The organism is Bacillus cereus group sp. N6, assembly GCF_016483705.1.
Lineage (GTDB): Bacteria > Bacillota > Bacilli > Bacillales > Bacillaceae_G > Bacillus_A > Bacillus_A wiedmannii.
The window spans coordinates 57672-171317 of the sequence record NZ_JAEHBI010000003.1; the positions used below are offsets into that span (position 1 = coordinate 57672).

Consider the following 113646-nt stretch of genomic DNA (forward strand, 5'->3'; position numbering starts at 1 on the left):
ATCATTTCTTTAATTGAGTTCGCTATCTATTTAAAAAAGAATAAGCAAGAGCCTTTATTACAAGGAAAAATATTAGGGCTTATCTTTGATAAACATTCGACTCGTACTCGCGTATCTTTTGAAGCAGGAATGGTACAGCTCGGAGGACATGGTATGTTTTTAAGTGGGAAAGAGATGCAAATTGGAAGAGGGGAGAGCGTTTCAGATACTGCGAAAGTATTATCTCATTATATTGATGGGATCATGATACGTACATTCTCACATGCCGATGTAGAAGAGCTTGCAAAAGAATCGAGCATACCTGTAATTAATGGTTTAACGGACGATCATCATCCTTGTCAAGCACTGGCGGATCTAATGACAATATATGAAGAAATAAATACATTTAAAGGAATAAAATTGGCTTATGTAGGTGATGGAAATAACGTATGTCATTCATTGTTGCTAGCAAGTGCGAAAGTTGGAATGCATATGACTGTTGCAACGCCTGTAGGATATGAACCAAATGAGGAAATTGTAAAAAAAGCGTTAACGATTGCTGAAGAAACAGGAGCGAAAATTGAAATTTTGCATAACCCTGAACTAGCGGTGAGTGAAGCAGATTTCATTTATACTGACGTTTGGATGAGCATGGGGCAAGAGGGAGAAGAAGAGAAATATACTTTATTTCAACCTTACCAAATCAATAAAGAACTTGTTATGCATGCGAAGCAAACATATCGTTTCTTACACTGTTTACCTGCCCATCGTGAAGAGGAAGTAACAGGAGAAATTATAGATGGACCACAGTCTATCGTCTTTGAGCAAGCGGGTAATCGATTGCATGCGCAAAAAGCATTATTAGTAAGTTTATTTAAAAATGTAGAAGAGCTTTCTTAAATGAAGTGCACCTCAATTGTTAGATACGAATAACAATTGGGGTGTTTTTTATGGTTAAATTCTTTTTAGAAGAGAAAGTAAATACAATAAAAAGATATTACTTTGAGTATATACTGAATGTACTTAATTATATGGGTAGAGGGGGGATATCTATTAGAGAAACAGCTACTAAATTTTTTGTATAACCTTTTGTGCCTAGTTTACTAAGAAGACTCTTTACTTCACATACACATAGGCTTCATTTGCTGTTAAGCAGGCTTTATGTTGTATAAAGATTTTTGGATGTTCTAAAATTTCTGTATTTACATTTTTTTCTTTTTATCTCATAATTTTAATTGGGAGAGGGAGGAAAAAAATGGTTCAAATTAAAGTTACACCTGAAATGCTAGAAGAAGTTGCGAATCGTGCAAGCAATACCCGAATCGCATTAGAATCTATACATAATAATTTATGTAATGAAATAGATCAATTGTGTTTTCAGTGGATTGGTGCCTCTAATCAACAGTTCATTCAAATGTTCAATGATGCGAGACTAAAAGCTTTTACATCTATTCATTCACTTGTAAAAGTAGAAGAAGATTTGAAACGAATTGCTGAAAAATTCCGCAATACAGATAATCAAGATGTTACAATGGAACAAGGAGCGATGTGTGGACCACTATCATCAGAAAAAGAGGATTTTGATGGTGAAAAACTTGCTAGGGATATAGTAGGTGAAATAAGTGGTGAGTATGATATTCGTCGTGCTTGGGATGGGATTGATCCATCTACTGGCGAAAAACTATCTACTTTGGATAGAGTATTTGCTGGAGGAATGGCAGTAGCAGGGATTACACCCTTTGGGAAGATAGCTAAAGTAGGCAAAGGAGTTAAAATGACTGCTAAGGCTACTGAGGCTGTGAATAAAGCTAAAAAAGTACCTGTGGAGAAAGTCAATGGAGTTAAGGGGGCCGGTAAAGCTGGGGGACCTGTAGAGGTCAAAGCACCTCCTGGAGCGACAGATGAACAGATAGCGCAAGTTAAGGCTTATGTTGAGGGATCTAATAAAGCCTTAGAAGCTGGTGCTTTATCACCAACAGGAAGGGTATCAACTAAAGGTAAATTAAGACAAGAAGCTTCACGTGCGGCAAGGCTAGAAGGTAAGCGAGCTGCTGATAATGGAGAAGCATACAAGGGACATGTTGGTCATGTTCCTGATACAACTTGGATGGGGAAACCGGAGCCTCATAGTTGGTTAGACCTTGATCCAAAAGTTAATATGAGCATAGGTGGACAGGCTAATAAATATCCAATTGGTTATAAACCTACAAAATTTAAGTTTGTAGAGGAGGAGTAGATGATGAATAATTGGAAAGATAAGATAGCTACAATGATTTTAGTGAAGCAGGAGCTAATGAAACAAGATGTAGAAAAAATATGGCCACACCATTTTCCAGAGGTGGGAGCAAATGAAAAATCTATTCGCATTATTGAACAAGAATTGGGATATAAGCTTGATTTAATGTATCGAGAATTTCTTCAATATGCCAATGGTTGGGCAGGCTTTTATCAAACGGTGGATTTATTTGGTACGGAGCAATTAAAGGAATCATCTATAATGGATTATGCTCAGGTATTATTAGAAGCTATAGATGATGTTGTTTTAGAAGAAAGCGGTGTTTTAAGACAGGAGCTATTACCAATAGCAGTTTCTGAATTTGATAGGGATTTATTTGTTTTATGTTTACCTAATTCTTCTAGACCAGGAGAGATAATTTGGTTTGCGGGTGAAGAAATAGATAGATTTGAGAATTTTGACGAGTACTTTTTAGCAATGATCGACTATAATAGAGAAGAGATATTAGCTTTAAAGGGGTAGTTTATGCAATCGTGTTTTTTAAGTGTATGTTAATGTGCGGCTATAAAAACATAAATACTAATACGGCTAAAGCAAAATATATTTGAAGTGAACAGAAAAGAAAATGAATATTAATCGTCAAGATATACAAGTTTTAAGGTTACGATAAAATCTAGAGCAATTTAAAAACAATATGAACTGAAAGTACTTGATTGTCGATTAAAGGCAACAAGTGCTTTTTTCGTCTTGATATAAAAATAAATGAAATGGGACAAACATTAGGAGAATAAATAAGAACAAAGCTGCTCAATTTGAACTGCACCGCAATTGTTAGACACGAATAACAATTTGAGGTGCACTTTTTATATTGAAATGTCATATGTATATTTAGTTAACCATTTCGATATCCTTTATAATAAAAGAGAAAGTGAAATTTGTTTTTCAGAGTATGTAAGGGCATACTACATATAAAAATATAGTTAAAGAGATGATGAATTTGAAAACAACTAAGAAAACATATTCGTTTTTTCAGCGGATGTGGAGAATATTAAAGTTTCAATATTATAAGTTACTTCGATCGCCAGAAGGAGCAAAGAAAGTATCATTAGGCTTTGCGATAGGTTTTGGTTTAGAGATGCTGGTCCTATATACGGCATCGCTCGTATATGTAATATTTTATCCGATCGTTCGATTGGCAAAGGGATCTTTTCCTGCGGCGGTTATTGGCAATATTATTGGGAAAATATCATTTTTACCAGTATTTTTATTTCCATTTGCATATGCGTTAGGAAAAATGATTTATCCATTTCATGTGAAAAAGATACATCATGAACCATTTACGATCTCTGACTTGTTTTCAAGCCATATTTTCACAATGTTAAAGAGCTTGTTACAGAGTGAAGTGTATGTATTAATTGGTATGACGATAATAGGAGTTGTGTTTGGGGTAATTTCATATTTTGTTGTGCATTATTTATATGAAAAGAACCGTAAGTTACGTTTGAAGAACAGAAAGAAACGAGTGAGAGAACCACTTGTACAAATATAAAGAATGGCACATTCATTTTCTCCTTTGAATATGTTTAAGAAAAAGGGGGAGAGAATGAATGTATTATTATTACGTACCGCAAGTATACCCATATGTAAATTATTATCCGGTAAATGATATGAGGCAGCAATTTGGAGTGTATCAGCAGCAACAATTTCAGCAATTACCACAAATACCACCACAACAATCTACGCAAGAACAAAAACCATATTTAACGACATGGCCGTATTCAAATGTATACTACGGTAATTATTACGAATCATAAAGCTGCTTCTATTTAGAAGCAGCTTTATGCGTTTGTTTTCAAAATTAAATTTTGAATGGTTTGAAGAGAGTGAATGAGTTTTTCACGTTCTTCCTCAGATAATGTTTGGAAATTTTCTTTTAATTTGTCTAAAATAAATTGTTGATACTGATTTACTAACAATTTCCCTTCAGCTGTTAGGGAAATTAAAATGACCCGTCGATCTTTTTCGCTATAATGACGCTCTATTAATTCTTCTTGAATCAGTTTGTTTAATAGAGGTGTCATGTTAGGCCGTGAAATCGCTAGCCGCTTACCGATTTCGGAAACTGCTAATGTGCCATTTTCATGCAGAAGTAGCAATACTTGTGTATGTGATGGCGGCATATGTCTTTGAGAAGAAAATTCTCCAGGAAGCATAAATTTGCGATAAAAAAGAGGCACTAGCGAAAGAAGATGATCAACAATACGTTCCCACTCGCGTGATTCCATATAAAGGCCCCCTTCCACTATCATTGTAACAAAAAAGACATGTTATAAAAATAGAATTGTTTCATGGAAATTTTAATATTTGTAGGCCAACACTTTTTTTGTAAATGAATCGGCAATAATCGCGTAGCCATCATCATTTGGGTGTACTTGGTCAAAGAGTAAATCTTTTTTATCATTTGATATTAATTTACGAATTGGTAAAACGATAGATGGCTGATTTGCTTTTGAAATGGAATAAACGGATTCATTCCAGCCATCTAAAAACATATCTGCATAACTGGCGATGGAGTCATCGAGTTGTAACGGATTATAGAGTTCTGAGAGAATGAGTAAAGCGTTCGGATTTTGATCTCGAACTGTCTTTATAATATTTTTTATATCCGCTTCAAAATGAGCTTTTTCTTTATTTAACATTTTAATACCATCTATAACACCGACATCACGATTTAAACGGAATAAATTATTTCCTCCAATATTAATTGTAATGATATTTGCTGCTCTAACTTTTTGCTTTACATCTTCTGATTGCACTTTTTTAGCGAGACGATCTGTTGTAAGACCGTTTATCCCAAGGTTTTCTACTGTAATTGGTTTATGAATTTGTGCTTCTATTTGTCTAGAAGCTAATTCAGCAAATCCCCCTTGTGTCGAGCCATATCCTTTGGCGAGTGAATCACCTAGTACGAGATGATAAAAGGAATCGTTTGTTTGCTTATCAATCCAACTTGGAGTAGATGTTTTTTCTGTATTTTCTTCCGGTCCATTTTGTTTTGTCTCATCGTTCTTTTCAAAATAAGAATAAGAAATGATTAGAAGGAGGAGACAAACAATTGTTAAGATGACTTTTTTCATATATTCATCCTCCTTGTAATTGGTAATTGTATCATATTCAGCAGTATTAACAATGTAAGGGCATATTATATGTTTATGAAAAGTTTACAACAACTTTACAGAAAATTTGTAGAAGTATGTCAAAAAATATTGACGATATGAAAGTACATTATATATGATAATGTCAGATAAGGTGAAATTTTAATGAGTAGGGCTTTATTTCCCACTAATTAAAGTTTCACTAATCAGGCGTTTAAGGGGACTACTCATTAGCGCAGGATGAAATGAAAATCTTGTCTCTAATAGAAGAAAAAAGGTATGTGGTTAGAGGCAAATAGAAGTTTATTTCATTATTTTTGGTAATTGTATAAGGGGGATTTTTTGTGAAAAAGTCAAAAAAAATGCTAGCTGGAGCAACTCTTGCTATAGGTGTAATAGCGCCGCAAGTATTGCCAGCAACAGCTCATGCGGATGAGAACAACGGGGAGAGTACGGTTAACTTACGAATTCTAGAAACATCAGATATTCACGTTAACTTAATGAATTACGATTATTATCAAACGAAAACAGATAATAAAGTAGGGCTCGTGCAAACGGCAACACTTGTTAATAAAGCACGTGAAGAAGCGAAGAACTCTGTCCTATTTGATGATGGGGATGCATTGCAAGGGACACCACTTGGAGATTATGTAGCGAATAAAATAAATGATCCGAAGAAGCCTGTGGATCCTAGTTATACACATCCATTATATCGTTTAATGAATTTAATGAAGTATGACGTCATCTCTCTTGGGAATCATGAATTTAACTACGGTTTAGACTATTTAAACAAAGTAATTAGTAAAACAGAGTTCCCGGTTATTAACTCGAACGTCTATAAAGATGATAAAGATACTAATGAAGAGAACGACCAAAATTACTTTAAACCATATCATGTTTTTGAAAAAGAAGTAGAAGATGAGTCAGGACAAAAACAAAAAGTGAAAATTGGCGTAATGGGATTTGTTCCACCTCAAGTTATGAACTGGGATAAAGCAAATTTAGAAGGAAAAGTGAAAGCGAAAGATATAGTTGAAACAGCGAAGAAAATGGTGCCAAAAATGAAAGCAGAAGGTGCAGATGTTATCGTTGCACTAGCGCATTCGGGCGTTGATAAGAGTGGATACAACGTTGGCATGGAAAACGCTTCGTATTATTTAACAGAAGTTCCTGGTGTAGATGCAGTATTAATGGGACATTCACATACTGAAGTGAAGGATGTATTTAATGGTGTTCCAGTTGTAATGCCTGGTGTCTTTGGAAGTAACTTAGGTATTATTGATATGCAATTGAAAAAGGTAAACGGAAAATGGGAAATACAAAAAGAGCAATCGAAGCCGCAACTTCGTCCGATTGCTGATAGTAAAGGGAACCCATTAGTACAATCTGATCAAGAATTAGTTAATGAAATTAAAGATGATCATCAAGCGACAATTGATTATGTGAATACAGCTGTAGGAAAAACGACAGCGCCAATTAATAGTTATTTCTCATTAGTACAAGATGATCCTTCTGTACAACTTGTGACAAATGCACAAAAATGGTATGTAGAAAAGTTATTTGCTGAAAATGGACAGTATAGCAAATATAAAGGAATTCCAGTTTTATCTGCAGGCGCACCATTTAAAGCAGGTGGCCGAAACGGTGCTACATATTATACGGATATTCCAGCTGGAACGTTAGCGATTAAAAACGTTGCAGATTTATACGTATATCCAAATACGTTATATGCTGTAAAAGTAAATGGGGCACAAGTGAAAGAATGGCTTGAAATGTCTGCAGGTCAGTTTAACCAAATTGATCCAAAGAAAACAGAAGAACAGCCGTTAGTAAATATAAGCTATCCTACATATAACTTCGATATTTTAGATGGCTTAAAATACGAAATTGATGTAACACAACCAACGAAATACGATAAAGATGGAAAAGTTGTAAATGCAAATACGAATCGTATTATAAATATGACATATGAAGGTAAGCCAGTAGCTGACAATCAAGAGTTCATCGTCGCTACAAATAACTATCGCGGAAGTAGCCAAACGTTCCCAGGTGTAAGTAAAGGCGAAGTTGTATACCAATCACAAGATGAAACACGTCAAATCATTGTGAAGTATATGCAAGAAACACCAGTTATTAATCCAGCAGCAGATAAAAATTGGACGTTTAAACCGATTGTTGCAGATAAATTACATACAACATTCGATTCTTCACCAAATGCACAAAAGTATATAAAGAAAGATGGGAAAATATCATATGTTGGACCATCTGAAAATGAATTTGCTAAATATGCAATTGATATAACGAAGAAGAACGATGATGATAAGGAAACTGGTGGAGAGAATCCAACGACACCGCCAACAGGTGAAGGGAATAATGGAGGAAATCCAACGACACCACCAACAGGTGAAGGAAATAATGGAGGAAATCCAACGACACCACCAACAGATGAAGGTAGTAATGGAGAAAATCCAACGACACCACCAACAAATGAAGCAAATAATGCAGGATCTGGACAAACTACAACGGATAATCAAAACTCAAAAGAAACAACAACTGTAAGTGAAAATAAAGAAGACCGTGATTTACCGAAAACAGGTACAAGTGTTGCTTCTACAATTGGAGCAGGCTTGGCGTTTGTTGGAGCGGGATTACTTCTGTTATTTAGAAGAAAGAAAGCAAATAGATAGTGGAGAAATATAAAAAGGATTACCGATTCAGGTAATCCTTTTTAATATATTATGAAAGTGTTACAGCTTTTTCTTTCTTCCATGAAAGGCCAAATCCAGTGAAACCAACAATAATTGTTAAGACTGGGCAAGCTAAACAGAAAATTGCGAATGGAAGGTAATCAAATGTCGGAACGCCAAGGACGTTCGATAAGAATACACCACTTACTCCCCATGGTACGAGAGGGTTAATAACTGTACCTGCATCTTCTAGTACTCGTGATAAATTCCGACGTTCTAAACCGACTTCATCGTATTTATTAGCAAATGCTTGTCCTGTTAAAACGATGGATAAGTACTGCTCACCAAGTAAGAAGTTTACACCAATTGCAGTTGAAGCAGTAGAAATAATTAAACGTGTGCTATTTTTTACGAAGCTAGAGATGATATTCATGAGCTGCGTAATAATACCCATTCCTTGTAATAATCCTCCCATACAAAGAGCCAGGAAAATAAGTGCAATCGACATCATCATACTTTGTAGACCACCGCGAGATAGTAAGCTATCAATGTCTTTAATACCAGTTTTAGAAACGTATCCGTCTTGCATAATTTTCATTAAATCAGCTAAAGAAGTGCTAGGTTTAAAAATAAAGAGAATAATAATTCCTACCACAATTCCTGCAAGTAATGTTGGAACTGCTGGAACTTTTTTAAATGCGAATAGGAACAGTAATAAAATTGGAATGAGTGTAACGATAGAAATCGTCGTATTTTTCTCTAAAGTGCTAATAAAGTTTGTGAAGTCAACGTCTCCGCTAGTACCGCCTCCTAAAATGAAAAATGCGATAAAAGCAATAATGAAAGCTGGAACTGTTGTCCAAAGCATGTTACGAATATGCTCAAATAAATCTACACCCGTTACAGCAGGAGCTAAGTTTGTTGTATCAGATAAAGGAGACATTTTATCTCCAAAGAATGCACCAGAAATAATTGCACCAGCGATTAGAGCTGGATCGTATCCGAGAGCACTACCCATACCCATAAAGGCAAGTCCTACAGTTGCGGCAGTTGTAAAGGCACTACCGATACTTGTTCCAACAATTGCACAAACAACAAAAACAGTTGGAACGAAAATCTTTGGAGATACAAGCTGGAAGCCGTATACCATTAAAGTTGGAATTGTTCCAGCAGCGATCCAAACACTAATTAATACGCCTACAAGCAAGAAAATAAAAATAGATGGAATACCAGCTGAAATACTACTGATCATCCCTTTTTCCATAGTAGACCAAGAGATTTTTTTCATAAATCCAAATGCTAATAAAAGAACGATACCAAATAAAATTGGGATGTGTGGTGAAACTTCTAATTGAATAACACTAAAGCCAATACAGAAAAAGATAAATAATGTTAAAAGAACAGATTCAATTTTTGAAACCATTGTTTTCCCCTCCTAAGTAATTTAAAATAGCTCTTTTTTATATAAAATTCGCCAATATTGTGTATTTCCTTCTAAATTTTAGAATTTTGTGACAAATTATCGGTAATTGTTGGTCCTTCAATATGATACGGAAATGATTGGATAAAAAAACGTCCCTGCATATAATTATGCAGGGACGAAGATATCGCGGTACCACCCTAGCTTGTGAAATGAATGTATCACAAAATAAAGGGTCGTATGATATGCGCTAATAAAATAAAAACGCCCCTGCAATATATGCAGGGACGAAAAATTCGCGGTACCACCCTAAATTGTGAAACAGTTTCGTTTCACCACTCTTTAGATATAACGGTCTATAACCGTCTTTCACTACTCCTTACGTTTCGCAAAAGAAGCTCCAGGGGGTAATTCATAATTCGCTCTGTACTGGTTCGCACCGACCACCAGCTCTCTGAAATCAGAAATCGAAATACTACTAAATCCTATCAATGCCGATTCATATGATGCTAGTTAAATTTTTATCACATTTTCATCTTATATGTCAATAAAAATGTTCAATATTTTTTTAGGGAAATAAAGGTTAAATGTTTTTAATGTTCTAAATTTGTACGTTATAATGAATTTGAAAGGGGAGGAAAGAGTGAAGAAAAAAATAATTCTTTTTACCACCTTACTAGTCATTGGCGGAAGTGCTGGAATTTACACAGCTTTTGCAGCTGAATCAGAGCAGGCGAAACAAAAGCAAATACAGCAGTTAGAAGTGAAGAAAGCGGAAGAAACGGAAGAGAAGAAGTCGATGGAAAAAGCAGCTGAGAAACTAGGAGTTTCTACTGAAGGGAAAACAAAAGAAGAGGTTACGAAAGAAGTAAATACCGCAAGATTTGAGAAGCGCCATGATTTATTAATTGAACATGCAAAACAACTTGGAATTGATACAGAAGGAAAAAAAGATGAAGAGATTATTTTAGAAATCGGAAAGGTACAACACGGAAAGTAGAACAACTTATCGTATGATAAGTTGTTCTTTTTTAAGAACTATTTGATTTAAAAATAATTGACAGTCATTTAAATTTAATGTTAACTTTATTTATAAATTAGTTAACATTAGGGGTGACAATTGTGACTGTTAATAGTAATACGACTGAAAAATCGTCTTATACATATGAAGAATTATCGGAGAAAAATAAAGCTTATGTATGGCATCCGTTTACACAAATGAAAGATTATTTAGAAGAAGACCCTGTCATTATTGAACGTGGAGAGGGAAGAAAGCTATACGATGTAAATGGAAATGAATATTGGGATGGTGTTTCATCTATTTGGTTAAATGTTCACGGACATCAAGTACCAGAATTAGATGAAGCAATTCGTGAGCAATTAAATAAAATTGCCCATTCTACTATGTTAGGACTTGCTAACGTTCCATCTATTTTATTAGCAGAAAAAATAATTGAAGTTGTGCCAGAAGGTTTGAAGAAAGTATTCTATTCAGACTCCGGTTCTAGCGCCGTTGAAATTGCAATTAAGATGGCCTTTCAATATTGGCAGCATAAAGGAAAACCGAAGAAACAAAGATTTGTTACATTAAAAGAAGCGTATCACGGTGATACAATTGGAGCTGTTTCAGTAGGAGCGATAGACTTGTTTCACCAAGTGTATAGTTCACTTTTATTTGAGGCAATTAAAATGCCGTATCCATATACATATCGTTCTCCTTATGGAAATAATAAGGAGGAAATTGTGAAAAAACATTTAGAAGAAATGGAAGAGCTGCTGAAAGAAAAGCATGAAGAAATTGCGGCGATTATTGTAGAGCCTTTAATGCAAGGTGCTGGCGGTATGATTACAATGCCAAAAGGATACTTAAGAGGGCTCCGTAATTTATGTACAAAATATAATGTTTTATTTATTACAGATGAGGTAGCGACTGGATTTGGGCGTACCGGGAAAATGTTTGCATGTGAACATGAAAATGTAACGCCGGACATTTTAACAGCCGGAAAAGGTTTAACAGGTGGATATTTACCAGTTGCAATCACCGTAACGACAGATGAAATTTATAATGCCTTTTTAGGAGACTATGAAGAACAAAAAACATTTTTCCACGGTCATAGTTATACAGGGAATCCGTTAGGGTGTGCGGTAGCCATTGCGAATCTAGAGCTATACGAGAAAACAAATTTAATAGAAGAAGTGGCAAGTAAGACAGAATATGTAGCGACGCAATTAGAATCGCTCTTTGCGTATAAACATGTAGGGGATATTCGTCAGTGCGGGTTAATGGTTGGAATTGAACTTGTGAAGAATAAAGTAACGAAAGAAGCGTTTGAATGGACAGAGAGAGTCGGTGTTCAAGTATGTAAACGTTCAAGAGAGCTGGGCATGATTTTGCGACCACTCGGTAATACGATTGTATTTATGCCTCCTCTTGCTTCTACAATTGATGAGATTGATGATATGTTACGTATTTTGTATAAAGCAATCTCGGATGTTACGGAGGGAGAATAATGGGCGGTTTTTTTGTTACAGCAACGGATACTGAAGTGGGGAAAACTGTAGTTGCGGGTGCATTAGTAGGTGTATTTAGAGAATTGGGATATAACATCGGGGTATATAAACCGTTGCAAAGTGGACATGTTGCATCAAATCCAGAGGGAGATGCAGCAAGGTTAAAAGCATTATCGGGTGTACCAACAAAAGAAGATGAAATTTGCCCTTATTCTATTGAAGAACCTCTTGCTCCGAGACTTGCCATGAAAAGAGCTGGAAGAGTAGTACATTTAAAAGACATTATGGATCATTATAATGAACGATTGAAAGAGTTTAATAGCCTATTTGTAGAAGGGGCAGGTGGACTGGCTGTTCCATATACAGAAGACGCTTTAGTAATTGATTTCGCAAAGGAATTACAGCTTCCTCTTATTATAGTCGCACGCCCTACATTAGGAACAGTAAATCATACAGTTTTAACAATTGCTTATGCAAAGGCACAGGGCTTAACAGTAGCAGGTGTAATTTTATCCGGCTGCAAAGAATGTGAAATGGAAAGAGTACAAGAAAATAAAGAAATGATTGAAGAGCTAAGTGGGGTACCGGTTTTAGGTTTATTACCATTCTTTGAAGGTGCGTTTACAAAAGAAGAAGTCTTGGAATCTGCAAAAGAGTATATAATGATTTCAAAATTAGAGGAGTTCATCCGAAATGAATCAAACGTGGCGCACACATCTTCAATCTAAATTGCAACAATTAAATGAACAAGGACAGTATCGCAATTTGCATGTAACAGAACAAGCAGAAGAGACATGGCTTATTCGAGATGAAAAAAGGATGCTAAATTTAGCGTCAAATAATTATTTAGGGTTAGCTGGAGATGAGAGGTTAAAAGAAGCTGCTATTGCATGCACAAGAAAATATGGAACTGGAGCGACAGCATCAAGGCTCGTTGTAGGAAATTATTCACTGTATGAAGAGGTTGAGAGAAGTATATGCGAATGGAAAGGCACTGAAAAAGCCTTAGTTGTAAATAGTGGATATACCGCAAATGTTGGAGTGATTTCTTCATTAGCCTGTCGTCACGATATTGTGTTTAGTGACAAATTAAATCACGCAAGCATCGTTGATGGGATTATATTAAGCGGAGCAGAGCATAAAAGGTATCGTCATAATGATTTAGATCATTTAGAGAAGCTGTTGCAAGCAGCGCCGCCCAAAAAGAAGAAATTAATCATAACGGATACTGTTTTTAGTATGGATGGTGATACTGCGTATTTGAGAGAGTTAGTGGAGCTGAAAGAGAAATACGGGGCAATCATTATAGTCGATGAAGCACATGCGAGTGGAATATATGGAATTGATGGAGCAGGGTTGTCTCATATAGAAAAAGATATTGCTCAAAAAATTGATATACATATGGGGACGTTTAGCAAAGCTCTAGGGTGTTATGGCGCGTATTTGACAGGTGATGCAATGTATATAGAGTATTTACAAAATATGATGAGAAGCTTTATTTTTACAACAGCTTTACCACCAGGAACGTTAGGAGCAGTGCAAAAAGCAATTGAAATTGTGAAAGAAGATAATGAAAGAAGAGAGAGGCTTATAGAGAATGGAGCATATTTTAGGACACATTTGCAAGAAGCTGGTTTTGATATTGGGAATAGCTCAACTCATATTGTACCGATTGTAGTCGGTTCAAATGAAGCAGCTTTACGGTTTAGTAGAAGGCTGCAAGAGGTAGGTATTGCAGCAATTGCAATTCGTCCACCAACGGTTCCAGTTAATAGTTCACGGGTCCGTTTTGCAGTTACGTCCCAACATACAATAGCTGATTTAAAATGGGCTATTCAGCATATTATACGCATTGGTAAAGAAGAGGGGTTTTTCGTATGAAAGAGCTAAAGGTTATTTTTATTCCTGGATGGGGAATGGAAGAAGGTGTTTGGACTTTAGTTCTGCCGTATTTTAAAGGATATTCTGTTCAATGTATCAATTGGCGTAATGTGAAAGAACAAAGTGAATTTGCGGGGCGAATAATAGATGTAGCAAAAGATGAAAATGTAATTTTAGTTGGATGGTCACTAGGAGCGTTAGCAGCAGTTCAAGCTCATAAAAAGGTTAAGGCAAAAGGTATCGTACTAATTGGTGGTACTGCCAAATTTACAAATACGAGTGATTATACGAGTGGATGGAATACTCTGCATGTAGAACGGCTGAAAAAGAATGTAGCGAGAAAGAAAGAAGATACGCTCAAGCGGTTTTATGAAAATATGTTTACAAAAGATGAGCTGAAAGAGAATAAAAGGTTTGAAGATATGATAAAACGCTTTAAAGGTGATTCTATTCAGTCTTTGCAATTAGGTTTGGAGTATTTAATAGAAGCAGATATGAGAGAAGAACTGAAAGAAATTAAAGTCCCTATACTACTTATTCACGGAGAGCAGGATGTAATTTGTCCATTGTCTGCAGCGCGTAGTATGGCTGAGAATGAGACTGCCACGCTCAAGGTAGTAAGTGAGGCTGGACACGCATTATGCGTAACGAATTTTGAATATTGCGGAAATGAGATAATTCAATTTGTAGAGGGGATACGACATGATCAACAAAACGTTACTTCAAAAACGGTTTAACGCGGCAGCTGTATCCTACGATCAATATGCAAATGTACAAAAAAAGATGGCACATTCATTACTTTCTACATTGAATCGGCGATATAGTGCAAATTCATCGATACGTATTTTAGAACTTGGATGCGGAACAGGATATGTTACAGAGCAATTATCAAACTTATTTCCGAAAGCACATATTACAGCCATTGATTTTGCTGAAAGTATGATTGCAGTTGCGAAAACTAGACAAAATGTGAAAAATGTAACGTTTTACTGTGAGGATATCGAAAGATTACGACTAGAAGAAACATATGATGTCATTATTTCAAATGCCACATTTCAATGGCTAAATGATTTAAAACAAGTGATAAGAAATTTATTTCATCATTTGTCTATAGATGGGATATTACTCTTTTCAACGTTTGGACAGGAAACATTTCAAGAATTGCATGCTTCGTTCCAGCGGGCGAAAGAAGAAAAAAATATACAAAATGAAACATCGATTGGGCAACTTTTTTATTCGAAAAATCAGTTGCGCCATATGTGTGAAATAGAAACAGGGGATGTGCATGTTTCTGAAACATGTTACATAGAGAGATTTACAGAAGTTAGGGAGTTTCTACACTCTATTCGAAAAGTAGGAGCGACCAATAGTAATGAAGAATCATATTGTCAAAGTCCCTCACTCTTTCGTGCGATGCTTCGCATATACGAAAGAGACTTCACGGGAAATGAAGGGATAATGGCGACGTATCATGCTTTATTTATGCATATAACAAAAGAGAGGAAGAGATGAAATGAAACAAGTACAAACAAAAAGGGATTGGAAAAAACTTGCACATGACGTAGTAGAAGAGAAAATGATTACGAAAGAGGATGCAATTGCAATATTAGAAGCTGATGATACAGAAGTGTTAGAAATTATGAATGCAGCTTACATCATTCGCCATCATCACTTTGGTAAGAAAGTAAAATTGAATATGATTATTAATACGAAATCTGGATTATGTCCTGAAGATTGCGGATATTGTTCACAGTCTATTATTTCAGAGGCGCCGATTGATAAATATGCATGGCTAACGCAGGAAAAGATTGTAGAAGGAGCACACGAAGCAATTCGCCGTAAAGCGGGTACATATTGTATTGTAGCATCTGGTCGTCGCCCGACGGATAAAGAGGTGAATCACGTAATTGGAGCAGTTAAGGAGATTCGTGAAACGACAGATTTGAAGATTTGTTGTTGTTTAGGCTTCTTAAACGAAGATCAAGCAGGACGTTTAGCAGAAGCGGGTGTACATCGTTATAACCACAACTTAAATACACATGCAAATAATTACGAAAGTATTTGCGCCACTCATACGTATGACGATCGTGTTGATACAGTTCAAAAAGCGAAACAAGCAGGCATTTCACCATGCTCTGGGGCAATTTTTGGAATGGGGGAGACAATAGAAGAACGTGCTGAAATTGCATTTGAATTACAACGTATAGATGCAGATTCAATTCCATGTAATTTCCTTGTTGCTGTAAAGGGTACGCCGCTTGAAGGACAAAAAGAATTAACGCCGATAGAATGTTTAAAAGTACTGGCGATGATGCGTTTTGTAAACCCAACGAAAGAAATTCGTATTTCAGGAGGACGTGAAATCAATTTACGCTCTGTGCAGCCAATCGGTTTATTTGCAGCAAATTCTATTTTTGTTGGAGATTACTTAACGACAGCTGGACAAGAACCGACTGCAGACTGGGGTATGATTGAAGATTTAGGGTTTGAGATTGAAGAATGTGCATTATAAGATAGATAAAAAGCAAACTTGTAAAAGAGTTTGCTTTTTTTTGTAAATAAAATGTAATAAATAGTTGTGAAAGCTTGATACTATTGGTTTTTGAGCGAAAAAAAGAATTTTGGTGGACGAATTTTCCAAGCCCCAATTGTACATAGTAAATATGTAATTTATATTGGGTTGGAGGATTTTACATGCACAAATATATATTAGCGATTATGACTTGTCTAATTTTACTAAAAGCAATAAGTGCTGATCCAGTTAAGGCTGCCGAAAATCCTGAACAAAAAGAAATGCAACAACGAATTGAACAACATTTTCGAACGAAAGCTGAACATTTTGGATTGAAAACAGAAGGGAAAGATTTAAAGGAAGTGCGAAAAGAAATTACTATTATAGAAGAGGCGAAGAAAAGAGAGAATGTATGGAGAACAGCACAAACGCTTCGTATACAAACAGAAGGAAAAACAATGGATGAATTAATAAAAGATGTACGGAAAAAAGTAAAAAAATAAAAAAGAGGCCGCAGCCTCTTTTTTATTTTTTTATGCCCATTGTTTTGATAAATGAGCCATTTCAATCGCAGCAACGGCGGATTCATAGCCTTTATTACCTGCTTTCGTGCCCGCGCGTTCAATCGCTTGCTCGATCGTTTCAGTCGTTAATACACCGAAAATAACTGGGATGTCTGTTTGTAGTGATAAAGATGCAACTCCTTTTGCTACTTCATTACAAACGTAATCGTAATGTGTTGTAGCACCACGAATTACAGTACCTAACGTAATTACAGCATCATACTTTCCGCTATTAGCCATCTTTTTAGCGATTAAAGGAATTTCGAATGCGCCAGGAACCCAAGCAACATCGATATCAGTTTCTTCTACACCGTGACGCTTTAATCCATCTAAAGCTCCGCCGAGTAACTTACTTGTAATAAATTCATTAAAACGTCCAACAACAACCCCAACTTTTAATCCTGTACCAACTAAATGACCTTCGAATACCATAATAAACCTCTCCCTTAATTATAAGTTTAGTAAATGTCCTAATTTGTTTACTTTCGTTTGTAAATACGTTTTATTCTCTTCTTTTGTTGGCATTTGCAATGGTACACGCTCGATTACTTCTAAATCGTAACCTTGTAAGCCAGCAATTTTTCGTGGATTATTCGTTAATAATCGTAAATGTTGTAAACCTAAATCTTTTAAAATTTGAGCGCCAATACCGTAATCACGCAAATCAGCTGGGAACCCAAGTTTTTCGTTTGCTTCTACAGTATCGAATCCTTCTTCTTGTAACTTATAAGCGCGAAGCTTATTAAGAAGGCCAATGCCTCGTCCTTCTTGTCTCATATAGAGAAGAACGCCTTTTCCTTCACGCTCAATTTGAGCAAGTGCAGCATGGAGTTGTGGTCCGCAATCACAGCGGCACGAGCCAAATACATCTCCTGTTAAGCACTCTGAATGAACGCGTACAAGTACAGGCTCTCCTGTTGAAATATCACCTTTTACGAGTGCGATATGTTCTTTCGTATCTAATGAGTTAGAATAGCCAATTGCATGGAAAGTACCGAAATCTGTAGGTAATGTAATTTCCACTTCTCGCGTCACTAGTGTTTCATGGTGGCGGTAAGCAATTAAATCTTCTATTGTAATCATTTTTATATCAAATTGTTTTGCACACTGTAGTAAATCAGGTACGCGTGCCATCGTACCGTCCTCATTAATAATCTCGCAAATGACTCCAGCTGGTTCTGCTCCGCAAAGTCTGGCTAAATCGACAGCAGCTTCTGTATGACCAGCTCGGCGTAGGACACCGCCTTCTTTCGCGATTAATGGAAAGATATGTCCAGGACGATTGAAATCAGCACCTTTTGATGCAGGGTTTAATAATTCTTGTATCGTAGTTGCCCGTTCGTGAGCGCTAATCCCTGTTGTTGTAGAAACATGATCAATACTCACTGTAAATGCAGTATGATGCGAATCTGTATTATGAGCTACCATTGGTTCTAATTGTAGACGTTCTGCGTATTCTTCCGTAATCGGTACACAAACGAGACCACGCCCATGTGTAATCATAAAGTTAATCGTTTCTGGCGTAATATACTCTGCTAAAGCGATAAAGTCGCCTTCATTTTCACGGTTTTCATCATCGCATACGATAACGACTTTTCCTTGTTTTAAATCTTCTAGAGCTTCTTCAATACGATGAAACATAATGCTTCCCCCTTATAGAAATCCGTTTTCTTGTAAAAAGCTTTCGCTCATTGAACCTGTTCGTTTTACAGGTTTAGAAATAAAGCGTTCGATATATTTACCGATCATGTCACACTCAATGTTTACGATGTCACCGGTATTCTTTGCTCCGATAACAGATTCACTTACTGTGTGCGGGATGAGTGAGATTGTGATGGAAGATTCGTCTATATCAAATATTGTTAAACTCGTTCCATCAACAGCAACGGAACCTTTATGCAAACAATAGCGCAGCAATTCATCAGCAATAGCTATTTTGTAATAGACGGCATTATAGTGCTGTTTTTTGTTTAATATCGTTCCGATGCCATCAATATGTCCTGAAACGAAATGCCCACCGAATCGTCCGTTTGCAGCTATCGCCCGCTCTAAATTTACTTTAGAGTGTTGTGTAAGCATGCGAAGTGATGTTGATTGCATCGTTTCAGGCATTGCGTCCACTGTGAATGAAGCTGTTGTGAAACTCGTTACAGTTAAGCAAATACCGTTAACCGCGATACTATCACCTAAGTGAACATCTGATAAAATTTTATTCGCATGGATCGTTAACTTCATCGCTTCTCCGCTTTGTTGCATGTTTGCAATCGTTCCTAATTCTTCTACAATTCCTGTAAACATTCCGTCACCTCACTTCGGGCATTCGCAACGATTTTTATATCATCACCAATTTGTTTCATCTCTTGAATTTCCAAGGAAAGTGCATCTTGCAATGCTGCGAAACCATTTCCACCAAATAAAGTAGGGGCATCATTCCCACCAATTAATATCGGGCTTATATAAGTTATAATTTCATTGAAATGCTTTGTTTGTAAGAAGCTTGCGTGAACTGTTTGACCACCTTCAACGAATAGAGAAAGAATTTGCTTCTCTCCAAGAAAGAAAAGGAGGTCCTTGATTTCTATATGTTTTGTTTTCATTTGGAATATAGCTATATTTTCAGATTCATAAGAAGCTATTTTCTCTTTATTTACATCCTTACCGACAATAATCCATGTCGGTGCTAAACCATCTGTTATGACATGAGAAGATGGTGGCGTTCGTAAATGGGTATCTAAAATAACACGAATAGGATTTTTACCCCCGTTAGGAATTCTTGTCGTTAAATGCGGATTATCAGCTATAACTGTATTCACTCCAACGAGAATCGCATCATGTGTATGACGATATTGGTGAACATCAGCTCGTGCTTCTTCACCTGTAATCCACTTACTTTCCCCCGTGACAGTTGCTGTTTTTCCATCTAAGCTCATCGCTGTTTTTATTGTTACAAATGGACGCTTCGTTTTCATGTAGTGAAAAAAGAAACGATTTAATAAGGTGGCTTCTGTTTCAAGAACACCGGTAGCTACTTCGATGCCAGCTTCTTCTAATCTCCTTTTTCCAGTACCAGAAACGAGAGGATTGCAATCAAGAGTAGCAATTACAACCCGTTTGACTCCTTTTTTGATGAGCAATTCACAGCAAGGTGGTGTTTTTCCAAAATGGCTACACGGTTCAAGTGTTACATAAACGGTAGCTCCTTTTGCTTTTTCACCAGCCATATGAAGCGCGTGAACTTCTGCGTGTTCTTCACCAGCACGTAAATGAGCGCCAATACCGACGATGTTTCCTTCTTTTACAACAACAGCACCAACCATAGGGTTTGGACTTGTTTGTCCAGATGTCCCTTCTGCTAACTGTAGGGCAATCCTCATATATTCTTGATCTGTCATTCCCTTCACCTCTCCTGAAAAAATCAAAAAACCCCAAGGATTTTATATCCTTGGGGTTTGGGAGACGTGATTTCTAGAAATATAGTTCGAATACGAAAGTACAGGAAAGAAACCTAACGATGATTGGTATTTTTGCATAAGGAAAAAACCTAGCAAAAATATCGAATTTTTCAAACGCTAGTCGTATCTTTTTATTTCAGTATAGAAACATAAGTATACAAAATAAAACATATATAAAGATTCAAAACGAAACTTTAAAAATATGCATACTGAAATAAAAGTGTATTCGCTATATAAAATTACTAGAAAACATATCCTTCTCCCATCCAGACTATACTGTCGGCCCTAGAGTTTCACTAGATCCACCGTTTTCGAGTTGAAAACGGGTCACGGACTTAGAAGTTTGCACTTCATCACCGCCGGTTGGGAATTTCACCCGACCCCGAAGGATGTTGTTTGCTCAAATTATAGCACAAAAAAAATAAAAGGCTAGAAAAAAATATTCGAATGTGAAGAATTGTGTGAAAATATATGTAAGTTGGAATGAGGACAAAAGTACGAGGAATGTTGTAAGGAAAAGGGGGACGAGAGTTAATGAAAAGAAAAAACATGCACAAAAAAATGTGCATGTCACATGTAAAATTATTCTGCCTCTGGTGCTCTAACGACAGACTCGAATTTCCCTTTATGCGAAGCATCGCAATAAGGCATATTTTTTGATAAACCACAACGGCATAAAGAAAATGCCGGTTTTGCTGGGAATACATTCCCTTGTGAATCGACTAATTCCACGTCCCCTGTAACGCGAAAAGAGCCATTATCATTTACTTTAATTTGTACTTTCGCCAACGCTATCCCTCCTTCCCAAACGCTTAATTTCATCATATAATTAAGAGAAGTACTTGACAATATAAAATGAGCACTTTCTTTGGGAGAGAAGAGAGTGTTATAATGTTTTTTATAACTGACTAGAGTAAGGTGACGAGAGATGGATAAACAATTACATACATTACGAAACATTGCAAATGAGCGCACGTGGGCATCATTTTTGAATGATAATCATCCATATAGTTTGTTACATTGGTCCATTGCAGGTGTAGGGCAAGAGGCAAAGGATGTTTGGTTACTTCAAGATGAAGTAACATTTCAAACGACAGAATTTCCAACGTTAGATGATGCAATGCAATGGATTTCTGTAAATATGGAACAAGTTACAGACGTTTTAGCGCAATAAAAAAACAGGCTTATGCAAGCCTGTTTTTTGTTTCTTTTACATATGAGTTTAAAAATTGATCAACGGCTGCTTCATACTCTTCTTTATTTTCGTTATAAGAGCAAGCGTGTGCACCGCGTTCTGCAATATAAAGTTGTTTATTGTTTTCTTTTGCTTCATATAGTGATTTCGTCATATCAGCTAAAATATAATCATCATCTTTACTATGAATAAAGAGGACGGGATTATTAATATTTTTTATACAATCGATTGGTGAAACTTCGCGAATCGTATAACCGTCACGTACTTTTAAAAAAGCATTTGCTAAAGGTAATAAAGGCCATTTAGGTAAATGGAATTCAACCTTTAAACGGTGTTGTAATTGCCCGTAGAAATCAGAAAAAGGACAATCTGCAATATAGAAATCAGCACCATCTTCTACAAGTCCTGCGTATTGAAGAAGTGTTGCAGCTCCCATAGATTCACCATGAATACCGAGTGTTATATTTGTTCCAAAGCGACTTTTTAGCCAGTCAACTACAGATTTTAAATCATGTTTTTCATAGTATCCATAGCTTGTTGTTTTTCCGCCAGTTTTACCATGACGACGATGATCATAAATAACGACATTATACCCTCTGTTTAAAAATAACCTTGCATATTTTACAGAGTTCATTTTATTTACAGTTACGCCGTGACAAAAAATCATAAACTTATTGGAATGACCAGCAGGAATGTAATATCCGTGAAGATCATATCCGAATTGCGAAGGAATATGAATTTCTTCTTTATGAAGAGCATCAAAATCCTCTAAACGAAAATGTTTTTTCGTTTCTCTTTCGAGTACTTCTTCCTCTGTTTTTTTCTTTAAGTACATCACTTTATTTGTAAAGAAAATCCCAAGGGCAGTTATCGCACCTAGTATAGTAAACAATGCTGCAAAAAAACGTTTCATACTTTACCTCATCCTCCAAATACCGTTACATGTGATACACTTACATTGTATCACAATGATAGAAAAGGGGAGAAATAGGAAATGGTGTATATACAAAAAATTACGCCAGCGATGAAAGAAACAATCCGAATGTTCATGTGTGAGAACTGGGGGAGTTCATTGATGGTTTCACGTGGTAAGGGGCATCAGTTAGAAGAGTTGCCAGGATTTGTTGCGCTCTTGTATGACAGAATAATCGGAATTATAACGTATGAAGTGACCGGAAATATTTGTGAAATTGTATCGTTAGATAGCTTTGAAGAAAGAAAAGGAATAGGGACGAAACTTGTAGATTGTGTATTACACTTTGCAGAAGAAGAACGGTGCGGGCGGGTTTGGCTCATAACAACAAATGATAATATGAATGCGTTACGTTTTTACCAAAAACGTAATTTTATGATGACTAATTTATATGTGAATGCAGTGGAAGAGGCACGAAAAATAAAGAAAGAAATTCCGCGTATCGGATATGATAACATCCCAATTTTACATGAAATACAGTTGGAGTATCGTTTAATAAAATGATGTAACAATTTTCAGAAATATAAGTTATTAACCTTGACGAATATTGTAATTTAGGTTACCGTAAAATTGTAATCTATTACCATATTAAGGGGTGACGATGTGGCAACTATACGTGATGTTGCAAAATTGGCAGGTGTTTCAGTCGCAACCGTTTCACGAGTTATTAATGAAAAAGGATACGTTCATGAGGACACAGTAGAACAAGTAAAGGAAGCAATTGAGGAATTACGTTATAGGCCAAATAATGCAGCAAAGCCATTATTTAAAGAAAATTCAACGATAATTGCATTACTTGTAGATAATCTATATGACTCATCAAACATCACTTTGCTACATTGTATTGAGGAAATAGCATATAAAGAAGGATATCAAATCATTGTTTGTAATATAGAGAATAAAGATAGATACATACATATGTTGAAGGAAAATAACGTTGCAGGGGTTATTTTAACAAGATCCGTTTTTAAAAGTATAGGAGAAATTCCACTTCCGTTTGTTGTGATCGACGAAAAAAAATCCCATGCAAATTATTATGAAAGTGGACAAAGGGCGGTTTCTTTATTAAAAGAAAAAGGCTGTCACTTCCTTGCTTATTTCGGTGAGAGAGAAGATAGTGAAGAAATGGAAGAGCACATATCAGGGTTTTTAGATACTGTTTGGGAGGAAGGAATCTCTTATCGAGAAGTATGTGTACAAGGATATACGAATAAACAGTTTATTACATTCTTGCAAACTTACCCGTATATAGATGGAATTGTAACTTCAAGTGAAAAGGTTACTTTTGAGTTAATTCAAGCAGCGAAAAATTTCAATATCCGTATACCGGATAAGTTGAAAATTATTGGACCGAACGGGAGCATAGACAGTGAATGGATAGGCCCGTCACTCATGAAAATTGAAAGTTGCGCCGAAGAAAATGGGAAAATAGCTTTACAACAATTAAAAGAAAAAATAAAAAAGTAAAAGGTGCGTATAAAACGCACCTTTTATAATGTAATTGCGGCAATAAAGCCGAATATAAGTAACGGTATATTATAATGCAGAAAAGTTGGTACACATGTATCCCATATATGATGGTGTTGACCATCAGCATTTAAACCGGATGTTGGCCCAAGTGTACTATCTGATGCTGGAGATCCCGCATCGCCTAGCGCTCCAGCTGTACCGATAATTGCAATTGTGGCCATTGGACTAAATCCAAGCTGCATGCAAAGAGGCACAAAAATTGTTGTTAAAATAGGGATGGTTGAAAAGGATGAACCAATTCCCATCGTAACGAGAAGTCCAATCACAAGCATAAGAAATGCAGCGAGTGGTTTGTTATTTCCAATTATATGTGCACTCGTTTGCACAAGAGATTCAACATGTCCTGTTTTTCGAAGAACAGCGCCAAATCCAGCGGCAGCGATCATAACAAAACCGATAAAGGACATCATGCGCATTCCGCTTGTTAATATCGCATCTGCTTCTTTAAGAGGTAGACTACCACTTACTGATAAGACGATAATCCCCGCTAAAGCACCGAAAATCATTGATTCCGTTGCTAATTGAACAGTTAATGTGGCTATGATAGATAACAATCCGAAAATAATGCTACGTTTTGTATAGGGAACGATTTCATTTGCGGTAGTATGAACTTGTTCTGTTTCATACGTACGAGGTTTCCGGTACGTAATGAATACCGCTACACATAATCCAATAATCATACCGATTGCTGGAATAGTCATTGCTTTTGGAATAAGTGCGACATCAAATGTAAGACCACTTTGCGCAGCATTTGTTTGCAATACGTCATGATAAATTTTTCCGAACCCTGCTGGAATCCACATATAAGGAGTAATCAATCCGAATGTAATAATACATGTAACAAGTCGGCGATCCACTTTCAGCTCATTTAATATTTTTAAAAGTGCTGGAATTAAGATAGGGATGAAAGCGATATGAACAGGAATCACATTTTGTGAGAAACAAGCCATCGTTAAAATGATGAATAAAATAAGTATTTTAGAATAAACTTGTTTTTTCGTGTCTTGTTCATTGCCAATCCATTTTAGTGCAGTTTGAATCATGGCATCTGGAAGTCCTGTTTTGGAAAGGGAAATAGCGAAACCGCCAAGCATTGCATAACTTAAAGCGATTGGAGCACTGTTTCCAAGGCCAGTTGTAAAAGTGTTAATAGTTTCTGAAATACCGAGTCCACCGATAATTCCGCCTGTTAAAGCTCCAACAATGATGGCGACAATGACCTGGACACGTAACAAACTAAGCAATAGCATAACTGCTACTGCGACGAGTACAGCATTCATAATAAATGTAATCTCCCTAAAATTTTATTGTGTTAAGGCAAGTAAATATGAAGCACTTTGCTAGATTTATACATAGTTGCGACATATTATTATAAATTGTTTTCTATGAAATGTAAAAGAGCCTTTTGTTACTAATGTTGAAAAGCTAGCTCTTGTTTAATTGATTGTAAAGAATTGGCGAATAATTCTGGTTCTTCTAAATCAGGAGAATGTGCTGAATTTGGGAACCAAATCATTTTTTTTATGGGGGCTTCTATCACATCACAATATTCCTGAACGAGAGCATAAGGAGTTCGATAATCATAGCGACCAGAACAAAAATAAACCGGAATAGATAAGCTTGAAATAGAAGAAAAGAAATCGATTGTCAACATTTCTTCCCATAAAACGCCAGATTTTAAATTTCCTGCGAGAAACTTGAACCAATCTAATAGCGTATATTCAGGGGAAAAGAAGCCTTTTCGTATGAAAGAAAAGGAAGATCCGTTTTGGATTGCTCCGCCGAATGTGCCAAGCCACTTTCTTTGAATAATAAGGCGTCTTGTATCTAAAAATGGTGGTTTGCCTAATTTCAAAAGGGACGCTAATGCTTTTTTATGATCATGTTTTTTTGCAGAACGAATTAAATGCTGATATAGCAATTCTTCGTTTTGTTTCATATGTACAATCTGCCCAATACCGATGTAAGCCTCGATATACTGTGGATATTGATGTGCTATGTTAAGCCCAATAATGCTTCCCCAAGAATGACCAGCGAGAAATAGTTTCTGTTTATTGAACTTTTTAAGTACATATTGAATCACTTCTTTTGCATCGGAAACGAATTGATCGATTTTAAAATTTGCTCCGAAATCTTTCATTGAAAAGGATTTACCTGCCCCGCGCTGATCCCAATTAATAACGATGAAGTGTTTCTCCAATTCTTTTTGAAAATGACGAATAAATCCAATTTGTGCCATGCCAGGTCCGCCATGACAGCATAATAAAATTGGCTGCTCTATGTTTTGCCCGCGCATAAGGAGAGTTTGTTTTCGATTATGGATCATAACGCTTTCCATCGTAGCAATACTATTAGGAATGAGTTGTTTATTTTCATTATAAAACTGTGGGGTATAGCTACGAAAAAGCATATGGAAATCCTCCTTTTCTGAAATCGTATGAATCGCACAGGCTATTCGTTTTGCATATACTGTTAGAAAATCATTGTAACATACCATACTAGTGTCATTTCAACACGGGAGGAGGGAAATTGTGACGATTGGAGAAATTATAGATTGCTTAAATAGACGTGAATCCATCGCTATTATAGCAAAACGTCTTGAAATAAGCCCATATACATTATCAAAGAAATTAAGACTGATTGGATACGAATATGATGGAGAACAGAAGAAACGTATTTTTGTAGGAGATGGAGAAGAACCGCGTCACTTACAACTCCAAGAAGCGACAGCCCTTCAATATGCGAAAACGGATTATCAATTATTAATTTATGAGCAATTACAAAGTATTTATGAGTTATTAAGAAAGAGAGAAGAAGTAATTGTGCCCATTATGAGTATAAGTACAGAGAAAAAGAAACGTACCTTTTCTATTAATAAAGAAATATTAGCAAAACTAGACGTTATATCAGAAGCGAAAGGAATTCAAAAATCTAAACTTGTAGAAGAGGCGTTACAACAATTTTTACAACAATATGATTTTAACAAAACATCACATTTTGATAACTAAAGAAAAGGATACTATGTTCATTGTAAGAACGAGTATCCTTTTTAGGTTTTACTAATGTTGTGGATTAAGTATAAGTGCGTATCCTTTACAATAAAAATCTGGGTCGCATATGAGGGAAATACTTAATTTATCTTTTGAATTCTTCCATCAATAACTGGCTGAATTGGTTCTTTTAATTGTTTTACATAATCGACTAGCGCTTCAAAGTCGTTTGGACCAGTTTCTGAATTCTTCCCATTTTTAAATGATACGAATCCGTCACCGCCAGAAGCTAAGAAAGCATTCGCAACTACGCTATACGTTTTAGATGGAGATAACTCTTCGCCATTTGTTAAGCGTATATTCGTAACCTTTTCACCGCTTGGTTTATTTGCATCCCACGTATATTGAATACCTGAAATTTGAAGCATTCTTGTTGTTCCTTTTTGCCATTGTTGATTTAAAATGTCGCGAATATCTTGACCTGTTAAATCTACTTTAATCAATTGGTTTCCAAAAGGCTGAATGCCATATAATTCGCCCCAAGTAATATCGCCAGCATCTAAGTCATTACGAATGCCACCAGGATTCATAAGTGCGATTTGAGCTTGCATCGTTTGACGCTGTGCGTCGGCAATTACATTCCCAAGAGTAGATTCACCAGCATCATTTTGTTTACGGTCGATAGGTGCTGTAGATTTTCCTACAACTTCATTTACAAGTGGTGCGATTGTTTCTTTATATTGATCTATTTTTTGTTTTACTTGTTTATCAGGTTCCACACCTTCATGATATGTTGTAATCACTTCAGCTTTTTTCTTTACAATATCTTTTGTTTTACGATCAATTGTTACATCTACGTCTGAGAAAGCTGTTCCATAAGAGTTCGCTTGGACGATTAGTTTATTATTTACAGTACCATTTACATACGTGTGACTATGTCCACCGAAAATAACATCAACTTCTGAGTCTGTTTCATTTGCAATTCGAGTAAGGTCTCCATTTGTCACGCCAGACTCATCAGTTGTTCCGCCGACATGGGCAAGGACGACGATGGATTTAACACCGAGACGCTTTAATTGTTGCGTTGATTTATTAATTGCTTCTACTTCGTCAGTGATCTGTACATTTTTAAGCATAGTAGGCATCACGACATTTGGCGTATCGGTTGTAACAACGCCAATGAATCCTACAGGAACACCATCTACCATTTTTACAGTAAATGGTGGTAAAAATAAGCGACCAGTTGATTTGTTATAGAAGTTAGCAGCGACATAAGGGAAGTTAGCACCTTTGAAATTACCTGTTTTCTCATGATATCCACCGTAAATGAGGCGTTTCATTTCATCGATACCTTCATCAAATTCATGGTTTCCGATTGTACCAACATCGAATTTTAAGTCATTTAAAAATTCAATTGTTGGTTCATCTTGTAACAACGCTGAAACTGGTGGACTAGCTCCGACAATATCGCCAGCATGTACGAGAAGTGTATTAGGGTTTTGTTTTTTACGTTCTTTTAAATAAGTAGCTAAGTACTCAGCGCCACCAGCTTCTTTGTTATTAATTTTTTTAACAGTATCTAGTTGTCCATGGAAATCATTAATACCAAGCATTTGTACGTCTACGTAGCGGTTTTGTTCAGCTGGAGTCTGGGATGGGGGAGCGGCAAATACGCTTGAAAAAGTAATGGTGCTTAAAACGGCAACAGCAGGAATGATTTTTTTCCACATAATTTAATTCTCCTTTTTTATAATCTGACATCATACGACATAATTTTAATAGATTCATAGGATTATATCTATATAAAAATTTAGTTTTTTCGAAAAATTAACATATTTACAAAAAGTGAATAATAGAGTAACGAACCTTTTTTATTGTCGAGTTCATTGTGTATCTACTATAATGGAGAAAAAAGTAAAAGGTGAGTAGCATGAAGAAAAAGAAACAAAGACAAATGCAAAGACAATCGCAAGTGAATAGACCAGAGAAAGAGTCGCTTACATTAGGCGATCAATTAAATGATTCACTCATGCAGCAATTAAAGAATAAGAAGAAAGAATTGCAAGTGAGAGAAGAAGAAAAAGAGGCAGCTGAACTGGAAAGAAAGCGCCGAGAACAAAAAGAACGTGAAAAAAATAAATCATTTGAAGAACTGTTAAGTGAAAGTAGCCTTACTTGGAAAGACTTTAAATAATATAAAAAATGATCAGTGCATACCGCTGATCATTTTTTTGACGAGCTTGTAAGAAAAGGGGAGTTTTAATGAGAAAAATTGTAGTCGTTCCGCATGAAAATCATTGGAATGAAAAATTTCAAATAGAGGCCGAACGATTAAAATCGGCGATGCCAGAAATGGTGAAAGTCCATCATATTGGAAGTACATCAGTGCCAGGACTGGCAGCTAAACCAATTATAGATATGATTATGGAAGTAGAGTGTATCGACAGAGTAGATTATTGGAATGAACGTTTTGAAGAGCTTGGTTATATCGTAAAAGGGGAAAATGGTATTTCAAGACGTCGTTATTTTATTCATGGAACTGAGGAAAAACGCTCGTATCACTTACACGTTTTTGAAAAAGGAAATCCTGAGATAGTAAGGCATTTAGCGTTTCGTGATTATATGATGGCTCATTGTGAAGAAGCAGAGGCATATGCAACCTTAAAGAAAGAATTAGCCGAAAAATATACATATGATGGCACGTTATATACGGAAGGGAAAAATGAGTTTGTGCGTAGTGTTGATGAAAAAGCGAAAGAATGGAGAGAAGGAAATATGAATAATTGAGTTTGCGTTTTAGTGTATAAAATTATTATGTAAACTGTACATATGTTTTGACTTTTTGGTTGAATCTTGTTGAAATAAAGTGGTGGCTTATAAAAAATGTAAGAATGAAAGGGAGACGACTGTGCACATTCCAACAACTACACTTCATAATGGCGTAAAAATGCCGATGATTGGTCTAGGCGTTTATAAAGCGAAAGAAGGCGATGAAGTAAAACAAGCAGTAAAAACAGCGTTAGAAGTTGGATATCGTTCGATTGATACAGCAACTGTATATGAAAATGAAAGCGGTGTCGGAGAAGCGGTTCGTGAATCAGGGATTCCGAGAGAAGACATATTTATTACAACAAAAGTTTGGAACGACGATCAAGGATACGAGGAAACACTTGAGGCGTTTGAAAAAAGCTTAAAGAAATTACAAATGGACTATGTAGATTTATATTTAATACATTGGCCAATAAGAGGGAAGTATGTCGATACGTACCGAGCGCTAGAAAAACTGTATGAAGAAGGTAAAGTGCGCGCGATTGGTGTTTCAAATTTTCATAAACATCATTTAGAACTGTTATTACCAAATTGTAAAGTGAAGCCGATGGTCAACCAAGTGGAACTTCATCCGATGTTAGCGCAATTTGAATTGCGTAATTTCTGTCAAGGTGAGCAAATTCAAATGGAAGCATGGAGCCCATTAATGAGAGGCGGGGAAGTATTCGAGAACCCGATTATTCAGGCCATTGCTACGAAATATGAAAAAACACCTGCGCAAGTTATATTAAGATGGGATATTCAGAGCGGGGTAGTGACGATTCCTAAATCTGTTACACCATCTCGCATTAAGGAGAATTTTTCTATCTTTGATTTTTCATTAACGGAAGAAGAGATGACTCAAATTAATACGTTAAATCGTAATTTACATGTAGGAACGAATCCGGATAAATATGATACGCTATAAAAAGACGCTACCAGTATGGTAGCGTCTTTTTAACGATGTAAAGCGTAAGTATCACATTTAGCAATTTGCTGAAGTTGTATATATTGAGCTGTTGTTAACTGTGTTTGTTTACTAGCCTGGGCATTTTCTTTCAATTGTTGGATAGAGCTTGCACCAGGTATAACAGCTGCAACAGTTTCGTTATGTAAGCAATATTGAATAACTGTTCCTGTTAAAGAGCTTTCTCCGATTATTTCTTTTACATTCGCAAGTGTCGCATATAATTCATCGTAAGAATAAGAAAGATAATTCTTTTCTTTTACTCTTTCTATCTTTCTTGCATTATTATCAGTTAAAATTCCTTTTGCAAGTGGCCCACGAGCAATAATGCTAATTTGATGTTCACTTAGAAGTGGGAACCATTCTTCAGGGCGACGATTTAAAAGGCTATATTCCATTAGCACACTAACGATATTGGAACGTTTAGCATATTCACGGATAACATTTGGACGTATAGAAGAAATACCGTAATGACGAATAATACCTTCTTTTTTTAATTCTTCAAAGGCTTCAATTGTTTCATCTATTGGATCTTCAATCGTCCCGCCGTGAAGTTGATAAAGATCAATATAATCAGTTTGAAGTCTACGTAAACTTTCTTTCACTTCAGCCTTTATGTAATTTTTAGAAGGATCCCAAGACCACCCGTTTTTTTCTTCTGTCCATCGATTTCCAACTTTTGTTGTAAGAACAATTTGGTCTCGTTTCCCTTTTAAGGCTTTTCCAACAAATTCTTCGTTTAATCCATAATCATATAAATCCGCTGTATCAAAAAAATTGATTCCTAAATCGATTGCTTCATCGATAATACGCATAGCTTCTGTTTCAGATGTACCGAGAGACATACAGCCAAGTCCCATTTCTGTCACAAACAAATCTGAGTTTCCTAATTGACGTTTTTTCATAGGTCAACCTCCTTACCTTTATTGTACGCAAGGGAAAAGAGGTTGACAAACGTTTACTTTTTATTTGCTGTAATCCACTCTTGTACAGTTGTATACTCTTTTCCATATTGTTTTAGCTTATGACGAATTTGCCATGCTTTTCCGACTAAAGTGACGCGATTTGGTAAAATATAAACTTTCATTTCTATCACGCTCCTTTCAATGTGGTAAAATGTATGAGGAAAGAATAGGAAATAGAACAGGGAGATGAAGTAGTATGAGTAATCTTGCAGAGAGAACAGTAAAAACTGAGCCGATTTTTGATGGTAGAGTTATAAAAGTTCGTGTTGATGATGTAGTATTACCAAATGGAGCAATGAGTAAACGTGAAATTGTAAATCACCCTGGTGCAGTTGCTATTATTGCTATTACTGATGAGGGGAAAATTGTGCTTGTCGAGCAGTATCGTAAAGCGCTTGAAAAGGCGATTATAGAAATTCCGGCCGGCAAGTTAGAACCTGGTGAAAAACCTGAGGTGACAGCAGTTCGTGAATTAGAAGAGGAAACAGGATATGTATGTGAAAATATGGAGCTTATTACTTCTTTCTATACATCTCCAGGATTTGCAGATGAAATTTTATATGTATATAAAGCGACAGGTTTGACGAAAAAAGAAAATAAAGCCGAGTTAGATGAAGATGAATTCGTGGAATTGATGGAAGTATCGTTAGAAGAAGCGATTATTCTTATGAAAGATCTTCGTATTCATGATGCGAAGACGATGTTTGCAGTACAATATTTACAACTACAAAAATAAACACTCGCCAAAGGCGAGTGTTTTTTAATTGATTTTTGCGTATACGCGTGCATCACGTAAGCTACCATCTGGTGCTATGAAATCATTTTCCATTGTACCTTCTAGAATGAATTCTAAACGTTCTGCTAGGTTACATGCATTTGCATTTGTTGCATCAGTACGAATTTCAATTCTTCTAGCACTTAGCTTATCAAAGGCAAATTGAATGGCACCTTTAATGGCTTCAGTCATATAGCCTTGTTTTGTATAAGCACTATGCAGCCAGAAGTGAAGTGAAAACTTTGGAATATCCCAGTTTTCAGGCTTGAGCGTTATAGCTCCGATGAATGTACCAGATACTTTATCGTATAAGTGAAAATCAAGTGTTTCACGAAGTAAAAACTGCCCGTGAGCGTTACGAACGATTTCTTCAGCACTTTCTTCTGTTTCAGCGTTAATTGGCATCCACGGTACTAAGTCTTCTAGAGAAGCTTGGATTGCTTCATACACTTCTGCACCATCACCTGGAAATGGCTTACGAACTTGTAAGCGTTCAGTTTGAAATAATGTTGGAAAATCTAATAATAATGGTTTCAAGAGAAATCCCTCCTATTCTCTACTTTTTAGTTTAGCAAAGTAGAGCGGAATTTCAATGTTAATTCGTCATACTTTTTTCTTTCTTTCATACATTTTTAGTAAGAGTGTGAACGGAGGGAAGAAAAATGTGGAGAAAAACTTGGCAAGACCGTGTAATGTCTCACATACAGGAAAACTCTTCATTATATATATTTAACGCTGTTTTATTATTGATGGGAGTAATATTTGGGGCCATTCTTGTAAATAGTTTACAATTAAATCAAAAACAAGATTTATCATTTTATTTACAACGTTTTTTTGGACAAGTTTCTAAAGGAGAATTTGCTATTGCAAGCGAAATGTTTCGAGAAAGTTACTTTTCACAATTAAAATACATTGGATTTATTTGGATTTTAGGGATTTCAATTATTGGATTGCCACTTATTTTTATTTTATTGTTTGTAAAAGGAGTAGTTGTCGGATTTACAGTAGGTTTTTTAGTAAGTCAGCATGGATGGAATGGATTATTATTAGCATTCGTTTCTGTATTGCCGCAAAATCTCATTATCATTCCAGTATTTCTCGTTATGACAACAATTGCTGCAAGCTTTTCCTTACGAATGATTAGGCATCAATTTATACGGAAAATAACCGAGCCGCTATTCCCATTATTAATTCGTTATACATGCTTCTTTCTTATCATTGGAGCGGTGCTCGCTCTCGCTTCTAGTGTAGAAGCTTATGCATCACCAGTTTTAATGAAAGAAGTCGTTGAGGCTATTAATAAACAATAAATACTTTTTGAGAATAATTATCAATTTGTTTTTATTGTTTTTCTTTTGACAGAAGCCCTTCTTCTGATATAATGGTGTAAGAGTGGCGAGGAGGGAGTAGTACCGAATGGAAGAAAGAATTGAACGAATTAAGAAGCAATTACATGCAGCGAGCTACAAATTAACACCGCAACGTGAAGCAACAGTTCGTGTGCTGCTAGAAAATGAAGAAGATCATTTAAGCGCAGAAGATGTTTACCTCCTTGTAAAAGAAAAGTCGCCAGAGATCGGATTAGCAACCGTCTATCGAACTTTAGAACTATTATCTGAGTTAAAAGTTGTCGATAAGATTAACTTCGGAGACGGTGTTTCACGCTATGACTTACGCCAAGAAGGTGCGCAGCGTTTCCACCATCATTTGATTTGTACACAATGTGGTGCTGTACAAGAAATACAAGAAGATTTACTTGGTGAAGTGGAAAGGAAAGTAGAACATGACTGGAGCTTTAAGGTGAAGGATCATCGTTTAACATTCCATGGGATTTGTAAAAATTGTCAAGAAAATGAAACGGATGAAAAATAACCTTTTCCTATTTAACTAGGAAGAGGTTTTTTATTTGAATAAGGTATAAATTGGTGAAAGCTTGGCATATGTTGTAATAACTTATATTTTGGAGGAATTTACAATGCGCCGAGCTTTAAAATTAACTTTTGATGGGATAAAAGTATTTTTATTATTTACAAGTTGTACGATTTTGTTTTATTTCGCTATACTATGGATAAATGAAGAATACGAAAGCTATCATCGTTATGAAAAGCCAAAAGAAGAGACTGTAGAAAAAGTATCAGGGAATGAAGAGCCGGCAAAGGATGCTTTCGTAAATAGAATGATGTTTTTCTATGAAAATGGGGAGTAGTGTAGATTGGAAGATCAATTAAAAGATTTTATTCATTATATGGTTGTCGAAAAAGGGCTAGCGAAAAATACAGTAGTATCTTATGAACGTGATTTAAAAAGTTATGTAAAGTATTTGCAAAATGTAGAACAGGCGAAAAGCTTTCATGAAGTAACACGCTTGCACATTGTTAATTTTCTGCAGCACTTAAAAGAAAACGGAAAATCTTCGAAAACATTAGCACGTCATATTGCATCGATTCGTTCGTTTCACCAATTTTTACTTCGTGAACGGGCGGTAGAGCACGACCCATCCGTACATATTGAAACGCCGCAAGGAGAACGGAGATTACCGAAAGTACTATCAATCGATGAAGTAGAGGCGTTACTTCAGACACCAAAAATGACGAGTGCTTTTGGGGTTCGTGACAAAGCGATGCTAGAGTTATTGTATGCAACAGGACTTCGTGTTTCGGAATTAATTGCCTTAAATTTAGAAGATGTACATTTAACGATGGGATTTGTTCGTTGCATAGGGAAAGGGAATAAAGAAAGAATTATTCCACTAGGAAGTTTAGCGACGGAAGCGATTCAAAAGTATATTGAAAAGGGAAGAAGAGAATTGATGGGTAAAAAAGTAGTAGATGCACTCTTTTTAAACCATCATGGGAATCGATTATCAAGACAAGGATTTTGGAAAATTTTAAAACGATTGGCGAAAGAAGCAAATATTGAAAAAGAGCTTACACCGCATACGTTGCGCCATTCTTTTGCTACGCATTTATTAGAAAATGGAGCAGACTTGCGTGCTGTGCAAGAAATGCTTGGACATGCAGATATTTCAACGACGCAAATTTATACGCATGTTTCAAAAGCTAGATTAAAAGATGTATATAAACAGTTTCATCCGAGAGCATAATGACTATGCTCTTTTTTTCATAGATTCAAAAGGCTATAGTACTTCACAAAAACTTCACAAACATTTCGTACATTGTTTTCAGCAGAAGACTAGAATATTATAATGTATTTCCTCTATACTAAGGAAAGTATGAAGGAGGAAATAAAGATGAAAAAACTTATTATGACTTTATTTATCGCGATGCTAGCATTGGCTGGCTGTAATACAAACAAAGAAGAACCGAAAAAAGAACAGAAACTGGAAGCTATAAAAGTAGCGGTTCAAACGAATCCGAAAGAAATTAAACCTGGTGAAAAAACAGAAGTACAAGCACTTGTTACACAAGGAAAAGAAAGAGTAACGGATGCTGATGATGTAAAGTTTGAGATCTGGAAAGATGGCGACGAAAAGCACGAAATGTTAGATGGTAAGCATAAAGGAAAAGGTGTTTATGCAGTAGAGAAAACATTTGAAACTGATGGAGTATATCATATTATTCCTCATACAAATGCACGTGAAATGCATGTTATGCCAGAAACAAAAGTCGCTGTAGGAAATGCAAAAGTAGAAGATGCGAAAAAAGAAAATAGTGATCACGGTGCAGGACATGGCGATCATAAAAGCGATACAATGATCCATCTTATGGCTGGTGATATAAAAGCAAATGCTGAATCGACTATGAAAGTTCATTTAAAACAAAAAGAAGAAGCGTTAACTGGTGCTGAAGTACAACTTGAGATTTGGAAAGAGGGTGTTGAAAAACACGAATTTATTCCAGCGAAAGAAGGAAATAAAGGAGAGTATGAAACGAAACATACTTTCAAAGAAAACGGTTCTTACAAAGTGAAAGTTCATGTTAAAAAAGGTGAACTACATGAACATAAAGAAGAAACAGTAGAAGTAAAATAAAAAGCAGCTCTTTAGAGCTGCTTTTTATTTTTATTCCGTAAACGTCCAATTGATGAGGGCTTATAATCAGTGGAGAAGAACTAAACTCCTACTAATCAAAGTTTCACTTTATATGAAGAAATAAATCATAAAATAATTAGCACTTATTTGTATAATGGATTACAATAGAAGTGTGAAGAAAATGAGAAATTCTACGAAAATGTATTAAAAAGAAAGCGTAAACATGTTATGATATCTGTATCAGATGTCTGACATCTGACTTAGAAAAAACTAGAAATGTTTTTGAGTCGTTTCAAAGTAAACGAAATAGGTTAGAGAATCAATTAAAGAAGTACTGTTTGACAATGAGAACGAAAGAGAATTCTTATGGAGAACAGTTTCACTTTATAGCGTTTTGAACATACTACAAGAAGTAGAACTGAACTTATAGGAGGTCGCAGTTATGAATAAATATAAACGTATATTCCTAGTCGTAATGGATTCTGTTGGAATCGGTGAAGCACCAGATGCTGAGCAATTTGGTGATTTAGGATCTGACACAATTGGTCACATTGCTGAACATATGAATGGGTTACAAATGCCTAACATGGTGAAATTAGGTCTTGGTAACATTCGTGAAATGAAAGGTATCTCTAAAGTAGAAAAACCACTTGGATATTATACAAAAATGGAAGAGAAATCTACTGGCAAAGATACAATGACAGGTCACTGGGAAATTATGGGTCTTTACATTGATACACCATTCCAAGTTTTCCCTGAAGGCTTCCCGAAAGAATTACTTGATGAATTAGAAGAAAAAACAGGTCGTAAAATCATCGGTAATAAACCAGCTTCTGGAACTGAGATTCTTGATGAGCTTGGTCAAGAGCAAATGGAAACAGGATCTTTAATCGTTTACACTTCTGCTGATAGCGTATTACAAATCGCAGCACACGAAGAAGTAGTGCCGCTTGATGAGTTATATAAAATTTGTAAAATTGCACGTGAATTAACATTAGATGAGAAATACATGGTAGGTCGCGTTATCGCTCGTCCATTCGTTGGTGAGCCTGGAAACTTTACACGTACACCAAACCGTCATGATTATGCATTAAAACCATTCGGCCGTACGGTAATGAATGAATTAAAAGATAGTGACTACGATGTTATTGCTATCGGTAAAATCTCTGACATATATGATGGTGAAGGTGTAACTGAGTCACTTCGTACGAAGTCTAATGTGGATGGAATGGATAAGCTTGTAGATACATTAAATATGGACTTTACAGGTCTTAGCTTCTTGAACTTAGTTGACTTTGATGCATTATTTGGACACCGCCGTGATCCACAAGGGTACGGAGAAGCTCTGCAAGAGTATGATGCTCGTCTTCCAGAAGTATTCGAAAAACTAAAAGAAGATGATTTATTATTAATTACAGCAGACCACGGTAATGATCCAGTTCACCACGGTACTGATCATACACGTGAATATGTACCGTTATTAGCATATAGCCCAAGCATGAAAGATGGCGGACAAGAATTATCAATTCGTCAAACATTTGCTGATATTGGTGCAACGGTAGCAGAAAACTTCGGCGTGAAAATGCCAGAACACGGAACAAGCTTCTTAAACGAGCTAAAGAAATAGGGGGATAAACAAATGAATCGTGAACTTATTACAAAATCAGCTTCATACTTAAAAGAGAAATTTCAAGAAACGCCACAAGTAGGACTAATCCTTGGATCTGGACTAGGTGTATTAGCAGATGAAATCGAGAACGCAGTAACAGTACCTTACAGTGAAATCCCTGAATTCCCAGTATCAACTGTAGAAGGTCATGCAGGTCAACTAGTATTCGGTACACTTCAAGGGGTAACAGTAGTAGCAATGCAAGGACGTTTCCACTTCTATGAAGGATACGACATGCAAAAAGTAACATTCCCAGTTCGTGTTATGAAAGAACTAGGTGTAGAAACAGTTGTTGTAACAAATGCAGCTGGTGGCGTAAATACAGCATTTGAGCCAGGTGATCTTATGTTAATTTCAGACCACATTAACTTCATGGGTACAAATCCATTAATCGGACCGAATGATTCTGAAATGGGTGTACGTTTCCCTGATATGTCTACATCATATACGACAGAACTTCGTGAAATGGCGAAACAAGTTGCAGCGGACTTAAATATTAAAGTACAAGAAGGTGTATACGTTGGAATGACAGGTCCTGTATATGAAACACCTGCTGAAATTCGTATGCTTCGTACACTTGGCGGAGATGCAGTTGGTATGTCAACAGTACCTGAAGTAATTGTAGCGCGTCATGCTGGTATGAAAGTACTTGGTATTTCTTGTATTTCAAATATGGCAGCTGGTATTTTAGATCAGCCACTTCATCACGATGAAGTAATCGAAACGACAGAACGTGTTAAAGCTAACTTCTTAGCATTAGTAAAAGCAATCGTAAAACAAATGAAGGGGTGACCTCACAATGAGAATGGTGGACCTAATTGCAAAAAAACGTGACGGACATGCATTAACGACAGAAGAAATTAACTTTATTGTTGAAGGATATACGAATGGTGATATTCCTGATTACCAAGTAAGTTCACTTGCAATGGCAATTTTCTTCCAAGATATGAACGATCAAGAACGTGCTGATTTAACTATGGCAATGGTAAATAGCGGTGATACAATCGACTTATCAGCTATTGAAGGGGTAAAAGTAGATAAGCACTCAACAGGTGGTGTGGGTGATACAACAACACTTGTGTTAGGTCCATTAGTAGCCGCTTTAGGTGTACCGGTTGCAAAAATGTCTGGACGTGGGTTAGGACATACTGGTGGTACAATTGATAAATTAGAAGCAGTTCCAGGATTCCATGTTGAAATCGAAAATGATGAATTCATGCGACTTGTAAATGAAAACAAAATCGCAGTTATTGGTCAAAGTGGAAACTTAACACCTGCGGATAAAAAGTTATATGCACTTCGTGATGTAACGGCAACAGTAAACTCAATTCCGCTTATTGCAAGTTCGATTATGAGTAAAAAAATTGCTGCTGGTGCAGATGCAATTGTTCTTGATGTAAAAACTGGAGCAGGTGCATTTATGAAAACAGATGAAGATGCAAAACGTTTAGCAGAAGCAATGGTGCGCATTGGTAATAACGTTGGTCGTAATACGATGGCTGTTATTTCTGATATGAGTCAACCACTTGGTGAGGCGATTGGTAACGCACTTGAAGTACAAGAAGCAATTGATACATTACAAGGTAAAGGACCGAAAGATTTAGAAGAGTTATGTTTAACGCTTGGAAGTCAAATGGTATACCTTGCTGGACAAGCTTCATCTTTAGAAGATGCACGTGAGAAATTAATTGAAGTAATGAACAACGGTAAAGCGCTAGAATCATTTAAAACGTTCTTATCAGCGCAAGGCGGCGATGCTTCTGTTGTTGATGATCCTTCTAAATTACCACAAGCACAGTTTAAAATTGAAGTAGAAGCGAAGGAAGACGGTTATGTATCAGAAATCGTTGCAGATGAAATCGGAACAGCAGCAATGCTTTTAGGAGCAGGACGTGCGACGAAGGAATCTGAAATTGATTTAGCAGTTGGCTTAATGCTTCGCAAAAAAGTAGGGGACAGCGTGAAAAAAGGTGAATCCCTTGTTACAATTTACGCAAACCGTGAAAATGTGGACGATGTAAAAGCAAAAATTTATGAGAACATGAAGATTGCTAACGAACATGTAGATGCACCAACATTAGTGCACGGCATCGTTACCGAATAATAAAAAAGGGCCAAGGAGTATTTCTCCTTGGCTTTTTTTGCTATTTTTTGTTTATAATAATAATGGGTGAAATTATGATTAGAATTTGTGCAATAACAAAAACAGATGAAGTATTATATGATGTTTCGCTAGAAGAAACAACGAAAGACCATATTGTATGGTATTGGCTAGATTTATATAAGCCAACGAAAGAAGAGTATACATACATTTTGCAAGATCATTTTAAGTTCCATCCCCTTGCAATTGAAGACTGTATAGAATATGTACAGAGACCAAAAGTTGATTTTTATGATGGATATAACTTTTTAGTTCTTCATGCATTTGGTGAGGATGGATTAGAACCGCACGAGATTGATTTATTTATTAGTGATCGTTTTATTGTTTCTTTCCACTTTTCTCATAACAATGCAATCGAAAGAGTATGGAAAACACTTGGGGAAAAGAAGCGTATTAAAAATAGTCCTTTACACGTAGCGCATACAATTATCGACCAAATTGTAGATGACTATTTTGCGCCTGTATATTACATTGAGGATCATTTAAATGCAATTGATGATAATTTAACGGGTGAGACAGCAGGAAGTGTATTAGAAGAAGTATTTGATATACGTACAGATTTATCGAAGCTAAGGCGCACAATCATTCCGATGCGTGATTTATTGTATCGTATTTTAAATTCGACTCGTTTTTACGGTATAAGTGATCATGAGATTTATTTTAAAGATATACATGACCATTTGCTTAAACTGACAGAAATGATTGAAGCAAGCCGCGAGTTAACGGCAGATATTCGGGATAGCTATTTTTCATTAAACTCACATCATATGAATAACATTATGAAAACATTAACTGTATTCTCGACTATTTTCATGCCATTAACATTTATTGCGGGAGTATACGGAATGAACTTTACGCATATGCCAGAGCTTGGTGGACAATATAGTTATTTTATTTGTCTACTTCTAATGGCGCTAATTGGCGGTGGGATGATGGCTTGGTTTTATAAAAAAGGATGGTTTAAGTAAAAAAACACCGAGGAAAATTCCTCGGTGTTTTTACTTAACCAATAGCATGTAATACGAACATGGCTAAGAATAAGCATGTAACGATATACATAGACGGTGCGACTTCTTTACGCTTTCCAAGAGCAACTTTTAAGATAGGATAAGCAATAAATCCGAACGCAATGCCATCAGCGATACTATATGTGAGCGGGATCATGACGATAATTAAGAACGCTGGAAATCCTTCTGAAAAATCGTTCAGAGGAATTTGCTGAATGCTTGTAATCATCAGGCCGCCAATAATAATTAAGATTGGTGCAATGGCACTATCAGGAATTAGTTTCACAAACGGAAGTGCAAACAGTGATGCGAAGAATAACAACCCTGTAACGATAGACGTCAGACCTGTCTTTCCGCCTGCAGTAATACCTGCAGCACTCTCTACTGTTGATACGGTAGGGCTTGTGCCAAATAGACCACATGTCATTGCTGAAATTGCATTGGCTTGGTAAGCACGTGGGAATTTACGGTCATCTTCTAATAAACCGTGCAGAAGTCCCATGTTCTCAAAAATAAGCACCATGCTTAAGGAGAATGTTGCAATCCAAAACGGTAAGGAAGAAAGTTTGCCAAATGACATAGCTCCAAACACATCGCCGTAATTAGCGAATGAGAATGAACTATTTCCGATTTGACTTGTATCAACAAGACCAAATAGCCATGCAATACCAGTTCCTATTGCAATCGTCCATAAAAAGCTTCCACGTACGTTACGAATAAATAGTACAAGTGCAACGATAAGAGTAAGTAGTGTCGCAAGAACGACAGGGTTACTTAATTTACCCATTGCAACAGCAGTATTTGGATTCGAAACGACTAAACCACCTTTTTGCAATCCGATAAATGCTAAAAATAATCCGATGCCGACAGTAATAGCTTCCTTTAATGACTTTGGAATCGATACTGAAAGCAAGCGAGCGATTGGTGTAAACGCAGCAATTGCAAAAATAATACCAGAGATGAAGACAGCTGCTAATGCTTCCTGCCAAGCTAATCCGAGCGTATGCACAGCAGTGTACGTGAAGAATGCATTTACGCCCATACCAGGGACAAGAATAGCAGGTGCATTTGCCCAAAATGCCATGAGCAGACATCCGACAAATGAACTGAAAACAGTTGCTAAAATTCCAGCTTCAAGAGGAATGCCAGCATCCGATAAAATTGATGCATTTACAATCATAATATATACGATTGTGAAAAATGACGTAACTCCAGCTAAAACTTCTTGTTTTGGTGATGTTTCGTGTAAACCTAATTTAAATGTTCTTTCAAGTATTCCTTTCATGTTAAACCTTCTTTTTCATATCCCTCTCCCACCCGTGATATCTCTTTTGTAAGAGCTCACCGTCCTTTATTATATCAGAACATCATGTTTTTACAACAAGGAAAATGATAACGTTTACTTATAAAAGAAATTATTTATAAATACGTAAAAATGGCTCGTATTGTTGAAATGATTTCTAATTCTCCTGATTGAATGGGCGGAGCTGCTTGCGCATGTAAAGTAGCATAGGACGTCACTTCCCGTGGTAATTGGGCGGATTCTTCAACGAATGAGAGTGGAACTGGATTAATGTTTAAATTGTATGTACTCGCAATAGCACGAGCTTTTTCTACCGCTTGTTGCAGAGCTTGAATAAGAGCTTGCTCATAATATTTATTTGGATGAGATATTCGAAAACGTAACCCTTTTGCTAAGTTTGCTCCATTTGAAACGGCTATATCATATACTTCCCCTGCTTTTTGTACATTTAAAACGGTAATTTCATACAAATGTTCCACACGATATCCTTGTAGTAATGCTTTATCATTTACATATTCGTACTGGGGCGTAATCGTATATGAAATGGTTTCTATATTTTTTTCGGCAATACCTAGTTGTTTTAGTGCATCCAATAATTGTTTTGATTGCACTGCATTCTCTTCTTGTGCCTGTTTTACATTTTTATGATCTGTACGAATACCAATCGTTAATATAACAACATTTGGTTTTGCTTTTACAACGCCTTCACCTTGCACCGTAATGGTAGCTTCTTTACCAGTATTAGCTGTACGTACGTTGTGTAAATAAGGATTCATTCCACCTTGCATCTTCCATCACCATCCTTATTTATATGTATATGTGTGAACAAAAAAGAAATTTGTATGAAAAAGTTACATAAATGAGAATGTTAAAGAAAGAAAGCATATACAATAAGGGTATTTATAGATTATAATATGTGTAAATATGATAAAAAAGGGACGAGGCTAGTGAACGAAAAAAGAGAAACACTGATTTTAGAGTTATCCGGATCATTTCGAAAGATGATACGTTTATTACAAAATGATATTAATACACGTTTTGCAGAACATATGCCATACAATGAATTTTCTGTATTACGCGCGTTATTTTTAAAGAGTCCACAGATGGCTTCGCAAATTGCGAGTGAAGTAAACGTAACCTCTAGTCATATTACAGCTGTTACTGATCGTCTCGTACGAAAAGGGTTTGTAGAAAGAAAGCGTTCAAATTCAGACCGTCGTATCGTGTACCTAGAAATTACAGAACACGGAAGAGAAGTAACTGAAAAACTTGAAGCTGTGCGTAAAGAATATTATAAAGAGAAATTTAAAGGTTGGAGCGACCAAGAAATCGAAATGGTGTTAGAGCTATTTGGCCGCGTATTATAATAAATGAGGATAGGAAGCGAAAGTTTTCCTATCCTTTTTCTTTTGAATAAAAACATTTTGAAACTCCAATACTTTAATTAAAAAGAATCGGAGTGAAAGATTATGAAACGTATTTGTATGCTTTTCATTATGATTGGAAGTTTTTTCTGCTTTAATCAATTCGTGGACGCTGCAACGCCTCTTCAAGTCGTTCAGAAAGAATTACAACATATTTCAAATAAGCAACCTGTTTTATATTCAAAACTATGGATTCGTTCTATGCAGAATGCTATTTTATTTCATCATAGTGATAACATTCGGCATGAAGATACGATAAGCAATGTGACAAAGTCTTCTCTTATAAAAGTAAAACAACTTCCACTTCAGAAAGCATCACAGTACATCCCGAGATTATCGCAATATATTTCTAAGTTTGAAGCTGAGAATGTGCAAGTGTATTATGTTGCAGCTCGTTATGAAGTGAAAAAAGAAAATCCGTATCAGTTAAATGGCATGAATTATTTTATGCAAGTGTTTATTCAACAAGGAGGAGAATGGAGAATTGCTGAAAGCATAGTTGCTCCAACAGATCAAATCGTCGCAAATGGTGACGGGTTTGGAACGAAGCAAGAAAAAGAGTATGGGAAAAGAAGAGAGAATGTGAAATAACCTCCTCATGAAGAGGAGGTTATTTTATTTAAAATTCCAAGAGACTTTCCATTTTAATATTTTAGGTAGGAAGAAATACGTAATGAAACTAGTCACTAAAAATCCGATGTAAAAGCTAGGCAATGAATGCGCGCGACTTAGCATTAAGCCTCCAACGATTCCACCAAAGAAAATCGCACAAGCCATAACTACTTTTTGTAGTTTCGGATACAATAAGTAGTTACCATTTCGCTCATTGACTGAACGGGCATATAAATATATACCGAGTGATAATAAAATAATAATATGTGCAATAGGTGCAATCAATGTTTTTGCCGGCGGGATTGTTGTAAAGTTTGGTTCATTATGACGTACTCCATCCTTATCAGTATAAGCGTTTTGAGGATCGTAATTAAAGCTAATAGTAAACTCTTCTGCTGGACCAGAAATACGTATGTTTTCCATAATATCATGTATACTGCCATTGTTCTCATGAAAGTCGGCATTCGAGTGAACAGCAATGACTCCTGATATTAGAGATGGAAGTAACACTGGGAAGATTAATATAGCTGCAGTAAGAAATCCTTGCGATATAATATTCCCTGCAATTGTACCTACACATAAGGTAAGTGTATAAATAGCGATTAATACAATTAACATGTATATAAAGTAACTATGAAAAGGGGAAAATACTTGATATTTATTATGAAAAGTTAACTTTTTCATAATAGCAAATAGCCCCCAGTTTAAAACGACAACAGCGGCGATATTACAGATTCCAAACAACCACTTTGTTATATAAAGGTGTGAACGTTTAAATGGCATAGACCATAACAAGTCGCTAGCGTTATTTTGTCTTTCCCATCCAATTAACGTACAAGCTAGAACGATTAGCACACTACCTAACAGCATGATAGAATCTAGAAGTGTTAAATCAAAACTGTAATGATATATAACTTTCCATTTTTTATTCATATTTAGAAAATATTGCTGTTGAATAGAAGTCATATAGTATTTATATGACAAAGTATAGAAGCTGACGAGCCAAAATAACCATACAACATATTTACTTTGTTGATATGTTCTTAGCCATAGTGCTTTTTGAAACATAGGATCTCTCCTTTAAAAAACTTTATAATTTGTTAGGCGTGATAATACAACATAAGTAATGATTCCAGCGAGAAACAAACTGATATAGTAGTTAGGTAAGAAATAAAATTGATTTATTTTATAGCCACCTAGTAATGCAAAGTAAATGGTTGTCCCCCATATCCATATTTTTAAATGTTTTTGGAAAATAAATATCTTTTGAGTGTTTTCATTTGGTGATCTTGTATATAAATATGCGCCAAGTAGTAAGTAAAATATTGTATAAAAAATCGGGACCAATATGGATTTAGCTGAATAATATCTATAAGATGCTGGATCTCTTAAAGTGTTTGGATCGTTTTCTTTTTTACGTGATTTTGGATCATAATCGTAATAAATAGAAAAATTATATATTGGTGCAACAATATTTGTTTTATTATTTATTTCAGAAAGACTTTCATATAAGTGAGAGTTTCTATTGTTTTGAACATTTAAATGATTTATTGTAAAATTGTACAGCAATGAAATAAATGTAAGACCCATTAGTAACCAAGGAATACAAAAAACAACTTGTGAAACAACGCTTCCAGTAAAGGCACCGATACATAATGCAGCTGTATATACTGCAACATATGAAACAATTGCATAAAGAAAGTATCGATGAAATGGCCCGAATGATTGATAATCAAAATGAATTGTTGTTCTATAAATAAAGTACATAAGAATCCAGTTTACAAGGAGAGACCCAATAATCCAAAATGAACCGAAAGCCCATTTAGATAAGAAAACATCTTTTCTTTTAAATGGCATTGTTAAAAGTAGTGCATTAGACTGGCTGCTACGTTCCCACCCTATTAATAGACAAGCAATAGAAATAATAAGGATAGTTATCCAAAAACTATTACCTGTATTTGACCAAAAAGCATAATCATAATAGAACGTTCCCTTTTCATGTAATTTATAATAATTAGCAAGTTGTTGCTGAGCTGCTTTATAGTATCCGAAAGATAGAAGATAAAGTGTATAAAAGAAGAACAGTAGTACAGCATATTTCCCGCGCTTCCAATTCCACATCCACAACGCCTTATGAAACATACCCATCCTCCTCTAGTGTCGTAACGAAGACATCTTCAAGTGACATTGTTAATTCTTCAATGAGTATAGGTTGTTCTTTATAAAACTTCTCCAGTGTTGCAGCCACATTTCCCTCAATTAAGATTGTATATACTTTTCCTGTTTGATTTAATATTTTAATATTGCTTAAGTTTTCTAGTTTTTGAGGTAATGAACGTTCGTAAGCTACTTGTATTTTTGCAAATCGTGATTTGGCATCGTCTAGTGATGTAATAGAAGATATAGTATGGCCTTTTAATATAATAATTGTATCTGCAATTTGTTCCACTTCATCTAAATGGTGAGTTGAGATGAAAATGGTAATCTCTTTTTCTGCAACTTCTCCAACGAGAAACTGCAAAATCTGCCTTTTAACGATAGGATCAAGTCCGTTTGTCGGTTCATCCAAAATGATATATTCTGCTTTTGTAGAAACGGCTAAAATGATGGCAAGTAATGCTTTCATCCCTTTTGAATAACTACGAATTCGTTTGTTTGGTAAGTTAAAACGTTCTAACAGTTCATAGAAATATGCTTCATCAAATGCGGTATAAACTTCTTTATAAAACTTTACAATTTCTTTTACCGTATATCCGTTCAGTATGTTAGTAGAATCCGGAACATATACGATTTTTTGCTTTATTTCAGGACACTGATGAATGTTTGTATCCTCATATGTAACAGTCCCTGCATCAGGGTCTAAAATGCCGACCATCGTTCGTAATAAAGTTGTTTTCCCCGCACCGTTTCTTCCAAGTAATCCGATGATACTTCCTTTTTGTAATGTGAAAGAAACATCGTCTAAAATTGTTTGATTATCAATTGTTTTCTTGAGGCTTGTCACTTTCAGCATCCGTATTTCCTCCAATCTCTTTATAGTATGAATCTATCCAATCATGAATTTTATCTTTCGTAATACCAAGATAAGAGGCTTCTAATAGTAATTGATGAAATTGCTTTTCAACCATAGCGATTTTCCTTTCGTCTAATGTTGGGGTAATCGATTGGGATACAAATGTTCCTTTTCCTCGTAATGTTTCAATAATCCCTTGTCGCTCTAACTCTTGATACGCTTTACTCACTGTATTTGGATTTATAACGAGTAAAGAAGCGAGTTCGCGTACAGAAGGAAGTTTATCACTTGGGGCTAACATGTTTTTCAATACGAGTTCTTTTATATTTTGAACAATTTGTTCCCATATCGGAGTGTTGCTTCTTGGATCAAGTTGAATATGCAAGAGCAATGTCTCCTTTCTGACTTGTATTAAGTGTACTACTGTATGTAATACACTTAATACAATATAGGTGATGAATATATTTGTCAACTGAAAATATTAGAAAAATATGGTATTAAAAAATAATAAATTGGAAAAAATAGGTTTGATATAGAATGGAGGGTTAGTCATGAAGCGAGTTTTTGGAATACTTGTTTGTTTCATGTTATTGCTTTCTGGTACTTCAGTTAGTTTCGCACAATCTGAGAAGACGAAGCAGGAAAAAACAGAAGAAACAACACCGAAGTTAGCGGAACAAGCGTCATCAGCAATTGTAATTGAACAAGATACAGGTAAAGTTTTGTTTGATAAAAATCCAAATGAGAAGTTACCACCTGCTAGTATGACGAAGATTATGACAATGCTATTAATTATGGAACAAGTTGAAAAAGGAAAACTAAAACTGACCGATAAAGTTAGAGCAAGTGAGCATGCAGCTTCAATGGGTGGATCACAAATCTTTTTAGAGCCTGGAGAAGAGATGACTGTAAATGAAATGCTAAAAGGTATTGCTATTGCATCTGGAAATGATGCGTCAGTTGCAGTAGCGGAGCATATCGCAGGTTCAGAAGAAGGTTTTGTAAATATGATGAACAAAAAAGCGAAAGATTTAGGACTGAAAAATACTCATTTTCAAAACCCAACAGGTCTTCCGGCTAAAGACCATTATTCCACAGCAAATGATATGGCTATAATGGCAAAAGAATTGATGAAGTACCCACTTATTCGCAAATATACAGGTAAATACGAAGACTATTTACGTGAAGATACGGATAAGAAGTTTTGGCTCGTGAATACGAATAAGTTAGTACGTTTTTATCCTGGAGTAGATGGTGTGAAAACGGGCTTTACGACAGAAGCAAAATATTGTTTAACAGCATCGGCTGAAAAGAATGGGATGCGTGTTATTTCAGTTGTTATGGGAGCACCTACATCGAAAGAACGGAATAATCAAGTAACAAAGCTTCTTGACTACGCATTTGGACAATATATGACAAAGAAATTGTATACACGAGGAGAAAAAATTAAGACTGTACAAGTAGGAAAGGGGAAAAAAGAAAAAGTAGATTTAGTTGCGTCAGACAATGTGTCTCTTCTTATGAAGAAGGGCGAAAATATGGACAAAGTAAAGCAAGAAGTAATTGCTGAAAAGAAAGTGAAAGCGCCGATTAAAAAAGGTGACGCGCTTGGTACACTTGTTATTAAAAAAGATAAAGATGTTTTATTAAAACAAACAATTGTAGCAAAAGAAGATGTTGCTGCAGCGAGCTGGTGGGAGTTATTTAAAAGAAGTTTTGGGATGTTTTCAACATCAAAATAGCGGCAAACATTTTGCCGCTTTTCTATTCGTATGAAAGTAAATAATTGCCGAATGGTTTCACTTTATGGCGAAATAGTTCTTCTTTTGTCAGTAGGAAGGATTCTTATGTTGTATCACGAAAATCTTTATGTATGTAAATGAGTAAAGTTTGAGCATAAGGAGGAAATCGTGTGAGTCTTTCCATGCAATTAGAAGTAAAGCGTGACGTCCTATGTGTGAGACTAGCGGGTGAATTAGATCATCATACTGCTGAAGAGTTGCGAACGAAAGTAACAGATATGATTGAGACACATGGTGTTCATCATATTGTTTTGAGCCTAGAGAACTTATCGTTTATGGATAGTTCTGGTTTAGGTGTTATATTAGGCCGATATAAGCATGTAAAGGGATTAGGTGGAGAAATGGTTGTTTGTGCAATTTCACCGCCTGTTAAACGTTTATTTGAAATGTCGGGCTTATTTAAAATTGTTCGCTTAGAAGAAAGTGAAGCGCATGCGCTCGCGACGTTGGGGGTGGCATAAATGAGAAATGAAATGAACCTTCAATTTTCAGCATTAAGTCAAAATGAATCATTCGCTCGCGTTACAGTAGCTGCTTTCATTGCGCAACTAGATCCAACGATGGAAGAACTTACGGAGATTAAAACAGTTGTGTCAGAAGCAGTTACGAATGCAATTATTCATGGATACGATGGAAATGCAGAAGGTGTTGTTTATATTTCTGTAATTTTGGAAGAAGCAATGGTGAAACTCACGATTCGAGATGAAGGGATTGGCATCTTTGATTTAGATGAAGCAAGACAACCCCTTTTTACAACTAAACCTGAATTAGAGCGTTCCGGAATGGGATTTACTATCATGGAAAATTTTATGGATGAAGTAGAAGTTATTTCAAACGAATCTTTCGGGACAACAATCCATTTGACAAAATACTTATCAAATAGTAACGCTCTATGCAATTAAGGAGAATAGCCTATGGACATAGAGGTCAAAAATGAGAAGAAGAAACCTCAGTTAAAGGACCACGAGCTAAAAGCGTTAATTCAACAAAGTCAAGATGGAGATCAACAAGCGAGAGATACAATCGTTCAAAGTAATATGCGTCTCGTATGGTCGGTTGTGCAGCGTTTTCTTAATCGAGGATACGAACCAGACGATTTATTTCAAATTGGATGTATTGGGCTCTTAAAATCGGTAGATAAATTTGATTTATCTTTCGACGTGAAATTTTCAACATATGCAGTTCCAATGATTATTGGAGAAATACAACGATTTTTACGTGATGATGGATCAGTGAAAGTAAGTAGATCTTTAAAAGAAACAGGAAATAAAATTCGAAAGATGAGAGACGAGCTTTCGAAAGAATTCGGAAGGGCACCAACGATTAACGAAGTAGCCGAAGCGTTAGAACTAACGCCAGAAGAAGTGGTTCTGGCGCAAGAAGCGAGTCGTGCTCCTTCATCCATACATGAAACGGTGTATGAAAACGATGGAGATCCAATCACTATTTTAGATCAAATTGCTGATCAATCTGAAACGAAATGGTTTGATAAAATTGCTTTAAAAGAAGCAATTAGAGAATTAGATGATCGAGAACGTTTAATTGTATATTTACGCTACTATAAAGACCAAACCCAATCTGAAGTAGCGGAGCGCATAGGTATTTCGCAAGTACAAGTTTCAAGACTTGAAAAGAAAATATTAAAACAGATGAAAGATCGAATAGATGAGTAGCTATCTATTCGATTTTTTTTATGACTTTAATTTAGTAGGGATTGTAAACTTCCGTAAAAATTAACAGAATTTATTGATAATTTAGTAAATTTAAAATATAATCCGAGTATGAACTTGTCACAAAGGGGGAAGGAAATATGGAAACGAGGCAACAATGGGGAACGAGGGCCGGATTCATTTTCGCAGCGGTCGGCTCTGCCGTTGGATTAGGAAACATATGGCGTTTTCCTTATACAGCGTATGAAAATGGGGGAGGCGCATTCTTTTTACCGTACTTATTCGCATTATTAACGACTGGTATTTCATTATTGGCGTTTGAATTTGCTCTTGGGCATCGTCATCGTGGTTCAGCGCCACTTACATTCTTCCGTATTAGTCCGCGTGCTGAATTTATCGGATGGTGGCAAATGTGTGTAACGTTTATCGTTTCAACATATTATGCAGTAATTATTGCTTGGTCTATTTCCTATACGTACTTTGCAATTACTGGAGCGTGGGGGAAAGACACGCAATCATTTTTATTTAAAGAGTATTTGCATGTTGCAGATAAGCCTGGACAGTTTGGAGGGCTCGTACCGGAAGTATTAATTCCATTAGCTCTCGTTTGGATTATCGTGCTCGGTGTAGCATTTAAAGGAGTTAAAAAAGGAATCGAAGTTGTTAATCGTATTTTCATCCCTTTATTAGTTGTTATGTTCCTTATTATCGTAGTTCGTGCAGTGACGATGGAAGGTGCAATGCAAGGGTTGGATGCATTCTTCAAACCAGATTGGAGTCGTATTTTTGATGGGAAAGTATGGCTTGCTGCTTATGGTCAAATTTTCTTTAGCTTATCTTTAGCATTTGGAATTATGATTACGTATTCTAGTTATTTACCGAAAAACTCAGATACAACAAATAATGCCTTTATTACTGGCTTTGCAAACTCAGGATTTGAATTGTTAGCTGGGATTGGGGTCTTTGCAGCTCTTGGGTTTATGGCAAATAATATGGGAGTACCAGTTGATAAAGTAGCAAGTGCTGGTGTAGGACTTGCGTTCGTAGTATTCCCGCAAATCATTAATGAGTTACCGATGTCACCGTTATTTGGCGTATTATTTTTCTTATCATTAACGGTTGCTGGAATTACATCCCTCATTTCACTTGCGGAAGTATGTTTTGCTGCCGTATCTGAAAAGTTCAGCTTAAGCCGCCAAAAAACAATTGGAATTATGGGGACGCTTCTCGTACTAGTTTCTCTTGTTTTTGCAACACGTGGCGGGCTTATGTTCCTAGATGTTGTTGATTATTTCGCTAATAACTTCGGATTAATTTCAATTGCATTAGCGGAAGTGGTTACGATAGGGCTCATTCTACGCCGTTTACCAGTTTACCAAAATCATGCAAACTTCGTATCTGATATTAAGTTAGGGACGTTTTGGAGAGTAAGTTTACTCGTTATTACCCCGCTTATGTTAGGGTACATGTTAATTGATGGCACAATCCAAAATATTAAAAAGAACTACGGAGATTATCCAACGGAGTTTGTCGTAACATATGGTTGGTCAATTGCAGCAGCTTTCCTTATCGTTGCATTAATCATTAGTATAAAGAAATGGAATGCACAAATACATTCAGATTCTGCTAAGCTTGAAAAAGAATGGAAAGATCGGGGTGTTTCATAATGAGCGGATCAGCGATTATGATGATGGTGATTGGTATGGTAGTCATTTGGGGAGGACTCGCATTAAGTATTGCAAATTTATTTAAGAAAAAGGCATAATCTAAAAAACATCTGTACCGAAACGGTACAGATGTTTTTTTATGAAAAAATTGTATTAGAAAAAAATTCAATAACCATACTACAACTACGAGGAAGAGTGAAGAGGTGAATAGAAATTGGAAAAAACAATTTATATTAAAATGCGTAATCGATTAAAAGTTTCTCCTACGTATGAAGTGAAACTACGTGATGTCGCTCAACTTGCCGGAGATACTGTGGTAGTTGAGTCGTTACAGGATGAGGTAGTTTACAAAATAACAGCGCATGATAAGACGCATGTTGTAATTGATGTTATGAAAATTATTGAGATTATTAGGCGAAAAGCGGCTCATATACAAATTAATTTACTCGGTTCTGGACAAACTCTTGTTGAAATTATATATGAAAAAAAGAAAGTACATCCGGTTTTCTTCGGACTTGTATGGTTGTTACTTTTTATTGGAGCGGCTCTTGCGATCATTTATTTCCATGAAGATGTAAGCATGCAACAAGTGCACCAGCGGTTATATTACATGATTACGGGAGAATTTAAGGCGCAGCCACTGCTATTTCAAATTCCTTATTCAGTAGGTCTTGGGTTAGGTATGGTCTTATTTTTTAATCATGTATTTCAAAAGCGAATTAATGAAGAGCCGAGTCCGTTAGAAGTGGAGATGTTCCAATATCAGCAGTCACTTGACCAATATGTAATTGTTCATGAAAACAAGGACAATATGAAACAACTTGCCGATGATTGAGTCTGGGCTTGTTATTTTAATTGGTTTAGCGGGAGGAATTGCAGTGGGTAGCGGATATGTCGCATTTTTAGCTGTACTTGGTATAATCCCTCGTCTAGCTCAATTAACGAGAAGTGGAAAGCACATTCAATATTTTGAGTGGGCAGTTATTGCAGGTACGTTAACAGGAGCTTGGTGTAGTTTGAAAAACATTACATTTCAAACGTCGCAATATTGGCTTGTTATATTAGGAATATTTTGTGGCACATTCATTGGAATGCTTGCAGCCGCATTAACAGAAGTGTTAAATGTTTTACCTATTTTAGCGAAACGAGTAGGGGTAGAAGGGAAAATCGTTGTTTTACTCGTTGCTCTTGTACTTGGCAAAGTAATAGGCTCATTGTTTCACTGGATTTATTTCGTAAAGTAGGAGGCAGTATATAAATGATAGGGCGAAAACTAAAGGATGATTACATAAATAAAGTGAAGGAGTACCATCCAAAACCAAACTATTTCCTAAATTGTGTCAAGGCATTTTTTGTAGGTGGATTCATTTGTACTGTCGGAGAAGTATTGATGAAATTTTATATACATTATTTTCATTTCAGTGAACAAGAGGCAGGAAATCCGACAGTTGCAACGCTTGTATTATTATCGGCGATTTTAACAGGTTGTGGTGTATATGATAAAATCGGTCAATTTGCTGGAGCGGGATCGGCCGTACCTGTTACGGGATTTGCGAATTCTATGGCGAGCGCTGCGCTAGAACATAAGAGTGAAGGAATCGTGCTTGGGGTTGCTACAAATATGTTTAAGCTAGCGGGAAGTGTTATCGTTTTTGGGGTCGTTGGTGCATACGTTATTGGATTAATAAGATATACTTTTAACATTTTTATGTCTTAAAGGAGGGGCTAGTATGAGGTTGACCGGAAAACAAACGTGGGTATTTCAAAATGATATTTATGTGAATGCAACCGGCACTGCTGTCGGTCCAAAAGAAGCTGAGGGCCCTCTTTGGAAGGATTTTGATATTTCATATGATGATTTACATTGCGGAGAGGAAAACTGGGAACTTGCTGAACGAAGATTAATGTCAGATTCAATTCAACAAGTCTTGCAAAAAGGAAATGTAAAAACATCACAAATTGATTTCTTTTTAGCGGGTGATTTATTAAATCAGACAGTGACAGCAAATTATGTTGCGCGTAAGTGGGGGATTCCCTTTTTAGGGATGTTTAGCGCTTGTGCAACCTCGATGGAGACTTTAGCGGTTGGATCAGCCTTTATAGATGGTGGATTCGCAAATCGTGTTTTAGCGACGGTAAGTAGTCATAATGCAACGGCTGAAAGACAGTTCCGTTATCCAACAGAGTATGGGGGACAAAAACCAGGAACAGCAAATTCCACTGTTACAGGTGCGGGATCCATATTAATTAGTAAAGAAAAAAGTGCTATTAAAATTACGGCAGCTACGATTGGAAAAGTGCAAGATTTAGGGATTGCGAATCCTTTAGATATGGGGTCGGCGATGGCACCTGCTGCTGCTCATACAATTCAACAACACTTTGAAGATTTGAAGAGAAGTGCAGCAGATTATGATTTGATTGTTACCGGTGATTTATCAGCTATTGGGACACCAATAGCAAAACAACTGTTACTGGAAGAAGGTTATGATCTTGGGCATATATATAATGATTGCGGATTAATGATTTATGATCCCGGTCAAGAAGAAGTATTTGCCGGTGGTAGTGGTTGTGCTTGTTCAGCTGTTGTCACATATGGTCATTTATTAAGCGAGATGCAAAAAGGGAATTTACAACGAATTTTTGTCGTTGCTACTGGTGCGTTATTAAGTCCGATGATGATGCAGCAGAAAGAAACCATTCCAACAATTGCACATGGTGTCGTATTTGAGAGAGTGAAGGGAGAGTGAATTGTGGATTTTATATATGCATTTCTTGTAGGAGGCGCCATTTGTGTAATTGGACAGGTATTGTTAGATTTCGCAAAGTTAACACCAGCCCATTTAATGGCTACCTTTGTAGTTATAGGAGCAGTTTTAGATGGATTCGGATTGTACGATAAGCTTATAAAGTTTGCTGGTGCTGGTGCGACAGTTCCTATTACAAGTTTTGGACATTCACTATTACATGGGGCAATGCATGCGGCAGAAAAACACGGATATATTGGGATTGGTATGGGTATGTTTAGTTTAACGTCTGCAGGCATTTCTGCAGCGATATTATTTTCATTTTTTGTAGCACTTATATGTAAACCGAAAGGATAAATCAAATGAGACGAAGGGTTGTTTTGGTCACAGATGGAGATGAATATGCAAAGCGAACAATTGAGCTTTTAACGAAGGAATTTGGGGGAAGGTGTATTTCAGCATCACAAAGTAATCCAACCAAATTGACAGGGAAGAAAGTTGTTGAGCTTATTATGCAAACGCCATATGACCCTGTATTTGTCATGTTTGATGACAGTGGATTTATTGGAGAAGGATCTGGTGAAAAGGCTTTAAAATATGTAGCCACACATAAACAAATTGATGTACTGGGGATTTTGGCAGTAGCGTCTAATACACATCATTGGGAATGGGCACGTGTAGATGTCAGTGTAGATCGAAACGGGAATTTAACCGAATACGGTGTTGATAAATTTGGACTTCCAGATGGTGAAATTGGCAGAATTAGCGGAGATACAATTTATTGTTTAGATGATCTGAATGTTCCTGTCATTGTGGGAGTTGGTGATATTGGTAAGATGTGTGGAAACGATGAATGGGAGAGAGGATCACCTATTACTAGAAAAGCGATTCAATTAATTTTGGAAAGGAGTGGTTTTTATGACGAAGCCTAAAAAAGTGGATATCCCTATTTCATCTTTCATAAGTGATAATGAAAATTACTTAAAGCAAACAGCTGGACTGGGTGTTACATACGACGTTGGCATTCGTAAATTTCAAATTTTAAATAAAGAAATTGGTGTGTTATTTGTAAACGGACTTTGTGATACAAATTATATTATCCCTATTTTAGAAGAAGCGGTGGATACAAATGAGATAAGGGATGTAGAAGAAGATACAGTGAAGCTTTTAGAGAATCGTTTAATCCATCAACAAGTAAGCAAAGTGAAAACGATGGATGAGGTAATGCTCCAAGTATTATCAGGACTTATCGTTATATTTGTGGAAGGTGAAACGGAAGCGTTCGCAATAGATGTTCGCAGCTATCCAGGACGAACACCGACAGAACCTGATACTGAAAAAGTAGTACGCGGTGCGAGGGATGGATTTGTTGAAAATATCGTTGTAAATACAGCGTTAATTCGTAGGAGAATTCGAGATCCACGTCTTCGAAATGAAATGATTCGAGTAGGAGATAGATCCCAAACTGATATTTGTATTACATATGTTCAAGATGTTGCAAATCCAGATTTAGTAAAGATTATAAAGCAAGAATTAAATAACATTGATGTCGATGGAATTACGATGGCGGATAAAACAGTGGAAGAATTTGTTGTAAAGCAAAGCTATAATCCATTCCCGCTTATTCGATATACAGAAAGACCGGATGTAGCGGCGAATCATTTATTAGAAGGACATGTGTTAGTACTAGTTGATACATCACCGAGCGCTATGATTACTCCAACAACATATTTCCACCATTTACAGCATGCGGAAGAGTTTAGACAAAATCCAGCTGTCGGTACATTTTTACGTTGGGTACGCTTTTTAGGTGTCTTATTCTCCTTATTTTTACTACCATTTTGGTTAGTGTTTGTATTTGATCCAACTCTTTTACCAGAAAACCTTGCTTTCATTGGACCGACTAAGATGACACATTTACCAATTCTATTACAGGTGTTGATGGCCGAAATCGGACTTGAGTTTTTAAGGATGGCAGCCATTCATACGCCAACGCCGTTATCTTCTGCAGCAGGGTTAATTTCCGCCATATTGATTGGTCAAATAGCAATCGATGTAGGTTTGTTTGTACCAGAAGTTATTTTGTATGTAGCAGTTTCTATGATCGGTGCATATGCAACACCGAGTTATGAATTAGGATTAGGAAATAAAGTTGGAAAATTGTTTGTTATTATTTTAACAGGTCTCTTCCATGAGATGGGATTTGTAATTGGTATGACGATATTGATTTTATTTTTAACGTCTATAAAAAGTTTACAAACACCTTATTTATGGCCGTTTTTACCATTTGATTGGGGTGCATTAACAAAAATTCTACTTCGCCCGACGATGTCTAGTTTAAAAGTACGACCAAGTATTGTAAGACCTCAAAATGTAAAAAGACAAAAATAAACGGGATTATACACCCGTTTATTTTTTTAGCAAAAATTTATTGTTTTTTAACAAAAATCAAACATTTTTTGTGTACACTTAGAGTAGATATTGTGTATGGAAGGGGAAGAGGACATGATTAAATTATTTGTAAGTGATTTAGATGATACGCTCGTTTACAATGTGAATCATATGCAAAAAGAAGATGAACGTGCACTTTGTTGGTTAGCTGAAAAAGGGACAAATATTTGTTTTGCCTCTGGCCGCTTTACTCATCGAATTGATGAAGTCGTAAATAGGTTTGCATTCCCGTATTACACAACTAGTTTAAATGGAGCAACGATGTTACTGCCGGATGGAAAAATATTTCATGAATCAAGTTTTGAAGATGGGATTGCCCAGGAAATATATCGATATATCCATAAAAAGGGACTAGCAGATATTGTTTGTGCAAATGAGCAACGGTATACAAAAAGAAAGAATGAACATCATCATACTTTTGAAACGTATATGGGCGTGCATATTGCTGAGATAGAAGCATTAGAAGAGGAATTTGGTAAGACTGTACATCCTGCGAAATTGTTTGTTTTTGGGGAAGAAGAGACAATTGCAGCATTAGATCAAGAGTTACGAGATACATTTCAGAGCGAAGCGGAAGTTTTTATGTCTGGTAAACGCTATGTTGACATTATGCCAAGGGGAGTAAGTAAAGGGAGTGCTTTAAGGCGACTAATGGAACATTTACAAATTGAAGCAAATGAAGTTGCATGCATTGGAGATTCTTTCAATGATATTTCTATGTTTGAAGTAACTCCGCATTCATTTACTCTACATCATGCTCATCCATATGTGAAGAATAAGGCAAATCATATTGTTCGTTCGGTCGAAGAAGCTGTTATGAAATTGCCATTACTTGTATAAAAAAAGAAGCTCGTCACTGACGAGCTTCTTTTTACTTGAATAACGATTTAACAAAATCAATGATACTTGAGAAGAAATCTTTAACTTTATCTAGGAAACCTTGCCCTTCTTCAGATCCTAAAAAGGCAGAAACGTGTTCTTTTGCTTTATTTAACTGACTGCCAACTTGATTCCAATCGATATTAAGATTTTTCATTTTATCAAATAGCGCAACTAAGTTATCTAACTGTTCATCCGTTAATGTAATACCAAGTTGATCCGCAATTTTTTTAATTAATGAACGTAAATCTTCAGTCGTTTTTGGCTGTTCTTTGGCAATTTCTTCTTTAATTTTTGCAACAAGTTGAACTGCTTTTTCTTCACCAATTTTATCGCCGAGCTGGGCTGTTTGCACCATTTCTTCATTGGCTACTTTTTTTACTTCCTCAGGAATTGCTTTGTTCGATGTTGTTTCATAGGCTTTCATTAAACCGGTTAAAGCAGCAGTTCCTGAAACTTTAAATGGTGCAGTAATTTGAATTTCTGCATCTTTCACACCTGCTGTAATAAGTGCGTTTGTGTACATTGCATCTGTTATCGAATTAATGTTTTTTGAACGTACAATGAGACCAGAACCTGGCTTTGTGTATGTAATCATAGAAGAGGAAATTGCTCTCGTACCAATTTGGGCTTTTGGAACAATCCCTTCTAGAAATTTATGTTCTTCCGCATTAGACACAGTAATGATTGTAGCATCTTTTGGTGCTTTCATTTCTTTTAACAGATCTTGTTTTTGTTGTTCAGACAAGTTTTCTCCTAGTGTAACAATTGATTCTCCTTCGATGATGTCTGCAAACGAAGCTGTTGGCATCATAAATACCGTTACAGCCAATAGCAGAGCTAGTAATTTCGTTTTCACGAAAAATCGCTCCCTTTCTCTTTCTAAAATTTTCGGGCAACACAGTTATTATAGTATATATTTCTAATTTGTCACCTAGCTTTTTCCACATTTCGAAAAAGAAGTATCTAGATTGTCGGATTCTTTTTGTTTCTAGTCATGAATGTGGTAATATAGTGCTGAGATAGTTGAAAGGAGACATATACGTATGAAAACTTTAGGATACATATTAATGGAAAATGGTGAAAAAATCGAGTTAGAATTTTTCCCAGAAGAGGCACCAAAAACAGTAGAAAACTTTAAAAAACTAGCAGAGCAAGGATTTTATGATGGTGTGACATTCCACCGCGTTATTCCTGGCTTCGTAAGCCAAGGTGGAGATCCAACAGGAACAGGTGCAGGTGGCCCAGGTTACTCTATCCCATGTGAAACTGATGGAAATCCTCATAGACACCTTGTAGGTTCACTTTCTATGGCTCATGCTGGCCGTAATACAGGCGGTAGCCAATTCTTTGTTGTTCATGAGCCACAACCGCATTTAGATGGTGTACATACTGTATTCGGTAAAGCAACAAGCGGTATTGAAACAGTATTAAACATGCGTCAAGGCGATGTAATGAAAGAAGTTAAAGTTTGGGAAGAATAAGTTAATGGGAGAAGAGAGCTATTGCTCTCTTTTTTGTTTTTTAATAGGAATGGGTATTTCGTTTGCAGTACATGATACAAGTAGTACTGTTATTGTAGCGAAAATATGGCGCTTATAAGAACAAAATTTTGACAAATTACATAGAATACATTAGATTTCATGTTTCAATAAATATTTTTATTACATTAATTTTGCTAGAATTCATTTGCTCTCAGGTGATGAATATTGAAGTGGTAATGAGCGGTGGATGTTTCTTTTTACTTTCATATAACAGCGTTTCTTTGTTAATCTACTTAGAAAAAATAGTACTGAAACATATATTTGACTTTCTTCTTTTCGCTTTGTATGATTATCAAGTTGTTTTAGGCCCTTCTCACTCTGTTGAAAATATTGTAAAATGAATGTGATATGAAAAGAGTGGTTGAGGGGATTAATAGTTTGTAACTTTTGTAAGAAGGGATAAGGGTTATGTTAATTCGTTTTAAAAAAAGTTATGAAAAGATTGCAATGGGGCTTCTTTCATTTATGCCAACTGAAAAAGATGTGAAAACATTACAATTGACTATGAAAGATTATGAAGCAAAGGATGATTGGCAATTGTATTTGTGGAAACAAAACGAAGATTTTGTTGGGATAATGGGGATTGTAAAAAAAGAGAATCAAGTGTTGGAAATTCAGCATTTGAGTGTGAACCCGTCTCATCGTCATATGGGTATTGGGACGAAGATGGTTCAAGAGTTAAAGAGTAAATTTCTTGAGTTTACAATTTGCGGAAATGAGCAAACAGCAAGTTTTTGCAAAAAGTGTAAAGGGCTAGAACAAAATATACATTCGTAAAAGCAGAGATAAGTGGTTTATTATCTCTGCTTTCTTTTTTGTAATTGTTCGTTTCGTTCAGCGATGACCTCTGTTCGATCACGTAATGTGTGCTTATGTATTATATATTCATTAGAAGTAGCATTCACGTCTTTCCAAGGAAGGTTTTGTTTCTGACATAATTCCATGCAGTGCTTTTCTAATGCTGTATCCGATAACGGTAAAAATAACGGTGTAAAACTCTCTTCTTTCTGTATAGATTGCAATCTATCCTGGAGTAAGCATAGAAGTTGTGTCTGATTTATTCCTAAACGTAGTAAAGGTGCACTGTTTTTTTCTAAAATCGTTATGGCGCTTTTCATCATCTTTTCTGAGCCATTCCAGTTAGAGCGTCTTTGATGGTATAAAGAAACTGCAATTTGAATAAGACCGACTAAATAATTATCACGATTTCCTCTCGGTTTTGTTTTCCAATATTCTTCCAGTGTTTCGTGGCATTCAAAATAATCATAATCTCCGTGAAAATGAATTAAAAATTGTATGTATTCGGTAGGATACATTTTCTTCACCCCTGTTTAACGGTTATAAATACAAGTGTATCATAGAAATATAAACAATAAACGACTAGGGAATTGTCCCTAGTCGTTATTGTTCATATTAGCAGAAGCAAGCTGCCCCTACAATAATTAGTAAAATAAACAATACAACAAGTAATGCGAACCCACCGCTAAAACCGCAATCAACGTGACCCATAGTTTTTTGACCTCCTACATTGTTCTTACTACACTGTTATCATATGAAGCGGTGGGCATGATGATATAGGCATAGGTCTATTTTTAATTAAATTTCTTAAAAAGGTTGGATAGAACATGAGTATGCTCTATACTTATGTTGTTATAGAAAAAATGTGGTGGGATGCTTTGTGCAGTATAATTTTAAAGTAGAGGCTTTTGAAGGGCCTTTAGATTTATTGTTACATTTAATACATCGTTATGAAATTGACATATATAATATTCCTGTAGCGGAAATTACAGAGCAATATTTATCTTATGTTCATACGATGAAAGAACTACAGTTAGATGTTGCAAGTGAGTATTTAGTAATGGCTGCGACTTTATTACAAATTAAAAGTAAAATGTTGTTGCCGAAACATGAAGAAGATGTACTTGATAACGGTGATGACTTTATAGATGATCCTCGTCAAGAATTGATGGAGAGGTTAATTGAATATAAGAAATATAAGCAAGTTGCTACTGAGCTAAAAGAAAGAGAACAAGAAAGAGCACAGCTATATACACGTCCGCCAATTGATTTTACATCGTTACAACAAGAAGAGGAGACAAACTTGCCTCTTGATGTTACGTTATATGATATGCTAGCGGCATTTCAAAAATTAATGCGCCGTAAAAAAGCAAAGAAACCTGTAACAACACGTATTACTCGTCAAGAAATACCAATTGAAAAGCGCATGATTGATATTTTAAAACAGTTAGAAATACAAGGTGGTCGTCAAAGTTTTTATGATTTGTTTGTTGATGATGAACGGGAAATAATGGTTGTAACATTTTTAGCGGTTCTTGAGCTTATGAAAAATCAACAAATCATAATTGAACAAGAACATAATTTTGATGAAATTTTCGTATCAAGCTCTACTAAATCTGCATAGATTTAGTATGGAAAATGGGATGGGAATAATATATCTCATGCTAGGTTTGAATGTATCGTTTGGAACAAGAGAAAAAATATTGAACCGAACGCATTGATTGTGATTCGGTTTTTTGATGTGTATTTTTATGGAGAAAATTGGAGGAAGGAGCTCGTAAAATGGATAGAAAAGAACAGAAATCAGTCATTGAAGGGCTTTTATTTGTTTCTGGTGATGAAGGGATTTATCCAGAACAAATAGCGAAAGTGCTTGAGATTGAAGGAAATGAAGTAATCGATATTTTAGAAGAAATGCAAAAAGAATGTGAAGGTGCACACCGCGGTTTGCAAATTGTACAGTATGCAAAAGTATATCGTTTTGCTACAAAGAAAGAACATGCTTCGTACTATCAAAAATTAATAGATATCCCAACAGCTGCTTCACTTTCTCAGGCTGCTTTAGAAACGTTAGCGATTGTGGCATATCGTCAACCTATTACAAGGACTGAAATGGAAGAGATTAGAGGGGTGAAAACCGATAAGGCGTTACAAACGTTAGTTTCACACTTACTTATAAAAGAAATGGGAAGAGCAGAAGGGCCAGGGCGTCCTATTTTATATGGAACAACGAAAGAATTTTTGGATACATTTGGATTGAAAACATTAGATGATTTACCGGCACTTTCTGAAGAGAATGAACAAATGAATGAAGCAGATTTATTCTTTGGTTCTTTACAGGAGATATCGAAATAAAAGCTTAGCATTTTGCTAAGCTTTTTTTGTATATCAATTATATACCGTGCCATACTAATTGAAAAAAGGAGACGAGTTATGAGAAGTATGCGAGGTATTTTATTGTTAGTTTCTGTTTTGTTATGCTTTTCTTTAAATAGTGCATCGGCTAAAAGATATATGATGTCTATTCATACCGCGTCTCCTTTACATATGCAGCGGCAACATTTTGGTAAAATGAAAGTGAGTTTTTTAAAAGTTGGACAAGGTGATGCGACACTTATCACATTGCCAAATGGACAAACGATGTTAATTGACGGGGGACCTTATGAAGCCGGAGAGGTTATCATTCAAAAACTAATCGAAAAAGGGATTAACCATTTAGATGCTATCGTCAGTACGCATCCTGATATGGATCACATTGGAGGACTTATTCCGATTGTAGAGCAAATGCCGGTATCGCTTATATTAGATAGTGGAAAAACATATAGTTCTTTTACGTATCACACATACCGGAATCATATTAAAAAAAGAGGAATTCCTTTCGTTTCAGTAAAAGAGGGACAATACATACCGCTAGATCCGCATGTTTCCATACAAGTATTAAACAATGGGAAATCAAAAGATGAAAATAATGAATCTTCAATTGTGTTGAAGGTACGATACGGAAAAGCGGATTTTTTACTAATGGGTGATGCTGATGTGCGGACGGAAACTGAAATATTAAAGCAATTTGATGTACATGCAGATGTGTTAAAGGTGGGACATCATGGCTCCTATACTTCAACAAGTGAAATGTTTATAAAAAAAGTAGAACCACAGTTTGCGATTCTTTCATATGGAAGCAGAAATCCGTATGGACATCCGCATCAAAGTGTAGTGAGACGCTTAAAACAGCATGGTATAATGATATATGGAACAAATAAACGTACAGTAGAAATGGAAACAGACGGCGAGCATATTACAATAGGCTCTAGTGGATTAATGCCATTACTTAAGTGAGTAATATGATAGGGGATATTCTCCCTTTTTGGAAAACTGAATAACATATATTATAATTGCAAGAGACGTACTAAGTTTCCTTTTTGTTAAACAAAGAGGAAATTTCATTCGAATGTCTAGACAACTACTCGTGCATATATTAAGATGGAATTAGGCGAATAAGGTAATAATAACAAGTAGGTATTTCATGGGAAAGGATCGATGAAAATGAAAACGCAAGTTGTCATCAATGCCAAAATTTATACAGGTCAAGAAGTAGTGGAAAACGGATTTATTCGTTACGCAGAAACAATTAAAGAAATTGGTTTGATGGCTCAATATGTATCACAAGAAAATGAAGCGGTTTTAGATGCAGCAGGGAAGATTGTGATTCCAGGTATGATTGATGTTCATATTCATGGTGGATACGATATTGATGCGATGGATGCAAATAGCGATGGATTAGTAACTCTAGGTAAAGAAATGTTAAAAGAAGGAGTTACAACTTACTTTCCAACAACAATGACACAAGCTCCAGAAGCAATCGAAGCGGCACTACATGCTGCGAAGGAAGCGAAAGAAAAAGGAGCACATTTCGAATATATTCACTTAGAAGGACCGTATGTTTCAAAAAAACGTGCAGGTGCACAACCACTTGAACATATTGTTCCTGCGAATATTGAACAATTTAAACAATGGCAGGAAGCAAGCGGGAATCTAATTAAATTAGTAACATATGCACCTGAAGAAGAAGGTGCATTAGAGTTTGAGCAGTATCTTGCTGAAACTGGTGTTGTTGGCACAATGGGGCATACAGATGCAATTGATGCGCAACTAAAAAATAGAAACATTACACATGCAACGCATTTATACAATCAAATGCGTGGATTACATCACCGAGAACCAGGAGTTGTTGGTCATGTGTTATTAAATCCAGATGTAATGGTTGAAGTAATTACAGATGGTATTCATATTCACCCTGATATGGTGAAATTAGCATATAAATTAAAAGGACCGAAAAAAGTAAGTGTTATTACTGACGCAATGCGTGCAAAAGGTCTTGAAGATGGATTATATGAGCTTGGCGGACAGCCAGTACATGTAAAAGATGGTAGTGCTCGATTAGAAGATGGAACGTTAGCTGGTAGTATTCTAAAAATGGATCAAGCTTTCCGAAATGTAATTGAATTTACAGGTTGTTCAATCGAAGATGCAGTACTGATGACATCAGTTAACCAAGCAGAAGAGTTTGGATTAAATCATAAAGGTGCATTAGCGGTAGGAAAAGATGCAGACTTTGTTGTGATGAATGAAGATTTACATGTATATGATACGGTTCGTTTAGGAATTCATATGAAGGAAGGGAAGTAATTAGATGAATATTCTTGTTGTAAAAACTCCAGAAGAACTAGCAGAAGCAGGATATAAATTAATTGAAGAAGTTGTAAAAACAAAAGAAAATCCAACATTAGGAATGGCTACAGGAAGCTCTCCATTAGGTATTTATGCAGAAATGCGAAAAAATAAACTTGATACAAGCCGTGTAACCACTGTAAACTTAGATGAGTACGTAAATTTACCACATGAAGATAAAAACAGCTATCACTATTTCATGCAAGAACAGTTGTTTGATCATCTTCCATTTAAACAAACTTATGTACCAAACGGGATGGCAAGTGATTTAGAGGAAGAGTGCAAACGTTACGAGGGCATTCTAGCTGCTAACCCAGTTGACCTACAGATTCTTGGAATCGGTGAAAACGGTCACATCGGATTTAACGAACCAGGAACACTGTTTAATTCTCCAACAAACATTGTTGAATTAACAGAATCTACACGCCAAGCAAACCTTCGCTTCTTCGAAAAAGAAGAAGATGTGCCAACGCATGCGATTACAATGGGAATTGGAAGCATTATGAAAGCGAAACAAATTCTACTTGTTGCTATGGGTTCTAAAAAGGCAGAAGCTGTGAAAGAATTATTGCAAGGTGAATATAGCGAAGCGTGTCCTGCTACAGTTTTACAACGTCATCCGAATGTAACCGTAATCGCTGATCAAGAAGCTCTATCTTTATGCAGTGAGGCGATTGCTGATGAACATCGACAAGTATTCACCATTTCCGATCTATTATCAGATTCAAGAGTGGGTGAAACAGCTAATTGAGGACGGCGAATGGAAGCCGGGAGATAAAATCCCATCTGAGAATGAACTTTGCGATAAGTTCGAAGTGAGTCGTATGACAATCAGACAGGCGATTAATAATTTAGTGGAACAAGGTTATTTATATCGGAAACGTGGAATCGGTACGTTTGTCCAACTTCCGAAAGTGGAACAAAAATTGCAAGGAATGACGGGATTCACAGAAGATATGATTTCTCGTGGGATGAACCCAAGTAGTCAATTACTTAGTTTCCGCCTAGTTCCAGCTACTGCGAAAATAGCAGACCGGTTGAGAATACAGGAGGGAGAGTCGGTTTATGAAGTGAGGCGTATACGTTTAGCTGATGATGAACCGATTGCTTTTGAGACGACATATTTGTCGCCAGCTCTTGTAAAAGATATTAACGAAGAAATATTGCAACAATCTTTATATGAACATTTAGAGAAAAAACTGGGCTTTAAACTTGTTAGCGCTACTCAATCAATTGAAGCTTCAATTGCAACGGATAATGAAGCTGAACATCTGCATATTCCTAAAAAGGCGCCAGTGCTTGTAATGCGTCAATGGTCATATTCAGAAGGTGAAGTACCGTTAGAGTATGTGAAATGTATTTATCGTGGGGATCGTTATAAGTTTATTACAAACATCGCACGTAACAAATAATATATTTCAGTTCGTGAAGTACAGTTAATGTCAAATTGTTTAACATGTAAAGAAAAAATACGACTCATCCTTACAAGGAGTGAGTCGTATTTTTATTATGAGTAATTACGTGGTTAACAGCATCTTTAACTGTATTTACTACATAGTGAGCGTGTTCTTTTACTGCTTCATCTGCTTGAGACATAGCAAAACTGTGAGGAGTTAAAGAAAACATCGGGATATCATTATAAGAATCCCCTATGCAAGCAACTTCCTCTGGTTGTAGTTGAAACTCTTTTAATAAAACAGAAATAGCAGCCCCTTTACTAATATTAGGTGGCATTACATCTAAACATTGTTCTGCTGAAATGAATGTACTAACTTTTCCGTGGAATTTTTCATCAATTTTTTTCTGAAGGAGTTGTAAGCTTTCCTTTGTTCCACCGACAGAGATTTTATTTGGGAAAATTGTATCATCAATTTTCTGTAATAGATGCGGTTCTTCAACAGAAGTCATCGTTACTTGTTGTTCAAGCTCATGAATGAACGGTGTTTTCTCTTCAATGTAATAATTATGCTCATCACTTACATAACGAAAATAAGGATCTTCATTTGTCATTGCTAACAGATCAGGTAGAATACTCGAATCAAATGTTGCGGATAATAGTTGCTTGTTTTCATGTGTGTACACGAAAACACCATTTACACTAATACGATGGAAATTTGTATTTACAGCTTTCATTAAGTCTGCAATTTCATTATCCAATCGGCCAGAAGCGAAACAAAGAATAACATTTTGCTCAGCAAGACTACGAAGTGCTACAATATCTTGTTCGTCAATTAGCCCTCCGTGTTGCATCATTGTACCATCGATATCACTTACAAACATTTTAATCATGTTGTTATCTCCTTTCTATGTACAGTTGCTCTTACATTATACGCATCATATATAAACATGTCTAAAAAATGAATTTTTATGAAATGGTAGATGTTTTACATTGACGACAAAGAAGAATGTTCTGTAACATAAAAGCAGGCTATTTAAGTACGAGGGTGGTGTTATATGAATAATTATCTAGAAATTAAAAAAGTTTTAAATAATAATGTCATCATTGCTAGCCATCCTGAACATGAGGAAGTAGTAGTGATTGGTAAAGGGATTGGATTTGGGAAAAAAGCGAAAGATGTATTGGAGCAAGAACAAATTGAAAAAATGTTTGTTTTAAAAAATGAACGTGATCGTGAACAATACAAACTGTTAGTGCCGCATGTGAGTGAAAAACTAATTGAATTAATGAATGATATTATGTTCTACATTCAAGAAAAAGCAAAATCACCATTGAATGAACATATTCATATCGCTTTAACAGATCATATTTCTTTTGCGATTAAGCGTTTAAAACAAGGACTTACAATTGATAATCCTTTTTTAGTTGAAACGAAAATGCTCTATCCAGAGGAATATGAAATTGCTGAAGGTGTTGTAGACCTTTTAAATTCTCGTTTACAAATTACATTGCCAGAAGGAGAAATTGGTTTTATTGCACTCCATATTTACAGTTCGCTTACAAATTCAGATTTATCTTCAGTTAATCAAAACTCCCGTCTCATTGCACAGCTCGTATCTTTAATTGAGACAAACTTACAAATTACATTAGACCAAGAAAGTATCCACTATTTACGCCTTATCCGCCATTTACAATACGCAATTGAACGGGTAAAAAAAGGGGAAAAAGTAGAGGAATCACAAAGTTTTGCTGATTTATTAAAGGCAGAATATCCTGTCTGTTATAATTTAGCTTGGAAGCTAGTTAAGGTCATGCAAAAAGAATTGCAACTTCCTGTGTATGAAGCAGAGAGCATATATTTAACGATGCACCTGCAGCGCTTAGTGAAAGCAGAGCATGTGTAAAAAGACATATATTTTTGTCTAAAATGAAAACGTTAAAAAAAATCATTGAATCGCTTACAATAGTTATGTATAATAACTATTGCAAAGTTATACAAATTTCGACAAACACATTAAGGTAAGTAACGAAAACGTTTGCCTTAATTATAGTGAACTTATACGTAAACCTATTTTTGACACGTGTTACTGATTCGATCAGGCATGAGTGGAGAAAAGCAAGGAATGTAAGCTTGAGAAAGGGATATACTACCCTTTGTATAGCTATCGTTCTATCTTTTTTTCCTCATGTCTTTTTGGCGTTTGTCGGAAGGTATCAATATAGATAAGAGAGGAAGGGTTTCCATGTTTAAGAAGATCTTTGGTGTTCTTCAAAAAGTCGGAAAAGCGTTAATGCTTCCAGTAGCGATTTTACCGGCAGCAGGTATTTTACTTGGATTTGGTAATGCATTTCAAAATCCACAGTTAACAAATGTTATTCCTGCTTTAAAAGCAGATTGGTTCGTAATGGTAGCAAAAATTATGGAACAATCTGGTGATATTATTTTCGCTAACCTTGCATTATTATTCGCAGTTGGGGTAGCAATTGGTTTAGCTGGTGGAGACGGAGTAGCTGGATTAGCAGCGTTCGTCGGCTACTTAATTATGAACAAAACGATGAGTGTGTTCTTAGAAGTAGATAAGCTAGTGAAAGTAACAAGTTCTGGAGCAGACCCAGTAAAAATTGGATTTACAGATCCAGCATATGCAAATGTATTAGGAATTCCAACGCTACAAACGGGAGTGTTTGGTGGTATTATCGTCGGTATAGTAGCGGCATATTGCTACAATAAATATTTCAACATTGAATTACCATCATACTTAGGTTTCTTCGCAGGTAAGCGTTTCGTACCGATCGCAACTGCAACATTCTCTTTAGTAGTAGGTATAATCATGTGTTTCATTTGGCCATACATTCAAGGTGGCTTAAATACGTTCTCACATCAAATGATTGATGCAAATAGAACATTAGCAGCATTCATATTCGGTTTAATTGAACGTTCATTAATTCCATTTGGATTACATCATATTTTCTATTCACCGTTCTGGTTCGAATTCGGTCAGTATACAAATGCAGCTGGCGAATTAATCCGTGGTGACCAAAAAATCTTTATGGCACAGTTAAAAGACGGTGTAGAATTAACAGCAGGTACATTTACAACTGGTAAGTATCCGTTCATGATGTTCGGTCTTCCAGCAGCAGCATTAGCAATGTACCATGAAGCACGTCCAGAAAATAAAAAATTAGCAGCTGGTATTTTAGGTTCTGCTGCATTAACATCTTTCTTAACAGGTATTACAGAACCACTTGAATTTTCATTCTTATTCGTAGCACCAGTACTATTCGGAATTCACGCAGTATTCGCTGGTCTATCATTTATGACAATGCAAATTTTAGGTGTTAAAATTGGTATGACATTCTCTGGTGGTTTAATCGACTTTATGTTATTCGGTGTACTGCCAGGCCGTACAGCATGGTGGTGGGTAATTATTGTTGGTCTTGTACTAGCAGTTATTTACTACTTCGGATTCCGCTTTGCAATCCGTAAATGGGATTTAAAAACACCTGGTCGTGAAGTAGCAAATGCAAATGACGGCGCAGGTAAAACAGAAGCAGGAGAACTTCCACGTGAAGTATTAGTAGCACTTGGTGGTAAAGAAAACATTGCTTCTTTAGACGCTTGTATTACTCGTTTACGTGTTCAAGTTAACGAACAAAAGAATGTAAACAAAGATCGCTTAAAAGAGCTTGGAGCAGCTGGTGTACTTGAAGTTGGAAATAACATTCAAGCTATTTTTGGACCGAAATCTGACACATTAAAATCACAAATTCATGATATTATGTCAGGTCGTACACCTCATGTTGAAAAAGAAGAGCCTGTAAAGGTAGAAGAAACTCCTAAACAAGTTGATGAAAACGAAACAATCGTATCACCAATTGAAGGGAAAATCTTACCGATTACAGAAGTACCTGATCAAGTATTCTCAGGAAAAATGATGGGAGACGGATTTGCAATCGAGCCAACAGAAGGAACAGTAGTTTCTCCAGTTAACGGTGAGATCGTCAACGTATTCCCTACAAAGCATGCGATTGGTATTCAATCTGAAGGCGGAAAAGAAATTTTAATCCACTTCGGTATTGATACTGTAAAATTAAATGGTGAAGGTTTTGAAGCACTTGTAGCACAAGGCGACAAAGTGAAACAAGGACAACCATTATTAAAAGTAGATCTTGCATTTGTAAAAGAAAATGCACCATCTATCATTACACCAATTGTCTTTACGAATTTACAACAAGGACAACAAGTCGAATTGAAAAAAGATGGAAATGTTAAGAAGGGCGAAAACGCTATTATTGACATTCAGTAGGAATTTGACGCAAAATGTTTATAATTATAATAGGCGATGTGGTTGACCGAACATCGCCTATTATATACAATAGATGATGTAGTACTCACGTCTATACAACTAAAAAAATACTGTAATTTAAAGGAGATAAATTATCATGGAAAAAATCTTTAAAGTAACTAGCGACTCAGGAATTCATGCTCGTCCAGCAACTCTACTTGTAAACACTGCAAGCAAATTTGGTTCTGACATTAACTTAGAGTATAACGGAAAAAACGTTAACTTAAAATCAATCATGGGCGTTATGTCTTTAGGCATTCAACAAAACGCAGAAATTAAAATCACTGCAAATGGTGATGATGCAGCTCAAGCACTAGCAGCTATCGAAGAAACTATGAAAAACGAAGGATTAGGAGAATAATGACTCTTAACATTCAAGGGATCGCTGCATCAAGTGGGATTGCTATTGCAAAGGCTTTCAGACTTGAGAATCCTGAATTTAACATCGAAAAGAAATCAATTACAAACGAAGCTGCTGAAATTGCACGCTTAGACGCTGCGCTTGAGAAAGCAAAAACTGAATTAGAAGCAATTAAGGACCATGCTTTTGCTGAGCTGGGTGCCGATAAAGCTGCGATCTTTGAAGCACATTTATTAGTGTTAAATGATCCAGAACTAGTAAACCCAGTAAAAGATAAAGTAAATAGTGAAAAAGTAAATGCTGAATTTGCAATGGATGAAGTTGCATCAATGTTTATTTCTATGTTTGAAAACATGGATAACGAATATATGAAAGAACGTGCTGCGGACATTCGTGACGTAACAAAACGCGTTCTTGCACATTTACTAGGAATTAACTTCTCAAACCCTGGTACAATTTCTGAAGAAGTAATCATCATTGCTGAAGATTTAACACCATCTGATACAGCTCAGTTAAACCGTAAGTATGCAAAAGGTTTTACAACTGATATCGGTGGACGTACATCTCACTCTGCAATTATGGCTCGTTCTATGGAAATTCCTGCAGTTGTTGGTACGAAAGTTGTTATGGAGAAAATCCAAAACGGCGATATCGTAATCATCGACGGTTTAGATGGAGAAGTAATTGTAAATCCATCAGAAGAAACTCTTCGTTCTTTTGAAGAAAAGAAAGCGAAATTTGAAGAGCAAAAAACTGAATGGGCAAAATTAAAAGACCAAGCTACTGTAACAAGTGATGGACATCACGTTGAGCTTGTTGCAAATATCGGAACACCAAATGATGTACAAGGTATTATCGATAATGGCGGAGAAGGCGTTGGTTTATACCGTACAGAATTCTTATACATGGGCCGTGACAATCTTCCAACAGAAGAAGAGCAGTTCGAAGCGTATAAAGCAGTTCTTGAAGGTGTAAAAGAAGGTCAACCTGTTGTTGTTCGTACACTTGACATCGGTGGAGATAAAGAGCTTCCATACTTACATTTACCAAAAGAAATGAACCCATTCTTAGGATACCGTGCAATTCGCTTATGTCTTGATGAGCAAGATGTGTTCCGCACACAACTTCGTGCATTACTTCGTGCTAGCGTATACGGTAACTTAAAAATTATGTTCCCAATGATTGCAACTCTTGATGAGTTCCGTCAAGCGAAAGCAATCTTATTAGAAGAGAAAGCGAAACTTGTAGAAGCGGGTACAACTGTTTCTGATTCTATTGAAGTCGGTATGATGGTTGAAATCCCAGCTTCAGCAGTATTAGCAGATCAATTCGCAAAAGAAGTTGATTTCTTCTCTATCGGAACAAATGACTTAATCCAATACACAATGGCTGCAGACCGTATGAACGAACAAGTAGCTTACTTATACCAACCATATAACCCATCTATTTTACGTCTTGTAAAAATGGTTATCGATGCGGCTCATAAAGAAGGCAAATGGGCTGGTATGTGTGGTGAGATGGCGGGAGATTCACTTGCTATCCCATTATTATTAGGATTAGGTTTAGATGAGTTCAGTATGAGTGCAACATCTATTCTTCCTGCAAGAACACAACTAAGCAAGTTGTCAAAAGCAGAAATGGAAACATTAGCAGAAAAAGCATTAATGATGTCAACTGCAGAAGAAGTTGTTGAACTAGTTAAAAGCATATAATCAATAAAAAAACCTGAGTCGATTTGAAATCGGTCTCAGGTTTTTTCTATGAGAAAAGTAAATCTTATTTTCTTACTATAGAGGATAAGGAACGGAATTAGATAGCGATAGCAACGATATCAGTTGGGCATACACGTAAAATACCAGTAAAAGTATTTCGATTTTGATTGTTCTTATCGTCTTTATTATTATCTTTATCGTCTTTGTTATTACGAGCTAAAGCAGAGAAAAGAGCAACGCCGTTAGCGAAACCTTCAAAAATTACATTGTTGAATGTTCCGTTACCTCTAATGCTTAAAAGAGAAAGTTCTGTTCCAACTGAAATGTTAGCAAGCACGTTACATACAGCAGGTCGTTGTGGTCTAACTTCCTCTCTCTCTTTCTCGCGATGGTCACGATGGTCGCACTCTCTTTCACGATGATGACAGTCTCTAAAGTTATCACAGCATCCAAATGATCCAAACATAATCCTCATCACCCCCTTCACACTTATAATCTATGTAAGTTCGGTAGTGAGTGACTGGACAGAGAGTGGAATTTTTTCTGGGGGATTTTCTCATTTTAAAAGACTAGCTGGGTGTTTAGTACGGAATGATGTTTAAAATAGGGGAAATATCACAAAAAAGTGTAAAGACCACCGAAATGAATGAAATAGGTAGGCTTTACACTTTTTTACTTTTATATAAAACGATGATATATACAGGGAGAGCTAAGAGTAGTGGTGCAATGGATCTTGCAGTATATTTTTCTGCGTCTAATTTGAACGCTTCTTCTTTTGGGAATTGTAACACTGATATGTTTGTAGCATCGCCAATAAAATATAACAGCAGTACAGTTACTATGTAACTTAAAAGTGCGATAAAGCTTCCGTATGAACTCAATGAAAATCCCTCTCTTGTTATCTATTTGTTATCATTGTATCATAATTGTAACAAAAACACACGGTTATATTTCGATACTTTAACAAAATTCGACACGAAACGCCATTTATGTGTATGGGAATAGCATGAAGTTTACTGTTTTTTTATGTATAGATGTCGAATAATACATTGTAATATTACGGATGTGTGACAGAATAAAAAAGAAACGAAGGTAATGAAATTACCTTCGTTTCTTTTTTATTCTGTATTAAAGAGCAGTAAGCCCCCCACCTCAAAATTCAGCGAAAGCAAAGAAGTTAGGCGGAGGATTAACTGTCCATAAAAACCGATTATAGTTTCACTTTATTATTTTGCCCATTCACTCACTTGTTCTACGCTCATTCGTGGTGCAGGATGACCTTTTAAAGTTGATTCACCAATTGTAATAAGCATAATTGGTACGTAACGAGATGAAACATTGAATTCTTCTGTAAGTGCTTGTGGGTTGAAACCACCAATAGCACAAGTATCCCAGCCAGTTGCTTTAGCCGCAAGCATAAGTTGCATTGCTGCTAAAGATGCATTTGAAAAGGCTGCATCTCTTGGAAATTGCTCACGAGCATATGCAGACTCAATATTTTTAGCTAAGCGTTCTTTTGCTTCTTCTTTCATAAATCCTTGTTCTACAATTGGACCATAAACTGGTTCAACGTTTTTATAAGCTTCTAAATCACCTAAAATAGCGACTACAGCAGAAGCATCAAGTATTTGTTGCTGGTTATAAGCAATTGGATGCAATCGTTTCTGTACATCTTCACCTTGGAATACAAGGAATTTCCAGTGCTGCAAGTTCCAAGCAGAAGGTGCTTGAGCAGCTCCCTTTAAAATCTCGTGTAACTCTGTAGATGAAATTTCTTTCTCTGGGTTGAATGCACGTGTAGATGTGCGTTCGTATAGAACATTAAAAAAGTTGTCGTTTGTCATTATATATCCTCCAAGTAACATATCAAATTATAAAAAAATACATGTAATATATTCTACTTACATTTTGTAAGTTGTCGAATTTAAGAATATAATATCTTTATTTTAATTGTCAAGTTTTAAAGAGGAAGCTAGGGCATTCATACAAACGATACAATTCCTATAATCATACACTAGAAAAGGAATTTATAGAGAAAAAGCGAAAAGAGCATTCTCAATTAGCTTGTTAATATGTATCCCTCACTCATTAAAGTATTTAGAGAACAGTCTTTTTATAAAATGTTTGTGAGGAATGCAGTAGAACAAGATATATGAAGTGAGTGAAGACTAGTGATGAACATACTACATTTTTTATTAGAGAATACGGTTTTCCAAAATGTATTACAAGATCTTCAGTTAAATGTCCTTTATATAGAAAATGGATGTACACATCAACAAACGATAGAAAATATTCATCCAAAATGTATGTTTATAGCAAATAGTTTTGAAGAAGGAGAATTATTGTTTCAGAGAACAAAACCACATATTGTAATTATGTATGTAACAGATTTTTCTCAAATAAAATATATAAAGAATATGTATAATCCACAGAGTACATTTATTGTCATTTGGGATCAACAGATAACAAGCGAGTTTGCAGAGGTGCTTACGTTAGGAATACGTAATATTGTGATAGCTCCTGTGACTCCACAAATGGTGTTAGAGGAAGTGAATAAGAGTTTGTATCAGCGTTCTTTAGTGCGGCAAGTAAGTTTGCAACAAGAATTACTTCAAACGATGTTTGATTTTCAAAATGATCTATTATTTATAGTAGAAGACGATGAGATTGTTGATTGTAATACAAATTTTTTAGAGTTTTTCGGATATGAAAATTTATTTGCCTATCGTGAGCAACATTTAGTATTTGCTGAACATTTTATTAGAGAAAACGGATACTATTCAACAACTCACGATATAACATGGTTAGATGATACATTATCATATGATAGAAGAATTAAGATGTCCAATTATGAAGGGGAAGTGTCAACTTTTTTATTGCGCGCGACACCACTGCCAGAAGATTTATCAAGATTTATTGTGAAGTGTACAGAGATTACAGAATTAGATGAAATCTATCAAGAACAAGAAAGGCTTGCTATGATAGATTCGTTAACAGAGATTTATAATCGTTTGAAGTTCCAACAAATACTAGAGGCAGAATGGGATAATGCAATGCGTAACGATGAAAAAATAGCACTTATTTTATTTGACATAGATAATTTTAAAACAGTAAATGACACGTATGGCCATGATTTTGGTGACTTAGCATTAATTCAGCTTGCAGAGCTTATGAAATCTAAAGTGGAGCACCAACATGTATTTGCAAGGTGGGGAGGAGAAGAATTTATTATATTAGTAACTAACACAGTAGAAAAAGAAGCATTTCAGGTTGCGGAATCATTACGATTTTTCATTGAAACAAAGCAGTTCTCCGGAATTTCGAAATTAACAGCGAGTTTTGGAGTCGCGTTATATGAACAAGGGATTACAAGAGAAGAATTAATGCAACGAGCGGATATTGCATTATATGAAGCGAAAAAAAATGGAAAAAATCAAGTGTGTGTATATAGAAAAGAAAAAAAGTGATTTTTCGCAACAAATTGTTGCGATTTTTTTTTATTGTTTGATAATAGAATGTAGGGGGGATTTTGAACGAAGGAATTATGGAGGAACAACATGATAAAAAAAATAATGACGATGGCTTCGCTGTCTGCTGTAGTTTGTGGTGGAGTATACTATTTTTTCTATAACCCCAATATAAAGGGAAGCACTGTATTGACAACTAAGGTGAATCCTACTATTGAATCAGAAGTACAGGAGAATATAGAAGAAAAAAAAGAACAACAAATTGATTATGCTAGTATATCTCAAAAGTTAGATCAATATTTAATAGGAAAGCAATTTAATGGGACAGTTTTAGTAACAGATAAAGAGCATGTTATATTGAATAAAGGATATGGATATGCTGATGTTCAATATAAGATAGAGAATACGCCTCAAACAAAATATCGTGTCGGTTCTATTACGAAAACCGTTGTGGCAACATCTATTTTACAGCTGCAGGAACAAGGGAAGTTAAATATTCAAGATAATGTAAATAAATATATTCCCTCTTTTCCAGTAGATAAAAATATTACTTTATATCATTTGTTAACACATACATCAGGTTTACCGGAAAGTGGAAAAGGGAAAGTGAATGCCGCTTCTCGTATAAATTTAGTAAATTGGATTGGAAGTCAAAAATTAGAATTTCCACCAGGCTCAGGTTGGAGATATACAGATTATAATTATATGGTGCTTGCCTATATTATAGAAAGTATATCAAAAAAACCTTTAGGAGATTACATAAAAGAAAATATATTTACTAAAGCAGAAATGCATGAATCTGGTATGGGAAATATGGTTCAGGGAGATCAGCATTTTACTAAAGGATATGTAAAGAAAGAGAATGTACTTGAACCTGCACAAAAATTGTTAATGGAGTGGTTATACGGGTGCGGTGAGATGTATACGACAGTTGGTGATATGAAGAAGTTAGACGAAGCGATTATAAATGGGAAACTTCTTTCTGAACAAAGTAGACAAGCGATGTTTTCACCTTCAACAGAACGAAAATATGCATATAGTTTTTACATATATCCGGATTATTTTCATAATCATGGTGTACTATCTGGTTGGAACACTTTCAATAATTTTAATAAAGAAAAAGGCACTTTTGTTATATTATTTTCAAATGTGAAAAATAGTATAGATGATGATTTTAATAATGAGTTTCGAAAGATGGTAAGTGATTTATTAGAACAAAGGGGATGAGAAAATGGAACGTAAAAATGTATCAATAGGTTTCATCGGTATTGGTGTAATGGGAAAAAGTATGGTGCGTCATTTAATGCAAGACGGCTATAAAGTATATGTATATAATAGAACGAAAACGAAGACAGACTCTTTAGTGCAAGATGGTGCGAATTGGTGTGATACACCGAAAGAGTTAGTGAAGCAAGTTGATGTTGTAATGACTATGGTTGGATATCCACATGATGTAGAAGAAGTGTATTTTAGGATAGATGGAATTTTGGAGAATGCAAATGAAGGTACGATAGCAATTGATTTCACGACATCTACACCAACATTGGCAAAACGTATTAACGAAACCGGTAAAAATAAGAATGTATATACGTTAGATGCGCCTGTATCTGGAGGAGACGTTGGTGCGAAAGAAGCAAGGCTAGCAATTATGGTCGGTGGCGAAAAAGAAATATATGAAAAATGTTTACCGTTATTTGAAAAACTAGGGACAAATATTCAGTTGCAAGGACCAGCTGGAAGTGGACAACATACAAAAATGTGCAATCAAATTGCGATTGCTTCTAACATGATTGGAGTATGTGAAGCTGTTGCTTATGCGAAAAAAGCTGGACTAGACCCAGATAAAGTATTAGAGAGTATTTCAACGGGAGCAGCAGGTAGCTGGTCATTGAGTAACTTAGCTCCCCGAATGTTAAAGGGAGATTTTGAACCAGGGTTTTATGTAAAGCATTTTATGAAAGATATGAAGATAGCTTTAGATGAGGCTGAAAAATTGCAATTGCCAGTGCCAGGTTTAAGTTTGGCGAAGGAATTGTATGAGGAGTTAATGAAAGATGGGGAAGAGAATAGCGGAACACAAGTTTTATACAAAAAATACATAAGGGGGTAAATGAGATGGATCTTCAAAAATTTGATGAGATGATTGATACTGTTCAGCGAACAACTTGTATACAAATTAGTGCAAAACAAAAAGAAGCTTTTAAACAAAAATATGATTTTGAGCCGGAATTCGAATATGGAAGAGATGAGAAGGGGCATTATGTTATTCGAGCTTCAAAAAAGATGTTAGAAGAAATGGATTTTTATTTGGCATTGAAATATGATCGAGATGGGGTTGATCTTTATATGCAAGCAGAGATTGACGGTATATGTCACGTATCTGTTAGCTATAGTGAAGATGTCCTACATTTACAAGAATTGTTTCAATTTCTAGAAGAAAATAAATAAAAGTCCTCATTTGAGGACTTTTATTTATTTAGGTATATTTAATTTTTATAATTATAAGCTAGAAGCTCGGCGGCATCGTTCAATTGGGAATGGAATAACTTGCGCGATGTGATTAGGACCAAATTGTTTTGCACGAGCATGGCGTACTATATAAAATGCACACAGAATTGAAACAGGAATAGCGCCGAATAAACCGAAAAATAAAGCGCTTACACAAGATGCGACAAAACCTAAAACACCAACTTCTAACTCTTCCATAATAGCTCCTAGAATAACAGGAAGTGCTCCACACGTAACCCCTAGTATAAGTGCGATAAGTAAACTCATGATTATCCCCCTCTGTTTGCGATATTCTTTTCCTTTTTATTTAATAGTAGTATACCATACGTAAAACAGAATTTTCAGAAAAAATTCAAAAAAAGTTCAATAAATGTTCAAAAAGTGTTCAGAAATACACTTAAAAAATAGAAGGGGGAGGTTGTTTTTTTTGAACGAAAGGAATCGTATGGTTAGGTACATAAAAAATCAGGCTTATTTCATTTTTTGAAATAAGCCTGTTCCATAGGAGGATGTATATATGTAGAGTGAATAAAAGGTTGGAAAAGGGGATCCAAGTTCTTTTATTCAACTAACTACCTTAATAAATTGGAACCCAGCCTTCAGTTGTAACAAAAATACGAATAGCTACAACTTGACGATCATCTTGCAAGGTAAAATAGTGTCTTGCATTTTCTGGAACAGATATGAGATCGCCTGGCTCAAGTTCAACGTCAAAGAATTTGCCATCTTTTCCTTCAATGGCAAAGATGCCATGTCCACTAACAATAAAGCGAACTTCATCATCGGTATGATGGTGTTCTTTTTGGAAATTAATTAATAATTCGTCAAGGTTAGGTGTGCTATTTGAAAGTGAAATTACATCATGTGCTTTATAACCTCGGCGAGCTGAAACATCAGCGATTTCTTTTGAAAACACAGCTAATATTTCAGCCTTGTTTTCATCTGTTAACGAATAATTTTCATTTAAATAAGTAGGAAGTTTAGAGATGTTCCATTTCTCATATAAAACGCCTTCCTCTTGTAGAAATTTAGATACTTCTACTTCATTTTCTATGCGAGTATTTACTTCATGAATACGAATTTGCGCCATTAGAAACGCCTCCTTGAATTGATAATAGTTTTATATGAAATTGGAATAAAAACTCATAAGCTTCTAATCTTTTCTTTGCATCAAAGCTATCTCGGCCCCATACGGTAATACCGTGGTTACGAATTAATACTGCTCCCGAATCTCCTTGTATGTGCTTTCGGAAGTTTTCTCCAAGCGTTGGGATATGGGCATGGTTTTCGATAATAGGAATGTGAATTGTTGCACCTTCTTCCCAAATATCGAGAGCTTTAATAATTTCTTGATTTTGAAGGGTGACTGCATCACTATATAAATTTGTGATGACATTATTATCAGTTGTATGAACATGAAGTACGCACCCAGCATTCGTATTGTTATAAATATGTGTATGCAATATTGTTTCTGCTGAAGGGCGTAATTCAGTCTCTAATACGGGAACCCCTAGATGATCTACTAATAGAAAATCATCTGGAGTAGTTTTTGTTTTATCTTTACCACTTGCTGTAATAAGAAAAGTAAGTGGCTCATGACTAACCTTTATAGAAATATTACCACTCGTTGCTGGAAACCAATTTCGTGTTGTTAATTCTTTTTTTATCTCGCTTAAGTCATACCATTGACGAAAAAGTTGTTTCATGATTTCACCTCCAACAAATGTTTTAATTGGGTTTGAACATCGTGAAATGTTTCAAACGGTGTATAAGCAATATAATTCTCTTCACACTTTGTAATAAGGAAGTCGCGAGCGAATACTTTATCTGCTTGTTTCGCAGCTTGTAAATCAGTAATTGAATCTCCAATCACAATATGGAAGTCATTCGTATCACTTAATTTACGGATTAAAGATGATTTGCATAATCCGCAATGATTTTGACAATGATGATCACAAGGATGAGGCCACTTAACTGTAATGAATTCACTTGAAAAGTCTGTTTCATTACAGTAAATTTGCTCTTTTGGAATGATTCCTTGTAAGAGTGGATAGACGAAGAAATCCATTCCACCTGATATAACGTAAAAAGAAATGTTATTTTCATTTACAAATTGTATAAATTCATGAAAACCACTACGGATTTCAGCAGTTTTTATTAAAAATTGAATCATATCATCGTGTAGACTAGTAGGTATTAATTGAAATAATTGAGAAACACCTTCTTGAATAGACAGCTCTTGTGATAAAATTCTATTCTTTACTTCTTCGGCTTCTGGTGGTGCGAATTTTTCCATAATGGACATAATGTTATCATTATTTGTAATCGTGCCATCGAAATCACAAAATACTTGAATACTCATAATTTCACCCCATGAGAGGGATTTCCCCATATTTGTAGTGCACTATGCAAATTTATGTCATCTACTTCATGGAGTGGTGTATTTTGCAAAGTAGCATTAATTGCAGTACGGAAAGCTTTACCGCCCCCTTGCGCCCCACTTGGATGTCCATGTATCCCGCCGCCAGCATTAATAACAACATCTTTACCGAAATCTCGTACAATAAAGGGAACGAAACCAGGGTGAATACCAGCAGACGGAACAGAAAAACTCTTCTTGAAAAATGCATCGTCTTCAGTTAAATGTTTTGAGATGGCAAGAGCCTCCTCTTTTTCTAGTGCAACACTTCCGTATGGAGATGGGAATAATGAAAAGTCAGCCCCAGCATAACGTAGTAGCTTTCCTAGTAATAATGGAGAGGAAACTCCATATAACTTGGATGATGAATAAGCACCACTTACAGCAGGGTGTGCCATAATAGGAACTGGGATTTCATCATCTTCTGCAAGTGATTGTAGTACATCTAGTCCGTAAGCAAATACATTAAATAATAGAATATCTGCCCCAGCTTGCACTGCGCGTTTCGCATTTTCTTTTAAATCAAAAGTTCGTCCTGTTAAATTTACGGCATATAACGTTTTATGTCCGTATGTTTCATATACGGATTGTAAAACTTCTTTTCCAGATACAATGCGTTTCGTAAGTGGTGTTAATGTATTCTCAAATAATATTTCATCATCTTTTACTATATCTACACCACCAATTGCTTGATCGCGTAATTGCGTTTTTAAATACCCAATATTTCGTCCAATCATTCCTTTAAAAATACTCATTAAAAGGGGACGCTCATGCACTTGTAAAAGATTTCGAATACCATCTATCCCGAATTTTGGACCAGGGAAATATTGTTTTAACTCGTCTGAAAATGTTAAGTCGATTAATTTCACTTCACCATCAAGTGATAGCTTTCCGAATGTAGTTGTTAAAATTGCTGGTAAGTCCGGACTGAAGTTTAATAACGGATATTCGATTTTAATAATCCCGCGTTTAACTTTTTTACGTAAATACGAATTGGTATGTTCTTGTTCAGCTAGTTCCTCAACATGAATGACGTTGCCTTTATGCTGTTTTAATTGTTCTTGCAATAAGTGTGGCAAATGAGTCCAAGAGCCAATTGTTAAACCGAGTGCAATTTGCTCGGCTTTTTTTTCTAAGTTATGTGAATCATCATGGATTAAATACGTTGCTATAATTCCGCTCATTGTTAAAACCTCCTAGTTAAATAAAAAAACCTCTCAGCTAAGGAGAGGTTTTTTTACAACCAGCTCCTTATCTGTCAGCATAATGCTGCGAGAATTAGCACCGTGTCTACAATTGTAGATCGGTTGCCGGGTTTCGTCGGGCTCGTCCCTCCACCTGCTCTTGATAAGAAGTATTTAGAAATGTTTAAATTTTTAAGATAACTGAATTTTGTCAGATATTTTTCATGTTGTCAATTACTTTTTGAAAAAATTTAATTTATTAATTCGATTAATGGCTTCTCTTAATCTATCTTCTGTATGCAAGAGACCAACACGGACATACCCTTCGCCATGTTCACCAAATCCAACACCAGGAGCAACTGCAACGTGTGCTTTTTCTAGTAAAATATTAGAAAATTGCTCAGATGTATATCCTTTCGGAACAGGAAGCCATGCAAAGAATGAGCCTGTTGGAATGTCTACATTCCAACCAATTGAGTGACAAGCTGAAACAAGAGCGTTTCTTCGAGATTCGTAACTATTTACAAGGTCTATTACGCAAGACTGTGAACTTAATAGTGCTTCGCGGGCAGCATCTTGAACTGCACCAAAAATACTAACATACATATGATCTTGTAATAAGTTAATTGTCTCAATCACACTTTCATTCCCCACAGCAAAAGCGATGCGCCATCCAGCCATATTGAAAGTTTTCGATAGAGTGTAAATTTCAATACCTGTATTTTTAGCACCGTCTGCTTGCAAGAAACTAACAGGTTTTTGACCATCGAATCCAATAGCACCGTAAGCAAAATCATGAACGACTAATATATTATGTTCATTAGCAAAATGAATGGTTTCATCAAAGAAACCTTTTGATGCAGTAGCACCGGTAGGATTATTTGGATAGTTTAAAAACATTAACTTTGCACGCTTAGCGGTAGCGGCATCAATTTTTGTATAATCTGGTAAAAAATTATTTTCTGCAATAAGCGGCATTGTTTCAAATTGTGCTTTTGCTAAAGCAACTCCTGATAAATAATCTGGATAGCCTGGATCTGGAACGAGAATAGTATCACCAGGGTTTGTAAAACAAAGTGGTAATTCTACTAATCCAGCTTTTCCACCAAACAAAATAGCAACTTCTGTTTTTGGATTTACTACTACATCATATTCGCGTTGATAGAATGTTGCCACGGCTTCTTTTAAACTTTCGTGTCCGCGAAATGGTGGGTATTTATGATGAATGGTCTTTTCAGCAGCATCTTGTAAAGCTTTTACGATATGCTGCGGTGTTGGTTGATCTGGATTACCTTGACCTAGATTAATAACATCGTGACCATCTGCAACGACTTTGTTAACTTTTGCAACAAGTGAAGCAAAAAATTGTGTAGGCAATGATGTTACTATCTCAGAAGGTTGAAATAATTTCATACTTTCCACCTCTTTTGAAAGTTGTTACAATTCTAGTGACAAATGATATAATCTTTCCAGTATTTTGTAAAGAAAAAATTAAGAATGGGGCTGACAAAATGAAAGTCGCATGTATTCAAATGGATATTGTCTTTGGAGATGTAGAAAAAAATATTGAGAATGCTAAAAATAAAATAAGCGAAGCGATGAAGGAAAGACCAGATGTGATTGTCTTACCAGAACTATGGACAACGGGATATGATTTAACGAGGCTTACTGAAATTGCAGATAGGGATGGATTGCAAACGAAAGAAAAGCTGAAAGAATGGTCGAAGCAATATGGTGTACATATTGTCGGTGGGTCTATAGCGAAGCAAACAGAACAAGGTGTTACAAATACAATGTATGTGGTAAACAAGGAAGGAGAACTAGTCAATGAATATAGTAAAGTGCACTTATTTCAGCTTATGGATGAACATAAATATTTAATCGCTGGAAATAGTACAGGTGAATTTAGGCTAGATGATGTAGAGTGCGCCGGCACAATTTGTTATGATATTCGTTTTCCAGAGTGGATGCGCGTTCATACTGCGAAAGGTGCAAAAGTTTTATTTGTTGTAGCAGAATGGCCATTGGTTCGTTTAGCGCATTGGCGTTTGTTATTGCAAGCAAGAGCAGTTGAAAATCAGTGTTATGTTGTTGCATGTAATAGGGCAGGAAAGGATCCGAATAATGAGTTTGCCGGTCATTCTTTAATTGTCGATCCTTGGGGCGAAGTTGTTGTAGAAGCGAATGAAGAAGAATCAATTTTATTGGGAGAGCTTCATTTTGAGAAAATTAAAGAAGTACGCAAAGGAATTCCAGTTTTTGCAGATCGTCGTCCAGAATTATACAAATAAAATGTTGACAAGTGATTTTTATTCTTGGTATAGTCTTCAACATAAAGTTAAAAATTCAAAAAATTATACAACTCTTATCAAGAGCAGGTGGAGGGATTTGGCCCGATGAAGCCCAGCAACCGACCGTAATACCATTGTGAAATGGGGCGTTTATTTACGCCAAAAGGCACGGTGCTAATTCCAGCAGAAAGTAAATCTTTCTGGCAGATAAGAGGGGAGAAGATAAACTTCAAACCTCTTTCTTTGTGGAAAGAGGTTTTTCTACGTCAGAAAAACCTCTGAATTAAAAAAGGGGGAGAAGACGATGGGATATTATTCATTAACTGAAACGACAGCTATACAATATGCGAAAGAACACGGTTATTTTGAAAAGAAAGCAAATGTAGTTTGTCATGAAATTGGAGATGGAAATTTAAATTACGTGTTCAAATTAGATGATGGAGAGAAGTCTATTATAATAAAACAAGCACTGCCATATGCGAAAGTAGTTGGTGAGAGCTGGCCACTGTCTATAAAAAGAGCGACGATTGAAAGTAAAGCATTACAAATTTTTGCGAAGTATGTGCCGGAATATGTGCCGGTAGTGTACAGTCATGATGAAGAGTTAGCAGTAACAGTCATAGAAGACTTATCAAGGCTAACAATTGCAAGAAAAGGATTAATAGATGGAGAGGAGTACCCGCTTTTATCCCAACATATTGGTCGCTTTCTAGCACATGTGTTGTTTTATACTTCAGATTTCGGTTTACAATCAGAAGAGAAAAGGGTACTAGAAGGTGCATTTGTAAACCCAGATCTTAGTAAAATCACGGAAGATTTAGTGTTTACAGATCCGTTTAGTCATTATAATACGAATGATTATGAACCAGAGTTACAACTAGCGGTGGATGAACTATGGAGTGACAAAAATTTAAAATTAAAAGTAGCACAGTATAAATATAAATTTTTAACGAGAAAAGAAGCGCTTATTCATGGTGATTTACATACTGGTAGTATTTTTTCATCCCCTGCTGAAACGAAAGTAATTGATCCAGAATTTGCAACATATGGTCCATGTGGATTTGATCTTGGCCAATTTATTGCAAATTTATTATTAAATGCACTATCCCGTGAAGAGGAAAAAAGAAGTGTGCTATTTTTCCATATTGAGAAAACATGGAGTTATTTTGTAGAAGCTTTTACGAAGTTATGGATTGGAGAAGGTGTAGAAGCATATACGAAAGAGAAACAATGGTTGCCAATTATTTTGCAAAATATTTTTACAGATGCCGTTGGATTTGCCGGATGTGAGCTTATCCGTAGAACAATTGGCTTAGCGCATGTAGCTGATTTAGATGGAATAGCAAATAAAGAAACGAGAATTCAAGCTAAGAAACAAGCGTTATCCTTAGGTAAAGAACTAATAAAATATGAATCTAAGAGTGCTGATATTCAACTGTTCCGAACATTATTTCAACAGACAGTTTCTGGAGGGATAAAAGCATGAGTACAATTGTTACTGTTCCGAGATCTGTCAGTTGGAAAGGTGATGCCATTGCAGTATTAAATCAAACAAAGTTGCCGCATAGTACAGAATACAAAACATTAACGACGATTGAAGAGGTATGGAAAAGTATTGTCATGCTAGAAGTACGAGGAGCACCTGCAATTGGAATTGTAGCTGCATTTGGCTTGGCACTTGCATCAAAAAAATATAATACTGTACATATGGAAGAATTTCAAAAGAAGTTTAATAGAGATTGTAATTATTTAGGAACGTCACGCCCAACAGCAGTCAATTTATTTTGGGCAATCGATCGTATGAGAGAATCAATTCGAGAAATTACTACAATAAAAGAAGCACAAAAAAAATTAGAAGAAGAAGCGCTTCTCATTCAGCAAGAAGATGAAGCAGTATGCCGGAGTATTGGAGAACATGCATTAACATGTTTTAAAGATGGTGATCACCTTTTAACAATTTGTAACGCTGGAAGCATTGCAACTGCTAGATATGGTACTGCATTAGCACCGTTTTATATTGGGAAAGAAAAAGGTGTACGTTTACATGCGTATGCGTGTGAAACGAGACCGGTTTTACAAGGCGGGCGTTTAACGACCTGGGAATTAAAACAGGCAAATATTGATGTAACACTTATTACCGATAATACGGCAGCTCATGCTATTCAAACGAAAGAAATAAACGCGATTATTGTAGGAGCGGACCGAATTGTCGCAAATGGAGATACAGCAAATAAAATCGGAACAATGAATTTAGCTATATTAGCAAATTATTTCGATATTCCATTTTACGTTGCAGCTCCGTTATCTACGTTTGATATTACGAAACAAACAGGTACAGAAATTGTTATTGAAGAAAGAGATGAAACCGAAGTTACGAAAATTTTTGGAAAACAAGTGGCGCCAATTGGAACTGATGTTTATAATCCTGCATTTGACGTAACACCGAATGAATTAATTACAGGTATTATTACTGAAAAAGGCATCATATACGGAGATTATAAACGGGAAATTGCATCATTATTTGAAAGACAAGCTAATACATAATAGCTTGTTTTTTTATGCCTAAATGTTTTCTTTTCTCTTATTTATATAATGGAAGGAGGCGGAAAAGATGGAAGAGTGGATCAGGATGGTAGGTAATGTAGGGTTTCCGATTGTTGTAACATTATATTTACTCCATCGTATTGAAAGTAAATTAGATGGGGTAATTGTTGCAATCGAGAAACTCCCTAAACAATTACTAAAGTAGGAAGGTCCTCGCGATAGAAAGTAAAATAAAGTTTGCTCTTCGTGAGCAAACTTTATTTTTTACCCCGCATTAATGGGCAGTAAAAGCCTTCACTTTATTGAGCAGTATAACCACCATCGATAACAACGGCTTGTCCAGTTATACCTCTTGCTTTTTCACTCGCTAAAAACATAGCATAATCAGAGATTTCTTGTACTTGCAATAAGCGTTTTTGTGGTACAAGTGGATAAATAACATCTTCTAAAACATTTTCAAGTGGTACATTTCGTGTAGTAGCTAAATCTTGTAGTTGATTACGTACAAGTGGGGTATCGACATAACCAGGACAAAGCGCATTAACGGTAATTCCGTGAGTAGCGCCTTCTAAAGCGGCAACTTTTGTTAATCCGATTACGCCATGCTTCGCGCTATTGTAGGCGGATTTTCCTGCAAATCCAACGAGGCCATTAATGGAGGCTACATTAATAATTCGGCCATACTTTTGTTTTTTCATGATTGGGAAGGCATGCTTAATTGCGATAAAAGGAGCGATTTGCATAATTTTAATAAGTAGTTCAAACTTTTCAGTTGGAAAATCTTCAATTGGTGAAACGTGCTGCATTCCTGCGTTGTTAATTAATATATGTAATGAACCGAAATGAGTAACGGTTTGAGAAATTGCAGCGGTAATTTCTTCTTCAGATGTAACATCACATTTTAAACCGATAGCTTGATAGCCTTCTTTTTGTAATTGTTCAGCAGCTTCTTTTGCACGTTCTTCAAGACGATCGGTAATGACAACTTTTGCACCTTCTTTTGCGAAAGCGTTCCCCATTTCATAACCAATACCGCTTGCAGCACCTGTTAAAAAGACAACTCGATTTGTAACCATGGTGAAAAACATCCCTTCGTAATAAAGTTCTCATATTGCTCTATTTAGAGAGTAGATAATAAAAATCCTGCAAAGATTTGGAAAAATATTGTTAGCTATCTTGTTTTGCAAAATAGCCTCTGCTATACTATTTTGTAAAGCAAGATACTTACGCTTATCTATCTTGTAAAACAGGATAGTGGGAGGATTTGAATTATGTCGACAAGTCAAATGCTGAAAGGGATTTTAGAAGGATGCTTACTTGCTATTATTTCTGAAGGTGAAATATACGGTTATGAAATGAGTGAAAAGCTAGCGAAGTATGGCTTTACTATGGCGAGTGAGGGAAGTATTTATCCGCTATTAATACGAATGCAAAAGGAAGGATTAATAACAAGTGTAATGAAGGAATCTCCATCTGGTCCAAAGCGGAAATATTATACATTAACAGAAAAAGGCGAGGAAGCACTTAATGAATTTATGGATCGCTGGGAAACGATGCAAAGTAGTGTAGAGCGTCTACTTGAGGGGAAGGGGAGAAAAAATAATGTTATCAAGTGAAGCACGAAAGTTTTTATTAGATATGAGATTATTTTTAGTAGCAAAGGGTGTGAAAGAAAGCGATATTGAAAATTTTATAGAAGATGCAGAACTTCATTTAATCGAGGGTGAGAGTGATGGGAAAAGTGTAGAAGATATTTTCGGAAGCTCACCGAAAGAATATGCAAATGAACTTGTAAAAGTAATGGAAAGAGATAGACAGGAAACGTGGAGACAAATTGGTTTTACAGTAATGAATATCGTATCGTTTTGGATTATTGCTTCTATCCTAATAGTGAATAACGGAGTATTACAGATCTCACTTATTCAGTGCGTTGGGTATAGTTTGTCATTGATTTTAGTTGTTATAGGTCCTAATTTTTTACTTCGCAAAATGACCTTCGTAACAAGCTTTACAAAAACGTGGTTTTCTATGTGGTTTTTAGTTATGGTAGCGCCAATGTTTTTAATGGGGGCTGTTACGATATTAGATGTAATCTATCCTACCAAAACGTTTACATTCACCCAAACGCAAAGTTATATATTAGCTGGAGCTATTTTTATGATCACAGTAGCGATAAATATATATTTTGAAGGATGGTTTAAAAACTTATATTTAATTATTCCATTTTCGATTATGTTACTGTTTAAAACATTTACATCAGAAGATCTCGTGCCAATGTTATTTCAAGTTATATGTTTATACGGAAGTTTGTTTATTTTAATTTTCCTTGAAATTATGATGAAGACGAATAGAAGAGAAACGGTTAAATAAGGGAGGGGTTATCATGCAGATTTCTAAAGAAGGAGAAAAGTTTTTAATCGATACGAAAGTGTATTTAATAACAAAAGGAATGAAAGAAGAAGATGTGGACGCTTTTATAGAAGATGCAGAGCTTCATTTAATAGAAGGTGAGAAAGAGGGAAAGACGGTAACGGATATATTTGGTGATTCACCAAAAGAGTATGCGGAAGAATTGGCGAAAGAGATGGAGAAGGATAAAGGTGGGAGTATAAAGAGTATTCTTGCGATGATAATTGGTATTGGCGGGTATTGGATATTAACTCATATTTTATTTAATAATCCAAATCAGCAATTTACACTAACGAATATACAGTTAATTGGCTATCCTATCGTCTTAATCATTACGATTATTGGAACCATTGTTGCGTTTAGAATGTCTTCTTTTAAAAATAAATTTGTAGAGTTCGGAATTATTTACATAATAGTAATGGTTCCCATTTTATTATTAGTATTATTGATGTTTGTTGATAAATGGTACGGTACACCTATTTTGCAATTATCGACAATGCAAACATATATATTAGCAGCAAGTATCTTTTTATTACTTTTCGTTGGAGAAGTGTATGTCCTTGGTTGGATGGGTGTTTTGGTGCTAATTGTTCCTTTAGCGATTATGTTTATATTTAAAGGATTAGAAGAAAAAAATGTATTTTGGGGAATTGCAAAGATATTACTTATGTATGGAAGTATATATGGGTTAATGAGATGGTCTTTAAAAATTGAAGAGAGAAAAAGTGTAAACTAGTATTTCAAAAAAGTGGCTGCTCTGGATATACAAAAAATTATTTCCAAAGAAATACTATATTTTGATTTTTAGAGGGATTCGTTTTAGGTGTATAGTGTATCCTTTGCAGCCGGTATATCGTTTATTAATTGGAATAAATTGTTTTAAACAGTAACATGACAGTTACTGTTTTTTTCTTTGTAATAAAGAACTTTGTAAAGAGAGTGCTTTTTGTTCGTTTGTTAATAAGGATTGAATATGGACGTTTTCAGGACGAGGTACGATAGGGTACATAAGATTTGTTGGAGAAGGATGGTGCTCCGAGCCAGTTGGGGAATGAGGATCTGCGTGAGTAAGTTTTCCATGAACACGTCTTGTAAATAAAATATGACCGACTTCGTGAGCGAGCGTATATATATTTTTCATGGGAGCAGCCGAATTTGTTAAAACGATATAACCAGTAAGTTGCTGTTGTTTGGCTAAAGAGTACGCGCAGGCAATTACGGCTGTTTCTTTGAAATAATCACTGCCAATATAACAAATGTAAAGGTCGCATTCAGGAGCTTCATTTACACATGTTTGGAAAAAGGATGCTAATTTTTCCTGACTTTGAATAGAATTTTTATAACTAATTTCACGGTCAGAAAAACGAAAAAGTTCATTTAAAATAATTACGTCTTTAATTTGAAATGTAATGGGGTGCCAAATTGATTCTGCAACTGCTAAATCTTTTGCAATACGGTCATCAGAAATATCGGCGCCTGGAGTAATGCAAATACATATATTGACGTATGGATCCATAAGGAACACCTCAACTGAAAAAATTCTTTCTATAATATATGTTGGGAAAAGACCCTATGTATGGATAAAAGCCTTGTTTATTACAAGTCGAAAAAATTTCATAGTTCTATAACATGGTGTGGTCATCTTTTTGATATAGTAAAGAAAAGGGGGAGAATATATGTATACATTAAAAATCGTTTCAGACAGAGAAGCACTTTATCAATTTGCGAGTTATGTAAGAGTTGTACAAGGGGTTGAAGATGTATATGTAGAGGTGGGAGAACCTTTATATGAACATCCATTAATGAAGTTTTATGTACATATTAAGCTGGAGGAAACATATGAGCAACATAAAGCGTTACAAGAAATAGCAAGATTAGTAGAATTAGGGCGTTTTACATATGTTCATTATCGTAATGATGAAATTGAAGAAGCTTTTGAAGCTGTAAAATATGAAAGTTTTAAGAAATAAAAATGGAAAAAAGGAAGCGAAAGCTTCCTTTTTTTTCTTGGAAATTACATCAACAAAAGGAGAAGAATTTTGTTATGATAAGGGAGGGTGAGGAAAGGAGAATTTACATAATGGGGTATATTGAAGAGTTACGCAAAGTTGTTGGGACAAGACCACTTATTCTCGTTGGATCAGCAATAATTATACTAAATGATAATCAGGAAGTATTGCTTCAATATCGTTCAGATACATATGATTGGGGTGTACCTGGCGGCGCGATGGAACTAGGAGAAACGACGGAAGAAACTGCTCGCCGAGAATTATTCGAGGAGACGGGATTAACTGCAAAAATAATGCAATTTCTAGGTGTCTTATCAGGAAAGGAAGTATATTTCCGTTATCCTAATGGGGATGAAATTTTTAATGTTATTCATCTGTATCAGGGGCATCATGTGAGTGGAGAATTAAGGCTTGATCATGAGGGATTGAAGCTTCAATATTTTCCGGTAGATAAGTTACCAAAATTGAATGAAACGACAGAGAAAATTTTACAAAAATTTTTATATGCATTAACAGAATAGAAGGTTAATTCCTTCTATTTTTATTATATTAAATATTTTGATTTTTTAGTATGTTTATAGTATGATAGATGCAGACATACATCTTATGGAATTTCACCTAAAAACTGACTAGGGTACATAAGAGAGGGGCAAGTGCAAAATGCATAATGTTGTTATTACAGCTGCAGTTCGTTCGCCAATTGGAACTTTTGGAGGAGCGCTAAAAAATGTAACGCCAGTAGAATTAGCGGTTCCTGTACTTCAGGAAGCTGTAAAACGAGGCGGGGTAGAACCACACGAAGTTGATGAAGTAATTTTAGGTCATTGTATTCAAAGAACTGATGAAGCAAATACTGCAAGAACAGCTGCATTAGCGGCAGGATTTCCTGACACAGTTACGGGTTATACAATCCAACGCCAATGTTCTTCAGGTATGCAAGCAATTATGTCAGCTGCAATGCAAATTCAATTAGGTGTAAGTGATGTTGTTATTGCAGGTGGAGTAGAAGCAATGAGTTCAAGCCCTTATGCATTAAAACAGCACCGCTGGGGACAACGTCTACAGCACGGAGAAATTCGTGATACGGTGTGGGAAGTACTAGAAGATCCGATTCATCATATTATGATGGGTGAAACGGCTGAAAATTTAGTTGACCAATATGAAATTACAAGAGAGGAACAAGATGAAGTTGCGCTTCGTAGTCATACATTGGCACTGCAAGCCATCGAGTCTGGATATTTTGACGAGCAAATTGTTCCTATTACGATAAAAGAACGTAGAAAAGAAATAGTATTTTCGAAGGATGAACATCCACGTGCAGATATTACAGCGGAAAAATTAGCAGGATTAAAACCAGCTTTCCGTAAAGATGGATCTGTAACGGCAGGGAATGCATCTGGCCTTAATGATGGAAGTGCGGTTCTAGTATTAATGAGCGAAGAAAAAGCGAAAGAAAAAGGCTTACAACCGTTAGCTAGAATTGTTGGATATTCAGTAGCTGGAGTAGATCCGAAAATTATGGGTATTGGACCAGCACCAGCAATTCGTAAAGGGTTAGAAAAAGTAGATTGGTCATTAGAAGATGCTGATTTACTGGAAATTAATGAAGCTTTCGCGGCTCAATACCTAGCTGTAGAGAAAGAATTAGGTTTAGACCGTGAAAAAGTGAATGTAAACGGTAGCGGTGTAGGACTTGGACATCCAATCGGTTGTACAGGAGCTCGTATTACTGTAAGTTTAATTCATGAATTGAAGAGACGCGGTTTAGAAAAAGGAATTGCTTCTCTATGCGTCGGTGGCGGTATTGGGGTAGCATTATTTATAGAAGCACTATAAAAAAGAAGCAGCAATCGCTGCTTCTTTTTTATTAAGAATCAAATAAATGATGAAATAATCGATCACGATTTTCAAAGAAAAGTTTTGTCGTTTGGTAATGCTCGGTTTCTTCTAATGTGGATTCATGAATCCCTTCTTGTGTTAAAGAATATATAGTGGATTCAGGATAAGCCATTAAAATAGGAGAGTGCGTCGCGATAACAAATTGTGAACCTTGTTCCGCTAGTTCGTGCATTCGAATAAGCATGGAAAGTTGTCTCATTGGTGATAGAGCGGCCTCAGGCTCATCTAAAATGTATAAACCTTGTCCTGAAAAACGGTTCATAAATAAGGAAAAGAATGATTCACCATGGGATTGTTCGTGAAGTGAAACACCGCCATAAGATTTTATAGCGTCTATCTCATCAATATAAGAAGCAACGTTATAAAATGATTCAGCACGAAGAAAGAAACCGTCGTTTGGTGTATTGAAACTTTTAGAAATTCGAAGGTATTCATGTAAAGATGAATGTGAATCGTTTGTGCTAAAGCGGAAATTCTTCGTTCCACCTTCTGCATTAAATCCTAAAGCGATTGCAATTGCTTCGAGTAATGTTGATTTTCCCGTTCCGTTTTCTCCAATAATGAATGTTACATTTGGATGGAAGGCAAGTGATTGTAAAGTTCGGATAGCGGGTAGACAGTAAGGATATGCGGAAAAACTAGGGATATTTTCTTTTTTTAATGTGACATTTTTTAAAAAGGGTACGTCAATCAATATATAAACCTCAATTCATAACGGATTTTGATTCTAAAAAAGCAGCAAATACAAGGGTAAGACAGCTTGCAAATAGTATTGTATATTGAAGTGCGCCAAAGCCAAGACCTTCCCAGCCTAAAGTCATTCTCTTCCATATGAAAATAAAAAAAACGCTTATAAAACCAACGAGAGCAGGCATATATTTTATAATTTTTAAGTGCTTCCACAGAAAAAAGCCGATGTATGTAAGTACAAAGAAGATAAGCAGAATGAGAAAAAAGGCAAGTGTTAATGACACGTGAACCTCTCCTTATTTTCTGAATATTTCATGTGGATTATAACATGTAAACTATCATATTCCAATGTGAAAATAAATATTGCATCAAGATCAATTCTCTCGTTATGATAGATGGTATTCTATTGAAGATATGAAAAGGAGTTAAAACATGCCGTTTACATTTGCGCATCCAGCAGCAGTTCTTCCTTTTGTGAAAAAGCGTTCTCAATATATTTCAGTAACGGCTCTTATATTAGGCAGTATGGCGCCTGATTTTGAATATTTTTTACACTTTAGACCGTATGGTGTTATTGGGCATACATGGCTTGGATTCTTATATTTAAATTTACCACTTGTATTTCTGTTAGCATATATGTATCATTACATTTTAAAAAAGCCGTTTATAACACATTTACCTAAACCATTTGCTGGCTATTTTGCATATGCAGTAGATGAGAGGTGGGGGCTTCATACATGGAAGGATTTCTTTGTATTTTGCTATTCTGCTTTATTTGGTATGCTCACGCATGTCGTTTGGGATGCATTTACTCATAATACAGGCTATTTTGTTACGAAGATACCATTGTTACAAAGAGGATTACATAGTATCCCGGTGTATAAATATATGCAACACGGGAGTACATGTGTTGGTTTCTTATTACTATTATACGTACTATGGAAGTATAAAGATGAAACAGGGAAAGATTTTATGATAGCTTCAGAAAAAAGGAAGTATTGGGTTTCGGCAATCATTTTCGCAGCTCTAGTATTTATCGTTCACGCATTAGTAGATCCCTATTTTCATATTTTCCAAATAGGGGGTATAATAGTATCTGGACTGACAAGTTCCTTTTGTGGAATTCTCATTGTTTCTATAGTCTACAAAGCAAAGGACTAATTTATATTAATGAATGATAGTGTTAGGAGAAATTATATGATGAAAGCATGGAAAAATATTTTTGTTTTATGTAGTTTTCTTCTTATGTTAAGTGGTTGCTTCCATCAAGAAGAAAAGAAAGTTGAACCGAAGAAGAAAGAATCTATTCCTGAAACAAAAGAATATGGTGGGCGTGAGCTGAAAAAAGTAGGACAAAAAGTGAAAGAAACAGGGTGGGGTACTTTTAAGTTAGAACAGATTCAATCTGTAAATCAAACATTTGAAGTAGCACCAATGAAAATTCACATACAAGATGTAAAAGTAATCTCTTTATCGCAGATGAGTAAAGATGCAAAAAATGCATTAAAAGTATTTACGGCATTAACTCCTGAAGAAGTAAAGCGTAGATTAGGAGATAAAGTAAGTCAAGAAGATGCGGAGTTATATGCATCGATAAGTGGTACAGAGATTAGTGATACGATTCGTTACGTTGAAATTACATATAAGGTGGAAAATAGCGGGAATAAAAATATGCAATTTTTCTCTATGAATGATGTTACGATTAATGATAAGCAACATTTTAAAGTAGCAACTCAAAACTTTTTATATGATGAAGATACGCTCGTTGGTACAAAAAATGTATCAAGGGAAGACTATAAGCCTGGTGAAACAAGAGATGGTATTATCGGCTTAATACTTGATGATGGAAAAGAAAAGGTAAAGGATATTAAGTTTACAACAGATAATGTAGTCGCAGCAGATACAGAAACGCAAGATGTTGTAAAAGAGGCACAAACTTTTAATATCTCACTTTCTGAGTAGGGGATTTTTAAAAACATAAAAGAAAAAACAGTCAGCGTTAAAAATATTATGCTGACTGTTTTTTCTTTTCTTTTATGTATGAATCTACATTTTGAAAAGGTACCTTAATTTTAAATGCATCTTTTTGTTCATTAAATTGCTTTTCATTATAAGGACCAAAACGTTTATTATGCTTTACGTCAATAATCCAATAATGCTCACTTTTTTTATTTGCAATTGCTCCGTCAGGGTTATTCGGATCTGACTTTTCCTCAATTTGTTTTGCAATAATGTATTTATCATCCCAAGCTATGTCTGTAATTTTTGCAGGAATGTATTGTGTGGCATATACAGCATCTTGCGATGGGAAAAGTTCAAATGCATTCCCAGAAGTACGTATGAGTTCGTATTCATCGTTAATCGTATAAGTTATATGATTTGTATTTCCAGCACAACCGGCTAATAGGAATGCGACGAATAGGATTATCCATTTTTTCAATATGGGAACCTCCTTTACAATGCTGTTGTAACACATTGTACAAGAAAAGTAAGAGAAACGCTAGTTTACAATGTTTTTTAGAAGTGGTACGATGAGACGGGTAAAGAAGGATATGAAGGAGTCGACATAAAATGAAGTTAAAGATGCATCGTCCAGCGCTTGTAATGAATCGCATAGGTGCTTCCCTAATTGACATGTTTTTAATCTCGGTTATGTATGGTGCAGTAGTAGCTATTATGACCGGAAATTATAGTGCTATTTTTAATCGCTTTAATATTAGTTTTGGTGATTATAGATATGATCTCGCAGTAGTTTTTATATTAATGGCGATATATTTTATTTTGGTACCCTTTATTTGGAACGGTGTTACACTTGGTAAAAAGGTAACGAGAATAAAATTAATTTCATTGAAGAGTGAAAAGTTAACATTACAAACATTAATTATAAGATTTTTTGTATTGTTATTACCGAACATATTGCTACTTGGAATTCCGATATTATGTAACGTATATATGATGTTATTCCGCAAAGATAATTGTGGTTTTCAAGATTTAATTACAAAAACAAAAGTGATAAGTCTTGTATAATAAAACAGAGACCTTTTTATACATAAAATAAGAAGGTCTTTTTTAATTATATAAATATATTTTAAAGGATATATAATAAGAAAAAGTTAATCCATATCATTTTTGATTTCAATAGATTGAAAATTAAGAAAATGTTATAATGATTAAAATAATATCTTTATATAATAAGGGGGAAATTGAAATGACTGGGGGTAGCGTAATCTTTTGGGGGATTTTAATTTTCATCGGTTTAGTTTTCGATCAGCGTAATAGTAAGAAAAAAGAAGGAGTAAAAAAGTAATCGCTTACAAATTAATAAGCAACTTTTCTTGCTTGCAGACTAATCTCATAAAGGAGTATACTGAATGACGGTAAGACTTATAGAAGGGGTAATGAAAATGAAGCTTGCAGGAAAAGTTGCTATCGTAACTGGCGGTGGCATCGGTATTGGACGTAATACAGCTCTTTTGTTGGCTAAACAAGGCGCAAAAGTAATTGTGACGGACATTGATCAAGAAAGTGGACAAGCAACAGTGGAGGAAATTACGAATCTAGGCGGAGAAGCACTTTTTGTATCCTATGATATGGGAAAGCAAGGAGATTGGCAACGCGTTATCAGTATTACTTTGAATGCATTTAGTCGCATTGATATGCTTTTTCAAAATGCTGGTTTATATAAAATAGATTCTATTTTTTCTCGCCAACAAGAGAACGATTCCAATGTACTTTGTATTAATGACGTTTGGATAGAGATAAAACAATTAACGTCATCTTTTATGAAACAGCAAGAAGAAGTGGTGCTGAGTGACTTACCGATTTTCGGTATTATTGGCACGAAAGGACAATCATTTCATACAGTAGAAGCCCTCGTATAATAATGAAAACCGCCCTCAAAGTATGTGGACGGTTTTTTTGTATGTTATACAGAGGAAAATTATTTTTTAACGAATACGTTGTTCAGTTTGACTATCAAAGAAATGCGCTTTATTCATATCAAATGCTAGTTTAATTTGATCTCCAGGTGAAAATGTATGTCTTGCATCAACACGTGCTGCAAAATCTTGATCTCCAAGTTTCATATATAAAATAGATTCAGCACCTAGTAACTCAGCAACTTCGATTTTTGTTGTGAAGGCAGTAGATTGTGAAGCTTCTAAAAATAATAGTTCATCATGAATGTCTTCAGGACGAATACCTAAAACAATTTCCTTATTTACATAGCCTTGTTCACGTAACATCTTCATTTTTCCTTCAGTTACTTTGACTTTTAATGAATTATCTATAACGAAATCGGTTTCAGTCAATTTACCACGGAAGAAATTCATTGCTGGAGAGCCAATAAATCCACCAACGAAAATATTTTCAGGTGTTTCATATACTTCTTTTGGAGTTCCGATTTGTTGAATCTTTCCGTCTTTCATAACAACGAGACGTGAAGCCATTGTCATTGCTTCTGTTTGATCATGTGTTACGTAAATTGTTGTCGTTCCAAGACGGTGATGTAATTTAGAAATTTCTGAGCGCATTGCAACACGTAATTTAGCGTCTAAGTTGGATAAAGGCTCATCCATTAAGAATACTTTCGCGTCTCGAACAATCGCTCTCCCTAACGCAACACGTTGACGTTGTCCACCAGATAACGCTTTCGGTTTTCTATCTAAATATTGTTCCAGTCCTAAAATTTTTGCTGCATCTTTCACACGACGATCGATTTCATCTTTTGGTATTTTTCTAAGTTTTAATCCAAATGCCATATTATCATACACGCTCATATGTGGATATAAAGCATAGTTTTGGAAGACCATTGCGATATCGCGATCTTTTGGAGGGACATCATTCATTAGCTTACCATCAATTGAAAACTCTCCTTTTGAAATATCTTCAAGTCCAGCGACCATTCGTAATGTTGTAGATTTTCCGCATCCAGAAGGACCGACAAATACGATAAACTCTTTATCTTGAATGTGTAAATTAAAATCTGTTACAGCTGTTACATTATTATCATATATTTTATAAATGTTTTCTAATTTCAATTCTGCCATGGTATTGCCCCCTAGAAAAAATTATGCAAACGTTTTCTTTGAGTTCATTATAAACTAATAGATTCAAAAAATAAACAAAAAAATAAAACGTTTTCATTTATTAGAGGAATATTAGTAATTTGCGTATGTTTTCTTAGAAAAATAAGAATAAAAGTTGTAAGCGCTATTTTAAATTAAGATAGAATCTGTTATCATTCATTAATGAAAACGTTTGCGCCTTAAAATAGAGAAAATCGAATTATTAATGAAATGGGGTAGCATAATGGAAAAACAGTGGTGGAAAGAAAGTGTAGTATATCAAATTTATCCTCGTAGCTTTATGGATAGTAACGGTGATGGTATTGGGGATCTTCGTGGGATTATTTCAAAGCTAGATTACTTAAAAGAATTAGGGATTGATGTCATTTGGTTATCACCGGTCTATGAATCTCCAAATGATGATAATGGTTATGATATAAGTGATTATTGTAAAATTATGAATGAGTTCGGAACAATGGAAGATTGGGATGAGCTATTACATGAAATGCATGAACGTAATATGAAACTTATGATGGACTTAGTTGTTAACCATACTTCTGATGAACATAATTGGTTTATTGAATCACGTAAATCAAAAGATAATAAATATAGAGACTACTATATATGGCGTCCTGGAAAAGAAGGAAAAGAGCCGAACAACTGGGGAGCAGCTTTTAGTGGATCTGCATGGAAGTATGATGAAATGACAGATGAATATTATTTACATCTGTTTTCTAAAAAACAGCCGGATTTAAATTGGGATAATGAAAAGGTAAGACAAGATGTTTATGAAATGATGAAGTTTTGGTTAGAAAAAGGAATTGATGGCTTCCGTATGGATGTTATTAATTTTATTTCTAAAGAAGAGGGATTACCAGCTGTTGAAACCGAAGAAGAGGGGTATGTTTCAGGTCATAAGCATTTTATGAACGGTCCAAACATTCATAAATATTTACATGAAATGAATGAAGAAGTATTGTCTCATTATGATATTATGACGGTTGGTGAAATGCCTGGTGTAACGACAGAAGAAGCGAAAATGTATACTGGAGAAGAACGAAAAGAACTGCAGATGGTATTCCAATTTGAACATATGGATTTAGATTCGGGAGAAGGCGGAAAATGGGATGTAAAACCATGCTCACTTCTTACTTTAAAAGAGAATTTAACGAAGTGGCAAAAAGCATTAGAGCATACAGGGTGGAATAGCCTGTATTGGAATAACCATGATCAGCCACGCGTTGTATCTCGTTTTGGTAATGATGGAATGTATCGCATTGAATCTGCGAAAATGTTAGCGACGGTGCTTCATATGATGAAAGGAACACCGTATATTTATCAAGGAGAAGAAATCGGAATGACGAACGTTCGATTTGAGTCGATTGATGAATATCGAGATATTGAAACGTTAAATATGTATAAGGAAAAAGTGATAGAGTGCGGTGAAGATATAGATAAAGTGATGCAGTCTATCTATGTAAAAGGCCGAGATAATGCTAGAACACCGATGCAGTGGAATGATAAAGATCATGCTGGATTCACAACAGGTGAGCCTTGGATTACGGTAAACCCTAACTACAAAGAAATCAATGTGAAACAAGCGATCCAAAATAAAGATTCAATTTTTTATTACTATAAAAAATTAATTAACCTACGCAAAAATAATGAAATAGTTGTGTACGGATCATATGATTTAATATTAGATAATAATCCTTCTATTTTTGCATACGTAAGAACATATGAAGAAGAAAAACTTCTTGTTATTGCAAACTTTACGGCGGAAGAATGTGTATTTGAATTGCCTAAGGACATTAGTTATAGTGAATCAGAGTTATTAATACACAATTACGACGTAGAGAGTGGATCGATAGATAACATTGTATTACGTCCATATGAAGCGATGGTATTTAAATTAAAATAAGAAAAATCCTTATGCCACACCTTGGCATAAGGATTTTTTATTACCATTTTAAGATTGAGAATCCGTATGGAGGAAGTGTAACTTGTAATACACTTGCTTCCGCTGAAAATTCTTCGTTTGTATAAATGTTAATAATTTTCTTTCCAGTAACATGGAGAGGGAGTGAAGCTGTAACATCACTATTAGTCGGATTTAAAACGAAAAAGATAGTTTCATCTTCATATGTTTTCGTATAAGAAATATAATTATGTTCATCATTTGCTTCGATGAATTGGAAAGTACCATGTCCTCCAAATGCTTTATATTGCTTTCGTAATGAAATTAATGTTTGTATATGTGTAAATAATAGATGATCTTGTTCTTTCGTATCCCAAACCATACATTTGCGACAATCTGGGTCCATACCACCGTCCATACCAATTTCGTCTCCATAATAAATACAAGGAGAGCCGATGAAGGAAAGATGGAATACATAAAGTAACTGTAACTTATTTTTATCTCCGTTACATGTTGTCAATATTCTTGGTGTATCATGACTGTCTAGTAAATGAAACGCTGCTTCATTTACATTCATAGAGTAGGAATGTAGAGATTCTGTAATTTGTTTCATAAATTCATTTGCTTTAATGGAATCATTAGCAAAGTAAGACAGTAGAGCGTTTGTAACAGGGTAGCTCATTACAGCATCAAATTGATCTCCTTGTAGCCATGGAAGTGCATCGTGCCAAATTTCTCCTAAAATATATACTTCAGGATTTAATGCCTTTATCTCACTTCGGAATTCTCTCCAAAAGCTGTGGTCTACTTCATTTGCTACATCAAGGCGCCAACCGTCTATATTGAATTCTCTTACCCAATAACGCCCTACTTCAAGTAAGTATTCTTTTACATCTGGGTGTGCTGTATTTAATTTAGGCATATACGGTGTAAACGCGAAAGTATCATAATTCGGGAGTGGCTCCGTTACAATTGGAAATTCATGAATATGGAACCACTCTTTATAAGCAGACTTCTCACCGTTTTCTAGTACGTCTTGGAATTTATCGAAAAAGTATCCACTATGATTAAACACGGCATCGAGCATTACTTTTATACCGTGTGTATGACATGCCTGAACGAGTTCTTTGAACGTTTCTTTCGTCCCGAATTGCGGATCGATTTCCATGTAGTCAATTGTGTCATATTTATGGTTTGAATGTGCTTTGAAAATAGGTGTGAAGTATATTCCCGAAATTCCAAGCTTAACAAGGTAATCGAGGTTTTGAATAATACCAGCAAAATCTCCGCCGAAAAAATTAGTTGGAGTTGGCTCAGCGCTTCCCCAAGGAAGAGTGTTTTCTGGATTTAGTGCACGATCTCCATTAGCGAACCGTTCTGGGAAAATTTGATACCAAACGGTGTCTTTAATCCAAGAAGGTGCTTGAAACACATCATTTGCATGAATAAATGGCAAACAGAAAAAGTTACCAACGTCATCATTTGGAATACTGGAAAAAAATCCTCGCTCTGCATAAATAAGCGTTTCTGTATCATTTTTTAATTCGAATCCATAACGTAAGCGCTTAAATTTAGGCTCGATGGAAATGGACCAATAATCAAACAATACAGTAGAACCAGTTTTTTTCATCGGTGTGCTTGATGTAATCCATTTCCCGTCTTTCCATTCATAAGGATCACCGTAAATAAGAGTGGCGCTTTGAACATCTTCTCTTTTAGTACGTATTCGGATATGAATCGTTTTTTCATCATAAGCGTATGCGTAATTATCTTTTGGCCTATGATAAATAGCTTCTTTAAGCATATAGAAAATCCCCCTTTAATATCTCCATGCATATTGTTCCCTTAAGTATAATAATAAAGTATATGTTGCAAACGATTGCTTTTTGCATAGCTTTAATATTGCTTATAAGAGTAGTATTCATTTCATATAAAGTCAATGTATAAGGAGTGTAGTAATAATATTTTAAAATTAATATTTGCAAAATGAATAAAAGAATGTATAATGAGAGACAAATAGCGCAAACGTTTTCATAGATTGAGATATTGTTTGTGCTTCTATTAAACCATTTAATGCAAACGTTTTCAATTAGTAAGGTACATATACAATTTAGGGAGGTTTTTGGGATGAAGAAAGCATTATCATTATTAACGGTTTCAGCATTATCAATTGGTATGTTATCTGCATGTGGACCGAAAGATTCAGGGAAGAAAGAAGAAAGTAAAGCGAAGAAAGATTACGATCTTCTCGTTTGGGAAGATGATAAAAAAGGTGTTGGTTTAGAACCAGCAGTGAAAAGTTTTGAGGAAAAATATAAAGTAAAAGTAAAAGTCGTTGAAATGCAAATGACAGATCAAGTGAAGAAGTTACGCCTTGATGGACCAGCGGGGACGGGACCAGATGTTGTAACATTGCCACATGATCAAATTGGAAATGCAGTAACAGAAGGTTTACTTTCTGAAGTGAAAGCTGATGATGCTGTGAAGAGTAGATTTACTGAATCATCAATAGAAGCACAGACATATAACGGGAAATTATATGGTTTACCAAAAGCAATTGAGACACCAGTCTTTATTTACAATAAAAAATTAATGCCAAAAGCACCAGAAACGATGGACGAGCTGTTTAACTTCTCAAAAGAATTTACGAAGGATGGCAAGTATGGGTTTTTAACACTAGGAGATAACTTCTACTTTGCTAATGCATTCATGGCAGGTATGGGTGGTTATGTGTTTGGTGAAAAAGATGGAAAGCCAAATGCAAGTGATGTTGGATTAAATAATAGTGGGGCAGTACAAGGTGCTGAATATCTTCAAAAATGGTACAAAGAAAAGTTATTCCCGAAAGGTATTATCGGTGAATCGGGTGGACCTGCTGCTGATGGACTATTTAACGAAGGAAAAGCAGCATCTATCATGAATGGTCCATGGGCGTTCCAAGCAATGGAAAAGAACGGAATTGATTATGGCGTTGCTCCAATGCCGAAATTACCAAACGGTCAACCAATGAAAACATTTGTTGGGGTTAAAGGGTGGCATGTAACAAGTTTCTCTAAACAAAATGATTTAGCTACAAAGTTCACTGAATGGGTAACAAATGAAGAGAACGCAAAAATTCGATTTGAGAAAACAAAAGAAATTCCTCCAGTAAAAGCAGTAATGGAAGATCCAATCATTAAAGATAATGAAGCTGCAAAAGCAGTTGCAACACAATCTGAAAATGGAATTCCAATGCCGAACATTCCAGAAATGCAAGAAGTATGGAAACCAGCTGGAGATGCGCTTCAATTAGTTGTTACGGAAAAAGAGGCACCAAAAGCAGCACTTGACAATGCAGTGAAGCAAATTAAAGGTAATATTGAGGCAAATCATAGTAAGAAAAAATAAGGTGAAATTCGTGCCTCTCATATGAGGGGCATGAATTCTCTCCCAGAAAAAAGGGGGAAGGAACATGCAAACATCTATGGAACCAGCAAACGGTTTAAACGGTTCAAAGCATAGGAAAATGGCAACCATGTTATCTATCATTCCAGGCGTGGGCCAAATGTATAATAAGCAATTTGTAAAAGGGCTTATTTTTCTAGTATTAACAGGTTCATTTATTGTAGCCTTTGCTGATTTATTAAATATGGGATTATGGGGAATTGTAACGCTAGGTACAGAAGTTCCACGTGATCATTCTGTCTTTCTATTAGTAGAAGGAATCTTGGCACTCATCGTCATCGTTTTTGGACTCGGAATATATGCATTTAATTTATATGATGCATACCAAAACGGGAAGAAGCGTGATATAGGAACACCTTTAAACTCTGTAAAAGAGCAATACCGTAATTTACTAGATCAAGGTTTTCCATATTTAATGGTTTCACCAGGTTTTCTATTACTTATCTTTGTAGTTGTATTTCCAATCATCTTCGTAATTTTAATTGGATTTACGAATTATGATTTATACCACTCTCCTCCAGCTAAATTAGTAGATTGGGTGGGCTTCAAAAACTTTATTGATATCTTTACATTACCGATGTGGAGAGAGACATTTTTAAGCGTATTTTCTTGGACTGTCATTTGGACATTCGTTGCAACGACATTACAAGTTGCGCTTGGTATTTTCTTAGCGATTATCGTAAATCAGCCTGGTATTAAAGGGAAGGCAATTATTCGAACAATCTTCATTTTACCGTGGGCGGTTCCAGCATTCGTATCTATTCTTGTTTTCTCTGGTATGTTTAATGAGACATTTGGAGCAATTAACAATCAAGTATTAGCTTTATTTGGAATCGAAAAGATTGCTTGGATGACAGATCCATTTTGGGCAAAAATTGCTTTAATTATGATTCAAACGTGGCTTGGATTCCCGTTCGTCTTTGCAATGACAACAGGTATACTGCAATCGATTCCAGGGGAGTTATATGAAGCTGCTACAGTAGATGGAGCTACAGCTTGGCAACAGTTTCGTAAAATTACATTGCCACTTGTTCTATATGCAACAGCACCAATATTAATTACGCAATATACGTTTAACTTTAATAACTTTAGTATCATCTATCTATTTAACGGCGGAGGTCCTGCTGTAGCTGGACAAGACGCAGGTGGAACAGATATTTTAATTTCATGGATTTATAAGTTAACGATGACTTCGGCGCAGTACGGGAAAGCGGCAGCTCTTACAATGATCTTATCGTTAATCGTTATTACAGTTGCGTTATGGCAATTTAAGAGAACAAAATCATTCCAAGAAGAGGATATGATGTAAATGAATATTAAAAGACAAAAGATGTTACGTCTCTCATTAAGTTATCTCGTTATTTTCGTAATGTGTGCCATCATTTTCTATCCATTATTATGGATTATTGGCTCATCGTTTAATCCGGGTGATAGTTTATCTGGATCAAGTATTATTCCGCAAAATGCAACGTTAGATCATTATCGTAAGTTATTAGATTTAGAGAATAGTAATTATTTACTATGGTATAAAAACACATTAAAAGTAAGTGTTATAACGATGATTTTCTCAGTGTTAGCAATTAGTTTTACTGCTTATGCATTTTCAAGATACCGTTTTGTTGGAAGAAAAAATGGTTTATTAACATTTTTAATTCTGCAAATGATTCCAAACTTTGCGGCGCTAATCGCTCTATACGTATTAGCACAGTTAACAGGGTTAATCGATACGCACCTTGCATTAATTTTAATTTATGTAGGCGGAGCAATTCCAATGAATACATGGCTTATGAAAGGATATTTTGATACGATTCCGAAAGAATTGGATGAGTCAGCTCGTATGGATGGGGCAGGACATTTCCGTATTTTTTGGCAAATCATTATGCCACTTGCAAAGCCAATCGTAGCGGTTGTGGCGTTATTCACTTTCATCGGTCCATTTACAGATTTCATTTTAGCGAGTGTTATTTTGCGCACACCAGAAAATTATACGTTAGCAGTTGGGTTATATGAAATGGTAGCGAAGAAATTTGGTAATGAATTCACAACGTTCGCAGCGGGTTCAGTATTGATTGCAATCCCAATTTCAATTTTATTCCTATCACTACAAAAATACTTTATCTCTGGTTTAACTGCTGGAGGTACGAAAGGATGAAAAATGGGACATTATGTCCCATTTTTCTTTTCATCTCCCTATAAAAAGCTTTATAGGGAGATGAAAAGAGATTTGACATCACATATGAAAAGAAGTGAAATAAATAGTATATTATAGTATAGGAAAAAAGAGCTATATCCCTTACAATACATGGAGAGGGAGAATATGATAGGTATTACAAGATAGAATCAATGAAAGTTTATGATTGCTCCTATTACTTGCAACGGGTGCAAGATTAAAATATATAACAAAATGGCAGAGAAGTGAGAGGAGGGGGATTTTTATGACAGTTACAATTAAAGATGTGGCGAAGAAGGCGAATGTAGCACCATCTACCGTTTCTCGTGTAATTGCTGATAATCCAAGTATAAGTGAAAAAACAAAGCGTCGTGTTCGGAAAGTAATGAGTGAACTAGGGTATCATCCCAATTTAAACGCAAGAAACCTAGCTAACCAAACAACAAAAACACTTGGTCTTGTTATGCCAAGTTCTGCAAGTAAAGCTTTTCAAAATCCGTTTTTTCCAGAAGTTATAAGAGGGATTAGTTCATTTGCACATGTGGAAGGGTATGCGCTTTATATGTCGACAGGTGAGACGGAAGATGAAATTTTTAATGGTGTTGTAAAGATGGTACAGGGGCGCCAAATTGGTGGCATTATTCTTTTATATTCAAGAGAGAATGATCGGATTATTCAATATTTGCATAAACAAAATTTCCCGTTTGTTTTAATTGGGAAACCGTATGATCGAAAAGATGAAATTACATATGTAGATAATGACAATTATACAGCTGCAAGAGAAGTAGCAGAATATTTGATTTCATTAGGTCATAAACAAATCGCGTTCATCGGCGGTGGATCAGATTTACTTGTAACGAGAGATCGTTTGGCTGGTATGAGTGATGCTTTAAAATTAGCGGACATTGTATTACCAAAAGAGTATATTTTACATTTTGATTTTTCGAGGGAAAGTGGTCAACAAGCCGTTGAGGAGTTAATGGGACTACAGCAACCACCGACAGCAATTGTGGCAACGGATGATTTAATTGGACTTGGTGTGTTAAGTGCTCTTTCTAAAAAAGGATTCGTTGTACCAAAGGATGTTTCCATTATAAGCTTTAACAATGCTTTATTATCAGAAATTGCGAGTCCGCCACTTTCGACAGTTGATGTGAATATTTATCAACTAGGATATGAGGCAGCAAAAGCTTTAGTGGATAAAGTAGAGAATGCAGAGTCTACTGCAAAGTGTATTATTATTCCTCATAAATTACTAAAGCGCCAAACTTGCGATCATTATGCAACAAAAAGCTGAGAGTTTAACTCTTAGCTTTTTGTTGTAGAAAGGCCTCTAATCGATCACAGCCTTCTTTTAAAGTTTCAATACTATACGCATAGGACAAGCGAAGATAGCCTTCACCATATTCAGAAAATGCAGTTCCAGGAACGACAGCTAGTCCAGCTTCTTTGACAAGGTCAAGTGCAAAATCAAATGATGAAGATGTTAAATGACCAACATATGGGAATAAGTAAAATGCACCTGTTGGCTTTTCAACTGTTAAGCCCATTTGAATGAGTCGATTATATACATAATCGCGGCGTTTCTTGTATTGATGACGCATCATTTTTGGTGCATCTTTAGCAGCTGTTAATGCTTCAATTGCAGCATATTGAGCGATTGAAGTAGCACACGTTACGTTGTATTGATGAACTTTTAGTATATGTCCTGCTAAATAGCTTGGTGCGAATAATAGACCGATACGCCAGCCAGTCATAGAATGAGATTTTGATAAACCGTTAATGACGATAGTCTTTTCACGCATTTCTGGGAAATGAGCGATAGATGTATGCTTTTGTTCATATACAAGTTCGCTATAAATTTCATCAGAAAGGACGAAAATATTTTTATCTTTTAAAACAGTTACAATATCCTGTAATTCTTCTTTTGATAAAGTTACACCAGTTGGATTAGAAGGATATGGCAGTACGACGCATCTTGTTTTTTCTGTAATAGCATTTTCTAGCGCTTCGGCTGTTAAACGGAAGCCAGTTTCACGAACATCGATAAAAATAGGTGTAGCACCGCATAATCGAATAATTGGTTCGTATCCTGGATAAATAGGGGCAGGTAAAATAACTTCTGTTCCTGGCTCTAAAATCGTTCGGAATGCAATATCAATTGCTTCACTAGCACCGATTGTAACGATGGTTTCGTTTTCAGGTGAATACTGTAAATCGTAGTTATCTTTTACAAAGTTACAAGCTGCCTTGCGTAATTCTAGTAAACCAGCGTTATGTGTATAGCTTGTATAATTTTCTGTAATAGCCCGTTTTGCCGCTTCTTTTACGAGAGAAGGCGTAGGGAAATCGGGTTGTCCAATTGTTAAAGAGATAAGATTATCATAGTTTTGAATCATGTTAGAGAATTGACGGATTCCAGAAATTTGGATGTCTTTCACTCTAGGATTAATGAATTGTTCCATTGTATCTCCCTTTCTTCCGTTTGAAAATTAAGTTCATTTTAACATATTTTCTATGATTTCGCTTGCGTATATGTTATGTAGAAAGAGAGGGATAATAGAAAAAAAGCCGCTGTAAGCGACTTTTTAATATCCGTACTCCCAATCTATTTCATCTTCATTCCAAAGTACAGAGGATACTTTGCCAAGGTGAACAACTGATTCATTCACAGCACATGTGCAATTTTCTTCTCCGGTTTTATGCTGTAACTCTTCATATACTGATTTTTCAACATTTTCTAGAACGACCAAATTTTCTTCTTTTAAAACAAGCGTAGTACCCGCCATATTTATCTTCCTCCTACTAAAATAATGATCACTTATTTGTAAACATAGATAGTATGGATTATATGCTGTATTTTGCTATAGTTGTCCGTCTCATGAAGTATTTTTTATTTTCTTTGTAATCCGTATTCATTGTATACTGTCAGGCAGAAATTTGGTACAGGGTTTACATTCATTTCGAAAATCTGTAACAATTATTATGTGCTGTTAACAAAGAATTAACAAATATGTTAAGAAAAATCAAAATTTTAAAACAAATAAACCCGTAAAATGATATAATCATATCAAAATACATATAGGGGATGAGAGGCTATGGAGCTGATCCGTGATTTAATGATCCAAATTGCCATCATTATTTTGCCACTATTTTTATATGAAGCGATTCGTTTAAATCGTTATCAAGAAATGCCTCCGAAGCCGAACCGCTACTTTATTATGTTTTTATCCAGCATTACACTTATTCTCTCCATGACATACTCTATTTGTTTTGGTGACATTTGTGGGTATAATTTTCACCCAATCCCGATTGTTAGTGGTTTTTTATATGGTGGGATTGTTGGTTTAATCCCGGCCGTTATTTTTGTTGCATATGAATGGGCGCTAAAGGGAATGAGCCTTCTTCCGGTCATAGAAGTAATATTTCTATTGATAGTTCCATTATTTTTATCAAAGAAATGGTCTCTATTTTCAAGGGATAAGAAGCTAATTTTAGCATTTATGATTTCATCATTGTACGTACTTGTTTCTTTAGTGATTGGTATGATTAACGTTCTGTTAGAAACGGGGTTTACACCACACATTTCACACTTATATAGCGGATATATATTTGCTTCGCTTATTATGGTTATGACTATGGTATTTCAAGTGTACTTAACAGAATATTTAAACGAAAATGCAATATTACGTACAGAGATGCAAAAGTCAGAAAAGCTTAATATTGTAAGTGAGTTGGCAGCAAGTGTTGCACATGAGGTTCGAAATCCGCTCACTGTTGTTCGTGGTTTTATTCAATTGTTAGAAAGTACGGAAGATGTGAAGAATAAGGATTATATGCGTCTCGTATTAGCCGAATTGGATCGGGCAGAACAAATTATTTCAGATTATTTGAATTTAGCAAGGCCGCAAATTGAGAAAAAAGAACACATTTGCTTATCCGCTCAATTAATTGAAATGACAACTCTTATGTCATCATTTGCAGCGATGCAAGGTGTATATTTGCAAGTTGAGATTTCTGAAAGTCTTTATACGATCGGTGATAAGACGAAATTGAAGCAAGCTATTATGAATGTTGTTAAAAATGGTATTGAAGCAATCCAAGGAAATAAAGGATATTTAAAAGTAACGGCTATGCAAAAAGATGAAACGATAGTAATAAGAGTTAAAGATAGTGGTGTTGGAATGACGAAAGAACAGTTAGTAAGACTGGGACAACCGTATTATTCTTTAAAAGAAAAAGGGACAGGATTAGGACTTATGGTAACATTTAGTATTTTACAAGCGCATAATGGTACGCTGGAATATAAAAGCGAAAGTGGGAAAGGAACTGAAGCGATTATTATATTGCCAGCTGTAAGAAATAAGGAATAAAAGTTACCGATGGAAGGTAACTTTTTATTTTATATAGGAAAAAAATATTATTTTATTCAGATGTTTTTTCTTGTTTTGATCGGCTAAATAAACTTCTAAATGATTGAAAAAAACTTTGTTCTTTCGAAGCTGCGACTAATCTTTTTGTTTCTTGAATTTCGCGAATCACTTGCATAAGTTGTGCATCCCGGTTGCTGTCTTTATTATAAATTTGATTTACGAGTTTATTCATTTTTTCCTCTTGCTTGGATTCTCGTTTATACATATGATTCATTAATAAGTCCATCTTTTCTTTTTGCAGGGCATCTGTTTGAGCGGCATGATCTACTAACTCTTGTAGCATTTTTTCTTGAGAGCCTTCTTTTACATAAACTTGTTGCATCAATTCATCTAGCTTTTCATCTTTTAAACGATTTTGGGTAATAAGGGTAGAATTTTGATGAATAATTGCTTCATTTAATTGAGCGAGCATTTCAAGTTTTAACATGAACTCCTCAAAGTTACGCCCATCTTCTTTTTCTTTCGTTTGTATTTCTTGCTTATCTTGTATAGCGGGTACAGGCGGGGCCTCTTTTTCTTTTAAAATAATAGGTATCGTTTCTGAAATATCTTCTTGCAGTTTAGCAGCTCTTTCATGTATAGATTTCAATAGTTTTAAATCATCCAGTTTATAAATACGAGCATCAGCTGTTTTTGAAATGATATAACCATGTTCCTCTAACAGTTGGCTATATTTACGGACTATATGTTTTGGGATGCCTGTTTTATTCGTGACATCTTTCGTTTTATAGATAGCTTCCATGTTATTTCCTCCCCAAAAAGTATCGTATATATCATTTCAATCTTTTATGAGGACTTCCTTTAAAAAAGAATGTCGGAAGGTTATTAGTTTTCTACAGCATTAGTGAAAAGATGAAGAAAAATGAGAGTTTTTGGCGGAATGGCGAAGAAGAGCTAAAATAATGTCTGAAAACATATACAGGAGAAGTTTGTTATAATAACTGAGGAAAAGAAACTGGTAGAAGCATGGAGGTATACATGAAGCAATTAAAAGGTATTATCATTTCAATTATTGCAATTCTTTCTATTGTAGTAGCGGTTTATGAAGTACTTGTTCCAGAGGAAACAAGTATCAAAAAAACGAATGCATATGATCAAGTTCTAGAATTTCCGAAAGAGCGATATCCAGAGACAGGGAAACATATTACGGATGCTATAAAAGAAGGACATTCAGAAGTTTGTACAATCGACCGTGGTGGTGCTGCGGATAGAAGAAAATTATCGTTAGCTCCATACCCATCAAAAAAAGGGTATGATCGTGATGAATGGCCAATGGCGATGTGTAAAGAAGGCGGAAAAGGAGCACATATTGAAT

General features: G+C 35.6%; 130 protein-coding genes, 1 pseudogene, 3 riboswitches and 1 other annotated feature (2 of these 135 running past the window's edge). Of the genes and pseudogenes, 87 read left to right on the forward strand and 44 right to left on the reverse strand.

From position 1 onward, the window contains the following. The 5 genes from argF to JDS99_RS03475 form a co-directional block, all read left to right on the forward strand. On the forward strand, positions 1–879 hold the 3' portion of the coding sequence (gene argF, locus JDS99_RS03455) for an ornithine carbamoyltransferase (RefSeq protein WP_087985151.1). Its footprint begins 72 nt before the window's first position; only the last 879 of its 951 coding nucleotides appear in the window; the start codon falls outside the window, past its left edge; its stop codon occupies positions 877–879. Positions 880–1234: 355 nt separating this feature from the next. Then, positions 1235–2215, forward strand: coding sequence for a WXG100 family type VII secretion target (locus JDS99_RS31860; protein WP_097889629.1), 981 nt, complete (start codon positions 1235–1237; stop codon positions 2213–2215). 3 nt (positions 2216–2218) lie between these two features. Then, entirely contained in the window at positions 2219–2737 is a 519-nt protein-coding gene (locus JDS99_RS03465) for an SMI1/KNR4 family protein (RefSeq protein ID WP_088064500.1), read from the forward strand. Positions 2738–3203: 466 nt separating this feature from the next. Beyond that, positions 3204–3764: a DUF2062 domain-containing protein gene (locus tag JDS99_RS03470; RefSeq protein WP_073516940.1), complete on the forward strand. Its 561-nt coding sequence runs from the start codon at positions 3204–3206 to the stop codon at positions 3762–3764. A 58-nt stretch (positions 3765–3822) separates the two neighbouring features. Beyond that, positions 3823–4029: a hypothetical protein gene (locus JDS99_RS03475; protein ID WP_073516428.1), complete on the forward strand. Its 207-nt coding sequence runs from the start codon at positions 3823–3825 to the stop codon at positions 4027–4029. Positions 4030–4053: 24 nt separating this feature from the next. Here JDS99_RS03475 and JDS99_RS03480 read toward each other — a convergent pair whose 3' ends face one another. Together JDS99_RS03480 and JDS99_RS03485 are read right to left on the reverse strand one after the other, a co-directional pair. Continuing rightward, the gene (locus tag JDS99_RS03480) at positions 4054–4500 is read right to left on the reverse strand and encodes a MarR family winged helix-turn-helix transcriptional regulator (RefSeq protein WP_000445817.1); all 447 of its coding nucleotides are present in this window, start codon (positions 4498–4500) and stop codon (positions 4054–4056) included. A 72-nt stretch (positions 4501–4572) separates the two neighbouring features. Next, on the reverse strand, positions 4573–5352 hold the full coding sequence (locus tag JDS99_RS03485; RefSeq protein ID WP_199694574.1) for a GDSL-type esterase/lipase family protein: 780 nt from the start codon (positions 5350–5352) through the stop codon (positions 4573–4575). Between the two features lie 362 nt (positions 5353–5714). On the opposite strand from JDS99_RS03485, the gene cpdB reads away from it, so the two are divergent. Then, positions 5715–8057, forward strand: coding sequence for a bifunctional 2',3'-cyclic-nucleotide 2'-phosphodiesterase/3'-nucleotidase (gene cpdB / locus JDS99_RS03490; protein WP_088608122.1), 2343 nt, complete (start codon positions 5715–5717; stop codon positions 8055–8057). Positions 8058–8106: 49 nt separating this feature from the next. On the opposite strand, the gene nhaC is transcribed toward cpdB, so the two are convergent. After that, complete coding sequence (nhaC, locus tag JDS99_RS03495; protein WP_000253742.1) at positions 8107–9480, reverse strand: Na+/H+ antiporter NhaC; 1374 nt, start codon at positions 9478–9480, stop codon at positions 8107–8109. Between the two features lie 277 nt (positions 9481–9757). Further along, positions 9758–9978, reverse strand: a binding site (T-box leader). A 142-nt stretch (positions 9979–10120) separates the two neighbouring features. Between nhaC and JDS99_RS03500 the strand changes: the two genes are divergently transcribed. The 8 genes from JDS99_RS03500 to JDS99_RS03535 all read left to right on the forward strand — a co-directional run bounded on the left by JDS99_RS03500 (position 10121) and on the right by JDS99_RS03535 (position 16884). Further along, entirely contained in the window at positions 10121–10477 is a 357-nt protein-coding gene (locus JDS99_RS03500) for a hypothetical protein (protein ID WP_199694575.1), read from the forward strand. Positions 10478–10599: 122 nt separating this feature from the next. Then, positions 10600–11988: an adenosylmethionine--8-amino-7-oxononanoate transaminase gene (gene bioA, locus JDS99_RS03505; protein ID WP_088064365.1), complete on the forward strand. Its 1389-nt coding sequence runs from the start codon at positions 10600–10602 to the stop codon at positions 11986–11988. Continuing rightward, positions 11988–12716 carry a dethiobiotin synthase gene (gene bioD / locus JDS99_RS03510; protein WP_199694576.1) on the forward strand — a complete coding sequence of 243 codons (729 nt, stop codon included), beginning with the start codon at positions 11988–11990 and terminating at the stop codon, positions 12714–12716. The genes bioA and bioD overlap by 1 nt, the downstream gene beginning before the upstream one ends. Then, positions 12682–13869 carry an 8-amino-7-oxononanoate synthase gene (gene bioF, locus JDS99_RS03515; RefSeq protein ID WP_199694578.1) on the forward strand — a complete coding sequence of 396 codons (1188 nt, stop codon included), beginning with the start codon at positions 12682–12684 and terminating at the stop codon, positions 13867–13869. The genes bioD and bioF overlap by 35 nt, the downstream gene beginning before the upstream one ends. Continuing rightward, a complete protein-coding gene (locus JDS99_RS03520; RefSeq protein ID WP_098857163.1) occupies positions 13866–14606 on the forward strand; it encodes an alpha/beta fold hydrolase in 741 nt (246 codons plus the stop codon). The genes bioF and JDS99_RS03520 overlap by 4 nt, the downstream gene beginning before the upstream one ends. Then, the gene (gene bioC, locus JDS99_RS03525) at positions 14572–15381 is read left to right on the forward strand and encodes a malonyl-ACP O-methyltransferase BioC (RefSeq protein WP_199694580.1); all 810 of its coding nucleotides are present in this window, start codon (positions 14572–14574) and stop codon (positions 15379–15381) included. Before JDS99_RS03520 ends, bioC begins: the two co-directional genes overlap by 35 nt. 1 nt (position 15382) lies before the next feature. Then, the gene (gene bioB / locus JDS99_RS03530) at positions 15383–16381 is read left to right on the forward strand and encodes a biotin synthase (protein ID WP_199694582.1); all 999 of its coding nucleotides are present in this window, start codon (positions 15383–15385) and stop codon (positions 16379–16381) included. Between the two features lie 182 nt (positions 16382–16563). Beyond that, positions 16564–16884: a hypothetical protein gene (locus JDS99_RS03535; RefSeq protein WP_000549778.1), complete on the forward strand. Its 321-nt coding sequence runs from the start codon at positions 16564–16566 to the stop codon at positions 16882–16884. 30 nt (positions 16885–16914) lie between these two features. On the opposite strand, the gene ribH is transcribed toward JDS99_RS03535, so the two are convergent. The 5 genes from ribH to JDS99_RS03560 form a co-directional block, all read right to left on the reverse strand. Continuing rightward, entirely contained in the window at positions 16915–17376 is a 462-nt protein-coding gene (ribH, locus tag JDS99_RS03540; protein ID WP_000230900.1) for a 6,7-dimethyl-8-ribityllumazine synthase, read from the reverse strand. 18 nt (positions 17377–17394) lie between these two features. Continuing rightward, complete coding sequence (gene ribBA, locus JDS99_RS03545) at positions 17395–18585, reverse strand: bifunctional 3,4-dihydroxy-2-butanone 4-phosphate synthase/GTP cyclohydrolase II (RefSeq protein ID WP_199694584.1); 1191 nt, start codon at positions 18583–18585, stop codon at positions 17395–17397. A 12-nt stretch (positions 18586–18597) separates the two neighbouring features. Continuing rightward, positions 18598–19242, reverse strand: a complete 645-nt coding sequence (gene ribE / locus JDS99_RS03550; RefSeq protein ID WP_098857165.1) for a riboflavin synthase — start codon at positions 19240–19242, stop codon at positions 18598–18600. Continuing rightward, positions 19224–20336, reverse strand: coding sequence for a bifunctional diaminohydroxyphosphoribosylaminopyrimidine deaminase/5-amino-6-(5-phosphoribosylamino)uracil reductase RibD (gene ribD / locus JDS99_RS03555; RefSeq protein WP_098857166.1), 1113 nt, complete (start codon positions 20334–20336; stop codon positions 19224–19226). The genes ribE and ribD overlap by 19 nt, the downstream gene beginning before the upstream one ends. Before the next feature lie 310 nt (positions 20337–20646). Further along, a riboswitch (FMN riboswitch) is annotated at positions 20647–20790 on the reverse strand. Between the two features lie 188 nt (positions 20791–20978). Continuing rightward, entirely contained in the window at positions 20979–21185 is a 207-nt protein-coding gene (locus JDS99_RS03560; protein WP_001151582.1) for a CDGSH iron-sulfur domain-containing protein, read from the reverse strand. A 139-nt stretch (positions 21186–21324) separates the two neighbouring features. Here JDS99_RS03560 and JDS99_RS03565 point away from each other — a divergent pair, with 139 nt between their 5' ends. Then, positions 21325–21570, forward strand: coding sequence for a DUF2552 family protein (locus tag JDS99_RS03565; RefSeq protein WP_000360794.1), 246 nt, complete (start codon positions 21325–21327; stop codon positions 21568–21570). A gap of 10 nt (positions 21571–21580) precedes the next feature. On the opposite strand, the gene JDS99_RS03570 is transcribed toward JDS99_RS03565, so the two are convergent. Next, a complete protein-coding gene (locus JDS99_RS03570) occupies positions 21581–22504 on the reverse strand; it encodes an alpha/beta hydrolase (RefSeq protein WP_000819238.1) in 924 nt (307 codons plus the stop codon). 81 nt (positions 22505–22585) lie between these two features. Between JDS99_RS03570 and JDS99_RS03575 the strand changes: the two genes are divergently transcribed. Together JDS99_RS03575 and JDS99_RS03580 are read left to right on the forward strand one after the other, a co-directional pair. Beyond that, entirely contained in the window at positions 22586–23068 is a 483-nt protein-coding gene (locus tag JDS99_RS03575) for a GNAT family N-acetyltransferase (RefSeq protein WP_098857169.1), read from the forward strand. 99 nt (positions 23069–23167) lie between these two features. After that, entirely contained in the window at positions 23168–24031 is an 864-nt protein-coding gene (locus JDS99_RS03580) for a LacI family DNA-binding transcriptional regulator (protein ID WP_098857170.1), read from the forward strand. 23 nt (positions 24032–24054) lie between these two features. Here the strand turns inward: JDS99_RS03580 and JDS99_RS03585 are convergent, their stop codons facing one another. After that, positions 24055–25374, reverse strand: coding sequence for a Na+/H+ antiporter family protein (locus JDS99_RS03585; RefSeq protein WP_098857171.1), 1320 nt, complete (start codon positions 25372–25374; stop codon positions 24055–24057). Positions 25375–25505: 131 nt separating this feature from the next. Next, on the reverse strand, positions 25506–26504 hold the full coding sequence (locus JDS99_RS03590) for an alpha/beta fold hydrolase (RefSeq protein ID WP_199694585.1): 999 nt from the start codon (positions 26502–26504) through the stop codon (positions 25506–25508). 121 nt (positions 26505–26625) lie between these two features. On the opposite strand from JDS99_RS03590, the gene JDS99_RS03595 reads away from it, so the two are divergent. Further along, positions 26626–27102, forward strand: a complete 477-nt coding sequence (locus tag JDS99_RS03595; RefSeq protein WP_000151916.1) for a ribbon-helix-helix domain-containing protein — start codon at positions 26626–26628, stop codon at positions 27100–27102. 122 nt (positions 27103–27224) lie between these two features. On the opposite strand, the gene JDS99_RS03600 is transcribed toward JDS99_RS03595, so the two are convergent. After that, positions 27225–28814, reverse strand: coding sequence for a bifunctional metallophosphatase/5'-nucleotidase (locus JDS99_RS03600; RefSeq protein WP_088064354.1), 1590 nt, complete (start codon positions 28812–28814; stop codon positions 27225–27227). A 200-nt stretch (positions 28815–29014) separates the two neighbouring features. Here JDS99_RS03600 and JDS99_RS03605 point away from each other — a divergent pair, with 200 nt between their 5' ends. The 3 genes from JDS99_RS03605 (at position 29015) to JDS99_RS03615 (ending at position 30820) form a co-directional block, all read left to right on the forward strand. After that, a complete protein-coding gene (locus JDS99_RS03605; RefSeq protein ID WP_000727564.1) occupies positions 29015–29278 on the forward strand; it encodes a YqkE family protein in 264 nt (87 codons plus the stop codon). 68 nt (positions 29279–29346) lie between these two features. Then, positions 29347–29871, forward strand: coding sequence for a GrpB family protein (locus JDS99_RS03610; protein WP_199694586.1), 525 nt, complete (start codon positions 29347–29349; stop codon positions 29869–29871). Positions 29872–29992: 121 nt separating this feature from the next. Further along, positions 29993–30820: an aldo/keto reductase gene (locus JDS99_RS03615; protein ID WP_048546278.1), complete on the forward strand. Its 828-nt coding sequence runs from the start codon at positions 29993–29995 to the stop codon at positions 30818–30820. Positions 30821–30849: 29 nt separating this feature from the next. On the opposite strand, the gene lolS is transcribed toward JDS99_RS03615, so the two are convergent. Together lolS and mciZ are read right to left on the reverse strand one after the other, a co-directional pair. Continuing rightward, positions 30850–31764 carry an aldo/keto reductase gene (gene lolS, locus JDS99_RS03620; protein ID WP_098857173.1) on the reverse strand — a complete coding sequence of 305 codons (915 nt, stop codon included), beginning with the start codon at positions 31762–31764 and terminating at the stop codon, positions 30850–30852. Between the two features lie 53 nt (positions 31765–31817). Further along, positions 31818–31946 carry a Z-ring formation inhibitor MciZ gene (mciZ, locus tag JDS99_RS03625; protein ID WP_000870295.1) on the reverse strand — a complete coding sequence of 43 codons (129 nt, stop codon included), beginning with the start codon at positions 31944–31946 and terminating at the stop codon, positions 31818–31820. A gap of 74 nt (positions 31947–32020) precedes the next feature. On the opposite strand from mciZ, the gene JDS99_RS03630 reads away from it, so the two are divergent. Continuing rightward, on the forward strand, positions 32021–32560 hold the full coding sequence (locus JDS99_RS03630; protein WP_000067040.1) for an NUDIX domain-containing protein: 540 nt from the start codon (positions 32021–32023) through the stop codon (positions 32558–32560). 24 nt (positions 32561–32584) lie between these two features. Here JDS99_RS03630 and JDS99_RS03635 read toward each other — a convergent pair whose 3' ends face one another. Beyond that, entirely contained in the window at positions 32585–33136 is a 552-nt protein-coding gene (locus tag JDS99_RS03635) for a GNAT family N-acetyltransferase (RefSeq protein WP_000803489.1), read from the reverse strand. 155 nt (positions 33137–33291) lie between these two features. Between JDS99_RS03635 and spoIIM the strand changes: the two genes are divergently transcribed. From spoIIM to corA, 9 genes are all read left to right on the forward strand, one after another. Then, positions 33292–33909, forward strand: coding sequence for a stage II sporulation protein M (gene spoIIM / locus JDS99_RS03640; RefSeq protein WP_242475614.1), 618 nt, complete (start codon positions 33292–33294; stop codon positions 33907–33909). Between the two features lie 106 nt (positions 33910–34015). Further along, a complete protein-coding gene (fur, locus tag JDS99_RS03645) occupies positions 34016–34471 on the forward strand; it encodes a ferric iron uptake transcriptional regulator (protein WP_000392655.1) in 456 nt (151 codons plus the stop codon). Positions 34472–34574: 103 nt separating this feature from the next. Then, positions 34575–34805 carry a YqzK family protein gene (locus tag JDS99_RS03650; RefSeq protein WP_001250432.1) on the forward strand — a complete coding sequence of 77 codons (231 nt, stop codon included), beginning with the start codon at positions 34575–34577 and terminating at the stop codon, positions 34803–34805. A 6-nt stretch (positions 34806–34811) separates the two neighbouring features. Then, positions 34812–35702, forward strand: a complete 891-nt coding sequence (gene xerD, locus JDS99_RS03655; RefSeq protein WP_199694587.1) for a site-specific tyrosine recombinase XerD — start codon at positions 34812–34814, stop codon at positions 35700–35702. Positions 35703–35849: 147 nt separating this feature from the next. Further along, positions 35850–36590, forward strand: coding sequence for a FixH family protein (locus JDS99_RS03660; RefSeq protein ID WP_098857175.1), 741 nt, complete (start codon positions 35850–35852; stop codon positions 36588–36590). Between the two features lie 442 nt (positions 36591–37032). Next, complete coding sequence (gene deoB, locus JDS99_RS03665) at positions 37033–38217, forward strand: phosphopentomutase (protein ID WP_199694588.1); 1185 nt, start codon at positions 37033–37035, stop codon at positions 38215–38217. Between the two features lie 12 nt (positions 38218–38229). Beyond that, positions 38230–39051, forward strand: a complete 822-nt coding sequence (locus tag JDS99_RS03670) for a purine-nucleoside phosphorylase (RefSeq protein ID WP_098857176.1) — start codon at positions 38230–38232, stop codon at positions 39049–39051. Between the two features lie 7 nt (positions 39052–39058). After that, positions 39059–40363, forward strand: coding sequence for a pyrimidine-nucleoside phosphorylase (locus tag JDS99_RS03675; protein ID WP_087985129.1), 1305 nt, complete (start codon positions 39059–39061; stop codon positions 40361–40363). A gap of 62 nt (positions 40364–40425) precedes the next feature. Continuing rightward, positions 40426–41388, forward strand: coding sequence for a magnesium/cobalt transporter CorA (gene corA / locus JDS99_RS03680; RefSeq protein WP_060488448.1), 963 nt, complete (start codon positions 40426–40428; stop codon positions 41386–41388). Positions 41389–41422: 34 nt separating this feature from the next. Here the strand turns inward: corA and JDS99_RS03685 are convergent, their stop codons facing one another. Together JDS99_RS03685 and JDS99_RS03690 are read right to left on the reverse strand one after the other, a co-directional pair. Beyond that, positions 41423–42712, reverse strand: coding sequence for an NCS2 family permease (locus JDS99_RS03685; RefSeq protein WP_060488352.1), 1290 nt, complete (start codon positions 42710–42712; stop codon positions 41423–41425). 134 nt (positions 42713–42846) lie between these two features. Next, positions 42847–43518, reverse strand: a complete 672-nt coding sequence (locus JDS99_RS03690; protein WP_001161447.1) for an SIMPL domain-containing protein — start codon at positions 43516–43518, stop codon at positions 42847–42849. 159 nt (positions 43519–43677) lie between these two features. On the opposite strand from JDS99_RS03690, the gene JDS99_RS03695 reads away from it, so the two are divergent. Then, positions 43678–44097 (forward strand): MarR family winged helix-turn-helix transcriptional regulator, encoded by a 420-nt coding sequence (locus JDS99_RS03695; protein ID WP_001003308.1) that lies wholly within the window; start codon positions 43678–43680, stop codon positions 44095–44097. A gap of 102 nt (positions 44098–44199) precedes the next feature. Beyond that, positions 44200–44745, forward strand: coding sequence for a hypothetical protein (locus JDS99_RS03700; RefSeq protein ID WP_000820916.1), 546 nt, complete (start codon positions 44200–44202; stop codon positions 44743–44745). Positions 44746–44769: 24 nt separating this feature from the next. On the opposite strand, the gene JDS99_RS03705 is transcribed toward JDS99_RS03700, so the two are convergent. Genes JDS99_RS03705 through JDS99_RS03720 form a run of 4 tightly spaced genes read right to left on the reverse strand, consistent with a single transcriptional unit; the run spans position 44770 to position 48164 of the window. Further along, positions 44770–45834, reverse strand: coding sequence for an ABC transporter permease subunit (locus JDS99_RS03705; protein WP_098857179.1), 1065 nt, complete (start codon positions 45832–45834; stop codon positions 44770–44772). A gap of 12 nt (positions 45835–45846) precedes the next feature. Then, positions 45847–46908: an ABC transporter permease subunit gene (locus tag JDS99_RS03710; protein WP_097907165.1), complete on the reverse strand. Its 1062-nt coding sequence runs from the start codon at positions 46906–46908 to the stop codon at positions 45847–45849. Further along, positions 46898–47779 carry an ABC transporter ATP-binding protein gene (locus tag JDS99_RS03715; RefSeq protein WP_046957465.1) on the reverse strand — a complete coding sequence of 294 codons (882 nt, stop codon included), beginning with the start codon at positions 47777–47779 and terminating at the stop codon, positions 46898–46900. Before JDS99_RS03715 ends, JDS99_RS03710 begins: the two co-directional genes overlap by 11 nt. After that, on the reverse strand, positions 47745–48164 hold the full coding sequence (locus JDS99_RS03720; protein WP_046957464.1) for a GntR family transcriptional regulator: 420 nt from the start codon (positions 48162–48164) through the stop codon (positions 47745–47747). Before JDS99_RS03720 ends, JDS99_RS03715 begins: the two co-directional genes overlap by 35 nt. 166 nt (positions 48165–48330) lie before the next feature. Here JDS99_RS03720 and dacF point away from each other — a divergent pair, with 166 nt between their 5' ends. The 14 genes from dacF (at position 48331) to JDS99_RS03790 (ending at position 58953) form a co-directional block, all read left to right on the forward strand. Further along, a complete protein-coding gene (dacF, locus tag JDS99_RS03725; protein ID WP_000831992.1) occupies positions 48331–49521 on the forward strand; it encodes a serine-type D-Ala-D-Ala carboxypeptidase DacF in 1191 nt (396 codons plus the stop codon). A 170-nt stretch (positions 49522–49691) separates the two neighbouring features. Beyond that, positions 49692–50042 (forward strand): anti-sigma F factor antagonist, encoded by a 351-nt coding sequence (gene spoIIAA / locus JDS99_RS03730; protein ID WP_000059133.1) that lies wholly within the window; start codon positions 49692–49694, stop codon positions 50040–50042. Next, positions 50043–50483, forward strand: coding sequence for an anti-sigma F factor (spoIIAB, locus tag JDS99_RS03735; protein WP_048546248.1), 441 nt, complete (start codon positions 50043–50045; stop codon positions 50481–50483). It abuts the gene before it with no gap. A gap of 12 nt (positions 50484–50495) precedes the next feature. Next, positions 50496–51254 (forward strand): RNA polymerase sporulation sigma factor SigF, encoded by a 759-nt coding sequence (sigF, locus tag JDS99_RS03740; protein ID WP_000350733.1) that lies wholly within the window; start codon positions 50496–50498, stop codon positions 51252–51254. A gap of 137 nt (positions 51255–51391) precedes the next feature. Then, complete coding sequence (locus JDS99_RS03745; protein WP_000450092.1) at positions 51392–52918, forward strand: sodium-dependent transporter; 1527 nt, start codon at positions 51392–51394, stop codon at positions 52916–52918. Continuing rightward, entirely contained in the window at positions 52918–53016 is a 99-nt protein-coding gene (locus tag JDS99_RS03750) for a methionine/alanine import family NSS transporter small subunit (protein WP_000016829.1), read from the forward strand. The genes JDS99_RS03745 and JDS99_RS03750 overlap by 1 nt, the downstream gene beginning before the upstream one ends. A gap of 116 nt (positions 53017–53132) precedes the next feature. Next, a complete protein-coding gene (spoVAA, locus tag JDS99_RS03755) occupies positions 53133–53753 on the forward strand; it encodes a stage V sporulation protein SpoVAA (protein WP_098857181.1) in 621 nt (206 codons plus the stop codon). Continuing rightward, positions 53746–54162, forward strand: coding sequence for a stage V sporulation protein SpoVAB (gene spoVAB / locus JDS99_RS03760; protein ID WP_000572948.1), 417 nt, complete (start codon positions 53746–53748; stop codon positions 54160–54162). The genes spoVAA and spoVAB overlap by 8 nt, the downstream gene beginning before the upstream one ends. A gap of 14 nt (positions 54163–54176) precedes the next feature. Next, a complete protein-coding gene (spoVAC, locus tag JDS99_RS03765; RefSeq protein ID WP_199694589.1) occupies positions 54177–54635 on the forward strand; it encodes a stage V sporulation protein AC in 459 nt (152 codons plus the stop codon). A gap of 13 nt (positions 54636–54648) precedes the next feature. Beyond that, positions 54649–55665 carry a stage V sporulation protein AD gene (gene spoVAD, locus JDS99_RS03770; RefSeq protein ID WP_088123347.1) on the forward strand — a complete coding sequence of 339 codons (1017 nt, stop codon included), beginning with the start codon at positions 54649–54651 and terminating at the stop codon, positions 55663–55665. Between the two features lie 3 nt (positions 55666–55668). After that, positions 55669–56019, forward strand: coding sequence for a stage V sporulation protein AE (gene spoVAE, locus JDS99_RS03775; protein ID WP_000345909.1), 351 nt, complete (start codon positions 55669–55671; stop codon positions 56017–56019). Between the two features lie 5 nt (positions 56020–56024). Then, positions 56025–56594, forward strand: a complete 570-nt coding sequence (gene spoVAEA, locus JDS99_RS03780; RefSeq protein WP_001254416.1) for a stage V sporulation protein SpoVABEA — start codon at positions 56025–56027, stop codon at positions 56592–56594. Further along, the gene (gene spoVAF / locus JDS99_RS03785; RefSeq protein ID WP_048546238.1) at positions 56581–58053 is read left to right on the forward strand and encodes a spore germination protein SpoVAF; all 1473 of its coding nucleotides are present in this window, start codon (positions 56581–56583) and stop codon (positions 58051–58053) included. Before spoVAEA ends, spoVAF begins: the two co-directional genes overlap by 14 nt. Before the next feature lie 96 nt (positions 58054–58149). Then, positions 58150–58953: a Cof-type HAD-IIB family hydrolase gene (locus JDS99_RS03790; RefSeq protein ID WP_002008448.1), complete on the forward strand. Its 804-nt coding sequence runs from the start codon at positions 58150–58152 to the stop codon at positions 58951–58953. A 31-nt stretch (positions 58954–58984) separates the two neighbouring features. Here the strand turns inward: JDS99_RS03790 and JDS99_RS03795 are convergent, their stop codons facing one another. Next, positions 58985–59851 carry a DUF1002 domain-containing protein gene (locus tag JDS99_RS03795; RefSeq protein ID WP_000850509.1) on the reverse strand — a complete coding sequence of 289 codons (867 nt, stop codon included), beginning with the start codon at positions 59849–59851 and terminating at the stop codon, positions 58985–58987. Positions 59852–60038: 187 nt separating this feature from the next. On the opposite strand from JDS99_RS03795, the gene JDS99_RS03800 reads away from it, so the two are divergent. The 3 genes from JDS99_RS03800 (at position 60039) to ribT (ending at position 61313) form a co-directional block, all read left to right on the forward strand. Beyond that, entirely contained in the window at positions 60039–60476 is a 438-nt protein-coding gene (locus JDS99_RS03800) for a peptidylprolyl isomerase (protein WP_000853789.1), read from the forward strand. A gap of 218 nt (positions 60477–60694) precedes the next feature. Beyond that, on the forward strand, positions 60695–60877 hold the full coding sequence (locus JDS99_RS31865) for a hypothetical protein (protein WP_002008447.1): 183 nt from the start codon (positions 60695–60697) through the stop codon (positions 60875–60877). 67 nt (positions 60878–60944) lie between these two features. Further along, a complete protein-coding gene (gene ribT, locus JDS99_RS03805) occupies positions 60945–61313 on the forward strand; it encodes a GNAT family N-acetyltransferase RibT (RefSeq protein ID WP_000908397.1) in 369 nt (122 codons plus the stop codon). Between the two features lie 20 nt (positions 61314–61333). Here ribT and JDS99_RS03810 read toward each other — a convergent pair whose 3' ends face one another. Together JDS99_RS03810 and JDS99_RS03815 are read right to left on the reverse strand one after the other, a co-directional pair. Next, on the reverse strand, positions 61334–61852 hold the full coding sequence (locus tag JDS99_RS03810; RefSeq protein WP_088064344.1) for a DUF309 domain-containing protein: 519 nt from the start codon (positions 61850–61852) through the stop codon (positions 61334–61336). Between the two features lie 97 nt (positions 61853–61949). Then, positions 61950–62045 carry a YjcZ family sporulation protein gene (locus JDS99_RS03815; protein WP_000510194.1) on the reverse strand — a complete coding sequence of 32 codons (96 nt, stop codon included), beginning with the start codon at positions 62043–62045 and terminating at the stop codon, positions 61950–61952. Positions 62046–62214: 169 nt separating this feature from the next. On the opposite strand from JDS99_RS03815, the gene scpA reads away from it, so the two are divergent. The 6 genes from scpA (at position 62215) to phnF (ending at position 67474) form a co-directional block, all read left to right on the forward strand. Next, a complete protein-coding gene (gene scpA, locus JDS99_RS03820) occupies positions 62215–62958 on the forward strand; it encodes a segregation/condensation protein A (RefSeq protein WP_001199757.1) in 744 nt (247 codons plus the stop codon). A gap of 158 nt (positions 62959–63116) precedes the next feature. Continuing rightward, positions 63117–63689 (forward strand): segregation/condensation protein ScpB, encoded by a 573-nt coding sequence (gene scpB, locus JDS99_RS03825; protein WP_149213066.1) that lies wholly within the window; start codon positions 63117–63119, stop codon positions 63687–63689. 78 nt (positions 63690–63767) lie between these two features. Continuing rightward, the gene (locus tag JDS99_RS03830) at positions 63768–64670 is read left to right on the forward strand and encodes a ComEC/Rec2 family competence protein (RefSeq protein ID WP_001257286.1); all 903 of its coding nucleotides are present in this window, start codon (positions 63768–63770) and stop codon (positions 64668–64670) included. 207 nt (positions 64671–64877) lie between these two features. Next, entirely contained in the window at positions 64878–66020 is a 1143-nt protein-coding gene (gene nagA, locus JDS99_RS03835; protein ID WP_002107769.1) for an N-acetylglucosamine-6-phosphate deacetylase, read from the forward strand. 4 nt (positions 66021–66024) lie between these two features. Then, on the forward strand, positions 66025–66813 hold the full coding sequence (nagB, locus tag JDS99_RS03840) for a glucosamine-6-phosphate deaminase (protein WP_001024205.1): 789 nt from the start codon (positions 66025–66027) through the stop codon (positions 66811–66813). Then, positions 66743–67474 (forward strand): phosphonate metabolism transcriptional regulator PhnF, encoded by a 732-nt coding sequence (phnF, locus tag JDS99_RS03845; RefSeq protein ID WP_002194085.1) that lies wholly within the window; start codon positions 66743–66745, stop codon positions 67472–67474. The genes nagB and phnF overlap by 71 nt, the downstream gene beginning before the upstream one ends. A 70-nt stretch (positions 67475–67544) precedes the next feature. Here phnF and JDS99_RS03850 read toward each other — a convergent pair whose 3' ends face one another. Continuing rightward, positions 67545–68351 carry a Cof-type HAD-IIB family hydrolase gene (locus JDS99_RS03850; RefSeq protein WP_046956417.1) on the reverse strand — a complete coding sequence of 269 codons (807 nt, stop codon included), beginning with the start codon at positions 68349–68351 and terminating at the stop codon, positions 67545–67547. A gap of 165 nt (positions 68352–68516) precedes the next feature. Between JDS99_RS03850 and glcT the strand changes: the two genes are divergently transcribed. From glcT to ptsP, 4 genes are all read left to right on the forward strand, one after another. Further along, entirely contained in the window at positions 68517–69365 is an 849-nt protein-coding gene (gene glcT, locus JDS99_RS03855; protein WP_001067321.1) for a glucose PTS transporter transcription antiterminator GlcT, read from the forward strand. 339 nt (positions 69366–69704) lie between these two features. Beyond that, positions 69705–71768 (forward strand): PTS glucose transporter subunit IIABC, encoded by a 2064-nt coding sequence (gene ptsG, locus JDS99_RS03860; protein ID WP_000473194.1) that lies wholly within the window; start codon positions 69705–69707, stop codon positions 71766–71768. A gap of 136 nt (positions 71769–71904) precedes the next feature. After that, the gene (gene ptsH / locus JDS99_RS03865) at positions 71905–72168 is read left to right on the forward strand and encodes a phosphocarrier protein HPr (RefSeq protein ID WP_000411080.1); all 264 of its coding nucleotides are present in this window, start codon (positions 71905–71907) and stop codon (positions 72166–72168) included. Further along, positions 72168–73880, forward strand: coding sequence for a phosphoenolpyruvate--protein phosphotransferase (ptsP, locus tag JDS99_RS03870; protein ID WP_000174214.1), 1713 nt, complete (start codon positions 72168–72170; stop codon positions 73878–73880). Before ptsH ends, ptsP begins: the two co-directional genes overlap by 1 nt. 97 nt (positions 73881–73977) lie before the next feature. On the opposite strand, the gene JDS99_RS03875 is transcribed toward ptsP, so the two are convergent. The 3 genes from JDS99_RS03875 to JDS99_RS03885 all read right to left on the reverse strand — a co-directional run bounded on the left by JDS99_RS03875 (position 73978) and on the right by JDS99_RS03885 (position 75724). Next, positions 73978–74346: a DUF3915 domain-containing protein gene (locus JDS99_RS03875; RefSeq protein ID WP_088064341.1), complete on the reverse strand. Its 369-nt coding sequence runs from the start codon at positions 74344–74346 to the stop codon at positions 73978–73980. Positions 74347–74542: 196 nt separating this feature from the next. Continuing rightward, entirely contained in the window at positions 74543–74761 is a 219-nt protein-coding gene (locus JDS99_RS03880; RefSeq protein WP_098857187.1) for a hypothetical protein, read from the reverse strand. 345 nt (positions 74762–75106) lie between these two features. Continuing rightward, the gene (locus tag JDS99_RS03885) at positions 75107–75724 is read right to left on the reverse strand and encodes a nitroreductase family protein (protein WP_000180385.1); all 618 of its coding nucleotides are present in this window, start codon (positions 75722–75724) and stop codon (positions 75107–75109) included. A 330-nt stretch (positions 75725–76054) separates the two neighbouring features. Here JDS99_RS03885 and JDS99_RS03890 point away from each other — a divergent pair, with 330 nt between their 5' ends. From JDS99_RS03890 to JDS99_RS03905, 4 genes are all read left to right on the forward strand, one after another. After that, entirely contained in the window at positions 76055–77347 is a 1293-nt protein-coding gene (locus JDS99_RS03890; RefSeq protein WP_199694617.1) for a GGDEF domain-containing protein, read from the forward strand. Positions 77348–77437: 90 nt separating this feature from the next. Further along, complete coding sequence (locus JDS99_RS03895) at positions 77438–78574, forward strand: serine hydrolase domain-containing protein (protein ID WP_141522803.1); 1137 nt, start codon at positions 77438–77440, stop codon at positions 78572–78574. Positions 78575–78578: 4 nt separating this feature from the next. Continuing rightward, positions 78579–79457 (forward strand): NAD(P)-dependent oxidoreductase, encoded by an 879-nt coding sequence (locus JDS99_RS03900; protein WP_199694590.1) that lies wholly within the window; start codon positions 78579–78581, stop codon positions 79455–79457. Between the two features lie 5 nt (positions 79458–79462). Then, positions 79463–79795, forward strand: a complete 333-nt coding sequence (locus tag JDS99_RS03905) for a DUF3909 family protein (protein ID WP_087985115.1) — start codon at positions 79463–79465, stop codon at positions 79793–79795. A gap of 51 nt (positions 79796–79846) precedes the next feature. Here the strand turns inward: JDS99_RS03905 and JDS99_RS03910 are convergent, their stop codons facing one another. From JDS99_RS03910 to JDS99_RS03935, 6 genes are all read right to left on the reverse strand, one after another. After that, positions 79847–80122 carry a hypothetical protein gene (locus tag JDS99_RS03910; protein ID WP_000054671.1) on the reverse strand — a complete coding sequence of 92 codons (276 nt, stop codon included), beginning with the start codon at positions 80120–80122 and terminating at the stop codon, positions 79847–79849. A gap of 310 nt (positions 80123–80432) precedes the next feature. Further along, positions 80433–80945, reverse strand: coding sequence for a 1,2-dihydroxy-3-keto-5-methylthiopentene dioxygenase (locus JDS99_RS03915; RefSeq protein WP_000057324.1), 513 nt, complete (start codon positions 80943–80945; stop codon positions 80433–80435). Next, complete coding sequence (locus tag JDS99_RS03920; RefSeq protein WP_000811328.1) at positions 80923–81561, reverse strand: methylthioribulose 1-phosphate dehydratase; 639 nt, start codon at positions 81559–81561, stop codon at positions 80923–80925. The genes JDS99_RS03915 and JDS99_RS03920 overlap by 23 nt, the downstream gene beginning before the upstream one ends. Continuing rightward, on the reverse strand, positions 81558–82217 hold the full coding sequence (locus tag JDS99_RS03925) for a 2-hydroxy-3-keto-5-methylthiopentenyl-1-phosphate phosphatase (protein WP_000027484.1): 660 nt from the start codon (positions 82215–82217) through the stop codon (positions 81558–81560). Before JDS99_RS03925 ends, JDS99_RS03920 begins: the two co-directional genes overlap by 4 nt. After that, positions 82214–83458, reverse strand: a complete 1245-nt coding sequence (gene mtnW, locus JDS99_RS03930) for a 2,3-diketo-5-methylthiopentyl-1-phosphate enolase (RefSeq protein WP_087985114.1) — start codon at positions 83456–83458, stop codon at positions 82214–82216. Before mtnW ends, JDS99_RS03925 begins: the two co-directional genes overlap by 4 nt. 64 nt (positions 83459–83522) lie before the next feature. After that, a riboswitch (SAM riboswitch) is annotated at positions 83523–83628 on the reverse strand. A 64-nt stretch (positions 83629–83692) separates the two neighbouring features. Continuing rightward, on the reverse strand, positions 83693–84871 hold the full coding sequence (locus tag JDS99_RS03935; RefSeq protein WP_199694591.1) for a pyridoxal phosphate-dependent aminotransferase: 1179 nt from the start codon (positions 84869–84871) through the stop codon (positions 83693–83695). A 14-nt stretch (positions 84872–84885) separates the two neighbouring features. Here JDS99_RS03935 and JDS99_RS03940 point away from each other — a divergent pair, with 14 nt between their 5' ends. The 4 genes from JDS99_RS03940 (at position 84886) to JDS99_RS03955 (ending at position 88498) form a co-directional block, all read left to right on the forward strand. Further along, positions 84886–85749, forward strand: a complete 864-nt coding sequence (locus JDS99_RS03940; protein ID WP_141542705.1) for a carbon-nitrogen family hydrolase — start codon at positions 84886–84888, stop codon at positions 85747–85749. A 71-nt stretch (positions 85750–85820) separates the two neighbouring features. Then, a riboswitch (SAM riboswitch) is annotated at positions 85821–85963 on the forward strand. Positions 85964–86053: 90 nt separating this feature from the next. Next, positions 86054–87235: an S-methyl-5-thioribose kinase gene (mtnK, locus tag JDS99_RS03945; RefSeq protein ID WP_097889643.1), complete on the forward strand. Its 1182-nt coding sequence runs from the start codon at positions 86054–86056 to the stop codon at positions 87233–87235. Continuing rightward, positions 87232–88293, forward strand: a complete 1062-nt coding sequence (gene mtnA / locus JDS99_RS03950; protein ID WP_097907172.1) for an S-methyl-5-thioribose-1-phosphate isomerase — start codon at positions 87232–87234, stop codon at positions 88291–88293. Before mtnK ends, mtnA begins: the two co-directional genes overlap by 4 nt. A gap of 67 nt (positions 88294–88360) precedes the next feature. Next, positions 88361–88498, forward strand: coding sequence for a YvrJ family protein (locus tag JDS99_RS03955; protein WP_000393345.1), 138 nt, complete (start codon positions 88361–88363; stop codon positions 88496–88498). Positions 88499–88592: 94 nt separating this feature from the next. Here JDS99_RS03955 and JDS99_RS03960 read toward each other — a convergent pair whose 3' ends face one another. Next, entirely contained in the window at positions 88593–89369 is a 777-nt protein-coding gene (locus JDS99_RS03960) for a 3-hydroxybutyrate dehydrogenase (protein ID WP_000258444.1), read from the reverse strand. Between the two features lie 195 nt (positions 89370–89564). Between JDS99_RS03960 and JDS99_RS03965 the strand changes: the two genes are divergently transcribed. From JDS99_RS03965 to JDS99_RS32535, 4 genes and pseudogenes are all read left to right on the forward strand, one after another. Then, positions 89565–89909 carry a PadR family transcriptional regulator gene (locus tag JDS99_RS03965; protein ID WP_088608096.1) on the forward strand — a complete coding sequence of 115 codons (345 nt, stop codon included), beginning with the start codon at positions 89565–89567 and terminating at the stop codon, positions 89907–89909. After that, entirely contained in the window at positions 89896–90663 is a 768-nt protein-coding gene (locus tag JDS99_RS03970; RefSeq protein ID WP_097907173.1) for a DUF1129 domain-containing protein, read from the forward strand. The genes JDS99_RS03965 and JDS99_RS03970 overlap by 14 nt, the downstream gene beginning before the upstream one ends. A 13-nt stretch (positions 90664–90676) precedes the next feature. Next, positions 90677–91438 carry a DUF1129 domain-containing protein gene (locus tag JDS99_RS03975; RefSeq protein WP_088064332.1) on the forward strand — a complete coding sequence of 254 codons (762 nt, stop codon included), beginning with the start codon at positions 90677–90679 and terminating at the stop codon, positions 91436–91438. A 10-nt stretch (positions 91439–91448) separates the two neighbouring features. Further along, positions 91449–91585, forward strand: a pseudogene (locus tag JDS99_RS32535) (DNA-binding protein); the annotation flags it as partial. Positions 91586–91600: 15 nt separating this feature from the next. Here the strand turns inward: JDS99_RS32535 and JDS99_RS03980 are convergent. Further along, the gene (locus tag JDS99_RS03980) at positions 91601–92218 is read right to left on the reverse strand and encodes a DUF955 domain-containing protein (RefSeq protein WP_087985107.1); all 618 of its coding nucleotides are present in this window, start codon (positions 92216–92218) and stop codon (positions 91601–91603) included. Positions 92219–92378: 160 nt separating this feature from the next. Here JDS99_RS03980 and JDS99_RS03985 point away from each other — a divergent pair, with 160 nt between their 5' ends. From JDS99_RS03985 to JDS99_RS03995, 3 genes are all read left to right on the forward strand, one after another. Beyond that, positions 92379–92672: a DUF3928 family protein gene (locus JDS99_RS03985; protein ID WP_000288327.1), complete on the forward strand. Its 294-nt coding sequence runs from the start codon at positions 92379–92381 to the stop codon at positions 92670–92672. Between the two features lie 110 nt (positions 92673–92782). Continuing rightward, positions 92783–93232, forward strand: coding sequence for an NUDIX hydrolase (locus JDS99_RS03990; RefSeq protein ID WP_000540530.1), 450 nt, complete (start codon positions 92783–92785; stop codon positions 93230–93232). Positions 93233–93371: 139 nt separating this feature from the next. Then, positions 93372–94547: an acetyl-CoA C-acetyltransferase gene (locus JDS99_RS03995; RefSeq protein ID WP_000552069.1), complete on the forward strand. Its 1176-nt coding sequence runs from the start codon at positions 93372–93374 to the stop codon at positions 94545–94547. A gap of 31 nt (positions 94548–94578) precedes the next feature. Here the strand turns inward: JDS99_RS03995 and JDS99_RS04000 are convergent, their stop codons facing one another. Then, complete coding sequence (locus JDS99_RS04000) at positions 94579–95304, reverse strand: AAA family ATPase (RefSeq protein ID WP_000567976.1); 726 nt, start codon at positions 95302–95304, stop codon at positions 94579–94581. Between the two features lie 10 nt (positions 95305–95314). Further along, entirely contained in the window at positions 95315–95584 is a 270-nt protein-coding gene (locus tag JDS99_RS04005; RefSeq protein WP_088064331.1) for a hypothetical protein, read from the reverse strand. 148 nt (positions 95585–95732) lie between these two features. On the opposite strand from JDS99_RS04005, the gene JDS99_RS04010 reads away from it, so the two are divergent. Then, the gene (locus tag JDS99_RS04010) at positions 95733–96461 is read left to right on the forward strand and encodes a DUF4184 family protein (RefSeq protein WP_088064330.1); all 729 of its coding nucleotides are present in this window, start codon (positions 95733–95735) and stop codon (positions 96459–96461) included. Between the two features lie 36 nt (positions 96462–96497). Further along, complete coding sequence (locus tag JDS99_RS04015; protein ID WP_048546181.1) at positions 96498–97262, forward strand: CREC-EF hand family protein; 765 nt, start codon at positions 96498–96500, stop codon at positions 97260–97262. Positions 97263–97308: 46 nt separating this feature from the next. On the opposite strand, the gene JDS99_RS04020 is transcribed toward JDS99_RS04015, so the two are convergent. Continuing rightward, positions 97309–97740, reverse strand: a complete 432-nt coding sequence (locus JDS99_RS04020; RefSeq protein ID WP_000758773.1) for a DUF3997 domain-containing protein — start codon at positions 97738–97740, stop codon at positions 97309–97311. Positions 97741–97871: 131 nt separating this feature from the next. Here JDS99_RS04020 and JDS99_RS04025 point away from each other — a divergent pair, with 131 nt between their 5' ends. The 3 genes from JDS99_RS04025 to JDS99_RS04035 all read left to right on the forward strand — a co-directional run bounded on the left by JDS99_RS04025 (position 97872) and on the right by JDS99_RS04035 (position 99181). Continuing rightward, positions 97872–98327 (forward strand): RDD family protein, encoded by a 456-nt coding sequence (locus tag JDS99_RS04025; protein WP_000769076.1) that lies wholly within the window; start codon positions 97872–97874, stop codon positions 98325–98327. Positions 98328–98508: 181 nt separating this feature from the next. After that, complete coding sequence (locus JDS99_RS04030) at positions 98509–98607, forward strand: hypothetical protein (protein ID WP_000145657.1); 99 nt, start codon at positions 98509–98511, stop codon at positions 98605–98607. 64 nt (positions 98608–98671) lie between these two features. Next, complete coding sequence (locus JDS99_RS04035) at positions 98672–99181, forward strand: SDR family NAD(P)-dependent oxidoreductase (protein ID WP_000218424.1); 510 nt, start codon at positions 98672–98674, stop codon at positions 99179–99181. 66 nt (positions 99182–99247) lie between these two features. Here JDS99_RS04035 and JDS99_RS04040 read toward each other — a convergent pair whose 3' ends face one another. Beyond that, entirely contained in the window at positions 99248–100348 is a 1101-nt protein-coding gene (locus JDS99_RS04040; protein WP_000818929.1) for an ABC transporter ATP-binding protein, read from the reverse strand. A gap of 262 nt (positions 100349–100610) precedes the next feature. On the opposite strand from JDS99_RS04040, the gene malL reads away from it, so the two are divergent. Further along, positions 100611–102287 (forward strand): oligo-1,6-glucosidase, encoded by a 1677-nt coding sequence (gene malL, locus JDS99_RS04045; protein WP_097889648.1) that lies wholly within the window; start codon positions 100611–100613, stop codon positions 102285–102287. 40 nt (positions 102288–102327) lie between these two features. Here the strand turns inward: malL and JDS99_RS04050 are convergent, their stop codons facing one another. Further along, on the reverse strand, positions 102328–104088 hold the full coding sequence (locus JDS99_RS04050) for an alpha-glycosidase (RefSeq protein WP_199694592.1): 1761 nt from the start codon (positions 104086–104088) through the stop codon (positions 102328–102330). 323 nt (positions 104089–104411) lie between these two features. Between JDS99_RS04050 and JDS99_RS04055 the strand changes: the two genes are divergently transcribed. The 4 genes from JDS99_RS04055 to malR all read left to right on the forward strand — a co-directional run bounded on the left by JDS99_RS04055 (position 104412) and on the right by malR (position 109195). Beyond that, entirely contained in the window at positions 104412–105671 is a 1260-nt protein-coding gene (locus tag JDS99_RS04055; protein ID WP_000709925.1) for an extracellular solute-binding protein, read from the forward strand. Between the two features lie 64 nt (positions 105672–105735). After that, complete coding sequence (gene malC / locus JDS99_RS04060) at positions 105736–107037, forward strand: maltosaccharide ABC transporter permease MalC (RefSeq protein ID WP_001194989.1); 1302 nt, start codon at positions 105736–105738, stop codon at positions 107035–107037. Continuing rightward, positions 107038–107880: a maltosaccharide ABC transporter permease MalD gene (gene malD / locus JDS99_RS04065; RefSeq protein ID WP_001022607.1), complete on the forward strand. Its 843-nt coding sequence runs from the start codon at positions 107038–107040 to the stop codon at positions 107878–107880. 283 nt (positions 107881–108163) lie between these two features. Continuing rightward, positions 108164–109195, forward strand: coding sequence for a maltose operon transcriptional repressor MalR (gene malR / locus JDS99_RS04070; RefSeq protein ID WP_048546170.1), 1032 nt, complete (start codon positions 108164–108166; stop codon positions 109193–109195). A 4-nt stretch (positions 109196–109199) separates the two neighbouring features. Here the strand turns inward: malR and JDS99_RS04075 are convergent, their stop codons facing one another. Beyond that, positions 109200–110363, reverse strand: a complete 1164-nt coding sequence (locus tag JDS99_RS04075) for an aminotransferase A (RefSeq protein ID WP_000434595.1) — start codon at positions 110361–110363, stop codon at positions 109200–109202. Between the two features lie 123 nt (positions 110364–110486). Then, positions 110487–110687: a hypothetical protein gene (locus tag JDS99_RS04080; RefSeq protein ID WP_000929285.1), complete on the reverse strand. Its 201-nt coding sequence runs from the start codon at positions 110685–110687 to the stop codon at positions 110487–110489. A gap of 309 nt (positions 110688–110996) precedes the next feature. On the opposite strand from JDS99_RS04080, the gene kinB reads away from it, so the two are divergent. Then, complete coding sequence (gene kinB, locus JDS99_RS04085; protein WP_000420378.1) at positions 110997–112271, forward strand: sporulation sensor histidine kinase KinB; 1275 nt, start codon at positions 110997–110999, stop codon at positions 112269–112271. A 52-nt stretch (positions 112272–112323) separates the two neighbouring features. On the opposite strand, the gene JDS99_RS04090 is transcribed toward kinB, so the two are convergent. Further along, entirely contained in the window at positions 112324–113073 is a 750-nt protein-coding gene (locus tag JDS99_RS04090) for a DUF3967 domain-containing protein (protein ID WP_000387495.1), read from the reverse strand. Positions 113074–113309: 236 nt separating this feature from the next. Here JDS99_RS04090 and nucA point away from each other — a divergent pair, with 236 nt between their 5' ends. Next, a protein-coding gene (gene nucA, locus JDS99_RS04095) for a DNA-entry nuclease (protein ID WP_000811502.1) crosses the window boundary here: on the forward strand, positions 113310–113646 show its 5' portion. The gene runs 98 nt beyond the window's last position; only the first 337 of its 435 coding nucleotides appear in the window; its start codon is at positions 113310–113312; its stop codon lies beyond the right edge, outside the window.

Bases quoted from the DNA above. Each gene is read 5' to 3' on its own strand.
- JDS99_RS03600 (WP_088064354.1), bottom strand. From the start codon at position 28,814: ATGTGGAAAAAAATCATTCCTGCTGTTGCCGTTTTAAGCACCATTACT.
- JDS99_RS03605 (WP_000727564.1), top strand. From the start codon at position 29,015: ATGAAGAAAAAGAAACAAAGACAAATGCAAAGACAATCGCAAGTGAAT.
- JDS99_RS03470 (WP_073516940.1), top strand. From the start codon at position 3,204: ATGATGAATTTGAAAACAACTAAGAAAACATATTCGTTTTTTCAGCGG.
- JDS99_RS03895 (WP_141522803.1), top strand. From the start codon at position 77,438: ATGATAAAAAAAATAATGACGATGGCTTCGCTGTCTGCTGTAGTTTGT.
- JDS99_RS04040 (WP_000818929.1), bottom strand. From the start codon at position 100,348: ATGGCAGAATTGAAATTAGAAAACATTTATAAAATATATGATAATAAT.
- JDS99_RS04050 (WP_199694592.1), bottom strand. From the start codon at position 104,088: ATGCTTAAAGAAGCTATTTATCATAGGCCAAAAGATAATTACGCATAC.
- glcT (WP_001067321.1), top strand. From the start codon at position 68,517: ATGAATAATTATCTAGAAATTAAAAAAGTTTTAAATAATAATGTCATC.
- JDS99_RS03685 (WP_060488352.1), bottom strand. From the start codon at position 42,712: ATGAAAGGAATACTTGAAAGAACATTTAAATTAGGTTTACACGAAACA.
- JDS99_RS04035 (WP_000218424.1), top strand. From the start codon at position 98,672: ATGACGGTAAGACTTATAGAAGGGGTAATGAAAATGAAGCTTGCAGGA.
- JDS99_RS03900 (WP_199694590.1), top strand. From the start codon at position 78,579: ATGGAACGTAAAAATGTATCAATAGGTTTCATCGGTATTGGTGTAATG.
- JDS99_RS04030 (WP_000145657.1), top strand. From the start codon at position 98,509: ATGACTGGGGGTAGCGTAATCTTTTGGGGGATTTTAATTTTCATCGGT.
- JDS99_RS04080 (WP_000929285.1), bottom strand. From the start codon at position 110,687: ATGGCGGGTACTACGCTTGTTTTAAAAGAAGAAAATTTGGTCGTTCTA.
- ribT (WP_000908397.1), top strand. From the start codon at position 60,945: ATGTTAATTCGTTTTAAAAAAAGTTATGAAAAGATTGCAATGGGGCTT.
- JDS99_RS03995 (WP_000552069.1), top strand. From the start codon at position 93,372: ATGCATAATGTTGTTATTACAGCTGCAGTTCGTTCGCCAATTGGAACT.
- JDS99_RS03980 (WP_087985107.1), bottom strand. From the start codon at position 92,218: ATGGATCCATACGTCAATATATGTATTTGCATTACTCCAGGCGCCGAT.
- spoVAB (WP_000572948.1), top strand. From the start codon at position 53,746: ATGATTGAGTCTGGGCTTGTTATTTTAATTGGTTTAGCGGGAGGAATT.
- JDS99_RS03650 (WP_001250432.1), top strand. From the start codon at position 34,575: ATGCGCCGAGCTTTAAAATTAACTTTTGATGGGATAAAAGTATTTTTA.
- JDS99_RS03965 (WP_088608096.1), top strand. From the start codon at position 89,565: ATGTCGACAAGTCAAATGCTGAAAGGGATTTTAGAAGGATGCTTACTT.
- mciZ (WP_000870295.1), bottom strand. From the start codon at position 31,946: ATGAAAGTTTATATTTTACCAAATCGCGTCACTTTAGTCGGAAAAGCA.
- JDS99_RS04090 (WP_000387495.1), bottom strand. From the start codon at position 113,073: ATGGAAGCTATCTATAAAACGAAAGATGTCACGAATAAAACAGGCATC.
- phnF (WP_002194085.1), top strand. From the start codon at position 66,743: ATGAACATCGACAAGTATTCACCATTTCCGATCTATTATCAGATTCAA.
- ribBA (WP_199694584.1), bottom strand. From the start codon at position 18,585: ATGTTTCATCGTATTGAAGAAGCTCTAGAAGATTTAAAACAAGGAAAA.
- JDS99_RS03475 (WP_073516428.1), top strand. From the start codon at position 3,823: ATGTATTATTATTACGTACCGCAAGTATACCCATATGTAAATTATTAT.
- JDS99_RS03990 (WP_000540530.1), top strand. From the start codon at position 92,783: ATGGGGTATATTGAAGAGTTACGCAAAGTTGTTGGGACAAGACCACTT.
- scpB (WP_149213066.1), top strand. From the start codon at position 63,117: ATGGATAGAAAAGAACAGAAATCAGTCATTGAAGGGCTTTTATTTGTT.
- bioD (WP_199694576.1), top strand. From the start codon at position 11,988: ATGGGCGGTTTTTTTGTTACAGCAACGGATACTGAAGTGGGGAAAACT.
- kinB (WP_000420378.1), top strand. From the start codon at position 110,997: ATGGAGCTGATCCGTGATTTAATGATCCAAATTGCCATCATTATTTTG.
- JDS99_RS03705 (WP_098857179.1), bottom strand. From the start codon at position 45,834: ATGTTTCAAAAAGCACTATGGCTAAGAACATATCAACAAAGTAAATAT.
- JDS99_RS03465 (WP_088064500.1), top strand. From the start codon at position 2,219: ATGAATAATTGGAAAGATAAGATAGCTACAATGATTTTAGTGAAGCAG.
- JDS99_RS04075 (WP_000434595.1), bottom strand. From the start codon at position 110,363: ATGGAACAATTCATTAATCCTAGAGTGAAAGACATCCAAATTTCTGGA.
- JDS99_RS03610 (WP_199694586.1), top strand. From the start codon at position 29,347: ATGAGAAAAATTGTAGTCGTTCCGCATGAAAATCATTGGAATGAAAAA.
- JDS99_RS03985 (WP_000288327.1), top strand. From the start codon at position 92,379: ATGTATACATTAAAAATCGTTTCAGACAGAGAAGCACTTTATCAATTT.
- JDS99_RS03850 (WP_046956417.1), bottom strand. From the start codon at position 68,351: ATGATTAAAATGTTTGTAAGTGATATCGATGGTACAATGATGCAACAC.
- nagB (WP_001024205.1), top strand. From the start codon at position 66,025: ATGAATATTCTTGTTGTAAAAACTCCAGAAGAACTAGCAGAAGCAGGA.
- JDS99_RS03535 (WP_000549778.1), top strand. From the start codon at position 16,564: ATGCACAAATATATATTAGCGATTATGACTTGTCTAATTTTACTAAAA.
- JDS99_RS03570 (WP_000819238.1), bottom strand. From the start codon at position 22,504: ATGAAACGTTTTTTTGCAGCATTGTTTACTATACTAGGTGCGATAACT.
- JDS99_RS03935 (WP_199694591.1), bottom strand. From the start codon at position 84,871: ATGAAATTATTTCAACCTTCTGAGATAGTAACATCATTGCCTACACAA.
- ptsP (WP_000174214.1), top strand. From the start codon at position 72,168: ATGACTCTTAACATTCAAGGGATCGCTGCATCAAGTGGGATTGCTATT.
- bioB (WP_199694582.1), top strand. From the start codon at position 15,383: ATGAAACAAGTACAAACAAAAAGGGATTGGAAAAAACTTGCACATGAC.
- malD (WP_001022607.1), top strand. From the start codon at position 107,038: ATGAATATTAAAAGACAAAAGATGTTACGTCTCTCATTAAGTTATCTC.
- JDS99_RS04015 (WP_048546181.1), top strand. From the start codon at position 96,498: ATGATGAAAGCATGGAAAAATATTTTTGTTTTATGTAGTTTTCTTCTT.
- JDS99_RS03750 (WP_000016829.1), top strand. From the start codon at position 52,918: ATGAGCGGATCAGCGATTATGATGATGGTGATTGGTATGGTAGTCATT.
- JDS99_RS03585 (WP_098857171.1), bottom strand. From the start codon at position 25,374: ATGAATGCTGTACTCGTCGCAGTAGCAGTTATGCTATTGCTTAGTTTG.
- JDS99_RS03675 (WP_087985129.1), top strand. From the start codon at position 39,059: ATGAGAATGGTGGACCTAATTGCAAAAAAACGTGACGGACATGCATTA.
- JDS99_RS03745 (WP_000450092.1), top strand. From the start codon at position 51,392: ATGGAAACGAGGCAACAATGGGGAACGAGGGCCGGATTCATTTTCGCA.
- JDS99_RS03575 (WP_098857169.1), top strand. From the start codon at position 22,586: ATGGTGTATATACAAAAAATTACGCCAGCGATGAAAGAAACAATCCGA.
- JDS99_RS03660 (WP_098857175.1), top strand. From the start codon at position 35,850: ATGAAAAAACTTATTATGACTTTATTTATCGCGATGCTAGCATTGGCT.
- ribD (WP_098857166.1), bottom strand. From the start codon at position 20,336: ATGACAGATCAAGAATATATGAGGATTGCCCTACAGTTAGCAGAAGGG.
- ribE (WP_098857165.1), bottom strand. From the start codon at position 19,242: ATGTTTACAGGAATTGTAGAAGAATTAGGAACGATTGCAAACATGCAA.
- JDS99_RS03975 (WP_088064332.1), top strand. From the start codon at position 90,677: ATGCAGATTTCTAAAGAAGGAGAAAAGTTTTTAATCGATACGAAAGTG.
- JDS99_RS03920 (WP_000811328.1), bottom strand. From the start codon at position 81,561: ATGAAACAACTTTTTCGTCAATGGTATGACTTAAGCGAGATAAAAAAA.
- corA (WP_060488448.1), top strand. From the start codon at position 40,426: ATGGGTGAAATTATGATTAGAATTTGTGCAATAACAAAAACAGATGAA.
- spoVAF (WP_048546238.1), top strand. From the start codon at position 56,581: ATGACGAAGCCTAAAAAAGTGGATATCCCTATTTCATCTTTCATAAGT.
- spoVAD (WP_088123347.1), top strand. From the start codon at position 54,649: ATGAGGTTGACCGGAAAACAAACGTGGGTATTTCAAAATGATATTTAT.
- JDS99_RS03815 (WP_000510194.1), bottom strand. From the start codon at position 62,045: ATGGGTCACGTTGATTGCGGTTTTAGCGGTGGGTTCGCATTACTTGTT.
- JDS99_RS04055 (WP_000709925.1), top strand. From the start codon at position 104,412: ATGAAGAAAGCATTATCATTATTAACGGTTTCAGCATTATCAATTGGT.
- malC (WP_001194989.1), top strand. From the start codon at position 105,736: ATGCAAACATCTATGGAACCAGCAAACGGTTTAAACGGTTCAAAGCAT.
- JDS99_RS03590 (WP_199694585.1), bottom strand. From the start codon at position 26,504: ATGCTTTTTCGTAGCTATACCCCACAGTTTTATAATGAAAATAAACAA.
- JDS99_RS03970 (WP_097907173.1), top strand. From the start codon at position 89,896: ATGTTATCAAGTGAAGCACGAAAGTTTTTATTAGATATGAGATTATTT.
- dacF (WP_000831992.1), top strand. From the start codon at position 48,331: ATGAAGCGAGTTTTTGGAATACTTGTTTGTTTCATGTTATTGCTTTCT.
- ptsG (WP_000473194.1), top strand. From the start codon at position 69,705: ATGTTTAAGAAGATCTTTGGTGTTCTTCAAAAAGTCGGAAAAGCGTTA.
- JDS99_RS03915 (WP_000057324.1), bottom strand. From the start codon at position 80,945: ATGGCGCAAATTCGTATTCATGAAGTAAATACTCGCATAGAAAATGAA.
- JDS99_RS03905 (WP_087985115.1), top strand. From the start codon at position 79,463: ATGGATCTTCAAAAATTTGATGAGATGATTGATACTGTTCAGCGAACA.
- JDS99_RS03690 (WP_001161447.1), bottom strand. From the start codon at position 43,518: ATGCAAGGTGGAATGAATCCTTATTTACACAACGTACGTACAGCTAAT.
- malR (WP_048546170.1), top strand. From the start codon at position 108,164: ATGACAGTTACAATTAAAGATGTGGCGAAGAAGGCGAATGTAGCACCA.
- JDS99_RS03710 (WP_097907165.1), bottom strand. From the start codon at position 46,908: ATGTTTCATAAGGCGTTGTGGATGTGGAATTGGAAGCGCGGGAAATAT.
- JDS99_RS03480 (WP_000445817.1), bottom strand. From the start codon at position 4,500: ATGGAATCACGCGAGTGGGAACGTATTGTTGATCATCTTCTTTCGCTA.
- spoIIAB (WP_048546248.1), top strand. From the start codon at position 50,043: ATGAGAAATGAAATGAACCTTCAATTTTCAGCATTAAGTCAAAATGAA.
- JDS99_RS04010 (WP_088064330.1), top strand. From the start codon at position 95,733: ATGCCGTTTACATTTGCGCATCCAGCAGCAGTTCTTCCTTTTGTGAAA.
- fur (WP_000392655.1), top strand. From the start codon at position 34,016: ATGGAAGAAAGAATTGAACGAATTAAGAAGCAATTACATGCAGCGAGC.
- JDS99_RS31865 (WP_002008447.1), top strand. From the start codon at position 60,695: ATGAATATTGAAGTGGTAATGAGCGGTGGATGTTTCTTTTTACTTTCA.
- nhaC (WP_000253742.1), bottom strand. From the start codon at position 9,480: ATGGTTTCAAAAATTGAATCTGTTCTTTTAACATTATTTATCTTTTTC.
- deoB (WP_199694588.1), top strand. From the start codon at position 37,033: ATGAATAAATATAAACGTATATTCCTAGTCGTAATGGATTCTGTTGGA.
- JDS99_RS03810 (WP_088064344.1), bottom strand. From the start codon at position 61,852: ATGTATCCTACCGAATACATACAATTTTTAATTCATTTTCACGGAGAT.
- JDS99_RS03925 (WP_000027484.1), bottom strand. From the start codon at position 82,217: ATGAGTATTCAAGTATTTTGTGATTTCGATGGCACGATTACAAATAAT.
- JDS99_RS03485 (WP_199694574.1), bottom strand. From the start codon at position 5,352: ATGAAAAAAGTCATCTTAACAATTGTTTGTCTCCTCCTTCTAATCATT.
- JDS99_RS03800 (WP_000853789.1), top strand. From the start codon at position 60,039: ATGAAAACTTTAGGATACATATTAATGGAAAATGGTGAAAAAATCGAG.
- JDS99_RS03910 (WP_000054671.1), bottom strand. From the start codon at position 80,122: ATGAGTTTACTTATCGCACTTATACTAGGGGTTACGTGTGGAGCACTT.
- malL (WP_097889648.1), top strand. From the start codon at position 100,611: ATGGAAAAACAGTGGTGGAAAGAAAGTGTAGTATATCAAATTTATCCT.
- JDS99_RS03520 (WP_098857163.1), top strand. From the start codon at position 13,866: ATGAAAGAGCTAAAGGTTATTTTTATTCCTGGATGGGGAATGGAAGAA.
- JDS99_RS03890 (WP_199694617.1), top strand. From the start codon at position 76,055: ATGAACATACTACATTTTTTATTAGAGAATACGGTTTTCCAAAATGTA.
- JDS99_RS31860 (WP_097889629.1), top strand. From the start codon at position 1,235: ATGGTTCAAATTAAAGTTACACCTGAAATGCTAGAAGAAGTTGCGAAT.
- bioF (WP_199694578.1), top strand. From the start codon at position 12,682: ATGAATCAAACGTGGCGCACACATCTTCAATCTAAATTGCAACAATTA.
- JDS99_RS03875 (WP_088064341.1), bottom strand. From the start codon at position 74,346: ATGTTTGGATCATTTGGATGCTGTGATAACTTTAGAGACTGTCATCAT.
- ptsH (WP_000411080.1), top strand. From the start codon at position 71,905: ATGGAAAAAATCTTTAAAGTAACTAGCGACTCAGGAATTCATGCTCGT.
- JDS99_RS03885 (WP_000180385.1), bottom strand. From the start codon at position 75,724: ATGACAAACGACAACTTTTTTAATGTTCTATACGAACGCACATCTACA.
- lolS (WP_098857173.1), bottom strand. From the start codon at position 31,764: ATGAAAAAACGTCAATTAGGAAACTCAGATTTGTTTGTGACAGAAATG.
- JDS99_RS03955 (WP_000393345.1), top strand. From the start codon at position 88,361: ATGGAAGAGTGGATCAGGATGGTAGGTAATGTAGGGTTTCCGATTGTT.
- bioC (WP_199694580.1), top strand. From the start codon at position 14,572: ATGATCAACAAAACGTTACTTCAAAAACGGTTTAACGCGGCAGCTGTA.
- spoVAC (WP_199694589.1), top strand. From the start codon at position 54,177: ATGATAGGGCGAAAACTAAAGGATGATTACATAAATAAAGTGAAGGAG.
- mtnK (WP_097889643.1), top strand. From the start codon at position 86,054: ATGGGATATTATTCATTAACTGAAACGACAGCTATACAATATGCGAAA.
- sigF (WP_000350733.1), top strand. From the start codon at position 50,496: ATGGACATAGAGGTCAAAAATGAGAAGAAGAAACCTCAGTTAAAGGAC.
- JDS99_RS03790 (WP_002008448.1), top strand. From the start codon at position 58,150: ATGGAAGGGGAAGAGGACATGATTAAATTATTTGTAAGTGATTTAGAT.
- spoIIM (WP_242475614.1), top strand. From the start codon at position 33,292: ATGTCTCACATACAGGAAAACTCTTCATTATATATATTTAACGCTGTT.
- JDS99_RS03630 (WP_000067040.1), top strand. From the start codon at position 32,021: ATGAGTAATCTTGCAGAGAGAACAGTAAAAACTGAGCCGATTTTTGAT.
- JDS99_RS03565 (WP_000360794.1), top strand. From the start codon at position 21,325: ATGGATAAACAATTACATACATTACGAAACATTGCAAATGAGCGCACG.
- mtnW (WP_087985114.1), bottom strand. From the start codon at position 83,458: ATGAGCGGAATTATAGCAACGTATTTAATCCATGATGATTCACATAAC.
- nagA (WP_002107769.1), top strand. From the start codon at position 64,878: ATGAAAACGCAAGTTGTCATCAATGCCAAAATTTATACAGGTCAAGAA.
- JDS99_RS03715 (WP_046957465.1), bottom strand. From the start codon at position 47,779: ATGCTGAAAGTGACAAGCCTCAAGAAAACAATTGATAATCAAACAATT.
- JDS99_RS03700 (WP_000820916.1), top strand. From the start codon at position 44,200: ATGAAACGTATTTGTATGCTTTTCATTATGATTGGAAGTTTTTTCTGC.
- JDS99_RS04025 (WP_000769076.1), top strand. From the start codon at position 97,872: ATGAAGTTAAAGATGCATCGTCCAGCGCTTGTAATGAATCGCATAGGT.
- JDS99_RS03830 (WP_001257286.1), top strand. From the start codon at position 63,768: ATGAGAAGTATGCGAGGTATTTTATTGTTAGTTTCTGTTTTGTTATGC.
- JDS99_RS03670 (WP_098857176.1), top strand. From the start codon at position 38,230: ATGAATCGTGAACTTATTACAAAATCAGCTTCATACTTAAAAGAGAAA.
- mtnA (WP_097907172.1), top strand. From the start codon at position 87,232: ATGAGTACAATTGTTACTGTTCCGAGATCTGTCAGTTGGAAAGGTGAT.
- ribH (WP_000230900.1), bottom strand. From the start codon at position 17,376: ATGGTATTCGAAGGTCATTTAGTTGGTACAGGATTAAAAGTTGGGGTT.
- spoVAEA (WP_001254416.1), top strand. From the start codon at position 56,025: ATGAGACGAAGGGTTGTTTTGGTCACAGATGGAGATGAATATGCAAAG.
- JDS99_RS03960 (WP_000258444.1), bottom strand. From the start codon at position 89,369: ATGGTTACAAATCGAGTTGTCTTTTTAACAGGTGCTGCAAGCGGTATT.